The sequence below is a fragment of the Methanococcoides sp. AM1 genome (assembly GCF_900774055.1).
Taxonomy (GTDB): domain Archaea; phylum Halobacteriota; class Methanosarcinia; order Methanosarcinales; family Methanosarcinaceae; genus Methanococcoides.
On record NZ_CAAGSW010000001.1, the window covers coordinates 344842 to 460184 of the forward strand.

Here is a 115343-nt window from a genome sequence, read left to right on the forward strand (position 1 = left end):
TCATGTAATCCTGCAAAACCTCATTCTGCTCACAATTGATAACAACAGTACCTTTCGGGATCGAACGGGCAAAGGCTCGTGCAATTTCACTCTTATCGCTGCCAAGTGTGGAAAGGTGGTCCTGCCTTACATTGGTGACCACCACAATATGTGGTTTTACAAATACCTCATTGACCATCCTTGTGGTATATTCAGTAATGGCCTGGTTTTCAAAGATAGCAACGTCCTTCCTTTCATCCGGGGAATAGGACTCGATCATAGGCACGAACTCCTGATACCCATGGATGTTCTCATAAAGCGTTACATTGGGACCCATTCTTTCGATAGGTATCGAAAATCCATTGATGATAAGATGAGGACGGTTTCCTGTAACTTTTGCCAGGGTATTGTAACCGCGCCTTGTAAATATCTCAGAGAGACGGTGAACAGTGGAAGACTTACCGCGAATTCCCACCACATCAATGCGCATATCGGTCATTTCCAGAAGGTCACGGTGCTTGACACCTCTTTTTAAGAAGCAGTTAAAGCAACCAAAAGGACCATGATCCCCAACCTTGAGAGTCAGCAGGTCATCACTTTCATCCATTACGAAAACCTTGAGCGCACCGATCATATCCAAAAGTAGTTCTTTACGCATCTCTTTAGCTTCTTCATGAACCTCGAAGTGCTTTGCACTGCATGCAATGGTATTGCCACTACAGAATGTCAGGTGCCAGTCCTTAGCATCAGCATTGGTAATTTCCATTGAAGGGACCTCGTCAAGGCTGATATCCTGATATGCATCTATTCCCGCAAGTTTTGCAGCCATTGCACGGACACGGTCTACTTCCCTCCAGGCTTCGGATGAGCTTGAGAACATCTTTCCGCTGTAAGCAAGGATCTCCTCCTTATTCCGCAATCTCCACGTCCATCCACCGGACTTATTGTATATCTCATAAGTTGCCCGTTTCATTCATCTTCCTCCGAGAACAGTGAAGCATTCCATACATGCTCATCCAGCGGTTTGGGAACCCAGTTGTATTTTACAAACGCTATTGAGATAGCCGCTCCCAGAGCAACCACAAGTAACTGGGCAGCACCAAATTCATGGAACAGAACCTGTGGTTGTCCTTCTCCAAGAGCCCTTGCAAGAACTATAAGCGGTGCCAGCAAAGATAGCTGCAAAGGCACGAACAATTTTCTCTCTGCAGGAGGAGTTACATGAAGGTTATATGCATTCAAGCCCGCGATCAAACCAAGGAAGAATATCGACAGGCCACGCGATATCGGGAAAATGAGTGCTAATGGAATTGTTAACAGCAGAGAAATACAGGTCCCAAGCCCGATAAGGTTCCTTCCATAGAGCAATGTTGCTTTTTGTATCAGACTGATACCAATAAAAGAAGCAAAAAGATTGACAAAATAAAGTACAAAGAACCACTGGTTCTCAAGTGAGAATATCGCAAGTATAGCCATTGAGACAACACCCACACGTATCCCGGCAGTCTTCCTGACAAACTCCGAAAGTACCAGGGAGAACATGAAAAGGATAAATGCAGAAAATCGATCGATGATCGCAGGTGCAGGGTAAGTATCAACAGCTGCATTCTTTAAGACTGCCAGATCAGATGTCGGGCTAAAAAGAATTGCCGGGGTAAGACCACCTATTGCTTCGCTGACAGCGGGGTCCACAAGTAACCAGGCTGCTGCCAGAAGTCCAATGAATATGCATACAGATGCTGATATATCATGTAACCTGTACTCCGGCTTGATCCTGGAATAATTGTAAGCTGCAAGTCCCGGAAGGATGCTGCCAAAGAACACGACATCGGTAAGGTCATAGCCTACCCCTTTCATAAAAAAGAGAGCTATAACAGGCAATACAGAACCAAGCAACAGTGTTGCAACAAGCTCATCCCTTCCATAGATCATGGTCTTCTTCTGCAGGTAACGAAGCCCCAGATAAGCAATTATGGCACCTGCGAGAAACAACGGAAGCATAAGGAAATTCTTGCACGTATAGACCGCAAGGACCGGTACGACTATGACTCCTCCAAGACGGTAACCGAACAACTGGGTCAGGAGTATGACCGAAATAATCCCAATTAATGCAAGTAACACCGCGAGAAGCATAATCAATAGATGATTTGGGATTATATAATAAGTCTGGTATGTGAAATTGCATAAAGAAATTCAGTCAAATATCTGCTCTTTTGTGGATTGGTTTTTTAATGAAAACACAAGTCCTGAGCTTTCATCCACCACCCTCTCAGCTCTGACAAAACTCCCTTTGATACCAACATTCTCCCCTTCATACCATGTCCCAAACACCCGGACATTGCCATCTTTTGAAACCGGGCAGATCCCCGAATAGACAACAATAACAGAACCTTTATCGCTGCGGACAGTGAAAACACTTTCATATCTGCCGAATATTTTCCCCAATACGATACCTATCGGAATTCCAACAAAGGAATTTGCCTTCTCATATATCCTTGAATCACCAAGTACCAGACCCTCAAATTCCTCCTGGGCAGAAGTTATTTTTGATGCTTTTATACCTCCAATATCCTTTACCGGGATCAAAAATATAACTAAAACAAGTAAAGCTATCAAAACCCCTGAGAACAATTGTCCTATGTAATAGCTATAAGCCAGTATTGCCACTATCAATGCGATCCCAATGATGATCTTATTATCTGAAATACTACCCATTTAATCACCTGAACTCATTATTTGTACACGCCCTCGCCGGTAACTACCTGACCTTTTACAGTTACCCAGCCATCCTGTTCTCCAGTAAGTTCTGCAAAAATACGGTCATTGTAACCATTGTAGCTCCAGCCATACACCCACCACTGGTTCAGGCCTTCCATTCTCACTGAGATCCGTACATTGTTGTCAGAACTTGTTTCATAATCCGCATAGATACGGCTCTCATATTCGTAGAACTGAGTTTCTTCTCCCCGGGATACAGGATGTGCAGGATCGTACACCGTCATCTCCAGACCATACTTTGGGCCTAACATCGATTCGTTCCCAAAAGGACATATAGTATTTATTTCCGGCTCCACCTCTAGGTTCATCCCAAAGCCAAATAGATCCAGAACCGGAGTTTCATCCGAGTATTTATCAGAGGTCATCCACTCATCTTCAACACTAGGATCATTTACAGGAGCATCTTCAGGAACCGCAACAGGATACGAATGATAGGTCGGGACGATCTCATCTGCACTAATACCAAGCATAGGACCGTACTCCGTATCGACAAGACTAAAATTCCACCCTTTCGGCATATTATGAAGGTTCTCAGAAATTAGACTTTCAGCAACTACTGACCTGTTTTCAAAGACAGGAACCGGCAGGTAAAATGTAACATTTTCCAGTGTAGAAGTGGTCGAAATAATTACATTATACTCATAGTCGCTTCTGTAACTGTCCTCATAGGACTTTTCACCGCTGTAAATTCCTATAGCAGCAATTACAACCAGCACTAAAACAAAAAATAAAATAACTCCTGCTGCCAATTTCCCAAACCAGTTCATAAGCAATCACCAAAAATATGCCATCCCGTTCAATAATCAAATGCTAACGAAGGGTTTGTGAGGATAAGTAGTTCTACTTCCCCCACAGGTAACAGATATCCATATACCTCATCCAGCTTTGGGTTTGAAGGGTCAACACCGTATGTCTCATTATATCGTTGCCTTGCATCCGCTTCGATCGCAAGCATTTCCTCTTGAGTTATGACCATATCATAGTCCTCCCCTTCCACCATACCTTCAGGAGGCACTCCTGTTTCAGTTACGATTAACCTCACATCACTCTTCAGCACAGTACCCTCCAGATAATGAGGAAGTTGCCCCTTTGCAAATTTTATATCGTTCTCAGAAATGTTGTATTTATGATAAAGCTCCTGCAATTCATCATCATTATAACTTATATCCGCTGACGTATTGCCATCTTCACCGTGATCTAAACCCACAGCCAGAATAACAATCGAGCACAATGAGATAAACAGAAGAAGTGCTGCCAATACTTTTCTCATATAATATACACCCTTAAAAATCCATAAATCTGCATCGGGCAGCCGACCAAAAAGACCGGTTGCCCTAATGTCAACATCAGTTCATCGATCCTGCGATTTCCAACAACTCATCCTTATCCAGGGAACCAGTTATCGTCAGATCGATGCCATCCACATCCCATCGAAGCATTTTATTTCCATAAACTTCGACAAAGTCCCCGGGAGAGCCATTGACATCAACACTCTCGGAACCAGAGAACTCCGTTGGTCCGGGAAAACCGGATTCATAGAAAATTTCAGTTATATGAAGATTTGAGTCGTCATTTTTGTACATCAGGGTTACTCTTTGCAGAACCTGACTCCCGGAAGTGAACTCACTGTTATCGAACAATGATGCATGGTCGAACTCGTAACCCTCTGGCACATAGGACGGGAGGAGGATCTCAAAATCTGCTTTTTCCTGTGCTTCCTCTAATGTAATATCCTCAGGAAGTGCAAACTCATTCATGTCAATGGTAGTAACTTCTGCACCTTCAGGGATATCGAACTCGAATACTTCATCTGAAATACCGGTATTCACCTGCAAATTGCGGACCTCTGCTGAAATAATTACATTTCCATCAGGATCATATATATCATACTTCAACGGCATCCAGGTCTCTTCGTCAACCCAGACCTTGATATTGCCGGTAAATATAGAACCGGATGATTCTTCCTCTTTTGGCCCCAGGGTCATTATGAAAGTATTTCTACCGTCGATCTTTTCCATTCCGGAAAAAGAAACATCACTTTCATTAAGGAAATTCGCAATAAGACCAGCATAATTTAGTTCCTGACCCAGATCAACATCCGGCATTTCCATGACTACGACCGAGTTCTGCCGGGGATCATATGTCCACATGGTCTCACCATTGGAAACAACAATTGTACCTGCCTGTTCTGCAGGCTGTTTAGTGAATGACCTCATCTTCTCTTTTTTCTGAACCATATCCTGCTCCATAACGGATTCCTGGCCCATGAGTGACATTGTCATATACAACGTGAATGAAGAGTCCTCAATAAGGTCATTTTTCTGTTGCATTTGTTCTGCGATCTCTTCTGCTGAGACCTGATCATCCACACACCCTGCTGATAAAAATGCAGAGAATACCATAAGGAAAATAAACAAGATCTTGGTTCTTTTCATATTGATCATCACTTCAATTCACGACATATTTTATGCCGGAAGGTTTATGTTTGAATTTTACAATGTAAGTAAACATAATAAAAGTTTTGCTTCTGAGTGAAAATTAATTGGAGAAAGTATTTTAATTTAAGAATAAGAATATCCGGAAGAAGTTGATCATGCAACGAAAAGTAGGAAAAACATTAGGGATCACAAGCGGCCTGTTAGTGATCATCACAGGTGTATATATGTTTGCAGTTACAGTCGGCGGTCTAAGAATAGGTGGAAGCGGCATAATATATGGGGTGCCTTCTGTATTTGGAATTTACGACCCCGAAATTATCATGTCAGGATTCTGCCTTTTGATAATGATCTTTGGAGCGATGGGGATTGCAGGAGGAATATATGCTGAAAAGGATCATCGGCTTGCAGGCATATTAATGATCATACCAGGCATCTTCGGATTTGCATTACTAAGTGTGATGTGGACACCGATTGGGGCCATGCTTATTCTGGGAGGGGGACTGACCCTAAGGTCGGGCAAATGAAGACTTCCGGGATAAAATCAATATTTTCCCGTCAATTTGGCGATAGCCCTGTGTACACCATGAATGCTCAGATCACTGCCTAAGTACATCATTGGACACCTGCCCGTAAAACAGGTGTGTTCAGCACATAATTCCCGTACGGCAGGCGTATCGGTTCTCCAGTGGATCCAGGTATTGACAACACCCTTTTCAAAGAGTTCCTTCATTGCATCTGCGGGTTCCATTGTTGTCAGCCCTATCACTGCATTCTCAACACCATCCGGGACTTCTCCTACGGACTTGATAGCATCCAGCCCCGGCCTGTCGGAAAGATCTACATAATGGACAGTTTTACCACGCTTTTTCATCTCATTGGCCGCCCACTTGATCGCAGGTTTTGTTTTGTCATCTACCACGACATACTCATCTGCATTCCAGAACTCTGAATAATCCATTCCCATATGTAGCACTCCCCGCATAATAAAAAATAATTGATTTATAATAAAATGTAATTAATTGCTTAAATCAATCTTATACCTCGTCCTTTAAAATACCTTCTATTTGCTTTTTTGTCAGGTTCACACCCCTTAAATTGCCTAATATTACACAGATCTATCCGAAAAATGCAAAATATCTTGTCCTGAATAATAATCTCCAGTGGAAATGAGGGGGTTTATGCGGACGTACATCCGCTTTCTCATTAATGGACAATGCTTTCCTAACCCGGTATGTTTATTAATAACATATAGAATCCTTACAGATAACAATGGAAACCAAAATATAGCACATACAAACAACTACGTACCTGTTAAAACAAAAAAGAGGAGATAAATTGGATCAGATAAAAGAGTTCTTCAAAAGAGACAAATTTGCAGAATACATCAACGCCGAGCTTCTGGAAGTCTCAGAAGGATACGCAAAAGCAAAAATGGACATTCAGGAACACCACCTCAATGGGGTAGGCATTGTACAGGGAGGAGCAACATTCACCCTTGCAGACTTCACTTTTGCAGCTGCTGCCAATTCCCACGGAACAGTTGCAGTTGCCATAAATGCAACAATTTCCTTTGTAACAGCTGCAACCTCAGGAACCCTTATAGCCGAAGCACAGGAGACCTCAAGGAACCCGAAGATAGCAACCTATACAATCGAAGTTACCGATGACAACAGAAATACCATTGCCATCTTCCAGGGAATGGTATACAGGAAAAAACAGACATTAGAATCATTTATTGGTCAGGCGTAAGGATTCGACCTCGTCTTTTTCCAGATGTTCGAGCCCAAGCAGGAATTCCTTCAGCACCCGGTGATCGTCCACTATTTTGTCAGCATTGATAATGCTTTCTTTACTGACATAAGTAGGCACACCCACACAGAACATACCGGCCCTGTTCGCAGCCTCCACGCCCATTGGTGCATTCTCCACCACAAGGCAATCACTCCGGTCAATATTCAACATCTCAGCAACTTTAAGGAAAGGGTCGGGTGCAGGTTTTCCATTTTCTACATCCTCGCCACTGAGAACAATGTCGAAAATACCATCGAACAATCTGCCAATAACATCATGCACGATATTCCTGTCAGCACCTGAGACCACTGAAAGGATGAAACGCTCCCTCAATATCGGAAGGCACTCATCGATTTCCCTGAAAGACTTCAACACAAGTATCCTTGCAAACTCTGCCCTGTATCTTTTTATCAGGCCATCGACATCAAAATCAAGAGGATCGATCCCTTCCTTCTCAAGCAGGAAACTGACGATCTCTACGGTCTTCGACCCTTCTTTGTCGTAGATGTCCTGTTTATCCATATTGATGCCCAATTCATCAAAGATATGCTGCATAGCCTCGGTATGGTAGGACATAGAGTCCACCAGCACACCATCCATATCGAATATCAGAACTTTTAGCACAACTTACACCTGGAATAGATAAAACTCTAAAAATAATCAGGATCCATGTTTAAATTAACATAATTTACTGATGTGAACAATAATAAAAAGCATACACTGTAAATGCAGATATATCTGAAACATATACAGACACGATCTGCCCTACAATTATTTTAACCTGATCTCGTTCTCATGCTTGTGAAGAGCCATCTCGATATTGGACTTTAGGTCCTGTTCCTTGAACGGCTTTGAGATGTAACCATAAGGTTCGGCGAGTTTCGCCCTTTCGAGGGTCTTATCATCAGTATATGCTGTAAGGAAGATCACCGGGATATCAAATTTTTCCCTAATCTTTTCAGCTGCCTCAATGCCGTCCATTTCACCTCTGAGCATGACATCCATTAACACAAGATCAGGATAGAATAAATCCGCTTTTACAATAGCATCCTCACCTGAAGAAGCCGTGCCGACTACGGAATACCCCATCATTTCAAGCTTGTTCTTTATGCTTAAAGCAACGATATTCTCATCCTCGACGACTAAAATATTTGCCTGTTTCATCTTGTGACCTTCATATCCTTCCTTTTTCATCAAACATTATAGTAAAAGCTGTCCCAGCAGTGCAATCCATAGTAATGGACCCTCCGATCTGATCGACCAGCGTGTTCAACAGCTGTAAACCCAATGAAGTACATTTCTTATAATCAATACCTTCAGGGAATCCTATACCATTATCAGTCACGATTAGTATAAATTTATTTTCATTCCCATGATGTAGATCAATGTATATCTTACCAGACCTTTCCTTAAAAGCATGCTTCAAAGAATTGGTTATCAACTCGTTTATGATGATACCAAGAGGGATCGCCGTATCCATACTCAAAAAGATATCCTCTACATTAAGCTCCAGTTCAATATCCTTATCAACAGAATACGAGCTAATAAGTTCAGCTGAGAGCTTCTGTATATAATCAGCAAAATTGATACGTTCCATATCCTTTGACTGGTATAGCTCCTCGTGTATCAGTGACATCGACATAACACGGGTCTGGCTATCCATAAAAGCCTGGACTACAGCTGCATCATCAAACTCCATACAACAAAGGTCGAGCAAACTGCAGATTATCTGGAGGTTGTTCTTTATACGATGATGGATCTCCTTTTTACGCATCATCTCGACCTCCATCAAAGCCTTTTCTGCATCCTTGCGCTCAGTAATATCATGTATAGTGATGATGATGCGTTCCTTTCCGCCAATTATCGCGGATCTTGCCATGACATCGGTCCAGAATAGATCACCGCTTTTTTTCCGGGCCTGCCATTCAGCATTCGCAAAACCATATTCAGATGCATGATCGATCAACCATGTGGTCTGTTCCAATGAATAAAGCGCCTTACCCTGTTTTATATCCTCAGCGGTCCTGCCCATCACTTCTTCCCTTGAATAACCAGACATCTCACACCCCCTGTCATTGATGTCGAGCATCCTGTAGTTCTCCCTTTCATGGATAGTGATCCCATCAAGAGAACCATTAAAAACAACACGATATTTTTCCTCAGAGCTTTTAAGCGCTGCCTCTGTATTTCTGAACTCGGTCACATCTTCACCGGAGCATAACAGACCTTTGATCCCGCCTTCATCATCCCCCAGAACCACAGTATGCCATGCAATGATCCATTCATCCCCCGTTCCGGTTACAATACTGCTCTCTGAATATTCCATAACGTTCGTATCGCCATCCATTAGTTTCGGGAAGGCTTTTCGGCCCTGTTCACTGAACTCTTCTGAAAAACCCAGATCATACCATTTTCTCCCAATAATATCGAACTCCGGGCGACCGAACATTTTGCAACCTTTCTGGTTGATACTTATCACATTTTGATCACGATCGACTGCAAAAATGATTACACCAACTATATCAAGATAATTCTGGAGCTTGTCCTTTTCCTTTTTGAGCAGGTATTCAGCATGTTCCCGATCGGATATATCCCTGCATATACAAAAATAGGCATCTTTTCCATCCCATTTACCGGGACTTACTTTCACTTCAACAGGAATGGAGAAACCGTTTTTTGTGAGCATGGGGATCGAAAAGGAAGCATGGGGATCGAAAAGGACCACCTTAATGGCTTTCATGACCTCACTACGATCTTTTTCAGAATGTAACTCTGGTGGACTTAATCTGCGAAACTCTTCTAGAGTATAACCCAATCTATCAAGGGTCTTTTTGTTGGCATCGAGGATGTTACCCGCCAGATCTACCACAAAAAAAAGATCTTCAATGCTTTCAAACAGAGTCTGCAGGTCTTTTTGCCTTTTTTCCAGTTTCATTTCGGACCGGATCCTTGCAATGAACCCGCCGATTTGTACAGCAATGGCTTCCAGGGAATCCTGGATTTCAGAAGGTAATGCATAATGGCTATGTGAAGCAACGTTTAGACTGCCTATCACTTTACCACCGTACGATATAGGAATAATGCCACACCCACGAAAACCATTTGTAAAAGAATCGTCAGGGACGTTATCCATAAAATCAGAACACATCCCATAAAAGACCAAACCTCTTTCGAGGATCTCATGTTGATGTGAATCAGCACCATAATGGGAATTTCTGCGGATGAACTCCTCTGAAAGGTTCTTCTGCATTACAAGATATATCTCACCGGTATCCTCATCGACGAAATATATGCCACCGCAATCAATGATCCCAATATTAAGGGTGGTTTCCAGCAACCTTTCAAGACTGGTGAGAAGATTACTGCTGGAACACAAGGCAATGCCTATATCTCGCTGGATACGCAACAACTCATCAGACACGGGAACATTTATGTAAGTCTCTTTCTCCGGCATGATCCCAAACCCTTTCATACTAATCCCCACAGTAAAAACACAGGTACTGAATATTAAGTTACCGAAGTGCATATAAATGGATCTATTTTCCCAGAGGGAAATTAATTATTAATAGAAAACCATTATAATTCTCCGTGATACTATGCCAGAAAACGTTGAAGCAAATCCTATAACTTCATGGAATCCGGAAAGCAAGCATCCGAATATCTCTGAGACCGCATACATACATCCCCAGGCAACAGTCATCGGGGCAGTTTCCATCGGTGAAAGAGTTATGGTCGCACCCTATGCCTCCATAAGGGGAGACGAGGGGTTGGACATCAGGATCGATGACCAGAGCAATGTGCAGGATGCAGTTGTCCTTCACGGCCGCCAGACCATTGACCAAAATGGCAATCCGATAAAAGAGAACCAGGTAGAAGTTGAGGGGAAGAATTATTCGATCTACATAGGGAAGCGTGTCTCTCTTGCCCACCAGGCACAGGTACACGGACCAGCTGTTGTTTTCGACGATGTGTTCGTAGGAATGCAGACATTTGTCTATAAGGCAACGATTGGAAAGAACTCAGTACTTGAACCAAAAGCCTGCGTGATCGGTGCGAATGTCCCGGAAAACAGATACGTACCTGCAGGAGTTACCATCACATCCCAGAAAGATGCAGACAACCTGCCTGAAATATACGAAGGATATACATTTGAGCACACCAACCAAGAGGTTATTGAAGTAAACGTAGAGCTGGCAGATGGATATAACCAGATGAAATAAATAAATAAATAAATAAATAAAGGTCAGGGCCCGCTCACGTACGGGTAACCTTTTGCTTTCCACTGGCTTATGCCACCAAGCATGTTATACACATCAGTATAACCAGCATCAACAAGAATATTGCTTGCTGCAGCACTTCTTACACCTGTGCGACAGTAGACAAGTATCGTTTCATCCTGGGGAACTTCGTCCAGCCTTGAGCCGAGTTCGTTAACATCGATGTTCACAGCACCTTCAATGTGCTCAGTTTCGAATTCATTGACAGTACGAACATCCAGCAGGAAAACATCCCCGGAATCGATCATCTCTTTTGCTTCCTGTACCGATACATCCGTGTATCCTGCAGTGGCATTATCCCCATCCACCTGATCTGACATACCAGGGTCAGCACAACCTAAAATGACAACGGAAACTACCAGAATTGCTAAAACCAATACAATTTTCTCAGAGATCATATTCATTCATCCTTCCCTCTGCAAAAATAATCACCTTCAAGAGCGAACTGACCATAAACATAACATTCTTTACAGAGACAAACCACCTTTTCAGGAACAGGTGACTTATTACCCCTTGCACAAAACATATACCCTTCTCCCGGGGATGATGGACAATGTTTACAGTTACAGGCTTTGGAATGATGATATGAGGGGCATATCCCAAAGTATTTCCCGCCGATCTTTTCTCCTTCAATATCAGACATCATTGATTCCCATAAAAGATATGGGAATAACTTACCTTTATGTTTATCTGATGATCTTTTGTGCGATCAAACCGAGGTGATCCTCGTGGAAAGGTGCAATATCCTGTTTTTTAAGAACATGGAATTTGGCATCAAATTCCTTTTCCAGCTTCTTGACCTCTTCCTTGAACACCTTTCCGGGATTTGCCACAGTATCAATGCTCCTTGCCTTGATAGACAGGAGAAGATGGCCATCTCCTTTAAGGAATTGTCCGCAATTCGCTGCTGCGATCTGTGCCTGGTTAGGCTGTGCCACATCCTGGAAGACCACATCGACCTGTTCAACGATATGTGCATATGAAGCGGGATGGTTAGCATCTGCAAGAATCGGGATTATGTTCGGTCTTGTATCACATAACTGTATCAGTTCCCTCATGGTTCGCGGAGAAAATTCCACAGCATAGACCAGTCCATCGGTGACAATATCGGAAACGTGGCTTACAGTTGTTCCGGATGCTGCGCCCAGATACAGGACATGGGAATCATTTTTGATAGGAATGCTCATCTTCTTGAGAACCATGGCAGCAAGCTTGCTCCTGCGGGCATCCCATATACGATACTCATCCCCTTCAGCCTCTACGAGTCTTTCCCCATAGACAGCTGAACCGGGTACTGCGTTCTTTGTACCGATGAACCTTTTACCACTTTTCTGTACTTCGAAAATGCCATCTGAAAGTTCTTTTACAGCCATTTAACGCCTGCCCCCTGGATTTTTATTCCCCTTGATCCGACCTTTTCCGGAAGGTTTCTCCCTTGCAGGAGGTTTGGGGTTGGAACTTTTTATTGAATTTACCTTCTTCTCAAGACCGACCTTTATAGCAGGGCTCAGTTCTCCTGAATATACATCTGTGCGGCAGGCCAGACTGATCTTTGCAGCCAGTGCACGTGCGATCTTACCCCTCTGCCACCACGGAGAGTTCTTGATGAGTGGATGATTGAATATCAGGCCGTGCTTTGGAGAGGGTGCACGTGACCGTAGGTGCTTGAAGAGTGCCCTGCTGGCACCCATGACCTGCACCGTGCTGGAAGGTAATTGTGAAAGCCTCCCAAGGCCACCTGTCATACTGATCAGGCGTGCACCAATGAGAGGACCTGCTATATTGGTAAGGTTGGGAGCTATCTCTTCCATGTTCCTGAGAATGCTTTCCTCAATATTGTGCCGGTTATCATAAAGATCACATATGTTCGAAGCAAACTGCTTCACAAGTTCCTCATCAGCAGAAGGAAGTTCAGCACCCATGGAGGATGAAGCCTTATCGAACATCGGGTCATCAGCAGGTATGTTGGAACGTGCACCATGCTCTTTCACGAATCTTGCAAGCTGCTCTGAATTTAATCCCAGTTCCGGGAAATGCAGGCCATACCACTCGGACAGGCGCTCAGAAAGTGCATTTGCTGCATCATCGATATCATCCAGTGCTTCAACTGCCTGAATGATACGCATATCCGGCGTGTTGGTTCGGGAAATACGCAATTTCCCTGCACGAATGCTCACATCACGAAGCAGGGAATCGTATTCCCGGTCATCTGCCACAAAATCGAAGGAAATCGCCGGAGCGCGGATATCAAAACCTGCTGCAGGGGGCTGTGAACCTGCTACATTTCGTTGAAGCAGGCCTTCTGCAAGCTCCTCGACGTCCTTATTGAAAAGTTCACAATCGACAACAACATTTTCCTCAAGGGTTAGGATCCCATACCATGTAATGATCTTCAAATCAATCCTTCCATATTTTTGCACCGGAGTTGTTCGCACGTGTCAGGACAACGTTACCGCCAACGGTCTCATCCAGGAAAAGCTGTGCTTCCTTTCTTATCTGTTCAGCTATACGCCTGTGGTCCACAACACCAAAAACCACAGGCCCAAAAGAGCTCATACCTGCACCTGCTGCACCAAGGTCCTGCATGAACTCGATAAGGTCCCGCACAGCCGGTGACTGCAAAGCAACCTCCCGCTTCTTGAAACCAACTGTCTGCAAATGGTTCAGAGCCATCCCGAAGTTCTCAATATCGCCCTCTATGATCGAAGGCATCATCTGCATCAGCACAACATGACTGACTTCCTGCACTTCCTGAAGAGGGATAGGACACTCTTTTTTGAATATATCCACTTCCTGTGCATCGTGTGCACCCTTTGAATCCGGAAGTGCCAGTATGATGTCCCAGTCAGGAAGATCGTTCCTGAAAATCACCGGCGCAGGGTCCGCCCTGCTGGCAGATGAAGGAGAAAAGGAACCTTTCTCACTGAACTTATGACCACAATCAACAAGGAAACCGCCATTCTCAAAGGAAGCAACCCCTATACCGGAGGTTCCACCTCTGCCAACCCTGATAGCAAGCTCTTTGACGCTCATCCCGAGCCCGTAAAGTTCGTTCACTGCTGCTGCAGCGCTCAGGGCGATCTGGGTACCTGATCCCAGGCCAACATGGGGGGGCATGTCCTCTTCAACATGAACCTTTATTCCCTCACCTTCGGGAAGTAAAGCTTCTACAGCCCCATAGACCCGGTCTGAAAGACTCGAACCACCTGTTATTTCGATCCCATCGTGCTTTTCAGCACTCAGTGTGATGTTAGGCGAATCAAGGGTGATCCCTACGCCGCCATCTACCCTCCCGATCTCTGCATTCATGTCTATAAGAGACAGATGCAATCTGGATGGGGATCTTATTTTTATCATGCTCGTTTATCAGCGTTCATAATATTAAACACTAGCACCCGAACGGGAAGAGCGTTTGTTTTTCACAAACCACCACCCTGTCCTCAACACTTCCCTGCTGAATATGAACATCAGCAGAGGGGGAATAAAAGAAGCTATCCTGAACCGAATATCGCCTGTCATTCTCACATCAAGCTGCTCATCGAAGAACTGTGGAGTGACAGAATAATGGAACTTCCTGCAGCAACTGTGAACGATAGAGGCCAGAGTGTGAAGATATCCGCAAAGCATCCCCGTATCTGCAGGGTCAGGTAGCCCATAGGCCAGATCACAGGACAATTCACGGATATGTATACTGGAAAAAATACCCTTCAGCAGACGAAAGATATTATTTTGGATTCCGTAGACCATTCGACCCTTTAAGCGAATATCATCGAATGACTCACGTAAACCGGATCCATCCTCGCTACTACTTTCGCTACTACTCTCGCTACTACTCTCGCTACTACTCTCGCTACTACTCTCGCTACTACTCTCGCTACTACTCTCGCTACTACTCTCGCTACTACTCTCGCCATAAGCCTCTTTTCTACCCTTATCATCTTCCCTACTACCATCTTCACCCACCTTATCCAATGGCTTGCTTGTTGGGACTGATGCTTTTTCAGAACCTTTCTTTCGTGGGAAACGCATCGACAAAAAACTCCACTTCACATCTGCTCTGCTATCAACGCCATTCAGGTTTCCCTTTACATTGAAAACAACGTCTATCGGGGCGAACAACACAAGCCCCACTAAAAAAATAATGCAAAGGCTAAGCGAGTAGATGAGAAGTGACATATTCAACTGCTTACGGCATTAATCAAAAGAGAGATCACAGGATCACTCTTTATCAACATCTTCCGGAACATCACTTTCACCGCCATGTTCCTTCCCTTCACTTTTTTTCATCTTCCCTTTTGCGGATTTGATCTTCTCAAAAACTTCCGGAACAGCTTCGATCAGCTTCCCGATATCACTCTTGCCGGAAAGGGTCAGCAGACGCACACCTTCTTCTTCGATCACGATGAAAGCAACCGGCTCGATCTTAGCACCACCGCCGCCACCGCCACCGAATCCGGATTCATTGCCGTCTTTTTTGCCTTCTCCGCCACCACTTCCAAAACCGAAAGAAACCTTCGTGACAGGAATTATGGTCTTATTCCCGGCAACTACTGCATCTCCGATTACTGTCTTTGCGCTGACCAGATGTTCAAGCTCACTGCTCACTTCTTTCATGAAATCTTCAAGACCCATATAGAGAACCTCCCCATTATCCTGAAGCCGAACCACAGGCACGACCACAGTTCATGGATTTTAATCTATTAAAGAAATTATGGGAGACTACAGTATAAATGTATTCCCATGGGAACTCCTGACAAAAAGCAAAAGTAGCTTTACTGCCCCTCGTTATCCATAAAGAAGTTCATCAGTGAATACTTCACCTTCTCAGGGTCCACGTCCACGAACTCGCTCCTTTCTGCAGGCGGGAACACATCGAATACCGCGAATTTCCCAAATTTCTGCTTTGAATCGGTCAGGAACCTGCCATCGAGAAGTATGCGTGCACCGTAATCCTCAGGGGAACGGACAACCCTGCCCATGGCCTGCCGGATCTTGCGAATGGTCGGTACCTGTATGGCATATTCCCAGCCAGCACCGTAACCAAAAACATGATCATACGCCGATTCCACTGCATTCATCCTGTCATTGAGTGCCGGATAGCCCACTCCTACGATAATAACAGTGCGACCCCTGCCATCGCGGTAGTCTATACCTTCGCTTAAAGTTCCCCAAAGGTAAGACATCAGCACAGCCTTTCCACCGGACTCACCTATAGAAAAGAAATCAGTCCTAACTTCCTGGGAAGAAATGCCGACCTCATCAAGGAAGATAGGCACATCTATACCTGGTTCCAGTTTTGAATAGAACCTCTTTGCCTCAAAGGAGCTCTGGAAAAAGATGATAACGTTGCCCTTTGAATGCTCAATTGAATCCAGAAGGACCTGTTCCAGCAACTCAACTGTATGTGGATCGTCACGATTCTTGGCAAAGAGAGGAGGGATGGATACTGCAATTGAAAGGCGCTTTTCTTCAGGGAAGGATGTGCCATAGGAGATCTCACAGGTTTCCCGTGTGATCCCAAGTGTTTTCTTCACCATCTCGAACGGATGAAGTGTAGCTGACATCAGTACCCCTGAGAACAGGGAATTGAAGAGCGGTTCTGTAACGTTTTTGGGAATACATGTGAACAGTTCCACACGACCGTATATCTCATCGTTCATATCCCTGCGGACGTTCAGTATCGGGTAGTAGTTAGGATTGTGGGACAGCTCCAGATAAGCTGAAAGGAAGTCTGCAACATACCGAATGTGAGAGCGCTTCATAACACCAGTCAAACCTTTCTTGTACTGGTCACGGTAGGTCTCATCAAGTTTCGCCCCGATCTCGCTTGCCTCTGAAAGAAGTATCTGTATCTCATCCTTGTCACCGAAATCTTCCTTTGCATTGCGAAGGAACCTTGCGCGTACGATGTCATTGCGGTCATAAGGATCACTGATACGCATGTCATACCAGTTCTTCCTGACACGCTCACGTTCACCGAACTTGAACCTGGAATTATAGGTCTCAGTAATAACATCCTGGAAAACTTTGAACAGGTTATGGATATTGTCATCTGCCAGAAGGTCGATGTTGGCTTCAAGTTCTGCCCTTGCTTTTTCAATAGAATGCTCGGTCAGGGAGATAGATGAATGGGAACGCGCTGCAGATTCGATATTATGCGCTTCATCAAAGATAGCGATGACATCCTGGGGCTCCTTTTCCAGCCAGCCCAATACAGTTGAGAAAATATCCGCATTCAGCACATGGTGATAATTGCAGATCAGGAGGTCCGCGTGCTTAAGCTCACGCTTTAGTAATTCATATCCGCACATGCCGTTCTGGAGAGCATGGTCATTGACCTCTTCGGGAGTGCGCACTTCTTTAAAGAGCCAGTCACGGAACTTTTCACTGTCAGATCTTAGCACTTCATAGAGATCGTTACAGGATCGATCACGCATGCCTTTGGCCTTCTCTTCCAGAGCATCAAGCTCTTTTGCAAGTTCATCGCGAAGTGCTACAAAGGCCTGATCATGGGATTTCTTATAGCTTTCTCTTGCCGACCTGAGCTCCTGTCGCTTAAGATGCATTTCCCGCTCGGTTTCCATAAGCTCGAAGGTGTTCTCCCTTTTGACAGAACACTCCTCATAATCTGCCTCATGTGGACACATTGTGGTCTTTCCTTTCACAATAGCAACCTTGACATCGCGTATCTTCTTGATGTCACGAGCTTCATTGATGAACTGGACCATCTGCTGATGTACATTCGTAGCTATAATGACAGTCTTATCAAGCTGTTTACCCACGTGCAGTGATGGTGACAGAGCACTCAGCGTCTTGCCAGTCCCGCATGCGCCCTCAAATAGTACGAACTGCTTCTGGAAAAGGGCAGAGTGGATCCTATCCATTGCCTCCTGCTGGTTATTATAACATGAACTTTTTGGGAAATATTTCATATACGCGGGATTGTCACTCATCGCACACCCTATGTATTCACCCTACTTTAATGGTAGTGATGGATCTTCACTCCAGAGGTCTTACCGATACAATATCCTCTGCAATAACGCGATCTGTAGTACTATCAAACACCTTAACCGTGATCGGACTTCCTTGCCTGAACCCATAGTTGTTGGAAGTATCAGAGTAACCTCCGACACTAACCCGGACCGTTGAAGCATCCGTGCCATTGATACTGTCATCACCATTAAGCACCAGGAACTCACCGGCAGACCACACACCATCGTCGATACAAGGATTGTTGCTCTTGTACGTTGCACATGTGCCGGAAGGGGTCAGATCGAAGTATTTGGCAATTACTTCCCCGTAAACCTTGAAGCCGCCATGTCCCACTTTACCGACATAGCTGCTACCATCGCCACTGAGAACCACAAAAGTGGAATCAAGGTCCAGCGGGTCTCCGCCTTTGTGTTCAAGAATTACAAAATTCTCTTTATACTGCACTGCATTCGGCACGCCACCAACAGCATCTTTGACCTCTATCATCGCCATAGGTGTGGAAGAGGAAATGCTACCAAAGACACCATTACCCATTACTGCTGCTGCTACTACACCTCCTAGAAGCACGGTCAGCAGGACCAGCAGAAGCGCTCCGATTATTGGTGCCACCGCACCATCGTTTTTTAGGATCGCTACCATAATTTCAACCAAACGGGTAGACAGCAGAGGAATATTAAACAATTTTGTCAGACAGTTGCTATATATAATATAAGAACTTGAATTGAGCTCTTTTTTTGAAAATATGCGAACATAATTATTGAAAATTTTGGAATTAAATGGCTATGTATAGCCGGAAATTGACAGTACCGATTTTAATACTTTCCTAAAAGTGAAAAGTATGTTTGGATAATCGATACCTTTTTATCCAACTTATTTAATGGGTATATTGCAAAATTTGCAATTAATACAAGTTAAACCAACTTGAATAGGAGAGAATAATAATGGTAGCAGTAATTAACAGAGATGAATGTGTAGGATGCGGAACATGTGTAGATGACTGCCCATCCGAAGCAATTTCAATGGACGGCGACAACATCGCTGTAGTAGATGCTGACGAATGTCTTGACTGTGGTGCATGCGTGGACTCCTGTCCAACAGATGCAATCACAATGGAATAAGCCTGCTTATTCCATTTATATTTCTATTTTTCATATCGCTTCTTTGTATTGTTTTTTCCATACTGATCATTTCAAAATGTATATTTCATATTGAGTATGACCAGATGAGTTACGTTTCAAATCTGATCGTACATTTAAAATAAATAACACCGTTGGGCGAGTGCTAACTTTTTATACCCACACCCCAAAATAAAACCAGAGGATGTTATTCATTGTGGCGATAGATTTAAAGCATTGACAACATTAGGAGTAAAGATCATCATGTTAGTTGTATTATCAGTAGGTGGATCCATACTCGCAAAGGACCTGGATCCTGAGCATTTTGTTGCTTATGCTTCCGCACTCAGGGAACTGGGACGTGAACACAAATTAGTGATCGTTACCGGTGGCGGTGTTGCAGCAAGGAATTACATAGACGTTGCAAGAAGCGTCGGAGCAAACGAAGTAGTATGTGATTTTATTGGAATTGACATAACAAGACTGAACGCCCAGCTCCTGATCGCAGCACTTGGAAAAGATGCGTATCCTGAACCACCTACCAGCTACAAGGAAGCTGAATCTGCCCTTGCATCAGGGAAGATCGTGGTAATGGGAGGAGTAATTCCGGGACAGACCACAGATGCAGTTTCCGCAGTTCTTGCTGAATATCTCAATGCAGACATGATGGTGATCGCAACATCTGTCGATGGCGTATATTCAAGTGATCCAAGAGAAGATCCGGACGCCAAAAAATATGATGTAATGACAGCAAAGGAACTTGTCAGCGTTGTAATTTCAACAGAAATGAAAGCCGGATCCAAATCACCTGTTGACCCTCTTGCTTCCAAGATCATCGAACGCTGCAACATCGACACCATCGTAATGGATGGAACTGATCCGGAAGATGTACTTCAGGTCATACTCCAGGAATGCTCAAAAGTCGGCGAGATAACCGGAGTGCGCCTTGGCACACGTATAATCGGCTGACCTATAAAGGCTAAGTGCTGATCTGATGATCAATAACTTTTATTGATCTTAAAATGAACTTGTGATGGTGAAAGAATAAAATCCATTACAGGGAAGCATCTTTTTTTGGAATATTTTTATATAATAGCATGGTACATCTATATTAATACATATATGTTTGAGGTTAAATTTACAGTCTAATTATAGCAGTCCGTGAAAATATGGCTGGATTCAGTAATAAATTGAAGAATCTTACAAAGGGAATTCTTCGAAAAAAAGGGAGCAACGGACAGGAAGGTTCACCTTTCGATTCACAAGCGTCTCCATTTGATTCGCCACAATCCCCTTTTGCAGCAGGCCCCCCTGATTTTGGTGATGCCACTAATTCTCCCGGAGGGACTACTTCGGGATCACCTGCAGGTCCGTCTTTTGGAGCTGCATCCTCATTTCCGTCCCCACCAGGTGCTGGCGGACCGGGTGGAGAAAGCCCCAAGGAAACTGAATCTGTTGACAATAAACAGGTCAGCGAGAATGCCGAAAAGATCAAAGCGCTTGAGACCAAGCTCTCAAAAGTAGACACGGCGATCTCTACAGTACAGAGAGAAAGCCAGAGTGTGAAAACAACAGTCGAAAAGATAGACCAGAGCGTACTGGAACTACTTTCTCTTTACGAGCTGGTTTCGAATCAGGTAAATCCTTTTGTTGGAGATGAGCTTGGAGGTCGTGCCACTATTGAACGGTTTGACAAAGCTGAAAAAAGGATAGCTGAAGTTGCAGATTTTGTAATGATGCTCCAGAACGAAGTAGAAGGACTTAGCCAGAGCATGCAGATGCCAGGACTTCCTGCTGAAGCAGAATCAAAAATCGAGGATATAACTACAAAAATGGACGTTTTTGCAGATTCTCTCGTCACACTTCAGGAAAGCGTTACGGAGATCTCCTACCAGGTCAGGGATGCATATGAACGACAAAAGCAACTTGACATGGACATCGTGGATATTGCACAAACAACAAGCACCTTTGCAGGCAGGATAGGTGAACTTGAGAAGATCGACCTTTCCGAACTACAGGAAAAAGTGGAACAGGCAATTCTAAAAAGATCGCAGGCGACCAATGGTGAGCTTTCAAACCAGACCGATGAATACGGGGAACCGATCCGTGAAGGAAAGCAAGCAGGCGAGAAAGCACCTATAGTGCGTCTGGAATCCATTAAGAAGAACCCTATGAGTGTCGTGGTCCTGCTGAACTGGATCGAATTCCTGATGGAACGCGTCGGCAGAAACAACCTCATGGATGCTCTTGATTATTATGTTGATATTGGCTGGATAAGTGAAGAGGTCAGATCAGAGATCATGGCCTATGCCAGAGGAATAGACTACTATGTGGAAAAACCCACATGGAGGCTTTTACCGGAAGACCACACAAAATCACTCCTATTCATCGAAAGGCTTTGCGGACGCAAGATCGACAGGAACATGCTCAGCATGGTCGACAGGGAAATGGCAAAAGTGAAGCATGGCCTGGAGGAACTTTATGGGATTTGAGACCACTGTTGTCATTTCCATATTCTTTGTCTCAGTCCTTGTCCTCGGCACAAACTCCTACGCTGTGATGAGCAGTTCAAATGATGTCATCAGCGATGCTGAAGACATAAGGTATGAAATGCAATATAACAAGCTCAACAGTGGAGTACATCTTGGTTCAATGACCTTCGACAATGAAAGTTCCATATTGATGGTCGAGGCAACCAACAGCGGGAATATTGTCCTTGATTCCGATGAGATAAGTATACTTGTGGATGGATATCTCCTGAATTATGACTACTATCCGGAAACTGCAAAATGGTATCCGGGAGAAACAAAGATCTATGCAGTGGAAGATCTTTCCGGATCTGCCAGTAAAAGAGTGAAAATTGTCACCGATAGTGGCGTATCCGGGTATATAGGTGGTGTTCCGGGAAGTGGAAATGGTACCATTCCAGACATCGATTGGGATATTGACCCACCTGAAGGCAACACCGAGGAGATCATTACAATCGATTCAATGAAAAGTGACAAACCAAACTCAATATTGATAATCGAGGCCACTAATCACGGAGATGAAGTACTCTATGCAGATGAACTAAGCACACTGGTAGACGGAAAAGTCAAGCTCTATAGTTACTCACCAGACACGAGAACCTGGTATTCGGGAGAAACGAAGACCTTTGCGATCGAGGGTGTTTCAGGATCTCGCTATATGAAAGTTGAGATCATTACCGATAGCGGCATATCCGCATCTTTCAGCGGAGTTCCGGAAAAATAACGAAGGGTAAATAAATAATAAATAATTGAACTGAGATTATAATTACTGGATCATAAAAAGGTGTACAGATGGCATTCCTAAAAAGATCAGATAACTCCAGCTTTATCAAAGACAGGAAGGCTGAGACTGCAATTACACACATGATATTTTTCATAGCTGCCATCCTTATAGCTATGACAGTCATCGTAGTCATGACTTCCAATGTCCAGTCACTTACAGGTGCTACTGCATCAAGTAGCAAGGTTCTGTCAGAACAGATAAAGACAGATATAACCATCATCAGTGATCCGGAGATCATACCATACAACAGCACCTCAAAAGAGTATACATTCTATGCTAAGAACACTGGCAGGACTGATCTGGATACCGAATACCTTGATGTATTCATAGACGGCCTGTATGTTGATCAGGAAAACCTTGAAATGGACTTTTTTGACCAGGATGTACTCTGGCGACCCGGAGATACCCTAGAGATCAATATGAAAGTCACAACTGAGATGACAGAAGGCGATCACAGGATATTGATAGCTGCGGAAAACGGAAAATCCGACTCAATGGATTTCAGAATATAAAGAGGAAATATGTCATCAATTCGTTCTTTTGAAATTTCCAGAGATGAGTTCAATGGAAAACTTGGAGGAGGATTCCCAAAGGGCTCCCTCATCGTGATCGAAGGAGGTAGCGGAGGAGGTAAAAGCACCATATGCCAGCGAATCACCTATGGCATGATCGAGGAAGATACAAGTGTTACCTTTATCTCCACACAACTCACAACAAAGGGATATATCAACCAGATGTACTCACTTGACTATCCGATCGCACCACATCTGCTGAAAGGGAGACTGCTCTATATTCCGGTAATACCACTTATGCAATCTGCAAAGTCAAGGATCGATTTCATTGAAAGGTTAATGGGTGCAGAAGAATTATTCGAGAAGGATGTCATAGTAATAGACACAATATCTGCCCTCATAAAATACAGCGCAAACGCTGAAAAAAGCCTGGACCTGATATCGTTCTTCAAGAAACTGAACGGAATGGGAAAAGTAATAATCCTCACCATCGAACCCAGTGAGCTGGGTGAGGAACTGGCATCTATGTTCCGCTCGTCCTGTGATATTTATATGACACTTCGTTCAAAAGCAATGGGTGCTGAAGTAAAACGTACAGTTGTAGTGAATAAGTTCACCGGAGCAAAAGGTCCTGTGGGACAGATGATCGGCTTCAGGATCGAACCAAAAGTAGGACTTGTCGTCGAAATTGCATCCGTTTCATAAAAAGATAAGCTGAGGTATATTAAGTGGAAGCTGAGTATCAAAAAGCATTACAAAGAAACCCCCATCTGGGAGTATATATACAGGACTTTGTAAAAAGGACAGGCAATAACCCTGAATTCGTGACCAGCCTCTCAAAAGATATACAGGACGATGAATACATCAACCTGATACTCCCTGTGGGAGACCCTGTTTTCATTCACCTTTATGGGACCGCTGAAATGGGGGAGATCGGATACTATACAATAGAACCTCCTCTTAATGATCTCGAAAAAGCGAAGTATGATGCTATAATGGACCTGATCCTTGAAAGGTCTGCAAATGAGCCTGTACCAAAGAACGAAGATAAATTGAAGGAACTCATTTCAAAGCTTTTGAACGAAGCAGTTGAGATTGGTGCCGGCGGTCAGATCGCCACTAATGAAAAGGTAAATATAATCGAAAAACTGATCCCGAAACAAAAGACAATTCCGGTCACCCAGCACGAGTTCAACAATCTTCAGTATCATATTGAGAGAAATATCATTGGATCCGGACCTATAGAACCAATAATAAGGGACCCCCACCTTGAGGATATACACAGTATCGGCGTAGCCGGGGTCTTTATCGTTCACAAGATACTGGGCATGATGCGAACAGATCTTTCATTTGGAAATGAAGAAGGTCTTGACCACTGGCTCAGAAGTATGAGTGAAAGGATCGGCAGACCTGTAAGTGATGCCAGGCCTATCGCCGACGGTGCACTTCCTGACGGGTCCCGTATCAATATTATTTACAGTCTTGATGTCAGTAAACGTGGAAGCAGTTTCACTATGCGTAAGTTCAGTGAGGTTCCGGTAAGTATTATCGAACTTATCATGTGGGGAGCTATCAGTTGTGAGATGGCCGCATACATGTGGATGTGCCTTGAGAACGGTATGAGTGTCTTCTTCAGTGGAGAAACTGCAAGTGGTAAGACCACCATGCTAAACGCATGCCTTGCTTTTGTTAACCCGAAGTCCAAGATGTTCACCGCAGAAGATACCGCAGAGGTGCAGCCACCCCAGCCAGTCTGGCAACAGTTGATCACCCGTGAAGACGGACCACCTGACTCAAGGGTCGACACTTTCGCACTCCTGAAAGCAGCTCTCAGATCCAGGCCGAACTACATCATAGTTGGTGAGATACGTGGTGCAGAAGGAGCTGTAGCGTTTCAGGGAATGCAGACAGGTCACCCTGTAATGGCAACTTTCCACGCATCTGCTGTCACAAAGATGATACAGCGTCTTACCGGTGACCCGATCAACGTCCCGGTCACTTTCATTGACAACCTCAATGTCGCAATGATATTGCAGGCAGTATATCGAAAAGGGAAGTTCCTCAGGCGTTGCCTTGCTATTGAAGAGATTGAAGGATACTATGAAGATGCAGGCGGAGTCGTTACAAGAGCCGTCTTCCAGTGGGACCCGGATACTGACACTCATAATTTCAGAGGTCTTAATAATAGCTTCATCCTTGAGAACAAGATCGCGACAAAGCTGGGATATGAGGACAAGAGGCAGATATACAGCGACCTGATGTTGCGGGCAAGGATACTGGAAGAAATGAAAGAAAGAGGAATCAAGGACTACTACGATGTTCTTGAGATCATTATCAACTTCTACAAGTATGGTGTTGAAGGACTTCCTTTCGCAATATGAGGAGAGATAAATGGACTTTCAAAAGGCATTCATCGCACTTGAAATGGAACCAAAGGCTTATGCAAAAAAGATAGCTTTGCCAGTGGTGTCTTTTGGATTTATTTTCTCGATCCTCATCTATGTGTTGTTGCCGGACCTATTCACCGGAAGCACACAGATAATACCTGCACTAATTCCAGTGATATGTATCTTTTTTGCATTTTACTACCCATTCACAGCGCTTGGAAGCAAAGCTGCACAGATTGATAACAACATGCACTATTACATCACACAGATGGGTGCGATATCTACAGCAGAGACCCCAAGACTAGATATCATAAAGATAGTTTCCAAGAATGAGAGTTACAAGTTCCTTGCAAAAGAAAGTGAAAAGATATACAACCTTGTCACAGTATGGAACATGAGCCTTTCCGATGCATGCAGATTCGCATCAAAGAGGACACCATCTGTACTTTATGAGGACTTCCTGGACAGGTTTGCACATGGCCTCCAGTCCGGAGAGGATATCAAGTCATTCCTTGCAGCAGAACAGAATGTCGTTATGAACGAGTACGAATCAATGTACAACGGTGCACTCTATGCAATAGAGGTTATCAAGGAACTGTTCGTCTCCCTTATTATGGCATTGATATTCCTTGCATCTTTTGCAGTGATCATGCCCATACTGACCGGGATGGATGCGGTCGTGCTAATGTCCATAGTTGTTGTTGTTTTCGTGGCAACTGATATAGTGATGATCAGTTTTACAAAATCAAAGGTCCCGAAGGACCCTATCTGGCAACAGACAAAGATAACGACAAAGGCCAAGACCAAATTATACCAATCCATACCTATCGCACTTGTAGGTTGTGTCATCGTCGCTATAGCAGTCATACTATACGGAAAACTTGAGCTGCCCATTGCCGTTGCAGCAGTAATGACACCACTGGTCTACATTGGCCATACTGCAAAGAAGATCGAAAAGGATATCAAGCGTAAGGATGAGAACTACCCCTCATTTATACGATCTCTTGGAAGTTCTGCAGGCGCAAGAGGAGGACTTATCGATGAGGCACTTAAATCATTGCGTATACATGACTTTGGCCCGCTTACCAAAGATGTCAATGACCTTTTCAAGAGAATAAATACCCGTGTGGACAAAACTAAATCATGGAACTTCTTTTCAGCCAACACAGGAAGCAATCTCATACAGCGCTTTAGCGCCATGTTCGTTGAAGCAACCAATCTGGGAGGACAACCGGAAGTTATCGGTGACATGATCGCTACGAACTTCCACCGCATCGTTAACCTGAGAAAGAAGAGATACCAGTCCGCATCCAGTCTTGTGGGAGTTCTATACGGACTTACAGCAGGTATCGGTTTTACCCTTTACATTTCACTCGGGGTTGTTGGTTTGATGCAGGACATGTTCACGACCATTTCGATGCCGGAAGGTATGGGTATGGGAATGATCCTGAGCACAGAAATAGGTAATCTGGAACTTCTGTCGGCCATGGTATTGTTCATCATGATATCACATTCGCTTATGTCAGCCCTGCTTATACGATTTGTTGATGGTGGACATATCCTCAGTTCAACGACCGATTTTGTGATCATGTCATGGATATCAGCCTTCAGTGCAGTGTTCACGACATCCGGTGTGGCATCCCTACTTGGAACTACGTGACTGAAGAAAAGGAAATATCCTAATATTTTCAAATTGGCATAGCTGAGGCTAGACTCAATGACCATCAGGCTTTCAAAATCATTGGATCAGGACTTTAATAAAAATAGATCGATCGATAATAACAAAATGAACCGGATAGCATCAGCTATCCAGCATATTCTTAACATACCCTGCAATTGCCCTGCCAACCTCAATGGTACTGGCATTCCCACCAAGGTCGGGAGTCATTATCTCTTCGAGTATACTCTTACCTACGGCATCTTCAACGATCTCTGCTTCTCTCTGGTAGCCCATCCATTCCAGCATCATCTTCATACTCAGGATAGCTGCTATCGGGTTTGCAATGCCTTTACCTGCAATATCAGGACCACTTCCATGTACCGGCTCAAAGAAAGCATACTTATCACCAATATTTGCACTGGGAGCAAGCCCCAGACTGCCTACAAGTGCTGCTGACATGTCACTCAGTATATCACCAAATAGATTGGTTGTGACCACAACATCATACCTTTCAGGATAGCTCATAAGGCTGTAGGCCATGGCATCCACCAGCATATCCCTATACTCCACACCTTCTGATCTTGCGGCCTCACGGCAGACATTCAGGAATAAAGTATCTGACTTTAGCACATTGGATTTATGAACGATCGTGAGATCATTTCGACGCTCTTTAGCCAGCCTGCAGGCACTCTTTGCAATTCTCTCTGAACCTTTTCGGGACACAACCCTTTTCGTATATGCCACATCATCATGTATCTCCTCTATGGATGAATACATGCCTTCGGTATTTTCCCTCACGATCACAAAATCGAAATCACTTTTCCCGGTCACACCTGTAACACCGGGAAGAGGTTTGATCGGACGAATATTCGCATACATGTCAAGCTCTTTGCGTATTGTCAGAAGAACACTCTTGTAATTGGGATCGGCTGGTGTGGTGATCGCTCCAAAAAGAACACAATCGCAGCTTTTCAACACATCAAGGTCATTATCATCGATGGCTACCCCGCATTTCTCCCACTTGCCATATCCCAGCTCAAGCGGAACCTTTTCGAGGGGAAGACCAAATGCATCAAGAACCTCTACAGCTGCAGGAATGACCTCCTTGCCGATGCCATCACCTTCAACTACTGCAACTCTCATTTTTTCAGCCATGCTTCACTTCCTTTTCTCCGCAAGGTCCAGTGCCAGGTCCCTGACAGCTTCTGCCACAAAGAACTCAGATGCACCCCAGTGGACTACAACACCTTCTATACCGTTAATGGTAACCCGTCCTGACTTCTCGGAGCGGCAGCATCTGGTGATGAAAGGCTTTGTCGGTTTGAAGATATCGGACTTGAATGGACAGATGTTCACCAGCGAATACTCAACATCCGGGAATCGAGTCTCAAAAAGCTTTTTCGATATCTCACATCCTACGAGCAAAGTGCCATCCTCTGTTATTGTATCGCAATCAAGGAACTTGCCTTTAAGCCCGGAACAGGAACATGGGAAAACCGTATTAGGTCCCTCGAACTGTGAAAGGTCGATAACATTTTCAGTAAAACGCACTCCGAAGTCCCCGAATATACCACTTACCTCAAGTCTTCTTATCACTTGGGAAAGCCACGATGGTTCCGGAGGCACTACATCAACGATCTCGATCTCTACGATCTCAGACAATGATGGCTCATGCACGAACGTCACGTGATTGTCAACACCTGTGAAAATGACAGTATTGACACCATCCTTACAGAGACCTGCTGCTGTTTCGATAAGAAGAGCACGGTCCTTTATGTTCAGTTTTTGGTCATACTTTATGACCTGCTCCTTCGATGCAATGAGGTCAAGCTTTTCCACCTCACGCAAAAGGTCATCGCCCTGCTTTTTCACATAATAAACAGAATGTTCGACATCATCCTCCCCCACACGATCCTCAACGATCATGTATTCGGAAAGGAAATAAATGATGTTCTCCTCTGCATCATCCGGGTGTATCTCGGTTACTCCGACACACTTGTATTCATCTGGAAATATCATAGCTCACTTTATTTGTTCTGTTCTTGTAAAGCCTTGCGATGCTCAACAAGGCCGCCGTCTGTGAGGATCTCAAGCAGGAAATCCGGAAGTTTGTTGCCCTTGAAATGTTTCCCGTTGACGCTGACATTTCCTTCAAGCAGGTCAACTTCAACAATATCACCTTTCTTACATTCAATATCAGCTTCCATTAAAGGAAGTCCGACATTGATAGAATTACGGAAAAAGATGCGACCGAACGACTTTGCGACGACACATGAAACCCCTGCATACTTAAGGGCAAGAGCTGCCTGCTCCCTTGAGGAACCACAGCCGAAATTGTTCCCGCCAACCACAACGTCTCCCCTCTCAATCTTTTTAGAAAAATCAGGGTCAATGCCTTCCATTGCATGATCAGCAAATACCTGCATATCAGTGGTCCTGAGATATTTTCCCGGAATGATAACATCCGTGTCGATATCATCGCCAAAAATCCATGCCTTTCCTTTGATCTTACTTTCCAATGTTGTCACCTGTGATGTAGGTTTTACATGATAATATTTGTAAGTAGCGGAAAATAAAAGAATTGTGTGACCGAAATAACGGAACGATCACAGGTCCTGAATTGTCTTAAGGTAATCCCTTACCTGAGGACCGAAATCATCACTGCAAAGTGCAAAATCAATAATTGCCTGGACATATCCGAGCTTGTCGCCGGTATCATATCGTTTACCTGCAAACTTGTAGGCATATACTTTCTGCATATCGTTGAGCATACGAATACCGTCGGTAAGCTGGATCTCACCGCCAACACCCTTCCCGGCATCCCTGATGCAATCGAATATCTCAGGAGTGAACACATACCTTCCTATGGCACCGATGTTCGATGGAGCTTCTTCAATAGAAGGCTTTTCCACAATGTCCTCAAGGATGCATAGTGACTCTTCCACGGGCCTGCCCTTTATGATACCATAACTGCTGACCTTCTCCCGCGGGACCTCTTCAACTGCAATGGTAGAACATCTGTATTTTTGGAACACATCGATTAGCTGGCGGATACAGGGTGTATGGTTAACAATGATATCATCACCAAGGAGGACTGCGAAAGGATCTCCACTGACATGTTTCCTGGCAGTCATGATGGCATCCCCGAGCCCTCTTGGTTCCTTCTGCCTTATGTAGTGAATATCCACCATGGAAGAGATATCCTCCACCATTTTCAGAAGCGCATCCTTGTGTTGCTCTTTAAGGTGCATCTCCAGTTCAGGGGAATCATCAAAATAGTCCTCGATAGAACGCTTGCTCCTTCCTGTGACAAAGATAATATCATCGATACCCGCTGCAATGGCCTCCTCCACAACATAATGGATTACCGGCTTGTCGATTATCGGAAGCATTTCTTTTGGCATGGACTTGGTCACCGGCAGGAACCGGGTCCCAAGCCCTGCAGCGGGAATTACAGCTTTTTTAATATCCATCTAAACATCCCTTATAAAGATATAACATTGATATTTATCAATCCTTCAATAAACATTAGTTCTCAAACAATAAGAGATCAGCCCCACCAAACCATCAGAAAATGAATTGAGGAAGAGGATGCACAAAACCTGTGCATTATACCTCTATCATATTCCCATCCAGTACATCCCTTTCACTGACATTTACTTCTTCCACAACGTCAACATAGGTTACCTTGTAAGGTCCAACCGGCATAGTATCGAATTGTGTCTCCCCTTCAATTGGCCCTTGAGTGGAATATGGCACCGTAAATGAATATGTTCCATCCGAAACGGTTGACTGGGAATATACGAAGGTCCTTCCAATGTTGGTCAGTATGGTTACCGAAATGGTCACATCCTCGCCTTCAGGTGCTTCACCAACGACCTGTGCGCCCTCAGCATACTCGAATATCTTGACATATCCGGTGTTTTCCAGAGCGAGATTGCCTTCAAAGAGCGCATTGTAAACATTCTTGTAACCAGTCTCTGCAGAATTGCCAACAGGAGATTCGTGTACCATACGATACTGTTTCAATCCCCTTGCATCAAAGATATGTAGACGTGATTCCATGGAATTGAAATACCTTGGACCAGGCACTGTCTGCATTCCCATATCTGTTTGTACAGAAATGTAATAGTCAGCCGTATCAAGGGTCCATGCACTCATTGCATAGAACTTACCTGTTGCCATCTCCACATCAGAGACGATGTATCTTGCACCGGCCTTCTCCGGGTCAGGGTGTACTGCCTCAAGAACTGCCGTAGCTTCTTCTTCGGATTGGGCTGTGAAGAATGTTGATGCACCGGGCTTGTTCTCTTCCTCAATGCTGTTTCTGCGACCTCCGACTCCCTGCTGGAACGGATTGGCATTTGGAATACGGTGTCCGATCACTTCTATCCAGTGGCCATAGTCCCACCAGGACATCACACCGTACGCAGTGTCAGGGTACTGGTAACTTTCACCTTCTGCAGGAATATCATAGCTCTCGTAATAGTCCAATCCCGGATCAGGAGTGTTGGAATTCAGCCACATGGTAGATTCGATCCAGTAGCCGTTAGGACCACCTGTGTACTGGGACTGTTGCATTGACATGTTGTAACTTGGATACATGAAGACCAGTATGATCACCAGAACTGAGAGCAAATGCCATATCTTGATGTTTTTAATATCAAACTTGTCCTTTAATTTGAGATCCTCAAGAAGGTCTTTCCAGCCCGCAAGCTCCAGGATCTTGATACCAACGAAGGCAGACAGAATTGCAGCGTTCACTGAATAATAGTATGCGAAACGGTTCTGCTGGAGCATTGCCCAGATGATCATGAAGGTCCAGACCAGCAAGAAGGTTCTTTCAGGAGTATTGTTCTTCTTGTATGCCTCGTAACCGAGGTAGATTATTGCAATGAGGGAGATATATCCGAGGGTTGTGAAGTTGCTCCAGAAGGGAGCGAGGGAGAACTGACCGCCTACGGAGAGTAATGGGGATGCTTCGGCTATGGTGAGGCCGCCTCCGGTTCGTGTGAAGTAACTTGCTAAACTTGATATTAATCCGTAAGTTGATGGAGAGAATATTTTTGCAAGCCCGATCCCTACGATGGATAATAATGCTATTGAAAGTGGATAGTAGTATTTTTTAAGATTTCGTTTATTTAACTCAATGGAGATGAGGGTGAAGAGAGGGAATGCTATGATTCCTGCGAAGAGACCTTTTATCAAGAGGCCTTTGGAGGAAAGGTTAGGCACCATGAGTACCATTAGTAAGGCAATACCAAATAGTATCACGCCTCCGACTGCCAGATGATCGGTCGAGCGGTTGTGCATGTGATCTATTACATGCTGCACTGTGATGTAGATACCAAGTATAAAACTGAAGAATATTGCCCCATACCATGCGAGTGAATAAGCACCAAGTGAAACTCCTGCAAGTATAAAGTACGGGAGGGTAGATCTTAATGAATCAAAGTTCCTGTTACTGATGCTTTCAAAGGTAATCGGATGTTCACGGCCAACCTTCAATGCCATTATCATGAACATAGCTACAATAGTGGTGAGCAGGGTCTCAGCGATGTGGTGATCATTGAACCCCAGTATAGACCTTGAGAGAAACTGCCCCGGTGCAATTGCTATTAATAAAGCTGCAAGCAAACCGACCCTGCGATCAAACAACCACTTAGCTACGAAGTATGTTGGGATTACTACTATTGCACCCAGAAATGCAGGGTAATATGCACAAACTTTGTAGATCAGATCTTGACTTGGGTTTCCAGATCCGAGAATCCAGATGATTGCAGAGAGGACCAGATCGAACAAGGGTGCAAAGATTTGAACTGTACCACTAGGATATTGTGTGTAAGCATCAAACCATAGAATATTCGGGAAATTATGCACAATGGATTCTACGTTCCGCAAGTGATACCAGGGATCGTTGCCACCAAAGCGTACAAATCCATTTGATAGAAATACGCTTGCTTTGGGTATAGTTCTGATATATAATGCTATCAGGAATGAGATAAGCACCCCTGCAATATAAGGTAAGGATTTAATAATTTGGGTTTTTTTGTTTTCACCAGTCATATGCTTCACTCGCATTAAGTGCATATTGATTATTTCCAACACTGAAGAGATAGATAACAAAATGTACAGGATCTAGATTTCGATTTTACCTCGCAATCTAGCAAACCCTACACGTTAACTCAGGTAATGAACTTTTATGATACAGACTTACCTGAATAATGAAGATATCCACACGATGTTAAAGGAAACTTTCTTTTAAATTTGCAATGTATTAATTCATCATTCGATATATAACTATTAGTGAATGACTATACATTTATTACAAATATATTGTTACAAATTAGAGATTATAGCTCCAAACATACACAATTAATTTTAAAATCCGATGATCATTAAATTAATCATTCTTGGGTTCTAGAATAGCATTCTTTTTGTGAGAGAGACCTGTCACAAAACGTTTACCAAAATTAACTAAATACCGGGTATTCTTATCTCCAAGTATATGATTTAAAGATGGATAACAGATCGCCCATGCATACGATATGAGCCAGGGAATCGTGACCACTTTTAGATGGTTATTTCGTCTTGCCCTAGCAGTTTCCTTAACTAACTCTGTGCAGTTGGCAGTGACTCCTCCGGTTTGCATCCCTGCTACGATAAATCCATTTACAAAAAGAGCATCCCCCCCTTCCTTAAAAGCCCTAACAAGTAATTCATAGTCCCCTACGATCCTATAAGATTCATCAAACTTCCCATATATTTCAAAGAGACTGCGATGGTGAAACATCCCCTGATGCGTAAAAGTACATACCCCATCTACAATAATGCCATTGCGTGTATAATCCCACGCATTACCATCAACGCAACATAGTTCATCAGCTTCTGTTACTCTTGCAACCTGCCCATAGACCAACTGAATATTTTCAGATTCCGCCTTTATCAAATGTGGTGCCATTTCTTCAAATACACTGCTTTTCCAAAGATAATCGTCAGATCCCAAAAAGTATATCCATTCTCCACTGGCATGATCCAGTGCCTTATTCCAGGCATTGTAAATACCAGTATCCGGTTCTGATTTCCAGTAAGCTATTTTATCTTTGTTGGTCATCAAAATATCGATGCTGCCATCTGTAGAGCCCCCATCCACAATAATAAGCTCTTTATTGGGATAAGTCTGATCAGATACACTATCGATACAACGCTGTAAGGTCTTGTCACCATTATAAACGGCCACAATAACGGAAATCAAGGGTTGTGATGTCATTTACTTCGCCATTGAATATAGCATTCATTGGTATATTGTTTTATTTCTCACTTTTATACCACTCATACGTTTGCATAATTCCATTTCTGAGCGGTATCTTAGCTTCCCATCCAAGCCTATTCAGCCTGCTAACATCCAACAACTTCTGAGGAGTACCGTCAGGTTTCGATTTATCATAAACGATCTCACCCTCATATCCAACAATATCTCCTATGAGTTCAGCAAGCTCCCGAATGGTGATATCTTTTCCAACACCTATATTAACAAACTCACCTATGTCGGACTCATCGTAGTTTTCCATAAGGTGAACACAGGCATCTGCCATATCATCCACGTGCAGGAACTCGCGCCTTGGTGAACCTGTACCCCAGATTACAATCTCCGGTTCATCATCGATCTTTGCCTCATGGAACTTGCGGATAAGTGCAGGCATCACGTGGGATGATTCAAGGTCAAAATTGTCATTCTGTCCATAAAGGTTTGTGGGCATTACCGACATGAAGTTTGTTCCATATTGCTGATTATAGTGCTTGCACAACCTTATGCCTGCTATCTTTGCTATTGCATATGCTTCATTTGTAACTTCCAGTTCCCCGGTAAGCAGGTATTCTTCCTTCATAGGCTGAGGTGCAAACTTGGGATAGATGCAGGATGAACCAAGGAAAAGAAGCTTTTTGACCCCATAGGTGTATGCAGCATGGATCACGTTTGCCTCGATCATGAGGTTCTCATAGATGAATTCGGCCGGATATGTGCTGTTTGCAAAGATACCACCTACTTTAGCTGCTGCCAGAAAGACATATTCAGGTTTTTCGGTTTCGAAAAAATTGTTGACAGCCTGCTGGTTTATGAGGTCGAGATCGTTGTGAGTGCGGGTTATGAGGTTTGTGTAACCTTTGGATTCCAGTTTTCTTATTATGCCCGAACCCACCATGCCACGGTGGCCAGCGATATAGATTTTAGAGTTGAGGTTCATATTAATTCACTTTCTATTGGATTGGATAGCATATCCAGTTATTTCAACAATTCTGGTAATTCGCGTAAATCTGATATGATTGCTATATTATATTCTTTGAATGGATTGTTATGCTCAGCTGAAACCCTTCCAATAAAAGGAATATCTGCTTCAAGTGCACCATTTAAATCTGTAATTGCATCACCAATAAAGACGACCTGATCTTTTGTATAACCCCTATCTTCTAATATACATTTTATTAAATTTCCTTTGGTTTCAGGTGACCCATAAGTTCCTTTGAAGTATTTATTAATACATTTTCTATCAACTATATCTATTAATTCATCTTCCGGAGTACCTGATACAATATACAAATCAATTTTTTGATAGTAATCTTCAAGGAAATCTTTTGCTCCAAAGACCCATGGTGCATCTATCACATTTTGAATTACAAGATTTGAAAATTTATTCCCTAAATCAGTTCTGATTTCATCGTTTATAGCCTTTTCAAGAAAGTTTTCGTAAATGTAATCAAATTTCTTAAACCTTGAAACCCCGCCATTTGCTAAATGGTATTCTACAACTTGATCTACAATTTCTGTCCCTTCATCTTCAAAGAGTTTAGCAAATGCTTTCGTTTTGATATCAACAGATTCTACAAGCACTCCATCAAAATCAAACAATATCGCCTTTAACATTTTTTTACACCTGCAACTATTGTACAAGGAGCACCATCTGCACCTTTTACCCTAATTGGTAATGCACAACAAGATACTATTTCCACATCATCTTCCAATATACTTAAGTCCATATCTTCAATCAACAAGATCGGATTGCCGTAATCGTCTGGATCTAAGAAGGAACGATGCGCTTTGCGACCTTCATCTCTGTTTTGCCAGGAGGATATGGATATGGAATCTATTCCAATTGCACGAAGATTTGGATAATTCTTTCTTAAAAAGATCCCTAGTTCAGAAGATAAACCCGGATTTTCACTCCAGTACTTTGTTTTGTTTCTGTTTTTGCAGAATCCTGTATAGATAAGGAGTAAATCTGTTTCTTTTGGTATTTTTTCAAAACTTTCATCTACTTCTACACACATAGTTCCATTTATTGTTGGTTCTTTTATTACCGAAATTTTTGAAAAGTTCCAAAATGTGGGTGGAAACTCATCAATTGATTTGCCATTTGAATAAAAATGATTTGGGGTATCGATATGGGTTCCTATATGATTTGCCAATTGCCAACGAGAGGTATTGCAACTGTCTCCTTTTGTTACGTTTTTTATAAATTCTCTTTTAAACCCCTCACTATTTCCATATGAGGGTGTAGAAGTATCTAAAGGATAAGACAACCAAACAAAATCGATATTGTCATTCATTTTTTGTTCCTTCTTCGATTAAATACCCCAATTCTTCGTGCACATTTTCGTGAATTGAAGCATAGATCTCAGACATAATGTTCAACAATCCCTGACCCATGTCTACGTAATAATTGCTTGTAAGCTTTTTACCTATCCTTGGATTAAATGAATAAGGAGTCACCTGATAATGAGTTTCAGATTTTGAATTTTCATAAATAATTTCAACATCTCCACCTGACATTTCGTTGACCATATTTAACAGATCTTTATACTTCAACGTCTGGTTTCCAGTCAATATAACATGTTGATTTTCATAATCAGGATCAAGAATCTCTACGCTGGATCTTGCCGCATCTTCCACGTGGATATACTCCCGTATCTCTTCGCCTGTCCCGTGATATTCTATTTTTTTGGTTGTGAGAGCTTCTTTTATTAAACGATATATGCTATTGCGTTCGTCTGCACGATTGCCATACAAGGAGCCATAACGCAAAATTGTGTAGGGCAGATCAAACAGCTTGTTATAATCATCGATGAATGATTCCGCGGATTGTTTGCTGCTCCGATAAAAAGAACCTGTCTGACTGTATACATAAACTGAACTGGAGAAAATAAATCGTTCAACGCCTGCATTTTTTGCAGCTTCGAGAACCATCACATTCCCCAAAATATTATATTTAATTGTGTCAATAGGCCTTTTAACACATTCATCGATGTCGGCAATACCTGCCAAATTATATACTATGTCACAACCTGCCACCGCATTTTCAACTGATTCTTTGTCCAGTATATCACCAACGATCATCTCCTGCCCATCTTTGAGATGCGGAGAAGTTGTGATGTCAAATATGGTTACATGATATCCACTATCCGTTAAAGCATCTGCAATATGGCTTCCCAAAAACCCTGACCCGCCAAAAACAATTACTTTTTTGCTCAAAACAACACCTCGTTTTTCAATTTTTCATTACTGTTATATCGAATAATTTCATCTGTAGCTTCAAGTTCCATCCTTTGCCTGGACTCTTTTGTGCTTGCTCCCATGTGACATGTGAGCACCACTGTTTCACATTGATTTAATGGACCATCATATGGCTCATTTTCGAAAACATCAACCGCTGCTCCTGCAATCATTCCTTGTTGCAATGCATCAACCAAAGCAGATTCATCCACTATTGGCCCCCTAGCAGTGTTGATTAGTATTGCAGTAGGTTTCATCTTTTCAATTGCCTTATCATCAACTAAATGATATGTGCTTTTAGTGAGTGGTACATTTAAAGAAATTACATCAGAGTTTTCCAGTAAAGTCCTTTTGTCGACCCATTCAATTCCCATCATGTGACCAAAGGCCATATCCGGTTCTATGTCATTGGCCATTATTTTAACATTGAAAGGCTGCAGCAGGTGTGCCAGTGTTTTTCCGATACGCCCCATGCCGATAATTCCCACAGTCTTGCCATATAACAGTCCGCCCATATGGCGATGCCATTTCCCTTCCCTTAAATGACGATCTGTAGCAGTTATCATTCGCAGACAATCAAACATAAGTCCTATACAGAGTTCTGCCACAGCCAATGTTGGTGCATCAGGTGTAAATGCTATTTTCACATCATGCATCTTTGCAAGATCAAAATCAATTCCATCCAACCCAATTCCCACACGTGAAATCAATTTGAGATTCGGTGCATTTTCAAATACAGAAGAATCGATTATCTCAGTACCAGCTATGAGTGCATCGCAATCTTTTATCTGTGTTGCTAACTCTGATGTCGTTATTTTACGACCATATGGATTGAGTCCATAGCTTATTCCTTGTGCTTCCAAAAGATCTAGAGGCTTACTGGAAATTTCACCAAATGGATGAGTTGAGATAAACACTTTCTTTATAGATGACGCTTTATCCATCATATCACATCTCTTTTATTTTCTCAATCGAATTCCTGCACCCTTCTCCTAAAAACAAGATATCCAAACTATGTGCTATAAAGCGATAGCCTTCGTCTACCTTTTCTTTAAAATCATCAACTGTTGGTGGTATCACATGATAACCGGAAAGTGCATCGAGCCTATTAGATATCTCTTTTACTTTTTCGAGTGCCTCCACTACATCAGGATGATCAAACTGCCCTGGCACTCCAAGTGAACCTGAAAGATCATAAGGACCTATGATAAAACCATCAACGCCATCTACAGAGAGGATCTCTTCTAAGTTTTCAACAGCTTTTATATGTTCCACTTGCACAATAACAATACTTTCTTCATCATTCCATTCTTTGTATTCTTCGAATGATTCTCCATACCCCTGTGCACGGGCCAGACCAACACCACGTATGCCTTTTGGCGGATACTTGACAGATGATACAGCTTGTTCTGCATCTTCACGGCAGTTTACCATAGGCACTATAACACCGTGAGCTCCCGCATCCATTACTCTTTTTATGAGATTTGGATCATTTTTACCTACCCTGACAAGAGGCACACACCCTGCAAGTTCAATTATCTGGATCAATTGTTGGGCTTGGTGCAATGTGATCGCACTGTGTTCCATATCCACGGTAAGCCAATCATATCCTGCTCTGACCATAATTTCAGCTATTGAGGGGTGCCCCAATGTGATCCAAGAACCAATTGTTAATTCCTTATTTTTTAATTTTTCCTTCAGCGTCATTGTCACTCCTCACCAGTTTCGATTTGTCTCTTATTTAATGCTGGAACATATGAAGGTGTTAAAGAATAGTATTGTATCCCCATAGACTCACCATATGAAATCAGTTTCTCAAGATATTTGCAATGGGTTTCATAATAATCTTTATAATCCCTATCTCTGAAAAAAGAAGGATGGGTTTCAAAAGCCGTTTTCATAAGGTCATCATATTGCACAGAAGAACTGTGTTTCCAGAAATATTTTTCATTTGGTTCTCTTCCATCTGCACCAATAATGAACACTTTTTTGGCTACTGCAGAAGCAATTGGCACCATTAAAAAAGTTAAAATGTTCGAGGATTTTTTTACATAAAATTTATCAATTGAGGGTATATTCAAAGATCTAACAGAAGGCATGCCTATTAATTTACTTTTAAGTTCAGGATAATGAGCAAGTAATAGAGGCATGGCCATATCAGGAACCATCACAAAGCATCCATATTCCCTGACCACATCCAGAACATGATCCCTGAATTGTGCTGAATATTCACAAGGGCTAAAATGGAACACAGGATCCGCAAAAACCAGTAGATCAGGTCCATTTACAGACTCCAAAAAAGTATCATTTTTCACAGTACTATTGCAGATTACCTTGAAACAATCGTCCCCATAATCAAATTCCTTGTATCGATCAAAAGAAGGACCTGTTGCGAAACAACAGGCTTTATGTTTATACTTATTCTCTTCGAGTAGGTAAGAGAGATTTTGTTTTGAAATTGATCTGAATTGTTCAATTTCTTTTTTATCAAATGTCTTATAGTATCCATCTTTCCATATGTTAGCTTCTTCAAAAGAGAAACAATATGGATCGATTATCATTGTTTTATGTAATCTCAAAAATATAGCAGGGTCGCGAAAAGCTTCAGTTCTCGTAACGAGTATTAAATCGGAATTAAATTTATCTCTTGCTTCATTTTCGTCAATAAAGACAACATTGCTTAGACTATTCAGATAACACCGTTGGTTAGGCGTAGCGGATAGTGATTTAGGATCGATATCTTTCAAATTTTCAGATACCGTCACAAATATCGAAAGATTCTCCTTAGAAGGGAATCCCCAAGCCAACCGATTGATATAGTCTGCTAATTTATTCTTATCATCAATTGCCGGATAAACTAAAATGGAATTTACAGACCCGCCTATGAATTTATCTGCGATTATTCTAGTACCAGCATAAAGCAAGTAAATCCGGAATTTTCTTTTAATAGCTGGAAGATCTCTTTTTCCATACGCCACTTCACTCATAATTTATTCCTTAATTGTTTATAAAGTGTCTCAGCCAGTATAAAATCTTCCGGTTCATCTATATCAATGGATTCAAGCTTGTTCATTTCAAACATCTGTGGTTTCAAGCCAATTCGCCGATTCCCAGTATTTTTGAAAGATTCTCTGGAAAAAATATAGACGTTCGAATTTTCCTCAAACAAAGGAGGTAAATCCTGTGTTCGGAGAAGTTCCTGAGGATTATGATTAACTGGTTCACCATTTTGCCAGTAAAGACGTGTTTGTAAACGATTTACAGAAAACAAAGAGTCGAATTTGCTCAAATTTCTAAAATATGTCTCTATGGCACAATCAATGGTATCTGTTGTCAGCAGTGGATTAGTACTGTGAGTCTGAAGAAAATGTTCTCCTTCAAATTTTGATATGTCATGGCCTATGATATCGTTCATAGCCACGAGATCACCCATTAATTCTTCAGGACGTTCAATTATTCTCACATTGTCAAAATGGGATATTGCATCCTCTGAGATCTGTTTGCTGTCAGTGTTGATGCACACTTCTTTTATGTATTTGGATTGAGTCAAGGATTCCATTATTCGATGGAAGAGAGGTTTGCCGCAGAAGTCTCTCATATTCTTGTTAGGGACTCTTTCTGAATGTTTTTTCATTGGGAGGAGAGCTATAATATTTTTGTTCATTATATGCCTCAATTAATTGTTTTGGAAATTTCGATCAATTTACTTGCAACATTTGACCAACTTTGTTCTTGCTTCATATTAGATAGGCCAATTTTGAAAGATTCAATCTCCTTTTTGTCCAGTTCAAAAAACCTCTCAATTGAATCTACAAAACTGTTGATATTTTCAGCTTCAAAAGTAAGTCCTAAATTAAATTTATTAATAAATTCACCAATCTGCCCATGTTCTGGTCCTATGACAGGTAGACCAAACTCCGCAGCATTTGCCAGAACGCCACTCGCACCTATAAAACTTTTGTTATAAGGTAGTACTAATACATCTGCTGCAGAAAAATAATTCTGGTAATCTCCGTATGAAGAATTATCTTCTAGTGATATTCGTGTGTAGGAATTATCCCATCCAATAGAACTGATCAACGAATCAACACTGTAATCTAGAATATGAGACATTGATCCTGCGAGTAGGAAGAAATATTTTTGCTCATCTATTTTTTTCAAAGATTCAATTATTAGATCAATACCTTTGTCCTTTCGCATGGTTCCAATAAACAAAATAATTTTCTTATTCGTATCTATATTTAAGTTTTTTAATGCTACCTTTTTGTCAATCATTTCACAATTTGTTGCCAGACCATAGGGTGTATAGAATAATTTGTCAGGTTTCAGCTGTACCTTATCTTCATAAAATTCATACAGTGCTTTGCTATGAAATAGAATATTTATCTTATTTAGCATTATATAGTAATATATTCTGTACAAGAAGTTGATTCTTTTTGGTAGTTTTGTATTTCCATTTGTGTATACATGGACGTCTACTAATGTATTCTTAGGAATTATACCAAAAAGTGATGATATGAAAAGTCCAATATTGCGGGGGAAATCATGAATGAATATTAAATCGTAGTTTTGACAGTCATTATTTAGTTTGATTGTAATAAAAATAAGAACCGTTTCCAGACTATCTTTTATTCTTAATGTGACATGCCGCGATACTTTTAAGAGATTTTTCGAAATTATACCTATAGAGCTGATGTTGTTCAATATATTGTTAAATCTCCCCATTGTATTTACAAAAAAAGGGAACATAATATAATCAGAAATAAGTTTGTTCTTTAAATCATATTCGCTAATCCAATTGTGTCCAGTAAAACCATTATGCATACCTTCATTTATTACACCTTTAATAGTGAGTTCTTTTACAACATTATTTGAAAAAGATGAATGGTGTCCAGGTAAATGTAGTTGAGGCATTAAGTGGAATATTTTTGTATTTTTCCCATTCATAGTTTAACACTCGCAATATCTTACTGGGTATTGAATTGCATTAATTAATTTCAAGAGATAAATTAGATGATAAAAGTATTATCTGGTTTAAGTATTTAATCAAGAAAATGAATCTTGTATATTAGTATTGTTATCCCAAAAGTGTTACTTTTGTCTTTTTCCCAGTGCTGGAATGAAGGATAGCGTCAAAGAAATATATTTTTTGCCTAATGATTCTCCATATTCTACTAATTTCTCCAAAAATAAACAATGTTCTTCATAATAATCTTTGTAATCCCTGTCTCTAAAAAATGAGGGATGGGTTTCAAATGCTGTCTGCATTAAATCACTATATTGTGCTGAAGAACTGTGTTTCCAAAAGTATTTTTCATCGGGATTTCTTCCATCGGCTCCAATTATAAAAATTTCATTTGCAATTGCTGAAGCTACTGGAAGCATAAAAAGTGTCAATATATTAGAAGATCCTTTTAGTACATAGTTTTCAGGAGTTGGGAAATTGAACTTACTTCCAACTGGCATCCCAATTAAATAATCCGTGAGTTCAGGGTAATGGGCAAGCAACAACGGAACAGTAACATGCGGTACCATCACGAAACATTTATATTTTTCAACTACTGCTAATACATCGTCCCTAAAACAAGCTGAATACTCACAGGGACTAAAGTGAAAGACAGGATCGGCAAATACCAATAAATCTGGTTTTTTAATGTGCTTTAAAAACTTTTCGTTTTTCACCGTACTGTTACAAATGACCTTGAAGCTCTTTTCTTCAAAATCAAAGTCTCCATATCGGTCAAATGAAGGACCTGTAGCAAAACAGTATGCTTTTGTATTATGTTTATTTTTTTGTAATAAATTTATATAATTTCTCTTAGAAAGAGATTCAAATTCTAGTAGCTCACTCTGAGTGAATGCCTTATAAAATCCAGATTTCCAAACATTTGATTCTTCTAATGAAAAATATTGCTTGTCAGCTACGATTGTTTTATTGAGGTTCAGGAGGATTGATAGATCCAATAAAGAAGAAGATTTAGTTATTAAGATTAAATCAGCTTCTGACATTTTGGTTTCATCTGGGCTAACAAGATCAATATATATGGAATCTTTCAAATAATTTCTTTGAGTAGAAGGAGGTTTTAATTTACTAATATCAATATCTTTGAGTTCTTTTGTAACACTTACCTTTAGATCTAAACCATCTTTATTTGGAAATCCCCATGCCAGACGATTGAGGAAATCAGCCAATTCGTCTCTACTTTGAATTGATGGATATGTCATTATTTTATTAACTTGCCGATTATTATTTTTGGTTAGGATTTGAAAGACTTTGCGGAAACCAATGTAAAAAAAATTGACTATTGATCTACGTTTAATGGCCGCAGTATTCCTTTTCCCATATGCAATTTCACTCATAATATACCCTTAATTGTTTGTAAAGTGTCTCAGCCAGTATAAAATATTCCGGTTCATCAGTATCGATAGCTTCAAGTTTATTTATCTCAAAAATTTGTGGTAAATCTTGAGTAAATAGTCATTTTGTGGATCATAGTTATTTGTGTTACATTTTACCACTATGATCTTGTTTCTACTATGTGTCTGAAGAAGATGTTTTCCTTTAATTGTAAATCATGGGTAATAATTTTGTTTATGGAGACAAGGTATCCAATAATTGTAGGTGAGCTATTAATAATCTAAACATTTGCAAAAATTCCCCCACGATATGTTTTGAGAACTTCGCCATAAGTATCTATAGAAGCTTTCTCGACATATTTTGGATTAATAAAGTTTACCTTGTATAATGATAAAGAGGTTTGTTAGCAAAACTTTTCATCTTTTTCTTAGGCACACTTTCAGATTAGTTCTTTTCATTTTTTCTTTTAAAAAGTATGTCTGCACCGTATTTTACTTCGTTAATAATTTGGGATATTTCAAAATAGACATCCAACACTTGCAGAGTTTTTAAGATGTTTTTGTCTAGAAAACTCATTTCGAAAATAGCATATTCAGTTTTAGCTAGACTCTCCTTTGCACCTTCCAGCATATAATACTCATGACCTTGAATATCTACTTTCAGTAAATCGATATGGTTTATATTATTCTCACGGCAAAACCTGTCAATAGTGATTGATTTTACATTTTCTTTGATTATTGAATCATTTGTTGTAAAGGGCAATACGTTCTCCTTGATTAACGAATTTGTTTGTTGACTGCAAGGATTGATATAAAATTCTAACTCCTTATTATCAGAATCGGAAACTACTTTTTGAATTATTTCCCATTTTTCAAATGCAAATAAGTTATGTTTAATTACTTGATTAAGATGCTCTGAAGGCTCAAATATATATAGTTTTGCTTGAGGGTGCCTTTTTTTTACAAAGTATGCAAAGATACCACAATTTCCACCAACGTCTACAATAATATTGAGATCTTTACGCAACACATCTGCCATTTTTTCCATTTTTTGTGTTGAATGCATGATGTGATAATAACTAGAATTATCATTATTTATATATAATTTGTGATATTTATACTTATACTTAATAATCGGTTTTTTCATAATCTTTTGATACATGACATAAGAAGAATAAAAAAAACCCATGAATTTAATAAGTTTGTAATATGTGCTTAAGGTTCCTAAAATATTTCTTACAGCTATCATTTTGCACCAGCATTTTTTAAAATCAAATATCATATATATAAGTGTTTATGCTCTATAGGGAGTCTATATTCATATTTTATTTTTTAAACTATAAAGTTGTTTAAGAATTATTGCTTTTTTCATTTATATATTCCAAAAATAACAGTTGGATTGTTTATAATAAGTTTTATTGATATTTTTAATAATTTAAAAACTACTTAAATCGGTCCTATATTCTTGCAAGTGTTCAAAGAGAACTTATAATCAATATCATTTACTAGTTCTCATTTTGGAAAGTATTATTTTAATAAACTATTAAATTCAGTTGAAGTTATCACTATCAGAAATATAGCTTGAGTTTGATAAAGTTAATTGCAAATGTTGATTCAGATTTGTATCATAGAAGAACGCTGTTAAAACTCCATTTGTCCTTATAAAATTATATGATATATTATAATTGTAAGATTTTTTCTGGCATAAAGTTATGAAATCAAATAAGATTATCATTGCGTAACATTAGAATATTATATTAGTATAGCTTTTCTAGAAATTTGGATTCCATCTCAAACTTTAATTATTTCTTTTAATAAATTAAATTCCTTATTTTCAAACCCTTTTAGGAAAAATAAGATTACAAAATAAATTGCAGCGCCAATTCCAACTGAAAATATGATATCAAGTAATCCTTTTGGATTTAATTCCAGAATAATTAAAGACATAAACAATGAAGCTAAGATGGTTTTTATTATGAACCTCCTATTTATGTCGAATCTTAAATGCTTAGATGAATAATAGGAGACAAAAATAAGACTAAATGTAAATGCAAACACCGTTGTAATAGCTGCCCCCATCATCCCCATATAAGGTATAAGTATAAAGTTTAGCATAATATTTAATATTGCAGAAATTATCCAAATTTTACCTAAAATCATTGTTTTCTTTTCCAAAATAATTATTTGTTGAACAATCGTATAAATTCCAAAAAGCAATGTCCCTAGTGCAATGAAAGGTGTGATCAAGTAACTCTCAGAAGCAATTTCGGAGGTCGATAATGCTACTAGTATGGGCCTTGATAATAAAGAGATTCCAAATACACATGGAATTGCAATTGTTAGAAAATATTTCATAGAATAACTTAATATTATTTTTACTTCTTCTAGGTTGCCTTCATCATAAGACTTCGATAAAACTGCAGGAAGTATAAAATTAAGTGGAACAAAAAACATACTTATTAGAGCCCCAAGTGAATATCCGGGAGAGTAATATCCAACATATGCAGTTCCTAATAAGATTCCAATTATGTAACGATCGCTAGAATTTACTATCCACTTCGATAGTGTATCAGGTATAGTTGGTACTCCAAAATTAAGATATTCTTTTAAATTGGAAAATCTTGGAATTTTTATGCCTATTTCTGATATTAGGAAAATGTAAGTAATTATCAATATTATAATTGAAGCTAACAATAGTCCTATTGTGGCTCCAATTATGCCTTTGCCCAATAACACATAAAATGAAACTAAGGAAATACTGAGGCAAGTTTTTGAAAATGATAGAATGGAATACTTTTTTATCTGCTGCGTTGCTCTATAGTAGCTAATAATAAAATAATTTAAAGATTCGATAAAAATAATTAAAGATAGTATTTTTACAATAATAATTTTACTATCAAACAAAATTGATGCGATTGTTTCTGAGAAATTATATATAAGTATAGTTGTAACTGAAGTAGTAATTAGTATTATTACAAACAAAGAATAAAAGAAGTCTTGAACGTTTCTCTTTTTTTCAATTGATGGCAAAAATCGGACCATAGTATATGGTAGTCCAAGAAGTACTACTGTAGGAACTATTCCGATTGTAACATTTATTTGAGCCCACATCCCATATTCTTCAATTGGAATATTTTTGGTTAAAATTGGAAGTAAAATGATTCCACTTAAGCTTACAATAAGATTTGTTATACCAATTAATCCTATTCTCTGCACAAAGAGTTTGTAATTATTCATTTTTATATCTCTAATGAAGTATATTGGACAAGTATCGGTTTTTACTGATTTGAGTCCACACACTTTATTAAACGTTTGAGAGTTGATTAATTTCGTTTTTAAGTAATTTACAACCATCAAAATTCAAATTTTGTCCTCATGCATTTCAAAGTCATAATATTAGTAATTCAGAACGAGGTTAATTCAATTTATTTGATGTTTCGAGATTTTATCCATATCATCTTTAACCATCATTTTCACCAATTCACTGAGACCGATCTTGGACACCCATCCCAATTTATTTTTAGCTTTGGTTGGATCTCCAATTAGTATGTCTACTTCAGTTGGCCTGTAATACCGCGGATCGATCTCAATCAGCACATTGCTGGTTTCTCTATCCACTCCAACTTCATTCACACCTTCCCCTTGCCATTCGATCTCGACATCCACTTCCCTAAATGCAAGTTCCACAAATTCCCTTACAGAATGCGTCTCACCTGTAGCGATCACATAATCATCAGGTTCATCCTGCTGGAGCATTAGCCACATGGCTTCCACATAATCCCCTGCAAATCCCCAGTCCCTCTTTGCATCAAGATTTCCAAGGTAAAGTTTGTCCTGAAGACCTTTTTTGATATTCGCAACTGCCATTGTGATCTTCCTTGTAACGAATGTCTCACCACGTATCGGGGATTCATGATTGAAAAGAATACCATTGCATGCAAACATGTCATAGGCTTCACGGTAGTTCACCGTTATCCAGTAGGCGTATAGCTTGGCTGCTGCATAAGGACTCCTTGGGTAGAACGGAGTTGTTTCCTTTTGGGGGATCTCTTGGACCTTTCCGTAAAGTTCGCTGGTCGAGGCTTGGTAGAATTTGGTTTTATTTTCAAGACCAAGTATGCGTATAGCTTCCAGAAGCCTCAGACTTCCGATGGCATCGGAGTTTGCCGTGTACTCCGGGGTTTCAAATGAGACCTGCACGTGGCTCTGCGCTGCAAGGTTGTAGATCTCGTCTGGCTGGGTTTCCTGAATGATCCTGATAAGGTTCGTGGAATCGGTCAGATCACCGTAGTGCATGAAGAAGTTCACGTTTCTCTCGTGTGGGTCCTTGTAGAGGTGATCGATACGTGCAGTATTGAATGAGGAGGATCTCCTTTTGATGCCGTGTACAATATATCCCTTGTCAAGCAGGAACTCTGCAAGATATGCTCCATCCTGGCCTGTGATTCCGGTGATCAAAGCTGTTTTTGTCATATGTATTACCCTGGAATTTATGAATCTGATAAATGATATTATTGCGTGATTAAATAGTTTCTGCACATTAAAATAATTGTAAGATTTGGATGGCGAATTAAGAAAGGGTTGTGCAGACTTCAGTCCTTTCTTTTAATTTCTCCCATACTCATCATCAAACCGAACAATATCATCCTCTCCAACATACTCCCCAAGCTGCACCTCAATGATCTCAAGAGGCAATTTTCCCGGATTTGACAACCTGTGCCTGATACCACCCTTGATGAACGTACTCTCTCCTTGCCTAAGGAAATACCTCTCACCATCATTCTCAACGCAGGCCATTCCTTCAACAACAACCCAGTGTTCACTCCTGTGATGATGCATTTGAAGACTCAGTTTCTTGTGTGGAAATACAATTATGTTCTTGATCTTATGCCGTTCTGAATTTTCCAAGATCGTATATGAACCCCAGGGCCTGTATACGGTCTGGTGGAGCTGAACTCTTTCATCTTTCTCATCCTTGAGAGCAGATACAACCTCTTTCACCTTCTGGCTGCTTTCCCTCGGACAGACAAGCAGTGCATCCGGAGTGTCCACAACGACCATGTCTTTGACATCGATCATTGAAACGATCTTTTTAGGTTTTGAATAAACGAGATTAGCAGTTGAATTGACCAGCATAGCATCGCAATTGTAGATGACATTACCATTTTCGTCTTTGTCGAACTCATTGTAGATCGCATCGAAGTTTCCAAGATCATTCCAGCGGTGATCGATCTTTACAGTAGCCACACGACCTGACTGCTCCATGATCCCATAGTCAATTGATATAGATGGCACCTTGCCATAGATCTCCTGTATATCCTCGGAGTTTTCAAATACATCAGATACATCCGGAGCATGAGCTTTCAGTTCACTAAAGAAAACTTCCGTATCAAAGAGGAACATCCCGCTGTTCCAGAGACACCCTTCTTTGATGTACTTTTCAGCAGATTCGAGATCGGGTTTTTCCTTGAACTCCGATACCTTATATCCGACCCCAAGAGAATCACCTGGTTTGATGTAGCCATACCCTGTTTGTGGTGATGTTGGGGAAATACCAAAGGTTACCAAGTACTCGGATGCAAGATCTTCTGCACTCGCAATGGTTTCCATTGCATTAGTATCGAGAACATGGTCTGATGAAAAGATACCAACAACAGACCTTCCGAACTTCTTAGTGATCTCCAGCATCCCATAGCATATTGCAGGAAGGGTGTTCTTGCCCTCAGGTTCGAGGAGGAGATTTTCAACAGGGAGTTCATGACCCAGTTCTTCGATCTGTCCGATAACGAAGAACTTCTGTGATTCATTTGTTACTACGAATATCTCGGAGATATCGGATACTTCAAGGCACCTGAGGACGGTGTCCTGGAAAAGTGAAGTATCGTTCAATTTCAAGAACTGTTTTGGATATTTTTCGCGGCTTAAGGGCCAGAGACGTGTTCCCGAACCGCCTGCTAGGATGATGGATCTTATGTTCTCAGCTCCGTGATCAAACAAGTTTGATGGAATAGATTTGATTAACATCACATAATCTAAATTTAGTGTTAATTAATGGAATAACACATATTAAGTTCTTTTGTGCTAATGCGTAGTTGAAAACAAAAGGATTCAGGGCAAAATAAGAAAAAACCATTTTAGACAACTCAATTAACAGGAATTCAGAAAATAGAACATTGAGAGTAAATTCCATCACAAAGATTGTTACAACGGAAGTATACCCAACAACTGCAGAATCCCGAAGTTCCCCCAGATGACCATCAGATTGTTAACAACAAGGAACACACCAACAAAAGTGATAACTCCCCTGACCATTGGCCACATTTCAGACACCTTTGAATCGTAAGACATGAGGTCCTTGTAGAACCAGTATACTATAAAGACAAACGCAAGCTTCAGGACAAAGAATGCCCACACACCGAACTCTGCGATGATCAGGGCCAGGAACCCATTCTCTTCAACCCCAATGCTCAGTGCCTGAGCTGTTGTGATGAAATCACCGAGTACGTAGAATAACAGAATGTACCTGATATCATAAAGGAAGCTATTGAACTCCCTGAGGGAATACCAGTTCTGTGTGGAAAACTCCTGCTGCATAAATAACAATATTTGTGTACATTGTTATGTATGAAATGTCCACATAAATTCATTTCATGTACACACACTCGTTCGCATCGTCTGCTGGCAGCGATACACAGGAACATCACTCAAAAAAGAATTGCCATGTAAGCTTATGTAGTAGAATAACAAATCCAATTACATGGAACAAAAAAAGAATACACATGACATTACCTCATCACTTGCTGACAACAACTGTGATGCATTCCTGATGATAGGCAATTCGAATAATGCAGACATATATTATTCGACACATTTTCTTGCAGGAGATCCTTTCACATACATACAGATGAAGCAGGGAGAGGAGAGCCTCATTGTCTCTACTATGGAGCTGAACAGAGCAAAGATGGAATCCAGGGTGTCCAATGTACACACCATGCAGGAATATGGATATCCTGAAAAACTGAAAGAAAGGAAAGACGGTGAGCTTGCGTACTGTGACTGCCTTGCTGCAATTTTCCAGCAGAAAAAAGTCAGGCACATAATGGTGCCACATGATTTTCCGCTTTTTACTGCCCAGGCGTTGAAAGAATTGGGATTCTCAGTGATCCCTGCGAAAAGCCCTTTTAAAGAAATGAGAAAAGAGAAGGCATCGGAAGAGATCGAAAAAATCAAAGCGTCCCAGTATGCCTGTGAGAAAGCAATGGAAGCTGCCATCGGACTGGTCGATGATGCCAGAGTGGATAATGGGGTTCTTTACTCCGGAGAAGAAGCACTTACATCGGAAACCATCCGTGCGACAATAGAGCACACCCTTCTTGACTACGGATGTGAAGCTGAAAGCACCATTGTAGCTTGTGGATTGAAGTCATCAAACCCCCACTGGGAAGGAGAGGGAAAGATCACCGTCAACCAGCCGATCGTCATCGACATATTCCCGCGCAGTAAGAAAAGCAGGTACTTTGCAGACATGACAAGGACCGTCCTTAAAGGAGAGGCTTCGAAGGAACTGGTGGACATGTATGAAGCAGTGCATGCTGCACAGGAGGCAGCTTTTGCCGTATTGAAACCCGGAGCGCTCTATAGCGAAGTACATAACGCAGTTTGCGATGAGTTCGAAAAACGAGGTTATGAAACCATCAGGAACAACTCGGAAGTTGGGTTTATCCACTCAACCGGGCATGGCGTGGGGCTGGACATCCATGAACAACCTTCTGTGGCAACGCAGGACGGAGAGGTCGAGATCGGCCATGTGGTCACTATTGAACCAGGACTTTACTACCCGGAACTTGGCGGAATACGCCTTGAGGACATGGTCGTGATCACAGAGGACGGATTTGAGAATTTAACAAAAATGGAAAAGGAATTTGTAGTTTAAGTCTACTAAGACCAATCATATATCAAAAGCTGGTGCAGACATATGGAAAATAAACTTCATGAGATCGAGGAGATAATCGGAAAGTACAGGAAGGCCGGAGAGATCCTCTCTACAGTAAGAAGCGAGGCAAAGGATAAGATCAAGGTCGGAGCAAGCCTTCTGGAAGTTGCAGACCATGTAGAGCAGAGGACCATCGAGCTTGGAGGCTTTCCTGCCTTCCCTTGTAACATTTCAAGAAATGACGAAGCTGCGCATGCAACACCACTTGCAGGAGATGGAACGATCTTTGCGGAGGATGTCGTAAAACTTGACCTTGGAGTTCATATTGATGGCTATATTGCAGATTCTGCCCTTACAGTAGATCTTACAAATGAGAATGCCGATCTTGTAAAGGCATCCGAGGCCGCATTATATGCAGCCATCGACACAGTAAGAAGTGGTGTGAACACAGCAGAACTCGGAGCAGTCATTGAAGATACGATCCATGAACATGGATTCAAGCCGATCGTCAACCTTACCGGCCATGGAGTCGGGCAATACCTCGCACATGTGCCACCAAGCATCCCGAACAGGCATATCGACCACGGTGCAGTACTTGAGACCGGAGACATCATTGCCATTGAGCCTTTTGCCACGGACGGGGCAGGCATAATCTCTGACGGGGCACTGACGGAGATATTCTCGCTGGTAGGGAGCAAGCCAATACGCTTACCTGCAGCAAGGAAAGTACTGAAAGAGATCGAACCATACCGGACACTTCCTTTCGCAAGAAGATGGCTTACCTCAGACAAACTGGACTATTCACTTATGCAGCTCGAGAGGGCAGGGATCATCACATCATACCCTGTGCTCAAGGAAATTGAGGGGGGTCTGGTCTCCCAGACAGAACATACTGTTATTGTCACCGATGACGGCTGTGAGATAACCACTAAATGAAAGGCCGGTAAAATGAGATCCGCACTGATAATGCTACTGGCAATTATATGCATCATGTCAGTTGTACCAACCTCATCTGCATTTACATGGACCAATACTATTGTCCTGGAAGAGAACGGGATGTCATGGAATTACACTGAAGGCTACACCGGCAAGGTAGCCACAGCATACAGGGCATTTATCGATTCCGAAGTTGGGAACAAAGACAACCATATCAGTGCCTGGGAACTCATGAAAGTGGACCGCCTCACGAGGAACAGGCTCAAGACATCGCTTACGGAAGAACTTGATGTCACATTTGATAGCAACTCAGATGACGTACATACCACAGATGTGGATGCAGATATCTCACTGGACGTCCTGGGAAGCACTTCCAAGACAGAAGACATCAATAACATGTATTTTGTCACCTACAGTTTTGACAGGAACTTCTTTGACATGGGCGATAGCATGACCTTTGACGGGGAACCGAAAACAGAGGTCACCATCACCATGCCGGCAGGTGCAAAAATGCTTTCATACGATGGCGTCAAGATCAAGACAATTGATACAAAGAACAACAGGACAGTTGTCAATGGTTTCTTTGAAGAGGAAGGGAAGATCACTATCGATTATACCAGGAAAGAAGCTGAGATCGATGTTGAAACTGAAGACGATGAAATACCAGAGTGAGAAAGTCCTGAAAACATTAATATAAAGTGAAAGATTCCTTTTGTTCATGATAATAGAACAGATACCACTTGAAAATGGCACTGCTATTGGACTGAAGCTCGAGATGCAGAACGCCCCCCTTCTTGTCATAAGAGCTGACAAGGGGTTTGTTATGTGCGGATACCTCGACACTGAGATGGCAAATAAGCTAGGCGATGTTGCAGCGAAGGTCAGAGGCGTGAACAATTTTGAGGATGTTTTGCACGCCGAAGTGCTGGATGTCACAAACCACGCAAAGGCTATTGGCATCAAAGCCGGCATGAAAGGACATGAAGCACTTGAACTGATGTTCTGAGAACATCTCGTTTTTACCATGTTATACGCATTTGAACTTTCAGGCGAACATGAAGACCTGCCGCGAGCAGAAGTTCTTGCCTGCCTTGACCTTGTTGAGCTTGAATATGAAGAGAACGACTACTTTGACCAGTGTCTTGTTGTGGACGTTGAAGGTGATCCACAGGAAGTGGAACATAAGCTCAATTACGTCGCTGAACGAGTTGCAATGGCACATCACATACTGAAGGTCATTGAGGTCTGTCCTGCAGATGTGGACACTATTCTTGAGGTCGCTGAAAGGATTGACGTATCCGACCACATCAATGAGAAACAGAAATATGTAGTGCGTGCAAAGCGCATCAAGCACAATTCCACTATTGTCTGTGCAGATATGGAAAGGAGTGTTGGAGGCGCCATCTACAGGAAAGGCTTTAATGCGAACCTGAAAGAGCCTGATGTTGAGTTCAGGCTGATCCTCTCTGAAAAATGTGTTTTTGGCTCCGTTATTGCATCCGTGGACCGCAGTGCCTATGAAGCACGTGCCCCTCACAAAAAACCATTCTTCTACCCAGGCGTGCTCCGACCCCGTGTGGCACGTGCACTTGTGAACATGGCCATGGTCAAAGAAAAGGACATTGTGTTCGACCCCTTCTGTGGTACCGCAGGTATACTTGTGGAAGCAGGTCTTGTCGGTGCAAAAGTGATCGGACTGGAAGTTCGCTACAAGATCGCTGTCGGCGCACATATGAACCTGCAGCATTTCAATACCGACCACACCATGATGCTGGGAGATGCCTGCAGAGTACCTCTTGTAGACGCTTCGGTTGATGCAGTCATCGCAGATCCTCCCTACGGCCGCTCGGCAAGGATAGAAGCAGAATCACTCCACCACCTCTACGAGGCCTCTTTTGCTGAGATGTACCGGGTCCTGAAACCAGGTGGTACAACCATAATCGTCTCAGAGATAGATATTGCTGAGTTCGTAAGGGATGCAGGCTTCGTCACTAAAGCGCAGTATTTACAAAGGGTGCACAAGAGCCTGACACGGAAAATAACCGTACTTCAAAAACCCGAATGATCAAAGCATAATTATTATGCAAACGATCATTTTCATACAAATGACCAATTGTCTTACAGACCATCACTTCTGCACAGAATCCTGTATCAGGTACCAGTAAGCTGAAAGCTCACGATCATAGTAGCTTCGGTCCCCGAACCTGTAGTCGATCATCTGCCAGAAGCGTGGGCTGTGCCTTAATTCTATAAGATGTGCCATTTCGTGGAAAACCACATACTCGACAAGGTCTTCAGGCAGGTGCATCAAATGCCTGTTGAAGTTCAGCCGGCCAGCGGAACTGCAACTTCCCCATTTTGTCCTCATTTTCCGGAAGGTCACTTTCTCGGGGCTAACACCAAGCTCATTGGCCATCTTAGTGGTGAAAGAAAGAACAAGTTCCCTGAACTCAGCATCGCGCCTGTCTACGAGCTTTTTGGAAGCGGCATTTTCAATTGTTGCCAGTGAATCTGTGTAACGCCTGTAAACCCACAGCTTATGCCGCAGGATAAGTTGCTCATGGTCCGGAAAGCTTTTTGGAACAACGACGTTCAGCCTTCCGACCCGGAATTCCAGTCGTGCACGTTTCACCTTGCGATGGCTAAGACTGTAAGGGATAGCAATCCCATTGATACCGATATGATGATCTGAACTCATAGCTCATCTGAAGGTGGAATTATTGGAAGAAGATGCTCCAGTACATCGGCCATGACCCTGTAGCGTACAAGATGATCGTGGACACGCTCATGCGCCCTGCGTATGGCATAACCGTCCTCTATCCATTCAATAGGTATCGGATAGTGCACATCCATGAAAACGAGGCCGTACGCATGTGCAGGTTCCAGACCTTCCTCGTAGGAATCCGGATCAAGCATCTGTTCCAGCCATTCTTCATCACGAACTCCGCTTCCCACCATCATTAAGGCAGTTACTATCTTGCGGACCATGTTCCACAGGAAACTGTTCGCCTCAACATCGATGCGTGTCAGGTTACCACTTACCCTCACATCTATACGTTCAACTGTCCTGACAGTGGTCCTGCCTGGAGCGGTCGTGCAGAAATTAGCAAAATCATGACTTCCGATCAGAAGCTTTGAAGCAGAACGGATCTTTGAGATGTCATATTGCTCACCGCACATGATGTAACGGTAGCTTCGACTTACAGCATGCCTGCGAGGGTCGAAATTATCGGGCACCAGTGAATGTGCCCATGCCCAGATGGTTCCCGGGAGCTTTGAGTTGATCACACGGGGTATCGCCAGATTGGGCACATCAGTGTCAAAGGCAATTACCTGCCCCATGGCATGGACTCCGGCGTCTGTGCGTCCGGAACTGATAAAATTAGCTGACTTTGGATCTTTTATGATCTCCAGCTCTTTCAATGTTTTGAAAAGCTCACCCTCTATGGTTGGAGCCTGAGGCTGGACCTGAGATCCACTGTAGTTTGATCCGACATATGCAATTTTAAGCGCAACTCTCATTGAATCACTGATGCCACATATAGACCTCTATCTATAATATAATTACCATAATTCCACACATATTCGAGTACATAGAATAACATTGTGAATATATTTATTATCTTTTTATGAAAAGAGAACATGCCTTATATTCATGCCACAAGTTTAAATACCAGATAATACAATCTAATCTAAATTTTTGAGGCGAAACTATGATATCAAAACAACAGATCTCCGAGATAATAAGCAAGTACGATCTAGATGATCTTGCTATTGCAACCGTCTGCTCACACTCAAGCCTCCAGATCTTTGATGGAGCCCGTAAAGAGGGATTGAAGACAATCGGGATATGTGTAGGCCAGCCTCCGCGTTTTTATGATGCTTTCCCAAAAGCAAAACCTGACGAATATATCGTTGTTGAAAGCTATGCCGACATTCCAAAGATAGCACAGGAACTTGTCGAGAAGAACGCGATCATAATACCTCACGGTTCTTTTGTAGAATACATGGGTGGTAAGAACTTCGCAGACCTTCCGGTCCCAACCTTTGGTAACCGTGAGGTCCTTGAATGGGAATCTGACAGGGAAAAGGAGAGGGAATGGCTTGAAGGCGCAGGCATCCACATGCCAACAAATGTCCCAGACCCAAAGGATATTGATGGACCTGTAATGGTAAAGTACTACGGTGCAAAGGGCGGAAGAGGTTTCTTCATCGCCAAGACCTACGAGGAGTTCATGGAGAATATTGATCCCAATGAGAAGTTCACCATACAGGAATTCATACTGGGAACAAGATACTATCTGCACTACTTCTATTCACCACTGGAGAACGAGGGTTACAAGTTAAGTGAAGGAACCCTGGAGATGTTGAGCATGGACAGAAGGGTCGAGTCAAATGCAGATGAGATCTTCAGGCTTGGCTCACCAAGAGAACTTGAAGAAGCCGGCATACACCCCACATACGTGGTTACCGGAAATGTCCCCCTGGTTGCCAGGGAATCCCTGTTGCCATTGATATTCTCTCTTGGAGAAAGAGTGGTCGAAGAATCCATTAAACTCTTTGGCGGCATGATAGGTCCATTCTGTCTTGAGACAGTGTTCACAGACCATCTCGAAATAAAGGTATTCGAGATCTCCGCGCGCATCGTTGCCGGAACAAACTTCTACATATCGGGTTCACCCTATGCAGACCTAGTAGAATCCGGACTCTCCACCGGCAAAAGGATAGCACAGGAGATCAAACTTGCTAAATCCAGGGGTCAGCTGGATAAAATATTATCCTGAACACACCTGATCATCCACAGAAATGCATCGGAATATATGAGATGCATCTGTGGTAACATAAACCATTAAGAGAAGTAGACCACCTCGAAGTGGTCATAATGGGTGCCGGAGGTTGTCCCGGGCTCAACACTTTTTTAGATATCACCGATAAAGATGCATGCAATGGAACTTAGATTGGACCATGCACGTGTATTAGATATCAGGACATCCCATAAAAAACTAGGAAATCGTTTTCTGATCTTTGAATTGAGAACCAGCATTTACATTTGACAAAGCATCTAAGGAAGATGTACTCCTCCGTATTGCTACCAGTTGTTTACATATTAGGAACCCGCTCAGGATTCCTGCTCCACCATATAGGAAACCTCATTGATCAGTTCAGAGGTTTCGTTCATAAGCTCAATGGTCTTTTCAATAGCTTCGAAATCAATTTCCTGAGAATTGGTTTCTACGAACTCACCAAATTCATACGAACGCTGGAGGAAATCCGCATATTCAGTTGCAACATCCTCTACCGAAGGAGACAATGAAAATCCTTCAAGCTCCTCAAGATATCTTTCGGAATCGTCCTTGAGCTTTATCCCGCCTTCCGTCAGCATGAGACCATCCTTTTCAGAAGCTGCGAGCTTGATAGATTCATAGTCATCAAGGATGACCTCAGCTGAATCCGCGGTCCATCGCAGGAAATCAATATTTTCCATGGTCTGTGAGATCGAGCCTTCGATCTCATTTACACCGTTCTCAATATCTTCACAGCCTGCAACTGACAATGAGAGGAAGACCATTAGTAATACGAGCAGATTTCGATAAAAGCTTAGTTTCATGATCCAGTTCCTGTCAGTTCAATAAATATACACTATAGATGAGCAAATGTCAACAATATATTCAGGCAGTTATCGATATATAAGTATTGACCAGGAACTGCACAACAAGCATACCCAGAAGAGCTGCAAATGGGACCGTCAGGTTATCTGACCTACCAGACCTTGCTTCCACATACATCCCTGCAATAGCTCCTGCAAAAGACAGGAAGCCTGCAAATGGGAAGCCACACATGGTTGCCCCCAGGATACCTGCAGCAGTCCCCTCAATTGTCTTTGAAGAAGCACCATAGCACATCTTGCCGTGAATGCCTATGATCGTAGCAAGGCCATCTCCCACTGCAAGCACAATGATGGAAGCATAGCATAGACCCTCATCCAGCCTGTAGGACAACAACAGAAGCACCAGTATTGATACCAAATAAAGTAAAGGCGCTGAAGCAAATTCTTTGTACTCGTTCTTTTTCCAGAGGACCTTGAAAAGTGAATATGACCTTATTTTTGGTTTTATCAGCTCCATCCCCAGAAAGAGAAAAGTGAGGAACATCACAAGTCCTACTGCGGCACCCTTGCCGGAGTAGACCGCGATCACCGGGAAAAGAGCACCGGAGATGTGTACCACTTTCCTTAATGGCAGGTAGGAAAGGGAGCGCGGAACCGTACATGCAAAATTTATCAGCACCATTTGTTCACCGGTGAAAAATCATATATGCATAGTTATTGATTAGAACTAAATGATAAACCTAAAGGATGATGTTCAAGCCGGCGTGGTCAAAAAGCGCTATATACTCGGCAGAAGGGACGAGAACGAAGAGGGAGTTCTTCATATTGGCAGATACCTGGCCCTTGACAGGTCTTCAGGATCACATGTTGCCATCGACGCACTAAAACCACATGCTATCCTGATATGCGGGAAAAGAGGATATGGTAAATCCTATACCATGGGGACACTCATAGAGGAGATCGCACTTTTGCCAGGGGAAATAAAACAGAATGTGGCATCCCTTGTTATCGACACAATGGGAATATTCTGGACACTTGGAAGAGGCAATGATCCTCAGGCAGACCTACTTCAGGAATGGAACATGGAGCCTGCAGGATTCACTGCAGAGGTCTTTGTTCCTGCAGGTCATGTGGAAGAATATAAGGAAAGGCATATCAAAGTGAAGCCTTTCTCGATACCTGTGGGCCATTTACATGGATATGACTGGTGTGAACTATTCAACATCACAGAAACGTCCCCACTGGGAGTGCTTCTGGTCAGAATAATCGAGAACATGCGGGAAAATGAGAGGATCTTTTCCTTCGAAGATATCATTGCCGGGATCAACACGGACGACAGGTCTGACGATGTTACAAAAATGGCAGCTGAGAACTATTTAAGGACCGCTGCATCATGGGGAGTTTTTGAAAAGGATGCCTGTGGAATTTCCGAACTGGTCAAAAGCGGATGTACATCAGTACTTGATGTGAGCGCTATCGAAAGTAAGACCGTACGCTCTGCAGTAGTGGGCATAATTGCAAGAGATATCTATACCAGACGTTTGCAGGAAAGGCGTTCTTATGAAAGAATGATCATGGGAGATGAGGAGATCGAGCAGAAGATGCCCATGGTATGGATGTTCATCGATGAAGCACACCTGTTCGTGCCTTCAAAAGGAGAGACTCTGGCATCCGACGTCCTTATCAACGAGTGGGTGCGACAGGGAAGGCAACCGGGACTGTCAATAATCTTTGCAACCCAGCGACCTGCGGCACTCCATCCGGACATTATATCCCAGTCAGATATTGTGATATGTCACAGGCTTACTGCAAGGGATGATATTGAGGCACTGGAATCCATACGCCCCACATACATGAAGGAGAACATTGGGGATGCGATCCGGAAAATGGGACTGGAGAGAGGAATAGCATTCGTTGTTGATGACACCTCAGAGAGCACACACCTTGTAAAGATCAGGCCAAGATACAGCTGGCATGGCGGGAACGAGCCAAGTGCATTGAATGAAAGGAGATGAGAATAATGGATATTAAAAGAAGTGCTGACATGGTGATCAACACCTGCATGGGTGCAAAGAAAGGAGAAACTGTGCTTATCGTTACTGACACATGCACTGACGAGATGATCACAAAGGCACTGTATGCTTCTGCGGTCGAAGCGGGATGTGAGGGCCTGATGCTGACAATGGAACCAAGGGAACAACACGGTGCGGAACCGCCTATGCTTGTTGAAGAGGCTATGAAGAACTCCGATGTCCTGCTTGCTCCTGCATCAAAGTCACTTACGCATACCCAGGCACGCAAACATGCATCCGAGAACGGGACAAGAACCGCCACAATGCCGGGAATTACCATCGGTATGATGAAGGAAGGCGGATTGAACGCCGATTATGAGAAGATCAACAGCTTAGCAGATGAACTGCTTGAAACTCTCAAGGGATCAAAGGAAGTACGTATCACCACAGAACTGGGAACTGACCTTGTCATTGATGTTGATGGAGGAGAATGGATGGCGGATACAGGCATATGCCACGAGAAAGGTACGACCACAAACCTTCCGGCAGGAGAGATGTACATCGCCCCGAAGAATGTGAACGGCAAAGCTGTGATCGACGGGTCCATGGGAGGTATCGGATTGCTTGAAGAACCACTGATCATCGAGATCAAGGACAGGAAGGCAGTGAACTTTGAAGGCGAAGGTGCTGAAAAGCTTGAACGAATGGTGAACGATGTCGGAACTGACGGGCGCAACATCGCAGAGCTGGGGATCGGCATCAATCCGGCTGCAATGCTTATCGGAGTTATCCTTGAGGATGAGAAGGTAGGCGGCACGATCCATATCGCACTGGGAGACAATTCCACTTTTGGCGGAGATGTTACCGTTGACCTTCATCTGGATGGCATTATCACGAACCCAAAGGTGCTTGTTGACGGCATTGACCTGAAGGTCGAACGTTTTGCCTGAGAGATGCTAATATTGTGCTAAAGTTATATGTTGACACGGAAATATTATTCCGGTAGAAAGTACTTAAATAACTGAAAGATATAATCAGAGCATACATTTCACACTTACTTGAAAATATCACCGGTGATTATAATGAAAGGAAGAGTATGGAAATTCGGAGATGACGTTGATACTGACGCAGTCATCCCTGGAAGATACCTCATAATGAACACTCCTGAGGAACTGGCGCCGTATACGTTTATCGGAGTACGCCCGGATTTTGCTGAGAACGTTAAGGAAAACGACATTGTTGTTGCAGGCAACAACTTCGGATGTGGCTCATCAAGAGAACATGCACCAATCGCCCTTAAAGGATCAAAGGTCGGATGCGTTATCGCAAAATCATTTGCAAGGATCTTCTTCAGGAACGCAATTAACATTGGTGTTGCACTCCTTGAGTGCCCTGACACCGACAAGATCGAAGATGGAGATGAGATCTCCGTAGACTTTGAATCCGGTACCATCGAGAACCTTACAAAGGGCGAGAAGTACCAGGCTACACCTTTACCTGATTTTGTCCGCGGTATCGTAGATGCCGGTGGATTAAAGGAATACACAAGGAAGATCATTGATTGATCTTACCTTTCCTTTTTGTTCTTACGTTGATACCTCTCAACGTTCACACTACCTGAATAAAATATGAAAATCTACATGGAATAACCAATTGGAGGAAATTTATGGCACAATATAAAGTACCAGTCCTGCCTGGTGACGGAATCGGCCCTGAGATCATAGCTGAGGGTAAGAAGGTCATCGATGCAGCTGGAGAAAAATTCGGATTCGATGTTGACTGGATAGAATACCCACACGGTGCAGACCACTATCTTGAGACAGGTGAACTGATATCCGAGGATTCACTCAAAGAGCTTTCAAATTACGAGGCGATCTACCTCGGTTCTATCGGAGATGACAGGATCGAACCTGGAGTACTTGAGAAAGGTATCCTTCTTGCCGCAAGGTTCTATTTTGACCAGTACATCAACCTGCGTCCTATCAAGCTTCTTGAAGGCGTATGGTGCCCTCTCAAGGACAAGACTCCTAAAGACATCGATTTCGTTGTTGTCAGGGAGAACACCGAAGACTTTTACATCGGTATTGGCGGACGTGCAAAAACCGGGATGAGCAAGGACCTTCTTGAGGTCAACAGGACACTCTACAACGCAAAGTTCGGACTTGACATCGAGACCGACAGTGAAGAGATCGCATACCAGATCGGCATGATCTCAAAGGAAGGTACACAGAGGGTCATGAACTACTCCTTCGACCTTGCTGAGACCAGGAACAAACACGTTTCATCAGTTGACAAGGCAAACGTCCTTTCAGACATCTACGGATTCTGGAGAGAGGAGTTCAACACAATTGCAGCAAACCACCCTGATGTTAAAACCGACTTCAACTTCGTTGACGCTATCACCATGTGGTTCGTCAAGAACCCTGAGTGGTTCGACGTTGTAGTTACCCCTAACATGTTCGGTGACATCATCACTGACCTTGGCGCAATGGTACAGGGCGGTCTCGGACTCGCACCTGGTGGAAACATCAACCCGAACGGTACAAGCATGTTCGAGCCTATCCACGGTTCAGCACCAAAGTACAAGGGACAGAACAAGGTCAACCCTATCGCAACCATCTGGGCAGGCGCAATGCTCATCGAACAGCTCGGTGAGAAGGAAGCTGCAGACTCCATCGTCTCCGCTATCGAGAAGAACATCCTCGAAGCAAAGGTCCAGACCTACGACATGGGCGGCAGCAACACCACATCCGATGTTGGTGACGACATCGCAAGGATCCTGCTCGAGATGTAATTCAGGAACTAACTTTTTCTTTTTTGCCTTCACGTCTGCAAAGGCGTGGAGGAACTTTGGTTTTTAGAATTAATTTTAGTTGTTATTCGTCTTGCGACTTAACTTCGGAATTATTTTGCATCTTTTTTCTAGTAGCAAAGAGATATGCTTCATGTATTGTGAAAATTGATGATACAATATCATATATTATCAAAATTCCTAAAAAAATTAAAAATATACTTGTTGAAGAGATCAATATTTGTTTTGATAAATAAGGGACCAAATATGAAAATTTTGAATTCGACAAAATATGATATTTCACTGTAATTTTTGACATGTAAAGAAGAATCAAGTTGATTACAAATAGAACAAGTAGAATCAAAGTATCTTCTTTTAATTCAGAGACAACTGAATCTAAGTTATTAAAAACTGAAGAATAATCATCATGATTACTATTTTCATTACACAAATTTATAAGTAAACTATACAATCCACTAATAGTACCAATTAGAATAACTTTGTAAAGTGATTGATTCATTCAACATTGAAATTGATTCAATATCTTCTAAACAAATAATATTTAAAAAATAGATGAAAATCCACATAAATACTAATTTTGCAACCAGCTTACTATTAGTAATGTAGAAAGCCATTCAAAACACCTTTATTTATCAAAAATATCTGAAACCGAAGAAATGATAGTTTTTGCAGCCGTCTCAATATTCTTGAATGTACATTTAATTGACAGTGCTTTGTCAGAACTTTTAGTATCCCCCATATCAGTTTTAAGACTCCAATTGCCGCCCCCCTCTTCTGCATATTCAATATAACTTTCTGTGACAGCAGTTTTTTCAATTATTAGGTCACCTTCTTCATTTTCAAGCCTAACTGTTGCAGAAGTATTGTTAAAAAGAGAATGAACTCCCTTTAGTGATTCACGAGCTTTTTTGTTTGCATCTAAAAGATTCGGAGAATTGAGATTCAGTTCTAAAGAGTATATGCTATGAGCACTTTCTATTATGTCCCAAAAAGCATGTCTTTCATCAATTGTTTCAAATTTACAGACAAAACCCTCATCTTTTATTTTTTGAGTTACCATGTTAGAAAGAATACTTAGAAAATCATCGATTTCTCTAAAGACTTTTGATTTTTTTTCAATACAAAAAATATGATTATCGGTATCACAAACAAAGTAAGAATAAGGATACTCGACGGTAGGCCTTTTTTTTAAATGGCCGCCTTCTTTTTTGGGAATTTTAACTTCACCTTTTTTGCAAAAATTACCAAAATAAAGTTGGTCCTGATTTTCTAAGTCTAGCAAAATATATTCAGTGCCACGATTCGTTATATAGTTAGATTCATTTTGGAGAAAAGCATCAATAAATAACTTCTTTTTGCCATCTGGAGTATCATCATATTTGCTTTTAAAAAGCCTCTTTTGTTTTGATTTTATGATGTAGTACCTTAGTGGAATAAACGTTTTATCTGCCATGGAAATCCTCCAAAATACGAACTATTGTAATTTATTAAATGTACTAGAGAAATAAATAATCTGTTATATGAATTTGTCCATATGGATGCTTTAATAAATTTTTAAAACACAAGGATTGATTTATGGCAGCACATAAACCTGAAACCATTGGAAGACTCATAGGCATCCTGATCTGAAAATCCCATACCAGAAAAGGAAACTATATATGAGCAGGAACAAGATATATTATAATGGGCATAATTCGTGCGCCATTGATACAAGTTGACAAAAGGGGCTATTGCGGGGAGAGATCATGAAGATTAAGAGAATTGTAGTAAAGAACCTTTTTGGGACGTTCGACCATGATATCCCGCTGAACATCGATGAGCACATCACAATTCTTCATGGACCCAATGGCATAGGTAAGACCGTGCTGCTCCAGATGCTCAACTCCCTTTTCCGTTCTAACTACTTCGAACTCTATCGCATTCCTTTCAGCAAACTGACAGTTGAATTCAGCGACAGGAGCAAGCTTGTTGTGAAGAAAAAACTACACCTGGAGGAGAATATCCCTCATGTCCCGGAGGATAAAACCTATCGGGAACTGGGATTTGAATTATTGAGACCAGGTAAGAAAAAACAGCTCTACACTGTCAAACCGATCGACATAGAGGAAATGTTCTCATCTTTTAAAGTAGAGCACATGATACCTGAACTTGAAAGGATCGATGACAACACGTGGGTCCATTTCACGACACAGGAAAAACTAACATCCGAAGAAGTGATGAACCTCTTCAGCGACCGTTTGCCACAGAAAAGGAAAGACGAACCTGCCTGGCTTAAGAATGCACTGGATTCGATCAATATATGTTTCATTAAGACACAGCGCCTTTTGAGCATCTCGTACTCACAACCGGTAGAAACAGAGAGGAAAACCTCTGTAACCCCTTCAGTGATCAGTTATTCCGAAGAACTGGCAAACCTGATGCAGCATAAACTTGCAGAGTATGCAACCCTTTCACAATCCCTTGACCGGGCCTTCCCTGGCCGGATGCTAAAGAACGGGGAGCATCCTGAAATATCCATAGAGAAACTAAAAAAGGAATTAAAGGATCTGGATCAAAAACGCAAATGCCTTATTGACGCAGGATTCATTGATACTGAAGAAGGAATTGACGTTGATGAGCTAAAAGAGATCAATGAAAAGAACAAGAATTTCCTGCAGCTATACATCGAGGATGTCAAACAAAAGCTCAGCGTCTTTGATGAGCTTACCCAGAGAATAGACCTCCTTATTAAAATAATCAATTGCAGGTTCCTTTACAAGAAATTATCTGTAAACAAAAAAGACGGATTCATATTCACGACATCAGAGGATATGCGCCTTTCTCCCACCAAACTATCATCCGGAGAACAACAGGAACTTGTATTGTTCTATGAACTGTTGTTCCATGTTGATCCCGAATCCCTGATACTCATTGATGAACCTGAGATCTCACTGCATGTTCTCTGGCAGCAGCAATTCCTCAGGGACCTGCAAGCTATCACACAACTGGCAGGCTTCGATATTCTCATTGCTACACATTCGCCGCAGATCATACATGACCGCTGGGACCTCACCGTCGAACTTAGAGGACGTGACGATGAAGAAATACCTGACAGCCGATGATATAGCCAACAGCGCCAGAATGATGCGCACCCAGTATCGTGGGAGCATCATGATAATCGAAGGCAGCACTGACATGAGGCTTTACAAGCGTTTTGTAGATGACAAGAAATGCAGACTTATTCCTGCCAATGGTAAAGAGAACGCTATCAAGGTTGTCAAAATACTCGAAAGCTCTGATTTTAAAGGCATATTGACAATAGTTGATGCTGACTTCTGGCGCCTTGATGGCATCAATTTCAAAGACAGAAATATACTTGTCACCGATACACATGATCTTGAAACAATGCTCATAGCATCAGAAGCACTCGACAGGCTTCTGGGGGAGTTCGCAGCACCTTTCAAGCTGCAGAAAATGAGAACACCTGTGCGCGAATTACTTCTTGAGGCAGCAATGCCCATAGGACTTTTCAGATGGCTTTCCTCGTCTTCAAAGGACAAACTCTCACTCAGGTTCAAGGACATACATTTCGATAATTTCATGCAAAAGTTTCCATTATCGGTCAATATCAAACACCTGATAAGGGAAGTCAAGGATAATTCGAATGAACATTCCCTGAATGAAAAGACCATAAAGAGAAAAATGATCACTCTCCTTAAAGAAGAGCATGATCCCTGGCAGACATGCTCAGGTCATGACATCGTAGAAATACTGGCATTTGGCCTGCGCGAGGTTTTCGGAAATTCCGATTCCCGATATGCGACTGAAGGAATCATTGACAGAAGCTTAAGGCTTGCCTATGACATCACAATGTTCAGGGAAACCGAGCTTTATCATTCGATACAGGAATGGGAAGACCGGAATCCGTCTTTTGTAGTGCTCCAATAAAAATATTGAGATCAAATTTTCGACATGTCGCTGTAATCAAGCACCATCGAGACAGGAGATGTTGCAACAGGAATACCTGCTTCCTCAACTGCAGCTACCAGATTTACACCCACGGCCACCAGTATGCCGGCCATTCCTTCTTCTACAGGAGCACCCACCATATCATCTGAAGAGTCACCAATGCTCAATACCCCGCCTATACCTGAATCTTCCAGGTATTTTAGTACTTCTTTTGTCTTTTCAACTGCCGAGGAGGGTATATTTCGCATATTGGCAAGGATATTGCCATTGCCTGTGTCCAGTACTTCCAGAACAGATGTTTCATGGCGCATCATGAATATTTTGACAGGATCGATCGAGGTTCCCGAATAAGATATCATATCAAGGAACTGTGTCGGATCATTGTGCTCCATCTTTATGATGCCACCATAAGCAGGTTTGATAGGAATGCCACTTTTGAGAAGAAGACCATCGAATGTGATACTGCAAACGGTTGCTATGTTAACACATCCTGGCGGTACATATACCCGCGGATCCGAGTCCTCTTCGAATATCTTTATGTTAGGACTTATGCATATATCACCTGATGATGCGTATTTCATAACATCTATGGCATTATCAAAATCATCCTTGTCCACAGTGGAAAGGTTCACAATGACATTGCCTTTCTTTGCGAAAGGATCGTAGTCAGTCTTGTAAATAAGTTCCTCGATCCGCGTAATAACAAAATCAAGCCGATCCCCGATCAGGGCATCGTCCAGTTCCTTCCTTCCCGAAGCAGTTATGGTGCGTCCGTTGTAGCCGTGTTTTTCGGTAAATCCCCTTTCATCAAGGATCCTGAGATGATAACGAACAGCACGTTCACCCAGATTGTAACCGCGATTCTGCAACTCATCTGCAATATTCCTCGCACCTATGGGCTTATCGCTTTCGCTGATAACACGCATTATTTCAATGAGCTTACGTTCTATCTGGGGATCGGTCATCTGTCAGCACCTGATATGATCAAAAAATTAATGGTTTAATTTGGATAATACTGCCTATTCAAAATAAGCAACGTATGTACACCGGATATTAATTTATAATTTGCTATTGCCGGTTATATCTTTCCTGTTTTTAGTATATAAAGCATAAGCCATATTCCCATGAATGCAGCTATAACAAATCCCGCAACTCCAAAAAGAGGAACATCGCCAATATGAGGCTGCATCCCGGTCTGAATGATAAGAGAAGAGCCTAAGATGATAGAAGAGATAATTAAACTGAATGCTAAACGGTTGCTCGATGCATTTATCTCAGCAACTATACGGTCCATTCCATGATGTTCGAACTTTAAGTTCAGGTAGCCTTTCTCTGCCACTCCCAGTATATGCGAGATCTGCAACGGAGCCTTATGAAGCATCCGTGCCGTATACCACATGTCAGTGTAAAAAGTATCTGCAATATTGCGAGGCTTGAGGCGGTTATGCATGATGCCCCTGGCATATGGCTCAGCAACTACGGTCACATTGAAATCCGGCACCATCTGAAGAGCAAAGCCGCTTACCGTCATTACACCCTTAAAGAGCAATGCAATGTTTGGCGGGATCCGTATCTTGAACTTCCTGAGCATACTCATCATTTCTGCTATCATTAGAGGAGTGTTGAGCTGATCTAATGACCTGCCATAATATTTGTTCAAAACGTGTTCATAATCGATCTTAAAAGCATGCACATCAATTTCCGCGGGGACCATACCAAAGTCTTTCAATACTTCAAGATATTGGTTTACATCGCCTCTGGTGATAGCGATCAGTGCATCTATCAACAGGTTCCGTATCTCCTTGGAAATATGCCCGACCATACCAAAGTCAAGGAGAGCGATCCGTCCGTCCGTGAGGATAAGTACATTCCCGGAATGCATGTCAGCATGGAAGAAGCCGTCCTCGAATATCTGCTTCATGAATGCCTCGGTCCCATATTCTGCAATTTGGTTCCTGTCCAGACCAAGAGCATCGATCTCTTTGAAATTATCACTTTTGATCCCATCGATATAGTCAAGGGTCAGCACTTTCAGACCGCTGTACTCCCAATAAACACCTGGAATAACTATGTTCGGATCGTCCTTGAAATTGCACTTGAACCGTTCTATATTGCGAGCTTCCTGAGTGTAATCCATCTCAGCATATATGGACCTTTGAAGCTCCTCCACTACGGCTACAGGACTGTAGAGCTTTGCTTCCTCCAGATGCTCTTCCGCAAAACCAGCTATACTAAAGAGAATATCGAGATCAGAATCAATAACCTTTCTTATGCCAGGCCTCTGTACCTTCACAACAACGTCCTTTCCGCCGTGAAGCTTTGCGCGGTGTACCTGCCCGATGGATGCCGCAGCAATAGGTTCTTTGTCAAATGAAAGGAATAAGTTCTCGACCTTATCGCCCAACTCTTCTTCAATTACCCTTTCAACTTCTGAGCACTCAAATGGCGGTACATCGTTCTGGAGTTTGGCAAACTCTTCTGCATACTCTTTTGGGATAAGGTCCTGACGCATGCTCATGAGCTGGCCGAACTTAACGTAGGTGGGGCCAAGCTCTTCAAGTACCATACGTGCCCTTGCAGGACCTGTTCTGGGCTGGTTCCCTTTACCTAAGCGATCCTTGAACCTGGATCTTAGGGAACCAAGGGACCTGATACCCATCTGGTCCACAAAATACCCGAAACCATACTTGATGAGTGTATCAATGATTATCCCATAGCGTTTCACCATGGAATACCTGCGTGTTATACTGGAAACCATGAGACATTCTGACTGCCATTAAATGCTATATGGCAACCTATGTAACTAATAAAAAGTCGCTAAGGTGTGTACAAAAATAAATGGAAGGAACGATCAAGAGATCATTCTTCTTTGTTCTTTTCCTTTAGTAGCTCTTCCAGATCTTCGATCTTCTTGTGGAGTGCTTCCATTTCTTCCTTGGTAGCAAGATCGGATTTGCCAAAGACTTCCTGGACCTTTGAAGAGATCTTATCTTCCAGATCTTCCTGTTGCTGCTTTCGCTTTTCGATCATATCTTCTACGAACTTCTTGCCTTCCTCCTTGTTGAATTCACCATTCTCAACAAGTTCTTTCACATACTCATCGATCTTCTCTTCGGTAATAGCGTACATACCCAGACCAAAAAGTCCTAACTTCTTCATAGTGTCTATCATCAAAATTAAACCTCCCTTAATAGAAGTTAACTTTTTTAGGATATATACTTTATGAAAAATTGTTTCAAAAAAGAATAGCGGACCGGGGCTCATGAACCTTGGCCAATAGCAGTTCACTGGCCTGCGATCTCTTCGAGGGTATGCTCAAGGTATCTTGCATCACTCATCTCGATGAATTTCCGGCAGACATCCCTTGCATCGCCATCCATGATAATGGAGCCATTCTCGAAAAGAACAGCTCGGTGTGCCACTTCCTTAACGAAATCCATGTGATGGCTAACGAGTACTATAGTTGTGCCAAAGGTTGCATTGATCCTCTTCAGTGAATTTGTCACATCCCTCAGTGTCACGGGGTCAAGGTCACCAAATGGTTCATCCAGCATGAGGATCTCAGGGGATGTTGACAGTGCAAGCGCTATGTATGCCCTGACATGTTCGCCACCGCTAATCTGGTCGGGTTTCTTGTCAAGAATATCCAATGGAAGGTCCAGTGCCTCAAAAATGGGTATTGCATACTTATCCACATCAGTGCTCAATACAGATGGGAACAGCTGTGGATAGACCTCCATCGAAAGACGCATCTTGTTAAGCGCCTGTGCCCTCTCTTCCTCACCCATATCCGGAAGCTTGTAAATGATATCCAGCATCTCGTCGGAAATGTCCATTTCCTCTGCTTTCTTTCTCGCATGTTCAAGTGCGCCGTGCATCTTCATGCTTAACCTGAACCCAATCTGCTGACGTATGGTCGAGTGGGGGGACAGGGAGAACTCCTGATGCATTATACTGATCTTTCTCCACAGTTCCAGACGCTGTCTGGTAAAACTGGACATATCAACCCACTCACCTTCATGATGGAAGGTCACATAGCCCTCTTTCGGAATTGTCAGGCCTTCCATTATCTTCAAAAATGTGGTCTTGCCTGCTCCTGATGAACCGATGAAACTTATGATCTCCCCTTTGTTGATCTCAAGGGATTGGTTCTTGATGTTAAGGACCTCACCCACACGCATCAGGACCAGCCTCTTTGAGATATTGGTTGCCCTTATACAAGGGACCTTTTCCTTTATTTCTGTCAGGTCCACCCTTGGATTCAGGTCTTTGAGGAAGTTCTTTAGAACTACCCCGGGTTCACCATCTTCAACTACCTTAGCATCCTCGATATAGATGACACGGTCTGCAAGGTATGTATGGACTTCCGGAAGATGGGATACTACAATGATAGGTATGTTCAACCGGTCCTTAAGCTTGAGGATGACATCCATGATCTCCTGCTTGGTATCGGGACCGGTCATGGTAACAGGCTCGTCAAGAAGTAAAAGACGGGGTTGGGCTGCAAGCTGGCGGGCAACGATCAAACGCTGCTTTTCACCACCGCTCAGCAGGTTTGATGAATGAAGTGCTTTTTTTTCAAGACCCACAAGACGCATATATGCCATGGATCTCTCGTAAAGTTCGTCATAATGAGGAGCATCCGGCTCAGGAAGAGCATCATAACCAACATAATGACTATTCAGCCTTCGTATAATATTCTCGATCGCCGGACCGTTCCACAGACCGAAATTACGCTGAAGATGGATAGCTGTGCCCCTGCCAAGAAGCTTTGAACCATCAATACCGGAGTCACTGGTGATCAGCGATCCATCCAGCTCGATACTACCGCCATTAAAAGGCTCAACACCCCTTAATATCTTGAGAAGAGTAGTTTTTCCACTGCCGCTTTTGCCAGTGATACCGAGGATCTCGCCATCGGCCACTTCAAAACTGACACCATCCAGAACACGCAAATTGCCTGAACCTGTCTCATAATCTTTTACAATATCGGAAACCCTGAGCATAATTAAACCCCCAACAGTATCCACGTATTATTTCTTGATAGCTGATACAAGTTCTTCGATCTTATTCCTGACATCATCAGTCTCTTCGACTATCGTACCTGTCACGATCATATCAGCACCGGCGTCTGCACAGATCTTTGCAGTCTTGCCATCACGGATACCACCGCCGACAATTAACTTATTGTCTCCGAGAACGTGTTTTACCGCACCGATGGTGGCAGGAGTTACCGGCTGGTCTGCGCCTGAACCGGCTTCAAGATAAGTGTAATGCATTCCCATGTATTTTCCCGCAAGGGAATATGCTACTGCAAGCTCCGGTTTGTTGCGGGGGATAAGTTTTGCATCGCCTACCCAGCCAACAGTACCTCCAGGCTCAGTTATAATATAAGCCATGGAAATAGGTTCGATCCCGTACTTGTAAACAAGTGGAGCACCCATTGCCTGATTCGTTGTGACATAATTGATGTCACGTGAATTTAATAGGCTCATAAAAAGAACGGCGTCGGCATAAATGCTTAAGCCGCCAGCATTTCCCGGGAAAAGAATAGTAGGAACATCGGTTTGTTCCTTTATCTTTAATAAGGTCTGATCTAATGCCAGACCACCGGCTCCAGTGGAACCACCGATCATGATAGCATCTGTGCCCCCATCTACTGCAGCTTTTGCAATATCTGCAGCAACTTCGGGGGTCTGGGATGCCGGATCGATAAGGGTTAAGTGAACTGTACCTTCGCGTTCTGCGATCCCATTGAGGTACTCTTCCACTTTCATATATAGATCAGCTATTCCTAGCTTCCTTGGATTTTACACGCAGGTTACTGTAACCGCATTTTCTGCACCTTGTTGCTCTGATAGCATTTCGTGCACTGCATTTCATACAGATCTTTTTATTAAGGATCCTTTCCTCTGCTTCTGGAAATCTTGCCATGTTCTCACCTGATTGATTAATAGTATAATAATATGTTATTTGAAACTGATAGTCATTAGTAATACAGGCTGGCTACATGCATTTCAAAACATATAACTGTTTTGGGATAAAGACAAACACGTTTACAAAAAAGTGAGAAGCGGACAAAGCAAAAATAAAGCCAGAGCTAATCGGAAATAAATTGTAAAAAAGTAATTTGAAGGCAGTGATCAGGGATCAATTTGTCGACTTTACTGGACGACATCTCATTGGGCGACCCTTCCCCCGATATCCTCCCCATCTCAGGTCGACCTAAAGGATTTACAAAGGCCATACAAACCTTGAAAGGTCATGGGCTTTTATACCCAATGGCGCTCTACCTTCTGACTCACTGCCACACCGTACCATTTATGATACGGTAATAGAGAATATGTTTTAAAACTACTAGAGGATTTTGATATACAATCTGGTAACAAAAAGAAAAATAAGAAAGCTAATAAAAAACGAAAGGACAAGGTCGATGACCTTAGTCCTTAAGAGCAGCAATAAGCAACTCACGGGCCTGACGTGCATCTGCCCGGCCTTTTGTTTTCTTCATTACCTGACCTACAAGGAAATTGAGGGATTTCTCAGTCCCACCAAGATAATCCTGAACAGCTTCCTCATTCTCCGCAATGGTCTCGGAGACTGCCTGTGTCACAATATCCCCTTCGACCTTCAGGAGACCTTTCTCCTTTACGATATCCATAGGACTTCCACCGACATCAAGGATCGTCCTGATAACATCGACAGCACTCTGTTCAGTGATCCTTTCTTCCACCACAAGGCCGATGATCTCAATTATGTCCTCGGTAGCAAAGGATGTGATAGGCAAGTCCCTGTAATTCAGCTCACCCCTTAGCACATCGGAAACCCAGGTCCCTGCTGCACGAGGATCGACCTTTGAGGCAACTATCTCAAAGAAGTCCGCCACGCGAATGTCCGAGGTCAGTGCCTTTGCATGCATCTCCGTGATGCCGTACTGTGAGATGAAACGCTCACGTTTCGTATCAGGCAGTTCCGGCAATGTTTCCTGAATAGCCGGGCCCCAGTCGGACACCCTCATCGGTACAAGATCAGGCTCAGGGAAGTAGCGATAGTCATGTTCCTCTTCTTTTGTACGCATGGAGATGGTAACGCCCCTTGCCTCATCGAAGTGACGTGTCTCCAATACCACCTTGCCGCCCCTTCTTAAAAGGTTCTTCTGACGCATGATCTCAAAGAGAATAGCACGTTCTGCACCTTTGTGGGAGGAGATGTTCTTGACCTCTACCCTCTGGCCTCCCATGATGGACACATTGGAGTCCACCCTCATGGAACCTTCAAGGCTGCCGTCGAACACATCAAGATATTCGAGGATATTTCTCAACTTGTCAAGGTACCTGCGGGCCTCTTTCGGGCTTCTCATATCAGGCTCGGAAACGATCTCGATAAGAGACATTCCGGAACGGTTGTAATCAATAAGTGTCCCCTTGGACTTCTCAATGGTTCCCATGTGCATCAGACGACCAGGGTCCTCTTCCATGTGCGCACGTGTGATCCTTACCACATGCTCCCCATCTTCGCCTTCAATGACGACCTTCCCACCACCAACGATAGGGAAATCATACTGGGTGGTCTGGAAACCTTTTGGAAGATCAGGATAGTAATAGTTCTTCCTGTGGAACTGTGTCTGCTCCACAATTTCACAATTGAGAGCCAGGCCAATCTTCATAGCAGCTTCCACTGACTTCTTGTTGATAACAGGCAGTGCACCCGGAAGACCCAGGCAGACCGGACAGACGTGAGAGTTAGGTTCTGCATCGTGGTATTTTGTAGAACAGCCGCAGAACATCTTGGTGTTGAGCTTGTTCAGCTGGACGTGAACCTCCAGGCCGATCATGACACCATCGGGATTATCGTATACCATTTAGACCACCTCTGCAGGACGTGCTTTATTATGATCGGTATTTTGCTCGAATGCATATGCTGAACGAATGATGGTCGCTTCATCGAACTGTTTTCCTATGATCTGTAATCCCACAGGCATGCCATCGGAAAGTCCGCATGGAATTGATATGCATGGAACCCCTGCAAGATTCATTGGAACAGTGTTCACATCGGTCAGATACAGGGACAATGGGTCCTCGATCTTCTCACCGATCTTAAATGCAGGCATTGGCATTGTCGGGCCCATCAGGACATCCACATTGGATAATGCATTTTCAAAGTCCTGCTTGACGAGAGTGCGCACTTTCAGTGCCTTAAGATAGTACTTGTCCTGGTATCCGGCAGAGAGAGCATATGTTCCGAGCAGGATCCTGCGCTGAACTTCTTTTCCGAAATATTCTGCGCGCGTCCTTGATGCCATTACATGCCAGTTCTCACCATCGTTCCTTGGACCGTAGCGCGTACCATCGAACCTCGCAAGGTTGGATGATGCCTCGCTCATGGCTATAGTATAGTAAGCTGCAAGAGCGTATTTCGTGTTAGGCATGGAAACCTTCTCCCATGTTGCACCCATTTCCTCGTACTTACTGATAGCATCCCAGACAGCCTTCTCAACCCCACTGTCCACACCTTCACCGAAGTACTCATCAGGAACGCCGATCTTCAGATCTTTGACATCATCAACAAGTGCATCGCGATAGCTGATCTCCCTGTTAATGGAAGTACTGTCACGCGGATCGTATCCGCCTATGACATCCATTACAGTAGCAATGTCCCCGACACATGTTGCCATCGGACCTATCTGCTCAAGGGAGTTAGCATAGGAAATAAGACCGTAACGTGAGACAGCCCCGTATGTTGGCTTAAGTCCCACAACACCGCAGAATGCGGCCGGACAGCGAACTGAACCACCTGTGTCAGAACCAAGTGAGATCGGAGCCTCGCCTGCTGCCACAACAGCAGCACTGCCACCGGATGAACCTCCCGGCACTCTCTCAAGGTCCCATGGGTTCATTGTGACACCATAACAGCTTGATTCTGTGGATGTGCCCATTGCAAACTCATCCATGTTGGTCTTACCAAGTATGACAGCACCTTCTGCTTTCAAGCGCTCGATGACATGTGCGTCATAAGGTGGCACATAGCCTTCCAGTATCTTTGAGCTGCAGGTTGTTGCAAGCCCTTTTGTAGAGATGTTATCCTTGATAGCAATAGGTACACCGGCAAGCAGCCCGTTGCCCTCACCCTTATCGGCATCCTTTGCCATCTCAAGTGCACCGTCATAGGTACACGTGTAACCATTTATCCTGCTCTTTCCGATCGTTTCAAGATATGCAGCTGTAACCTCTTCTGCAGAACTTTCGGAAATCTTCTTCTTCACATCTGATATGCTCAACCATTCAGCCATCTTTTCACCTCAAATGATCCTCGGTGCCTTAATGTAACCATCTTTCTCGGCTGCAGTGTTCGCAAGCACATCCTTCTGGTCAAGTGATGGAGTGACAACATCTTCCCTGAAAACGTTCATGATGTCTGCCACATGATAAGTAGGCTCGACACCCTCAGTGTCCACCTCATCCAGCTGACCGAAATAATCCAATACAGAACTTAACTTCACAGCGTAGTCCTCGGCATCCGCAGCATCGATCTCGATGCGGGCAAGCCATCCTACGTGTTCTACCTCGTCTTTAGTGATCATTATAGGTTCCTCAGATAATTGGGATAATAACATAGTGTATTCTAATATGACTGATAGAAATCAAGTACTTAATATTAATATGTTGGGTTGTGTGACTGAACAATAATAGTAACTTGTAAAGGGACAAGTTAGCCACATATCCTCAGCTGTCAAAAAAATGTCGAAAAAAGCAGGTTGAAAAAGGAATTAGCTCCACAAAGGTCTGTCTTTGATATTTAAGGAGATGACAATATCCTTTGTGGAAAATGAGAGAATAAATAACTGGCTTTAAAGCAGCTTTTCTCCTGCATTAGGACCAGGTGAGCAGTCATAAACATCTGTAATCTTCATGACAAGAAGACTTTTTGCCGGGGCCTGTGCCATTTTGGAATGAACGATCTCCTGCATCTTCTCAAACTCAGGACCACTTGTCTTTAACTCGACATCCCCTTTTATCTGGAAAGAGCCTTTTGTCTTTGGTCCCCAGATATAAATTGAGACCTTTGGATTCTCCATTACATTTGAAAGTGATTTTTTCATGAAGTTATCTGCGATCCATATAGTGCTGTCATCGACCAGGGAGACAAATCCGATCGGAACAACGTTTGGAACTCCCTCTTTAGAAGCAGTAGCAACAGGAAATACCTGTATTGTGCTGATTGCTTCTTTCATATCTTCTGTAAGTGTTACCATGTTAATCACCACAGGTACTTAATACATGCATGTTAATATAGCAAACTGTCATAAAACTATACTAACGGTTATCCCGGTACATATTTCTAACCAGACACAGAACCAAATCGACATGGAGATCATGATATTATGAGCGAACTAAAATTGATATCAGAAGAGATTTCACTGCTTCATGAGGAAATTGCAGGCCTTCGACTGGAGCTGAACCGATTCAGGGCCGACGTTTCAGGCAACCAGACCAATTCATTGTTCAATGAGTTCAGGAGCCAATGTGCTGTTGAGATGATCAGCGGTTCTTTAGAGAATGCCTATGAGCTTATAGGGAACGAAGCTAAAGAATGCCCTATGCAGACTAAATGTATACCGCATTTAGTTAATTTTTTTGAGGGTCTGGTAGACCATACCAGAAATGGACAGGTATCTGAAGACAATATCAAGCAAATGCGCATCGATTTTGATAAAATAAAAGAGCTTGCACCATTCGATCACTGCTCCAACTGTATTCAGAAGGCTGAAAGATACTTCGACCAGCAGGTAGGAATGTTGCAGACAATAGGAGTATACCGGAATGAAAGCAACATACAGTTACAGGTCCGGGACATTCATGAAGAGCAGCTCGCCAGCCTGATAGGAGATCCATTGAGCAGCGCGGTACGTGTTCGTATCTTAAAGGCATTGTACGATGAAGGGAGGTCGTTCACCGAACTTTCAAAGCTCACAGAACTTCGTGGAGGAAATCTTCTATTCCACCTGGAAAAACTGCAGAGCAAAGGAATGATCGGGCAGCGCGGCGAAAGAGGAGAGTACCGGATCAGTGTGCAGGGCTATGAGGCACTTAATTCCATGACTGAGCTTGTGGGAAAATTAGGTGTGAACTATAGCAAAATATGATGTAATTTTCCATATACTAACTAGAGAATTTTAGAGGCAGGGCAGATACAACAGGAAGAGGATGAAAAAGAACAGAATTAAATGATCATGTACTATTTTCAGCAAATATCCTATTAATGATCAGATGAAAACCTACTTTTTTAAAAGATATCCAGAACATTTACATCCTGCAAAATCGACCCCAAGAAACATAATTTAGACATGTATAAGTTAAATATAGATATAAATATGGGCATAAATATACATTATGAATATAATTATTTCTTTTTTATTGCGGGTCATATATAAATACCATTATAACCAATTTATAATTGGGAATAAAAGAAGGTGGTATAAATGAGACGAAGTTCAAACTTCAGGTTGGAACTCTCAAGCTCAGCATGGGGAACGATCTCAATGGATTTCGTGGAAATTGATGAAGATCCCGAAAAGCCTCCCTAACAGATTCGTTCTTCTGAAATGGTCAGCCTGATAACCAGGTTTGCCTAAAGCTTTACTCTTTTTTCGAGTTCGTCCTCAGATTTTCACTCCATACTATTTTAAATTGCCAAAGCTGGCACTATTCAACATTTAATATCTAACAAAAGCAAAAGGATCTAGCAAAAAACAACAGATATATCCATTCAGGGGAGTTCCTGAATGGATGGTTTCACAGGATGAATTTTAAAAAATAATGGAGGTTCAGGAATCATCCTGTTTGTTCATATCCAGTGTTAACAGTTTACTGCTATCGATCCTGCCATCAGCACTAATACTGATGGAAAATGCAATTGCAGAGGAATCCTCCGCATTTGGCTGTACATAGAGTAAAGTTGTATCTTCCATTTTTATACCTCATTTATTCCAAAGTTTATCTTTTAAGCTTCCCATCCTGAAATATCAGTTCGGTCGGTTATACCCATGTCCGGAATATATCCGATAAAGACGCCTTCGTTTGATAGTTCCATCATCATTCACTATCGAAGAGAAAACAACAGCAGAGTCATTCCCCTTCTGTGGTTTGAATAAAACCACGTTGCTCAAAAGATATTGATACTTATACGCATCTACCAGATTTTCAGGTGTATCTGCCATATTCTTAGTCCCCAAATATTACACATTATATTTTTTAAGTCAGACCGATGCATGCCAGCAAATGGAAATCGTTAGTTGAGAAAACCCAACCGAATCCCACCTGCAACCCCCATACATTGACCTTGCTACTATGTTGTCATTATGAGTATAAATAGTATTGTTTTTGGATAAAATATGTAATCTTTAAAGATGAAATAGTCATTTAGACATTGAAAGCTTTAACATTCACAAAGAGATCAATGCAATCGCTGCCAAAGCAAGCACGATTCCTATCCACTGCATTGAAGACAGATGCTCTTTCAGAAGTATCCATGCGAGCAACACAGTGCTTCCGGGATACAGAGATGCGATAATGGTTGCAATATCAAGCCTCCCTGCCTGCGAAGCCAGTGCAAAGAAAAGGTTCCCACCAGTGTCGAACAATCCTGCAAGTATTATTATTGGAAGAACATCCTTTGAAGGCACAGTTGCTGACCTTCTCAGCAAAGCAAAGCCCAGGATCACCGCGATTGCAGAGACCTTTGCGACCGTAAGGGGCCAGAATACTGCTGATTCACTAAAAAGATCCACCGATATGAAAAAAATGCCGAATCCAACTCCCGCCAGTAACGGATAAACAAGATCCTGTTTTTTGATCTTACTTTTTTCACCAGTACTGCTGATCAACCACATGGCGGCAATAGCCATCACAAAACCTGCTATCTGATGCCCTGCAGGCAAGCCTTCATTGAAAGCCCCGTAGACCACAGGCAGAGCAACGGTAACCACAGCAGAAATCGGTGCCACAACGCCCATCTTGCCTATGGAAAGCGCATGATAGAGTGCAAGAAGACCCAAACTTCCTGCAACGCCTGCAACAAATCCCCAGAACATACCATTAATTGGAGGGAATTCTTCTGAGAAATACAATGCAAGAAACGGCAAAAGAACAAGACCTACTGCCTGTGTTATTATAACGACTGAAAAGACACTGGCACGCTTTGTCGCAAAACCACCACCAAAATCCGCAGCACCCCAGGTCGCAGCTGCTGCAAGACTGAAAAGGACGACAAGGACCTCAGGAGATATCATATGGTTTGCTCCGAAACAAAAAATAGGATCATTTTCGGGTAAATTTGTTCATTTCTATAAATAGGTTCTCACAAGGATGAAAACATCGCTTCATGAAAACTCGTTTTGGTACCAGGTATCCAACAAGAAACCGGGGCTATATATACAAGTATCTTTAATGTACTTAATATCCTAAAGATACCATATTTACAATAACTACACCAAAAAGGAGAGAACAAAAAAATGTATTGCTATCAATGTGAAGAAACAGTAGGTGGACAGGCATGTACCACAGCAGGAGCATGTGGAAAGAAACCTGAAGTTGCAGACCTCCAGGACCAACTGACCTACATCCTCAAAGGTATTGCATACTACAATGCAAAGGCACGTGAGAACGGCATCACCGATGAGAAAGTAGACAAATTCATCATGAACGGGCTTTTCTCAACTGTCACTAACACGAACTTCAGCGCAAAGGACTTCCAGAGATACATCAGAGAAGGACTCGAGATCAGAGATGCTGTCAAGCGCAATCTTGTTACAAGGAACATCGACCTCGGAGAAGCTAAGGGCCTTTCATTTGGTGACAAGGTCAAAGCCACACTCGGCATGTCCGATCCGGAGACCAGATTCGAGATCCCAGGTGCTGCCATCGTCACACCTGAAGCTCTAAAGACCACGAACACAGGCATCCTTGCAACCCAGAACGAAGATATCAGGTCACTACGGGAACTACTCACCTACGGACTTAGAGGTCTTGCAGCCTATGCACACCATGCAAACGTCCTTGGATACAGCGATGACAAGATATTTGCATTCACGGAAAAGGCACTTGCTGCAACCCTTGACGATACCCTTTCAGTTGACCAACTTGTCGGACTTGTCCTCGAATGTGGAGAATATGGTGTAAAGGTCATGGCATTGCTGGACGAGGCAAACACAACCACCTACGGCAATCCTGAACCTACCGAGGTCTACCTTGGGGTCAAAGACAATCCGGGTATTCTGATCAGTGGACATGATCTTAAGGACATGGAACAGCTGCTCAAGCAGACCCAGGGAACAGGCGTTGATGTCTACACCCATGGCGAGATGCTGCCTGCAAACTACTACCCGGCATTCAAAAAATATGATAACTTCGTCGGAAACTATGGCGGTTCATGGTGGGCACAGAAGAGCGAGTTTGAAAAGTTCAACGGCCCCATACTGATGACGACGAACTGTATCATTCCCCCAAAGGAAAGCTACATTGACAGGATCTATACCACAAGCATTGTCGGTTTTGATGGCGTAAAGCACATCGATGCAGACGAGAACGGTGCAAAGGATTTCTCTGCCCTGATCGAGCAGGCAAAGAAATGCAAGTCTCCGGTACAACTGGAAGATGGCACTCTCATTGGAGGATTTGCCCACAGTGCAGCCCTCTCCGTCGCAGACAAGATCGTAGAAGCTGTAAAGGGCGGAAAGATCACACGCTTCGTGGTCATGGCCGGTTGTGACGGAAGGCACAAGGAAAGGGACTACTACACCAAATTTGCAGAAGCTCTTCCTGAAAGCGCGGTCATCCTGACAGCAGGTTGTGCAAAATACCGCTACAACAAGCTTGACCTTGGGGACATCGATGGAATTCCAAGAGTACTCGACGCAGGACAGTGTAATGACTCATACTCCCTTGTTGTCATCGCACAGAAGCTTGCCGAAGCTTTCGGACTTGAGGACATCAATGAACTGCCAGTCTCATACAACATCGCATGGTATGAACAAAAAGCAGTCCTTGTATTGCTTGCACTGCTGTACCTTGGTGTCAAGAACATAACACTTGGTCCAACACTGCCGGCATTCGTCTCTCCGAATGTCCTCAACGTCCTTGTTGAGAACTTCAACATCGCACCAAATACAACCGTCGACGAAGATCTGGAAAGGCTGCTCTAAGCCTTTCCACCTTTATTTTCATCCACCCTTCCTTCATTATTCCTTTTTTTATTTCGCACACTTCATTAAAAGTTTCACTAATTTTTTTATACTAACATCAACCACCTTATTATGTGAGAAATATGCTGGATTTTAACAATTACAACAAAACATGGATCACAATACTTCTCATTACAGCTGTGCTGTCTACATTACTGGGATCTGCAATGGTGATAATAGATCAGAACTACTATAATGGCTTACAATATCTGGCAACAGCACTAGCGTTCTTTGCAACAGCATACTTTATAAAGATAGGAAAAATCGAATTTAATCGTGTTTCACCCAACCGGCGCACTCAATTCATGGCAGGTTTTGTAATTACCGTTATTGCCCTGGGACTCAAAGGGCTTTTCTGGGCGGTAGGAATTGCCGTATTCATAATAAGTATATATAACATCTACAAAAAGTGAAATGCTTCAATTGGCGATAACTTTCGAAAAACTGATATAGCGCGATGGCATAGCCAGCGAAGCATATAAAACAAAAGAACATGGCGATCAACGATGAAACCAGAAACAAAAGCCGAGCTTATAGCCGTGGGCAGCCTTGATATAGAGCCATCCCTGCTGGGGAAGATCACAGTTCCGACCGCAGGACCGGGGGCAGGTAAGACAGCATTTTTCTTCCGCTCCGGTGACCAGAGGGTCAGGCTTGCCCTTAACCAGGACTCACCTCTCAAAGCAGTTGAAGAAGGGGATGAGATCGTCATAATGAGAGATGGCAGGGAGATCGTAAGAGGACAGATCGAGGAAGAGCTTATCCATTGTCCTGAGCAGGCCTACATAAACATGACAGAGAAATGTATCTTCGACTGCAAGTTCTGTCCTGTTCCAAAGCTCAACGGCAAGGTCAAGACCATTGAAGAGGTTCTGGAGCTCATAGAAGAAGCAAATGCCACCGGCAAGATGAAGGCCATATCCATCACATCCGGTGTGGATGAATCAGTGGAGAAGGAATTTGAAAGGGCCATGGAGGTCATCAATGCTGTGAAGAAGTATGGCGTCCCCATCGGTGTTGCAGTTTACCCGACCGCTGATTCCAACAGGCGCATGAAAGATGCAGGCGTTGACGAGATCAAGTACAACGTTGAAACAATGGACAGGGAGCTCTACGAGAAGGTCTGTGCCGGGCAGGATATGGAAGAGATATTGAAGGCTCTCAAGGAAGCCGTAGATATTTTCGGCAGGAACAAGGTGTGTTCCAATTTCATCATCGGCCTTGGTGAAACGGACGAAGCTGTTGAAAAAGGTATCCGGGAACTGGCATCCCTGGGAGTGGTACCTATTCTCCGACCTGCAAGCAAGCATCCGTTGCGTGAAGGAGAGGTTTTCATTGAAAGACCTTCAAAAGAAAGGATCCTTAAGCTTACAAGATTGCTTCGCAGGATCCTGGACGAGAACGGACTCCGTGCAGATGTGTTCAGGACCATGTGCCTTCCATGTACCGGATGTGACATGAATCCCCACACTGACCTTTGTGAAGATGAAGACTGAAATGACAAAATTTGTGAAAAACAAATGTCTGAAACAGGAACATATGCCGTATTCGAAGCCTCTATCGAGGTGACAAATGAGGACTTCGAATTTGCAACTCCTCCAATGTCAAAAGAGTTCATTATTCGCACTTTTGAGAAATACGCCCTGAGGCATATTGTTCTTTTTGGGGAAGATATGTTCTATGTCTCACAGCAGGATATGGAGCCTTTCCATCCGCTTTATGTTAAAAGCTCATATCCGGAAGATATTGAGCTTATATTCGATTTCATGACCATCGAAAGGATACATAAGATCGAATATATCGGTGGCGTCCTGAAACGAAGTCATATAGAAGAACATCCGGATATTTGACCATGGATAACAATAAAATAGGAGCTAATAGAATAAAGGGTGGCGAAGAAATATGATTGAAAAACTTTACAGATCCCCAATTGCCTACATTGTGCTGGGAGGCATGTTGATCAGTGCTTTCCTTTTCTACAGCATGTTGAAGTTTGCGGATGAAGGAAATGCGGTCATGGTCATCCTGATAGGAATTTCCATTGGTATCGTCGCAATTTTCATCACAAAGGCCGTAGCCTACCAGAAACATGGCGGCCTAATACCAAAATAATACTTTACATATCTTGGATCAGGCTGAACGCACAGCCTCATCTATCTCATTTTTCCATCCCTTTGCATCGGCTACTTCAAATACATGTTTTTTCACAGCCTCACGAACCTCTGAAATAATGAGCTTACGCCTGCTGAACATACCTGAGCCCTCGACTTCCGACCCAACAATATCCTTCAACTTAATTTCCAGAGCATCTCCCCCCGGGAGTGTAATGGTAGCAAACCTGCGGTTTGTCAGGATGACGAAATTATTTTTTGCCTGCTCCAGCCGGAGAAGTGACTCACCCCTCATGTAATCGGTCTTTAACTGCTCAAGCACGTTTAACACCTTCACTATGTCCTTTGGCTGGATCCGGATCACTTCGAACTTCTTTTTACCCACTACGAGAAGGATCTCCTTTCTTACATGTGAAAACCCAACAATGTCCCTGACCTCTATTCGACGTGATATCTCCGGCTTTTTTGAGAACATTCCACCTGAATTCTGTTCAAAATAAATGTTCTTGTTCGTAATGACCAGTGTAAGTCGCACGTTCCCAATGATCGCAGGCTCCCTTGTATGAACAGATTCACCGGTCTTAAGGACAGCACCGCCTGATGTGGTAGTGTTCTTTTCAATTCCATCTGAAATGCTCTTAGCTGCATCACTGCAATAATGATTGAGCATCGAAACCAGTAACTGACCCTCAATAAGTTTTACATTGTGTTCTGTGGCTTCCCTGTATGCATCTTCAGTAAAAGTAGAAGTCGTAACTATTATGACACCATCGACTTTTTCCCTGTAGCGCAGGCTGCTATATTCTCTGACCTCTTTTACACCTACCGGATTCAGGTAACGTTTCACCTGGACAAGCCAGCGATGTGAAAGACCAAAATGCTCAAGCTGTATCTCTACATCCACCCCGCCATCCTTTGATCGTGAAGTTACATTTGCCTTGTATCCCATTTTCCTGAAAAGAAAAGCTACAAGGTTCTCAAGATCGTAAGGGTCTGTTTCAAGAAGCTGATCCAGGGACCAGTTCGTAATACCACTCATTTATCGACCGTATATGTAAGACCACATTCCGGGCAGGAATATGTAATAGTTGTGACTTCATTGACCTTCTTTTCAGTACTTGCCATCCATGTACCACAGGTTACGCATTTCTGGTCAAAGAGTGACCGGTCCATCTGTTTTTTCTCACCCTTGTCTTTCATGAAAACACCATATCTGATATTTGAATAAAGATTGTAAAAAGGCTATTCAGAACACAACTCTGGGTTGTGTGTGTTTTGCGAATAACCATACAAAACTTTAAATCATTTCACAACATTAATCTGCAAACGCATAAAAGTACATGGTAGATTATAATACCATATCAAATATTAATGTTATTATAAAATTTAGAACTGTTCTCACAGGCAGATCAGGTGAGCACAATGGATGATTTAGAAAAGATCAGACAACAACGATTGGAACATATCAAAAATAACCTTGAAACAAGGTCATTCCCGGACAGCCCCATACATGCCACGGATGTGAACTTTGATGAACTTATAGCAAAATATCCAATTGTCGTTATCGATTGCTGGGCAGAATGGTGCGGGCCGTGCCGAAAACTGGTACCCGTCATTGATGCCCTCGCAAGAGAGATGCAAGGCAAGATCGTTTTCGGGAAACTGAACACTGATGAGAACCAGACGACCGCAAGAAAGTTCAATATCACAGCCATCCCCACACTTCTGGCATTCAAAGATGGAAAACCGGCCGGACAGATAGTGGGTGCACTCCAGAAAGAACAGCTTGTTGAAAGATTGAACAAATTTATCTGATAATTACCGGAAGATGATATAATGTCTCATAAACCAAGATTCGCAGCAAATCCAGGAGTCAGGCTGCTTGACCTTAAATCAAGTTCAAAGCCTTTCTTCATCGTAGCTTCCGTGGAGGTGGGGAACACCACCACCAAATGTATTCTGACAGCCACCAATATGGATGAAGGAAAGACATACCACGTTACCAAAACAGTCAAAATGACAAGGGATGTCAGACCACCAAAAGCCAATGAGACCGTTTTCGGAAAGACACTGAACGGAGTGGAACTCACCCGTGAATCTGTCTCAGAACTTGTCAGTGAAACATTACTGGAAGCTGTGAAAAGTGCTCACCTTGATATCGAAACAGACATCAGCTTCGTTGTGCGCTCAACAGGAGTTGTTGCCGGATTCGATGCACCCGAGGAAGTAGGAGAGTTCATCAAAGCCCTTGCAGATGGCTGCTTGATCGCAGGCGTACCACCAAAGCACATGACACCCCCTATGAGTGTGGATAACCTCCCGGAAAAGTTCCAGAAACACAGTAAGCTGGACAAAGTGTTCTTCGACGGAGCTGTTGCCAGTGTGCTACCACCTACCGGTGCCACCGGTGTTGAGATCGTTGCCAATGAGATGGAGGGGGAACTCGCTACCGCAGGTATCAAGGAAGGTGCCAAATGGGTGGATGTGGACTTCCGCAACCCATGTATGTCCATGGACTTTGGAACGACCCTTGATGGCAGGATAATCAGTCCTGACAAACCCTATGCAAAGACCATCGGTAACTTCTGCGGATATGCAGGAGCAATACCCGACGCGATGATAAAAGGCACGGAAACGGTAGATAGCAGGCTTGGCACTGCCCTGGACGTCTTTAATGATATCCATACAGACAAGCTTACAATGCTGCTTAAGGGCAAGAACATCAAGGAATACGCAAAGAAGGTACTCGATTACATCATCATAGAAAAAGTACCGGAAAGCCGGAATAGATATGGCAGTGTACCGGTAAACCCTAAAGCTGCAAAAGATATCGGAGTTGTGCTTATAGGATGCGATGTTGGTGACAACGGTTCCGACATGGACAAACTGTCATTGTTAGGCAGTGAGATCTACAGCAAATACGGCCTTAAAGTGCTTTTTGCAGTGATAGATGAGGTCATGGCACAGGTCATCTACCGGCTGGTCAAGGTCGCAAAGGAAGAAGGACTCGTGTATCCTGAGACGAGCATTGGAATTACCGGACGTGCCGGCATCAGTGGCGAGAAGGCAAAACTTACATTGAAGTATCTGGACGAACTCAGGCTTCACGATAAGATCGAAGAGAACGTTGTCTTCGTAGATGACGGTCTTGCAAGAGGAGCTGCGGTCATGGCCAGATGCATGAACTCACTGGGAACAACTTTCAACCCGCTTGGCGGCCACCGTGGCGGAAAATGCATCCTTGGACAGCGCATCAAACTTCAGAACAAATGATATGAAGGGCAGGGGAACGATCCTGCCAGTCTTTATTTCTATTTTTTTAGTTTTATTTTTGGCTTTACTTTCAGGTATCTGTTTCAACCTCTGCTTTTTCATCCTTCAATCTTTAGCTGAAGCCAGTTTCCGTTTTATGGCAGCATCTATCGCTTGCTTGTGCATCTCCGAAGATTCATGTATACCCCCCATGTTCCCCCTGACCGCCCGGCAGGGATACTGAGAAACGATAAGACCTGCCTTTGGACCGGCTTCTTCTATAGGAGTGCCTACCAGAGCCTCTGCCATATGCCAGGTACTGCCACACGGGGCCCCTCGTATCACATTCACTTTTGCGATCTTTCCATCCTTTACTTCAACATCGAGTATCGGATTTCCAAAGAAGCAGGTGAAATCATCGGTAGCAGGGTCAGAGGCTACATTGCAGCAGATCTCATCGACCTCTATGAAAATGCCATACTCTTTTGATATAGCTTCCAGTTCCTTAACAGGTGCCTTTGAAGCACCCCCTGGGACTATCAGGGCACGCACACCGGCCTTGCCTGCCATGCGGGCTATCTGGGGCGTAATATCAGGATGAAGGGAATAAGTGATTATGATGTCAGCATCGAATACCTTCGTATCAAAGTCCAGCCCGGCAAAGAACTCCTCGGGCTCATCTATGAAATCCGGAAGATAAGCGGGAAGCTCTGCCACAATCACTTCCATATCTGTCTTCGAGCGCACGGTATCGACAAGCCTTGACCCATATTTTCCGCGCAGTATAACTCCTATTTTTGTCATTTTCACTACCTGTTGTGATATTATTGAAATAGCGGTATATTAATATTGTTTACTGTTCAACCTTAGTATTACTGCTAAAATATTAAGGTGATATAAATGGAAGATATCGACCAGTCAATGGTATATTTCAGATGTAATGTGTGTGATTTCGTATTTCAGGCAGATCCGAACTTCTTCCCTATAAAATGTCCCCAGTGCGGTAGTGAAGATACTTCCAGGACATAAGGTTATAAGAACAGAAGATCGATGGACATACAATTAAAGGAAATAAGGTCGAAGGATATAAAGTTAATAGAACCGAAGGACATTTGACAATCATGAAAGGAAAGCTCATAACACTGGAAGGTATCGACGGATCCGGTAAATCCACCATTACCCGTTTTTTGAACTCACATCCTTCCTTTTCCAATGCCGTGTTCACAAGGGAACCTACCACAAGCTGGATAGGTGACGCTGTCTACAAAGCTATTGAATCCAATACAGATCACCTTGCAGAGCTGATGCTTTTCACCGCAGACCATGCAAACCATATTGCAACTCTGATACGTCCGGCACTTGAAGAAGGAAAGATAGTAATTTCAGACAGGTATTCGGACAGCAGATATGCATATCAGGGCGTTACACTCAAAGACAAGTTCGATGCGCCTATGGAATGGGTGCAGCAGATCCATAAGGACTGGACAGTAGTCCCTGACCTTACGATCCTTTTTGACATTGACCCGGAAATTGCAGTCCAGCGTTGTGGTAAAAGAGGGGAACAGACAAAGTTCGAGAAGATCGAGCTCTTAAATGGAGTAAGAAAAAATTACCGTCGACTTGCAGAGAAAGAACCGGAAAGGTTCGTCATAATAGATACCGACCGGAACCTTAAAGAAATAGAGAACGATGTGTTGCAGGCAATCACATCGATCATGGAAAGTTAAAGACCGTTCGCATCTGCGAACTTTATGAGGGTCTCACCAAGCTCACGTGCGTATTTCGGATTTATGTTAAAGCGGCTCCTTTTCTGACCGCTTCTTTCCTTTGCGACCTCAACATATTCACTGTCATACTTTTCACTTTTTGCAAGGGTCATGGTAAGATACCAGCCGCCTGCCATCTTGATCTCCATGTACTCTTCGCCTTCAGAAACATTCGTATTAACTTCTGCTGTGTTATCTTCTGCCATATTATCACCAGATATGTAATTTTCAGTTTTTATCTGTTTATTGTAAGTTTAGTTATAAATTTGTAATTTTATTGTAACATTGTAACAGGGATAGAGCCATTGTGTAAAGCTGTAGCCACCAATGCGCCTTTGATACCTATATCCTCAAGCTGTTCGATGTCTTCTAAGCCCCTTACGCCTCCACCGAGAAGAACGTCGTGTTCACAAACATCTGCTATCAGACTTAAAAATTGTGCATCAAACCCCGCCGACGTTCCCACCATATCCATGTCAAGAAATATGACATCATTGATATCAAGGCCGTTGACCATCTCAACTATCTCAAGTGGATCTTTAGGCATAGAAGGGTCTGAAGAGAGGATCACACCATCCTTTTTATCGATACTGACATTTACCCTGGAAGGGTATTGTGAAGCTACCTTCGATATCGTGTCAAGTGAAGCTGTCTCGGTCCCCAGTACGGGATGGTCTGCAAGGTCTATTACAGACATAATGTCCTCAAAAGAGGAAATTCCCGCATCCAGCATGACATTTGTCTGGTCTGAAACAGCCCTGATAACATCGAAGTTGATATCCGGTGCACCCTGACCCTGAAGACGGTTAAGGTCTGCAATATACACTTCTGCCGGCCTGAGACTGCGAACGATCTCCACAGGGTCCGATGTTGTGCATAGCATACTGGACTCATGTACCGGCCGGTACCTGCGACGGTCCCCGCCCTGTGCATGAACAGCATTATGATTATATACATCAAATACAAAGACGATTCGAAACATATTTAATCGATACTTTAGTTCATCCTATAAAAAAGAGGCCAATATATGAAATTACTCGTAAGTCCCATTAACACTGAAGAAGCGATATCCGCACTCAATGGCGGAGCAGATGTAATTGATATCAAAAACCCAAAAGAAGGCTCATTAGGTGCAAATTTCCCATGGGTCATCAGAGATGTGAAAGAGGCAGTTGAGGGTAAAAAACCTATCAGTGCCGCACTCGGTGACTTTAATTTCAAGCCCGGCACCGCAGCACTCGCCGCATACGGGGCTGCATCTGCAGGTGCGGACTATGTGAAGATCGGTCTCTACGACGTAAAGACCGAAGATCAGGCACTTGAAATGATGACCGGTATTGCCGAATCTTTAAAGGGAATGAACGTTAAGGTCGTTGCCTGTGGATATTCCGATTATGAGCGTATCGACTCCATCGATCCGAAACTGCTCCCTGCTATTGGAGAGAAAGCAGGTGTGGACCTTGTTATGGTCGACACTGGTGTCAAGGACGGTCGCTCCACCTTCGAGTTCATGAGCGAAGAGGACCTTGTTGATTTCGTTAACGATGCACATGCACGCGGACTTGAGACTGCGATCGCAGGAACCATCAAATTCGATGACATACCAGCATTAAAACGCATCCAGCCTACCATCATTGGTGTGCGCGGCATAGTCTGTGGCGGAGACCGCAGCACCACCATCAAACAGGAACTTGTTGAGAAATTAAAGAGTGAGATCTGATAGGTCTCACACTATTTTTCTTTTGCAGAAGCTCTTCTGCATCATCTTTTATTTATACTATTACTGTAGATTTTACTCTGTAGTGAATTTTGCAGATATTGCCTCTGGCACTGCCTTTCCTTCGATACTTCCCTACAGGTGACCGATATGTCCGAAGACCTTATTGTTCGTGTTGCAGAAGCAAACCATCGTGATGCAGGCAGAGGCATCGCCCGGCTTGCCAATGCCCTTATGCAAAGAATTGGTGCAGTAAGCGGGGACATCATCGAGATCAAGAGCAAAAAAAGGACCTATGCGAGGGTTCTCCCAGCAAACATTGATGATGACGGGAAAAATATCATCCGCATCGACGGCAATCTGAGAAGCAATGCAAAGGTTGGAATCGATGATCAGGTAACTATCAGGAGAGTTATTGAAAAGGAAGCTGAAAGAATAACTCTTGCACCCACCCGGGCCTTCCCGCAGGAAAGACTTTCACGCTCAATACACCGTAATCTGGAAGGACGACCACTGGAAAGAGGACAGCGTATCAGGATAGAGACAGTTAACAATCCTCTTACCTTTATTGTCAAGTCTACAGTACCACCGGGCCCCGTTGTTGTGGCGCGTACCACTCACATCGTAATGGACAAGCCAACTGCTGAAACAGATATCAGCGAGGGAGTTTCCTACGAGGATATCGGCGGCCTGAAACGGGAACTGGGACTGATGCGCGAGATGATAGAACTTCCTCTGCGCCATCCGGAACTTTTTGACAAGCTAGGTGTTGATCCTCCAAAAGGGGTACTGCTCTACGGCCCTCCCGGCACAGGCAAGACCATGATAGCAAAAGCTGTTGCCAGTGAGAGTGAAGCGAACTTCATTCCGATCAGCGGACCTGAGATCATATCCAAATACTATGGGGAGAGTGAGCAGAAGCTCCGCGAGATATTCGAAAGCGCAGAAAAAGAAGGTCCATCCATAATCTTTATCGACGAGATAGATTCCATCGCACCAAAACGTGACGACGTTGTCGGAGAAGTAGAACGAAGAGTTGTCGCCCAACTGCTCTCACTTATGGACGGATTGAAGAGCAGAGGAAAAGTTATAGTTATAGCGGCTACAAACCGCCCGAACTCCATTGACCAGGCATTGCGCCGCGGCGGGCGGTTCGACCGTGAGATCGAGATAGGGATCCCGGACAGGGGCGGTCGACTGCAAGTACTCTACGTCCATACCCGTGGAATGCCCATCGAAAAAAGCATGCGTCTTGATATGATCGCTGATATGACCCACGGTTTCGTAGGAGCTGACCTGTCATCCCTATGTAAAGAAGCAGCAATGCATGCCCTTCGCAGGATGCTACCCCTGATAAGTATAGAAGAGGAGATCCCACCTGAGATAATGGAACAGCTAGAGGTTACTGAATCTGACTTTATCGAAGCGCATCGGAACATCGAACCATCTGCACTGCGGGAAGTGTTCGTAGAGGTCCCGCATGTCATGTGGGATGACATCGGTGGATTGGAACAGGCAAAACAGGAACTGATCGAGGCTGTGGAATGGCCTCTGAAATACCCGGACATATTCGAAAGCCTGAACACCAGCCCGCCAAGAGGAATACTGCTTTTTGGACCACCGGGAACCGGAAAGACACTTCTTGCAAAGGCTGTTGCAAACGAAAGTGAGGCTAATTTCATAAGTATCAAGGGACCAGAACTTCTCAGCAAGTACGTGGGAGAATCCGAGAAAGCGGTCCGGGAAACATTCAGAAAAGCAAAACAGGCAGCTCCAACAGTTATTTTCTTTGATGAGCTTGACTCCATGGTCCCAAAGCGAGGAATGGGTCTTGAGTCACAGGCAACTGAACGTGTTGTTAGCCAGATACTTACTGAGATCGATGGTATAGAGGAGATGAAGGACATTGTGGTCGTTGCTGCCACCAACCGTCCGGACATTATCGATCCTGCACTTTTAAGACCCGGTCGTTTTGACAGGCTCATCTATGTAAAAGCACCTGAAAGGGAAGAACGTATCAAGATATTCAACATCCATCTTGCCGGCAAGCCCCTCTCAGATGACATTAGCCCTTCCGAGCTTGCTGATATGTCACAAGGTTATGTTGGTGCCGATATCGAAGCAGTTTGCAGGGAAGCTGCAATGATGGCATTGAGAGAGAACATCAAACCGAAAATGACAAAGGAAGAAATTTATGAAGCAGCCAGAAGGATAGTGCTTCAGACATCACATTTCAGGAAAGCAATATCGCGCGTCAGGCCCTCTACATCAAATCGTGAGATGGAGATGTATGTCGAAACTGCCTGCATGTTCTCAAGATCAGAAGATGAAGAAAATAGAGACTGAGGGAAAAGAGAATAAGAGTCTAAATACAGATATTGTATCACTTTAGGGGGAGTAACAACGTTAAGACAAAGATTTGTAATAGATACTACCGCTCTGACCGATCTTCAGACTCGGGAAATGATGGGGATCGATGATCTTTGTGAGGGGATGCGGACAATACTGGAACTGATCGCTGAATCAAGGCTCCATCTGCAGATCAGCTGTTATGTTCCGTTCCCGTCTGTATACAAGGAACTTCATGAGTTTGCAAAGAACAACGATTGTGATGATGAGGTTATTGCAAAGATAGATACATGGCTCGTTAAAAAGGCACCGGACAGGCATGATGTGAAGATACCATCCCATATTTTCCACGAGTATGTTGCATATATGCGCGAGCGCATCAACAAAGGTATGAACGTAGCAGAAGAAGCAATCAGGGAAGCATCCATACAATGCCTTTCTGTCAATCCCGAAACTGATGCCGGCTATGACATGGATAATGTGATCGATCGCGAGCTTATTGGTGGCATTGTAGGCAAGTTCAGGAACAAGTATCGTTCAGCACTTCGCTATGGCATCCTTGACAGCGCACCGGACATTGATGTGCTTCTGCTTGCAAAAGAATTGGATGCCGCAGTTGTTGCAAGTGATTATGGTATCCAGAAATGGGCAGAACAACTTGGGGTCAGGTTCGTACCTGCAACAACATTTCCCATGATGCTACAGGAATATCTTAAGCACACGCCTTCGAACGAGAAATTCAAAAAGTGAGTTTTAAGCACCGACGATAAACGAGACCAATGCGAAAAGCATTGCGAACTTGAATAGTTTTGAAGAGCGTGCAGCATTATTTTTTCCAAGGATCTGATAGACCGCCAGGAGGAAGAATATGTCTGCAATTGCCACAACGAAAAGATATCTTTCGTTCAGTATTGATTGAAGATAGGGTACAGGACTTGCCAGCATGGCAATAAAACCAAAAGCTGCTGCCACATAGGATGCTTTTTTTGACCCCATGACGATCGGTAATGTTCTTGCACCTTCTTTTTTGTCACCCTCCACATCCTCTATGTCCTTTACGATCTCACGGGCAATTGTGGCAAGGCTTGCCAGCAGGAAAAGAACGACCACTGCCTTAAGGCCTTCCATACCGAAAACTGCACCACCGAAAAGGAATGTGGAACCTGTAAGGTAACCTACCGAAGCATTGCCGAAGAAGGGAGTTCTTTTCAGGCTCTTTGCATAGAGTATCAGAACCAGTGAATTGAGCATGGCAATGATGCCACAAAGCACATTGACAAGAAATGCCATTGCGATCCCTGCACCAAAAAGTATGAGAGAGAAATAAAGGGCACTCTTTAATGGAACCCTGCCAGAGGGGATCGGTCTTGAAGGTTTGTTCACGGTATCGATGTCGATATCGAAATAGTCATTAAGCCCGTTTCCGGCACCTGTCACGAAAAAGACGATGAAAAATACAAGAGATGCATCATAAAATGAAATTGAGGCAGCTGAACCTGCTGATGAAAGAATGTTGTAAGCTATAAGGACACCAACCATTGTAGCAAAAGCTGCCATTGCACAATTGCCAGCACGCATAAGTTCGAGATAAGATCGCATCTTTATGTCCCCATTAAATAAAGTTACCTGCTGCGCCTGACCTCTAGCATACGATCAAGAGACTGTTTTGCATGCAAGCGAATATCTTCCGGCACGGTCACAATGTGTTCCATGTTCTCCAGTGAATACAGTACTGCTTCCAGATTTATCATCTTCATGTCAGAGCAGAAGGCAAATTTAGAAACAGGATAGAATCTTTTTCCGGGGTTCTCAAGCTCTAACTGGTGCATTATTCCCTGCTCTGTGGAAATAATAAAATCATTGCATGAAGAATCCTTTGCATACTTCAGCATACCTGTGGTACTGAACACATGGTCTGCATCCTCAAGCACCTGAAAGCGGCATTCTGGATGTGCCATTATTTCTGCATCCGGATGGTCGTGTATTGCCATCAGAGCATCCTCTTCAAGTATCTGGTTGTGCACAGGGCAGTAACCATCCCACGGAATTATCTTCTTGTCAGTGTGCTTTGCGACATAAGCTGCAAGGTTCTTGTCAGGAACAAAGATGATCTCATCCGCATCCAATGAATTCACAACTTCCACTGCATTGGCCGATGTACAGCAAATATCACTTTCAGCCTTGACATCAGCCCTTGTATTAACATAACAGACCACCATTGCATCTGGGTACTCTTTTTTCATCTCACGAAGAGAAGGTACATCCACCATTGCCGCCATGGGACAATTCGCATCTGCATCCGGCATAAGCACTGTCTTTTCAGGAGAGAGGATCGCAGCGCTTTCAGCCATGAAACTTACACCGCAAAACACGATCACATCGGCATCCTGATCAACTGCTTCCTGACTCAATCCAAGGGAATCGCCTACAAAATCTGCAATATCCTGAACTTCATCACGTGCATAGCAATGAGCCAGGATCACGGCATTGCGCTCTTTTTTTAACGATCTGATCTTATTGATGATGGTTTGCCTGTCCTGCATATGATCACTTGATTTTTCAATTTTGTAGCTGGTTACTACATGTTAATGAATGTTGATGGACCGAGCTACAATAACTAAGGATTAAACATTTTTGCCCCAACGGACCTATCATGTACCTACCTGAAGTGGAGATGCGATCTTCTTTAATGTGGATATCGCTGACAAGGCAGCCAGATAACTTGTTTTGGGGTTTGTCGGGGCCGGGACGTTCTCCACACGGCTTGTGAACATTCCGAACTCTCCTTCTACGGTAATTTCATGGATGTTCCTTGAAAGTGCAGGATTTGCAACGATCTTGACCTTTGTTCTATCAAAACCGATACCTGCAATGCTCAGGGATGCTGCAACATTAACATTGGCAGGAAAAGCTTTGACAGCTTCGGACGCCATGCCATCAAATATTACGGTCTTTCCTGTGATAGCATCAAGGTCTATGTTGTTCTGGATAACATAGGGTGCTCCTGCAAGGCTTCTGGGATGCTTCTCCGTGGTCAGTGTCACCGAATGGATCGTTTTTGCAGATGCAGATTTTAAGCCATCGAGACCTGCAATTGCTCCTGAGGGGAGGTATACCTTGCAGTCATACTCCTTTGCAAGGTCAGTGGTCATTTTAAGGAGATTCTGGTCAGCAAAAGCTCCCACACTTATAGACATGACATCACACTTTGCATGCAGGGCAGTAGGAACTACTTCGTAGACTGCCTGCTGGGACGCACATTCTACCACAAGATCAACGTGCTTTACCATCTCTACGATCTCAAGAACTTTCGGATCCATGTTCCTGAGCTGTTCTTTCAAATCAATTGTTGCCTGTTCGTGTCTGTCATACACTGCATACAGTTCGACATCTATGTGGCCGGAATCGATAGCTTTGCAAAGTTCGGTACCGATAGCTCCACATCCGAACACTCCGATCTTTAGCATTCTGGACTCCTTATGAATATTTTATTAATTCGATAATGGTTAGTTGAATATCGGTCGACCTATAAGTTCGACCATGGTATTCCAAAATACTCTAAAAGCATATAAACCTCTTGAGGCATTAATATATGTGGTAATATGATACTGAACTGTGAGATAGAACGATTCATCAGTGAAGATCTTGGGGCTAATGATATTTCCTGCACCCTTGTTCCTGAAACAAAGATCAATGCGATCATTTTTGCAAAAGAGGATTGTGTTGTCGCAGGGATCGAAGTTGCACAAAGGATAATGGAATACTTTGGTATCCAGACAAATACGGAACTTGTGGAAGGGGATGAGATCAAAGCAGGGGATACGATCTTTGAAGTAACTGGAAATTCCGTAGCAATATTACGCGCCGAACGCCTTGTCCTGAACTTCCTGGGACATCTTACCGGAATTGCAACATTGACCCACAAATATGTACAGACGGTCAGGCAGTATTCAGATACAAAGGTGGCCGGGACCAGAAAAACAACTCCGGGGATAAGAAAGTTCGAAAAGCTTGCTATCATTGCAGGTGGAGGAGACCCTCACAGGTTCGATCTTTCAGATGCCATTATGATCAAGGACAACCACATAAATGCCATGGGTCTTGAGAACGCAATTGTCTCTGCTAAAAAACTGGCTGGATTTACACAGAAGATCGATGTGGAAGTCGAGACAGCAGAAGATGCGGTCACAGCAGCACGACTGGGTGTTGATATTATCATGTTCGACAATATGTTACCCGAACAGGTGATCCATACGCTGGAAGAATTGAAACGGGAAGGAGTCAGGGATGATGTTATCATTGAGGTTTCAGGAGGTATAAACCTGGATAACATTTCAGAATATGCCAAGACAGGCGTTGATGTGATATCTATTGGTTCACTTGTGCATAAAGCAGAGTGGACAGATGTCAGTCTTGAATTTATAGAAACTGATACGTGATGCCATTATCACAAACTATTTATTGGATTCTTATATTGTATTGATGCTGGTAGAGTATATACTATAAAATACTATTAAATTACAATTTACTTCTGCGTCGAGGGAATTATGTTTCGGTCTAAAAATTTGTTTGTGACGATAGTGGCAATAACATTGATAGCTTTGATGTTCACATCGAGTGCATCTGCCAAAGATATCCTGTTCAATGGAACCATAGAAGAAGGAGATGGATACCAGATCAATAATATTGTGATTGATGTGGCCGAGGTCTTTGTAGATGCCGGGACCTGCGTCTTTAAAGTGTATGATCAGGAGGAGTTGATACATGATAAGATGCTTAATGAAGGCAATTCATACTCTTTTGATGTGGAAGAAGGGACTATTGAATTCACATTAGACTCCGTGATCGGGGGACTGGTACCACATGCAAAAGTATCTATTACCATAGATGATGACAATTCCGTTTATCTGGAACAGGTCGTTGATGGTGGCCATGATAAAGCAAAGTATTCAGGCACACCTGAACTGAAGATCACAAAGGAAGTAAGTTCCTATAGTGTAGAAAAGGGTGATGTTGTCACGATCAAAGTTGTGGTAAGGAACGACGGAGATGGAAGAGCTACTGAAGTTCGTTTCACTGATCCGAAGCCTGCCGGCTTCATCTTGCAGGAGATAACTCTTGAAGAGACCGGAACAATGTCAATCGACAAATATGAGGAGAGAACAATTTTCCTCTATAAGCTGCAGGCAAATGAAGCAGGAACATTTGAACTTAAGCCCACTGTTGCAACCTACTCTAATGAAGCAGAACTGGACTTCCCGCAAGCTACCTCGAACAGACCTGTTGTAACGGTCACAGGTGAAGACAAAATGGCAGAACTTGAGTTCACCACTACAATGGATGCCAGAAGCGTACAAAGAGGCGATGATGTAGAGGTCACGATCAATATCAAAAATACAGGAGAGGCTGCTGCAAATGGTGTCATATTGAACATCCGGGTTCCGGAAGGACTTGATTTTGAAGGTAGTAGTGATAACATCGAAATGATCAACAATGTACCAAAGGTATATATTGAGAACTTCGGCCTGAACCAGGAAAAAGAGATCAAATATAATATCAAGCCAACTGAAGTGGGAACTTATACTATTACGACAGAATACTCATACCAATATGAAAGTGGCAGCTCCACAGGATCAGAGGTTGTAAGCGGAGAGTTTACGACAAGCCCACTCGATGTGGCCAGAGGAGACACTGATGTGCTTTTCGAACAGCCCTGGTATACATATGCAGTCCCATTAGTATTCATTCTCGCCATAGGAGGATGGATCGTCTACCGATCAAGGCAATACAAATACTGATCACCAGCTAACTTCATAATGAATGTTTCAAGAGAATTTAAATCTGGAGGAATTATTTGCTCAATATACTGGTCATAGGAAATGGTCAATGTGGTAACCGTATCCTTGATGCGATAAACAAAGAGGCTTTTGGTGGTAAAAGCAAATTTGCAAAGTTCTACTCACAGCAGAAATACAAGAGCAATGTTGAGACAATAGCGATCAACACTGCAATGAACGACCTGAAAGAGATGAGGTTCACCAAAGCAAAGGACAGAGTACATATTCCTCACCTTCACGGAGTCGGTGCAAACCGCAATGTAGGTAAACATGTCTTTGAAGATAACAAAGCAAACATCATGCGCCAGATCGAGGAAAGGGGAAACTTCGATATCGGGTTTGTGGTTACGTCCGCATCAGGTGGAACAGGTTCATCGTTTACACCTCCACTTATCGAGGAATTAAAGAAGAACTATGATTTCCCGATCTATGCAGTAGTTGTCCTTCCATTCAGGGAGGAGGGTACACTCTACCTGCAGAATGCTGCATTCTGCCTGAAGGATATACGCGACAGCGGAGTTGACGGTATAATACTTGCTGACAACCAGTTCCTCAAACAGATTGGAGGAGATGTACAATCAGCATACAACACCATCAATGATATGATCGCAAAACGCATCCTATTCCTTATCGATGCGTTGGATAGCGAAATGATGATGGTGACCGATCTTGGTGACTTCAAGACAGTTATGAGTGGTGGTGCAGGGCTTGCAACCATCGGTTTCTATGAAGCTGATAAGGGAACACCAATCAAGTCAGCAATACAAAAGTCACTTTCTCCTTCCGGTCTTCTGTTCTCAACTGATGTTTACAAGGAAGGCAGCAGGGCAATGGTGATCATAAAAGGTGACAAGTCATACCTGAGCATTGATGAGATATCCACCGAAGTTGAAAAACTTTCATCATCTGTCGGTCATGTTTTCAAAGGTATCATTGTTAGGAAGGGAGAAACACCCCAGGTACTTACTGTACTAACACTTGAAGTCGCAGAAGAACTTGAAAATCTTTATTCTGTTGCCGTAGATGCGATCCATCAGGAACGCGAAAAGAAAACAAGGGTTGCAGAGGAAAAAGGAGTCGATCGGGCATTCTCCCAGATCGATGGGCTTGAACCTGATTATTAAGCATTCTATAATATCCCTTTAAGGGATATTTTATAATATTTTTTAAATATTTTTCCCTAACTGTGTTCAGCGTTTTATAGTCAGTTTATTACAAAAAATGAGTGTCATCAAAAGGTATTGCTTACTCATGAGAAAACACCATTCACTATAAATAATCCAGAAAAGAAAAGGAATGTGCAAAGACCTAAAACAAAGCAGGTATAGCATGACAAGTGAACCCAACATAATTGAGATACGAGACCTTACCAAGATATATACCGATGGTCTTGGGGTCAAAGCACTTGACGGACTGAACATGACCGTAAAGCGCGGAGAGTTCCTTTCAATAATCGGTCCTTCAGGATCAGGAAAGAGCACTTTACTTCATATGATAGGCATACTGGATACACCTTCCAGCGGGACCATACTGATAGATGGGGAAAATGTAACTATGATGTCTGACAAGGAACGTTCCAGTGCACGCAACAAGATGCTGGGTTTTATTTTTCAGTACCATCATTTGATGCCTGATTTTTCTGCACTTGAAAATGTGATGATGCCCCTGCTGATAGCAGGAAAAAGCAAGCATGAAGCTGAAAAGATAGCAAGCGATCTTCTAAAGGAAGTCGGTCTCGAAGAAAGGATGGATCACCGGCCTAACCAGCTTTCAGGGGGCCAGAACCAGAGAGTTGCTGTAGCCCGTGCACTGGCAAACGATCCAAAAATAGTAATAGGTGATGAACCTACGGGAAATCTGGACAGCCATTCCAGTGATAAGATATATGAGCTTCTAAGAAAGCTTAACAGAGAACATGATCAAACTTTCATCCTTGTGACCCACGACGAGAACATGGCCGCAAAGACTGACCGTATCGTACGGATAGTAGATGGGAAAATAGTCAATGAATGATCTAAATGGTGGAAATATGGAATATAGTAAAGGGAATATAGGACGGGTCTTTACCGTAAGGATAGACACTGGAGAAGACCTGCTAAAAGAACTCGAAGGACTTGCTAAAAAAGAAAGTATTACATCCGCAGCTTTTATCCTGCTGGGTGCTGTGGCTAAAGGAAATCTGGTTATTGGTCCAAAAGAGAATGCAATACCACCTGAGCCTATGTGGGCTAATTACTCCGAACCGCATGAAGTTATAGGGATCGGAAATATCTTTTCAGAGGAAGGAAGACCAAAGATACACCTTCACACTGCTGCTGGTCGTGGCGATAATGTGAATGTTGGATGCATGCGCGGAGAAAGTGAGGCTTTTATGGTGCTGGAGGTATTTATACTGGAAATATCCGGCATGGAGGCTAACCGTGCTTTTGATACTGCAAAAGGATTTGCTCCAATTGCGTTCGGAGCGAAGAAATAAGAAAGGATCAAATCTTTAAGATTTACCATCAGGGGCCTTTTTCAGAAGGTCCTGAATTACCCTCAGCTTTTCCTTGTTCATTTTCAGTATCTTGTCCTCATAGACCTTGATTATATCTGCAAAGTCCACTTTCAGGGAATAATATTTTGCAGGCCTTCCCCTGCACTTTGTCCTTTTATCATCTCTTTCTTCTATCCATCCACGTTCATTAAGTGAGCGCATGGCAACGCTTACCTCCGGTTGCCTCAGCCCGGTGGCCCTCTCGATGTCCTGTGAGCTCAATTCTTCTACATTGAAAAGACAGGCTATCGAAAGCGCTTCGATCCTCGGAACGTCAATGCTTTGCAAAAGTGATGATACTTCATATCCTTCATCATCCATTGAAATAATATTTTCACTCCCCATTACAATAATAATACTATTACAATATAAATTTATGCTGTTGGAATGTTGAGTATATAAGAATCATGTGATATTAAAGCCTGAAACAAAAATGCGGTAACGATATATACTGTAATGTACGATTGGTCAATAGAACGTTCTAATGGTGGAAACATGAGCTATATTGGCGAAGAAGCAAAGTATACAATTAAAAAAGTACATGCCAGGGAAATCCTGGATTCCAGAGGAAATCCTACTGTTGAAGTCGATATCTACACTGCCCAGGGATTTGGAAGGGCAAGTGTGCCTTCAGGGGCATCGACCGGAAGTAATGAAGCACTCGAACTAAGGGATAAAGATGCTGACCGTTACAACGGGAAAGGCGTACTTGATGCAGTTGAAAATGTGAACGCAACCTTTGCAAAGGAACTGCTTGGAATGGACGTTCGCAACCAGCGTGAGATCGATGAGCTGATGATCGCACTGGATGGAACCGATAACAAGATGACCTTTGGTGCCAATGCTATCTTGGGTGTTTCCATGGCCGTTGCAAAAGCAGCTGCTGATTCACTTAACATGTCACTTTACCGCTACCTTGGCGGAACCAACGCATTTGCAATGCCTGTACCAACCATGAACGTACTCAACGGCGGCAAGCATGCTGGTAACGAGCTCTCAATTCAGGAGTTCATGATTCAGCCAAAGGGAGCCGACACTTATTCCAATGCTTTGAGAATGGGAACCGAGACATACCATGCACTTGGAAAGGTACTTGAAGATAAATATGGTGCATCTGCAACCAACGTCGGTTATGAAGGAGGATATGCTCCACCGATCTCAATGACATCCGATGCACTGGATGCTCTCGTGAGTGCTATTGATGAAGCAGGATATACCGAATCAGAGATCACCATCGGCCTTGATGCTGCTGCATCAGAGTTCTTTGAAGATGGGAAATATTCCATTGATGGGAATATGCTCACACCTGCGGAACTTGTGGATTATTACCTTGAGCTTCTCGACACCTATCCGATCCTTTCCATTGAGGACCCATTCCATGAAGAGTCATTCGAAGACTTTGCAACGCTTACCACTGAGGCATGGGATACCATCATCGTAGGCGATGATTTGTTCGTGACAAATGTGGAACGCCTTGCAAAGGGTGTTGAAATGGACGCTGCAAATGCACTCCTGCTCAAGATCAACCAGATAGGTACGATCTCCGAGTCATTTGATGCCGCAAACCTTGCGCTTCGCAATGGATACAGTGTTGTGGTAAGCCACCGCTCCGCTGAGACCGAAGATCCAATGATCGCAGACATTTCTGTTGCAATAGGTGCAGACCTTATCAAGACAGGAGCACCTGCAAGAAGTGAACGCACTGCAAAATACAACCAGTTACTCAGAATAGAAGAAGATCTCGGAGACTCTGCACGCTATGTGCAGCTCTGAGATTTTTTATTTTAATTTAAGTTTTAATTCTTCTGAATTTATTTTAAATTCATTTTGAACTTGATTTTCCAGATTTAAAAATCAAAGAGAGAACTCTGTGTTTTCTGATCCGCCTGCTGAGCAGATGCTTCGGTTCCTCTGCAGGTCCTTCTTACAGTTTCGACCTTTTCTTCAGGAGATTTATCGAAATCAAAGAGACCTTTTTGTTTTGAATCGTGGTTCAGGGTAGCCACATCAACCCCAAAGACGCCAAGGATACGCTCTACAGGTGGCAACATCTGCTTCTGTATGTAATAGTCCACATCCAGCGTAATATTGTGCTCACGGACATATTCGGGATCCTCAGCCCGATCTACGAAAAGACCTTTCCCTGCAGTAATAACAAATGGTATCCTCTCACCAATTGCCGGGCGAACACCTGTGCGCCTCTGTATATTCTCCACCACAGTAAGATGAGGCTGTTTGTTCTTGTAACTTGAAGGAGACTTGGAGAAACTCTTTGTAAGCACAAGATCCTCAACAATATCAGCATCCTTCTGCACATCCAGATTGCGCACCCTGTCAACAAGTTCCCTTACATGGCGAACAGAGCCATCAATGTCACCTTCCTTTAGTACAAGTTCCAGTACCCTGTTAAGCATCTTCGATGTTAGCTCACACCAGTCGCGGCGCACCGTTTCCAGTCCCTTTACCTTTATCTTATCTTTCCAGCCATCGTTCGTTGGCTCAAAGATCCACTGGGCATATCTTTTCTTGGCTATCAGAAGAACACGCTTTGCAGCTGCCTCAAATTCGAGTTCCATAGGATCAGGCAACGATGCTGTGACAATGCTTGCGACCTTCCTTCCCACTAATGCGGAGTCTTCAAGTGAGAACTCACTTTCTGCGAACTCCTCGTCACAATCGTTCTTGCAATGAACAAAAACACTGTCGGTATCACCGTAAGCCACAGAGAGCTTCACTAATTTGTCATCCTCTCTGGGATCAGTGATCTCATCTGTGAGATGAGCTACATTATCCCGGAGAATTATAGTGCCTATCTTGTTGCAAACGATATCCTCGGTCCTTGCTATGTTCCCCCTGCCTATACTTGTTACAGAATTAGCCATCTGGAGACTATAGAGCCTCGCACGGGCATAACCGGAATAACCATAAAAACTGTTAAGCAGGATCTTCAAAGCAAGCTGTGTTGCATCAAGAACACGATACTCACCTTCATCGCTTGCCTTTTTCATCAATTGCTTTGTTTTGGTCCTCTGGTCAAGCAAATGTTCAAGAACTGAGGGTACAACTCCTTTGAATATGTCGGGCTTAACGAATTCTCCCTTTGAAGGAGAACGGATAATATCTTCTTCAGGATATGAGCCCGGTTTCACAACAGTTGTATAACAAAGGTTGTGAGCCATCATAATGGTAGGATAAAGGGATTTGTAGTCCAGAACAATAACATTTTCATGCAAACCTTTCTCAGGCTCAAGTACTGCACCACCTTTAAGGTTCTCGTTTTGCTTGCGCCTGAAAGCTGAAGTTTCATCATCCGGTTTTGTGGACATTACCCTGCCCTGTTTACCGAACTCCGTCATCAGGATATGCTCCACCATATTGGTCTGCCCGCCACTGACCGTATCCTGAAGCAGGATACCACTGACCCTTGATAAAGCAATATATTTGTCAAGAAGCTTGAGCTTAAGCAAAAGCTCAAGGGCAAGCTCGGAGTCACGCCTGGAATAATCTATGAACTTCCTGATCTTCTCACCGGAATCATTCCAGTGCTCTTCCATATCAGCCGGAGCAACGTCCAGTTTTTCCCTGTCTAGCAGTTCCTTTGAAACGTTACGCAGGGTGTATCTTTTCAGGCTGAACTGTTGCCTGATAAGAGGAAGTGCATCCACGACCACCCTTCCGGGTATCGACACCATTGTGCGACTTATGATCTTGCGGTAACTTAACTGTCTTGAATCCCTTCCTACAATCGGTTTGATGCCGGCACCTGATTCGTTCAGGGTATTCACCCTATCCACGATATAGGGAACATCAAAATCATTTATGTTGTAACCAGTGATCACGTCAGGATCGTATTCCGTGATGATCTCAAAGAACCGGTTAAGAAGATCGGATTCTTCCGTGAATATCTCCACGTCATCGTCAACGCCTTCTACCTCTTTCTTGACCAGTATAATGGTACTGTGGCCCTTATAAGCTGGCTCAAAGGCAAAACTTACCATAATAATAGGAGAAACATCAGGTGTAGGCATACCACCGTCATGAGGCAGGCATTCAATGTCAAAGGCCATATACTTCAGTGGTGCGTTGGCGATCCTGTCAACTTCGGTCAGCTCTGAAGATCTTATGACATTGTCGCAGAGCAGATCACCTTTAGATATATTGCCATCTTTTTCTGCACTGACCCAGCCCATGCCTTTGAAACCTTTGTCTATAAGGAACCTGTTCCTGAACAGGATGTCCGTTTCATAGATCTCCCTGACACCCAGCATTCCTGCTACTTCATCCCTTATTTCAGGAACATTACGCGGGTCAAATGTGGTCACCTTTAACATGGGTTGTTTTGTTTCCTGGTAGCCTATGGGCTCGAACCTCTCGACCACTTCAATGTCCTTTACAACATCGAACCTGTCTTTTATTGTCTGACCCAGCTTCTGGAGATCACCTGATGCACTGAGATAAAAATAAGGCTCAAATCCCGGAACAAGACAGCAGACGCTCTTTCCATCGTCAGACCTGCCAAAAAGGCGTACTACAGGTCGATCTTCTTCACGGAAATAGTCAGCATCCAGGATCTGGAAATTCATGGAACTACTTAATGTGAAGGCATAATATATGCTTTGTTGTCAAAACAAAACAGAAAACAGATCAAATCGCAAAAAACAAGTAAAACATAATCAATGAAAGGCAAAGTGCCCGGAGCGTGACTCGAACACGCGACCTCCAGATTTCTCAGGAGATTTGGACGCTCGGTTAAAAGTCCCTATGAGTCTGGCGCCCCAACCAACTAGGCTATCCGGGCATTGCAGCACCTAAATGGACATAGTGATATTAAAGCGTATCGATTGACATCAACATCCTTTTGAATTTTTAAAAAAGGACCGGATCAGAATCCGGTCGCTTCAGCAAGATCAAATACTGTCGTGCTGTCATCGGTGTTACCCTTGACAAGGAACACGAAATTCTCATTGGTCCATACGTAGTGATAACGTGGGACCTGTTCACCATTTAGTGTAATGTGCTTTGTGATAAGCGTTGCATCATGATCATTGAATGATTCTTCTACGAACCTCTCAACTATAGAATCTGGGAAACCAGCCTTGTAAGTAGTTGCAAACTGTTCTGCAGCCTCATCACTTTCCAACTCAACAGCTGTAATGAAATAGTCCACAGAATCAAGCTGGTATATGCCTTCAGACGCCTGAACGATACCAGATACATCCGCATAGTCTGTTTTTATATCTTCTACCTCAAGAGAACGAGCACCAAGGTATTCGAAACCTTCAGGAACATTTTCCAGCACTACACCATCAACACTGAGATCAGTGTTTGTTATAGGGTCCTCCGGCTCAGCCGGTTCTGTACATCCTGACATTGCAACAAGTAGCAATGCAATGAGAGAAATCATCAATACCTTCATATTCATCTTAAAGACCTCATTGTTCTAAGTTAGAATGAGATACAATAAGAATATAAGGTATTTTAATTTATCGAAAACCCTGACAAAAAAAAGAAATGTTAGAAGGGTTTGCACCCTTCTTAAATTTTAGTTATTTAGTTCCTTCTGACGAAGTATGCTACTGCAAGGAGACCTGCAATTGCGAAGACTGCTTCAAAACCAGGTACTGGCTCATCAACAGGCTCATCAACAGGCTCTGTTACATTGTCTGTTACATTGTCTGTTGGCTCAGTGACATTGTCTGTTGGCTCAGTGACATTGTCTGTTGGCTCTACAGGCTCTACAGGCTCTACAGGCTCTACAGGCTCTTCATCGTCACCGTCAACTGTTGCTTCGGTGTAGAGATACCACCTGTCGGTGTCCTCGTCTGCCCTGATACCAAGAGTTTCAGTGAGTGAGAGGGTGTCGTCATCTGGCATATCGAGCTCATTGTCCTCATTGGTCATTGTAATAAGACCATTCAGACCTGTAACAGTAAGTTCTCCGAACTCATCGTCATCTTCAAGGACGAGTGGATCATCAGAGATCTGGAAGACACCGTCGATAACACAGAGGCTGTCAACCTGTCCCTGGAATACCTGGTCAACGTGGACCATGATCACATCAACGTCTTCGTTGTCATTAAGGTCCATCTGGAAGTACCAGGTCTTCTCATATGCATTGTCGACGCTTGTGCTGAGGATCTTGTCTTCTACGAAGTCGCCGTCCTTGGTAAGGTCGAGCCATACCTTGTTACCGTCAACATCGATCTGCTTTGGTGTGACTGAATAGCCGTCACCGAGCTCAAGGGATTCACCGGTTCTAAGAGTGTAACTGGTGTCATCGTCCATGAGGATCTGGGAAAGTGTTGCTACATCGCCTGCAACTACGAAGTATTCCTCAGCAAGGAATCCGATCTTGTCATAGGTGAAAAGTGTAGCTGTGCTTTCATTTACAGTAAATTCAAATTCTGGTTCCTGATCAGCTACTGGTGCTGAATTGTAGACAACACCAACATCCTCAGGAATGTCAGTACCATCGATGTTAAGGGTCAGGTTCTCAGAAGATTCGCCGGTGTCAAGATCTAACCAGAAGCCAGCAAAGCTGTCAGCATCCCAGGTAAATGGATCAGCTGATGTGACTTCACCACGGATCTCGTAAGTTCCAGGTTCTGTGAACTCAGTAAAGAGATACCACCTGTCGGTGTCCTCGTCTGCCCTGATACCAATGGTTTCAGTGAGTGAGAGGGTGTCGTCATCTGGCATATCGAGCTCATTGTCCTCATTGGTCATTGTAATAAGACCATTCAGACCTGTAACAGTAAGTTCTCCGAACTCATCGTCATCTTCAAGGACGAGTGGATCATCAGAGATCTGGAAGAGACCGTCGATAACACAGAGGCTGTCAACCTGTCCCTGGAATACCTGGTCAACGTGGACCATGATTACATCAACGTCTTCGTTGTCATTGAGGTCCATCTGGAAGTACCAGGTCTTCTCATATGCATTGTTGACGTCTGTGCTGAGGATCTTGTCTTCTACGAAGTCGCCGTCCTTGGTAAGGTCGAGCCATACCTTGTTACCGTCAACATCGATCTGCTTTGGTGTGACTGAATAGCCGTCACCGAGTTCAAGAGATTCACCGGTTCTAAGAGTGTAACTGGTGTCATCGTCCATGAGGATCTTGGAAAGTGTTGCTACATCGCCTGCAACTACGAAGTATTCCTCAGCAAGGAATCCGATCTTGTCATAGGTGAAAAGTGTAGCTGTGCTTTCATTTACAGTAAATTCAAATTCTGGTTCCTGATCAGCTACTGGTGCTGCATTGTAGACAACACCAACATCCTCAGGAATGTCAGTACCAGAGATGTTAAGGGTCAGGTTCTCAGAAGATTCGCCGGTGTCAAGATCTAACCAGAAGCCAGCAAAGTTGCTTGCATTCCATGTGAATGGGTCAGCTGATGTGACTTCACCGCGAATCTCAACGGAATCTGCAGCACTTGCTACTGATACAAAGCTCAGTACCATGAGAGCAGCCATTGCGATTGCTAAAAATTTGTTCATTATTTTCCTCCATTATTTTAAATATATCAAGAGTGAGAATCAAGATAAACGTATTAACGTGTATCAGTCCTCCAAACAATGCACGAAGTTTCGTCCATTGCCGAAGGAGATATAATCACCCTCTTAATCCCGTCATATTGGATTACAACTGTCTAATAAGTTAATTGCCTATTAAATCTTTTGTGGTCCTATTTAACACATTTATCGCAATGCAAAGGTAAATATCGATGCAAATGACGGTAAATGTCGAAGATTATTCAGGGGATTTAATATAAAACGCTCAAAAATCACCTATTATAATTCGTAGATTGTCGATATTGTGAACATCAGCTTTTTTGTTGTTATGACCAATGCTGTAATATGCAGCTATCCTCAATAAATTTATATGTACAGCGTGTTAATTATTATGATAATAACAGTATAACCTGTTGTGTCATATAATTACCAGTAATAGTTCAAATGTGTCATAGTTGACAGATAAGAGCTTCAACCCGTGTGCATACTAATATAATGAGGAGTGAAAATATACATGTTCGAAGGATCAGCCTCTGAAGAAATATCAATGGAAGATGAAATGAACAGGGTCAAGACCGGCATCCCCGGATTTGATGAACTTTGTGGGGGAGGAATTATCCGCGATCGTACATACCTTATATCAGGTACATCCGGTGCAGGAAAAACAAACTTTTCTGTCCAGTACATATATAATGGTATTACAAAATACGGCGAGAACGGTATTATCGTCGCAACAGAAGAGAGACCAGAACAGATAAGGGAGAATGTACTGAAATTCGGATGGGACCTTCAGGCACTGGAAGATGAAGGTAAACTTATCATCATCGATGCATGTTCCACCAAGATCGGTATTCCATCACAGGAAAAATATGTCGATGTCAGGCCTTTTGACACTCGCTCAATGATGGACCAGATAATTGCCAGTCAGGAAGAGATCAATGCAAAAAGAGCTCTTATCGACTCTACGACTTCCATCAGTTTCTACCTGCACGATCCTGCAAAGATCCGTGTGGAACTCCTCAAGCTCAGTACGACCCTGGAAGTTATCGGACTGACCTCAATGATGACATGTGAGATCATAAATGAAAAGGAGCCTGCAAGGTTCGGTGTGGAGACCTTCGTAACAGACGGTACCTTCGTACTTCATTACGATATGCGTGAAACGGTCCGCACCCGCACTATTGAAGTATTCAAAATGCGTGGTTCAGACCACAGCAAGAAGCTACACCCATATGATATTACTTCAGAAGGCTTTGTGATACACCCACACGAAGAAGTGTATGCACCATCTTCATTCTGATAAACTATTGTCACTGTAATGGTATAAAGGAAAAATTCGGGCATCTTTGCAAATATTCTAAAGATGCCTGAAAATACCTGCGAAAATATCAGAGATCGGGATAGGTTTCTTCGTTTCCGCATTCTATACATTTGTAGATTACAAGTGCGCGACCAAAATTGTCGTGTCTTTTGACAGTAGGATATCTCCAGCGATTCATCCTTCCTTCACACAATGGACATCTGTAGTTCATTTTACTTCACCGATTGATAAATCTAAATTCTTTTTTTAAGCGTGCATTATATTGACCAGAGCCATATATTAGATTTACTCTAATTCATATTCTGCTACTTGCCAGTATTTTCTTTATCGCTTCAGCAATAAAGAGTGTTGCAAACGCTGCGGAGATCGGAACGATCCATTCAGCCGGACCCAGAGCTACAAGCTCGAATATATTCCCAAGATATGGAACATACATCACCGTCAGTGTCAGCAGGAATGTGCTGGCAACACCTGCAAGCATTAATTTGTTAGTGAAAAGACCAACGCTAAAAGCAGATCTTGTCAGCGACCTGAACACGAATGGAATGAAAAGTATCATACTGACGATTGTCGCAAAGGTCATAGTTCTCGCCCTTTCGATGTTACCCACAGGGTCAGAGAACAGGAATACAAGGAAGCATACCATACCCATAACCAAAGCAATACTTACCACCAGTAACAGATTTCTTTTCTTGAGTATTCTCTCCCCTGGCTTGCGAGGTTTTTCATACATCACTTCATCCCTTATCGGATCAAGACCAAGTGCAATTGCAGGCATGATCTCGTCGAACATATTGATGAACAATATCTGCAGCGCCAGAAGTGGGATCAGGTCAAATCCCAGAAGCGTTATTCCCAGCAATATGAGAATTACCTCGGTAAAGTTCCTTGATACCAGATAGGTTGTGAACTTCTCGATGTTCTCATAAATACCACGACCACGTTTTACAGCTTCCACTATTGTCTCGAAATTATCATCCTGCAAGACCATCAGACTGGACTCTTTTGCAACATCAGTACCTTTAATTCCCATAGAGATGCCGATGTCAGCTTTCTTCAATGCCGGTGCATCGTTGACGCCATCACCTGTCATTGCAACAACATGACCCCGGTTTTGCAGTGCCTGCACGATCCTGAGCTTTTGTTCAGGCATGACCCTTGCATAGACACTGACACCTTCAACAACAGAATCAAATTCCTCATCATCAAGGGACAGGAGCTCACTTCCTGTTATAGCGCCATCATCTATAATGTGCCTGAGCTTACCGTCCATCTGATCCACAGTACCATCATAATCAGCAGACAACCCGATCTTCTTCCCGATAGCCTTTGCAGTTTCCTCATTGTCCCCGGTTATCATCACGACCCTGATACCTGCCTGATTGCAAAGGGCTATCGCATCCTTCGCCTCTTTCCGTTCAGGATCAATCATGGCCACAAGCCCAAGGAATGTCAACTTGTTCTCGGAGTCCTCTACAGGCAAACCCTCAGGAAGGTTCCTGTATGATATTCCAAGCACACGGTATGCAGAACGTGCAAGCTCGGTGTTCTGATCTAATATCCTGGCCAGATCATCATCGTTCAGGTCATGGATACCATCATCCCCTTCAATGGATACACATTTTTCAAGAACAAATTCCGGTGCACCTTTACAGAAAGCTATCCTACCTTCATCGGTCTTGTGAATGGTAGTCATGAGCTTCCTTTCAGATGTGAACATGATCTCATGCAGTTTTTCATACTCAGAATCCAGGTCATCTTTCCAGATATCGGCTTTCGACGCTGCAACGATCAATGAGACTTCAGTAGGGTCACCTACCACATCCCACCTGCCCTGTCGCTGGATCATGGAGGAATTGTTGCATAATGCTGCTGCTTTTAATAACATACCAAGAGTGTGGTTCTGCTCAACCTCCACGTCTTCATTATCTTTTAACAGGAAACCCTCCGGGTCGTATCCTACCCCGGTAAGATCGAAGAACTCCCCCCCGGCAAATATCTTCTGGACGGTCATCTCGTTCTTTGTCAACGTTCCGGTCTTATCGGTACATATCACCGTTGTGGAACCCAGGGTCTCGACACCAAGCATCTTCCTGACGATCGCATTGTGTTTTGCCATTCGGTGCATACCATATGCCAGTGTGATCGTCATGGTCAGAGGCAGACCTTCGGGAACCGCTGCTACTGCCAGTGCAAGAGCTATTATCAGCATCTCTTCAGTGGGTGCACCAGTAAAGTAACCAAGCATAAAAGTAAGACCTGATGCAACAAGGGCAATAATAGCAAGACTTTTGGCAAGGTCAGATATTTTTTCCTGGAGAGGTGTCCGGGCCTCGTTCTCCTGTATCATGCCTGCGATCATTCCAAGCCTGCTCTGCATACCCACAGCAGTGACGATCGCCCTGCATTTTCCATGGACTATCTGTGTTCCGGAAAAGATAAGATCGCCTGCTCCTTTTTCCACAGACATGCTCTCACCGGTAATAGCGGATTCATCGACTTTAATACCCTGTATCTCAAAAACAAAGCCATCAGCTGCGATCTTGTCACCGGTTTCCAGGACCATTACGTCCCCTACAACAACATTCCATGTAGGGATCTTGATCACAACCCCGCCTCTTACAACATGAGTTTCCGTCTGGACCATTTTCTTGAGAGCTTCCATGGCTTTTTCGGCCTTGAACTCCTGAACAAATCCCAGAACTACAACAAAAGCAATGATGATCACGATTACCCAGAAATTCACAACCTCATCTATTGTTAATGAGATGATGGCTGCTGCCAGAAGTACCCAGACAATGAAATTCGCGAACTGCCTCATTAAAACCTTAAGAGGAGTCACTTTTGTTTTTTCTTCCAGTTCATTAAAACCATATTCAAGCAGCCTGTTTGCTGCTTCTTCTTCTGAAAGGCCCTCTCTTGAAGTATTCAGGTCCGCAAGAACAGAATCAATATCAGCATTTTCATAATCCATCAGGACACCCACTCAGAATAAAATATGTTACAATAGTATTTCTTAATTTGCCACCAGAATTAGCAGAAAGACCCGGACTTGTTATTTCAAAATCTCTTTAGCTAAAGCTAAATAACTTAACATCCCATCTTTTTTTACCATTAATGAAGTTGATAGAACATCTAATTAAATTAAATTAAATGAGGAACGATTATGCAATGCCAATGTGATTCAGAGGTCAAAGAACGTATAAGTGAATACCTGAAAAATCATCCATACCTGAATCTTGCTACTGTAAGTCCTGAAGGGAAACCAATGGTTCACAGCATGGGCTTTGCCTCAGCGGGACCTGTTGTTTACTTTGGAACAGGCAAGGACACAAGAAAATACCAGAATATAGAAAAGAATCCTTCAGTTGCATTCACTGTTGATGAAGACAGTCTCGATGTGTTCAACATAACAGGTATACAGATGGAAGGGAACGCATCTTTTGTTACAGATGAAGCTGAGATGCAGACGTATTTCCAGTTAGTGATGGAAAAATACCCATTTGCAGCAGATATGCCAAAGAACCCGGATAACAGGATAATAAAAGTCGAACCAACAAAAGCTTTCTTCCTTGATTATAGTGTAGAGTTCGGATTCAGGTACGAAGTCGATTACTGACTTCGTCCCCTTTTTCACACCATTTTAATTCTACATTTAACATCTGCTATCTCTTTTTCCCTTTGGGGCTTTTAAGTTAGCAGCCTCTTTCTTTGCGTTCCGTAATATCCTGGATAACGCCCTGATAGTTGGTCACAACTCCTTCATCATTGCGCTGGACAAATGTCTTCTCTTCTACCCATCGCTCTTCTCCCGATTTTGTGCTTATCCGGTATTCCTTGACGAAGACCTTGCCACCTTCCCTGCAAATGTCCGAAAGTTCCATCTGTACCTCAGCCAGGTCCTCAGGATTTATTATGTTACCATAAAGGATATCCCCTGACAGGAAATCATCAACAGTATATCCGAACTGGGTTATGTTATCTGAAACAAACTCAACGGGCCACAGCTCTTTTTCATCCTCAAGGTCCGTTCTCCAGAGGAAAGCGACCACAGGGCTGTGATTGACAATAGTCTCAAGTGCTTTTTTCCTGTCCAGCAGTTCAGCCTGCTGTTCCAGTGCAACTTTGAGTGCGATCTCACTTTCTTTCTGCTTTGTGATATCCTGGACAATTCCCTGGAATTGAGTTGGATTTCCATGCCTGTCCCTCAGAATAAAGGTCTTCTCATCTACCCACAATAACTTCCCATCTTTTGTTATCACACGATATTCATGAGTATAGTTATCACTTCCATCCTCACACTTTTC

At 43.0% G+C, this 115343-nt stretch carries 117 protein-coding genes and 1 tRNA gene (2 of these 118 only partly in view); 44 read left to right on the plus strand and 74 right to left on the minus strand.

What is annotated here, in order from left to right:
- The 6 genes from E7X57_RS01740 to E7X57_RS01765 form a co-directional block, all read right to left on the minus strand.
- On the minus strand, nt 1-952 hold the 5' portion of the coding sequence (locus tag E7X57_RS01740; protein WP_135609903.1) for a Mur ligase family protein. The gene continues 644 nt to the left of window position 1, outside the view; the window shows 952 of its 1596 coding nt (coding positions 1-952); its start codon is at nt 950-952; its stop codon lies beyond the left edge, outside the window.
- The gene (locus E7X57_RS01745) at nt 949-2112 is read right to left on the minus strand and encodes a poly-gamma-glutamate biosynthesis protein PgsC/CapC (RefSeq protein WP_135609905.1); all 1164 of its coding nucleotides are present in this window, start codon (nt 2110-2112) and stop codon (nt 949-951) included. The genes E7X57_RS01740 and E7X57_RS01745 overlap by 4 nt, the downstream gene beginning before the upstream one ends.
- Before the next feature lie 60 nt (nt 2113-2172).
- Nucleotides 2173-2694 carry a hypothetical protein gene (locus E7X57_RS01750; protein ID WP_135609907.1) on the minus strand — a complete coding sequence of 174 codons (522 nt, stop codon included), beginning with the start codon at nt 2692-2694 and terminating at the stop codon, nt 2173-2175.
- A 17-nt stretch (nt 2695-2711) separates the two neighbouring features.
- Nucleotides 2712-3524 carry a hypothetical protein gene (locus tag E7X57_RS01755; protein ID WP_135609909.1) on the minus strand — a complete coding sequence of 271 codons (813 nt, stop codon included), beginning with the start codon at nt 3522-3524 and terminating at the stop codon, nt 2712-2714.
- Nucleotides 3525-3553: 29 nt separating this feature from the next.
- The gene (locus E7X57_RS01760; RefSeq protein WP_210409018.1) at nt 3554-4027 is read right to left on the minus strand and encodes a hypothetical protein; all 474 of its coding nucleotides are present in this window, start codon (nt 4025-4027) and stop codon (nt 3554-3556) included.
- 76 nt (nt 4028-4103) lie between these two features.
- Nucleotides 4104-5192, minus strand: a complete 1089-nt coding sequence (locus E7X57_RS01765) for an outer membrane lipoprotein-sorting protein (protein ID WP_167880852.1) — start codon at nt 5190-5192, stop codon at nt 4104-4106.
- Nucleotides 5193-5350: 158 nt separating this feature from the next.
- On the opposite strand from E7X57_RS01765, the gene E7X57_RS01770 reads away from it, so the two are divergent.
- Nucleotides 5351-5719: a hypothetical protein gene (locus tag E7X57_RS01770; RefSeq protein WP_135609913.1), complete on the plus strand. Its 369-nt coding sequence runs from the start codon at nt 5351-5353 to the stop codon at nt 5717-5719.
- Between the two features lie 17 nt (nt 5720-5736).
- Here the strand turns inward: E7X57_RS01770 and E7X57_RS01775 are convergent, their stop codons facing one another.
- Nucleotides 5737-6159 (minus strand): hypothetical protein, encoded by a 423-nt coding sequence (locus E7X57_RS01775; protein ID WP_244603562.1) that lies wholly within the window; start codon nt 6157-6159, stop codon nt 5737-5739.
- Nucleotides 6160-6530: 371 nt separating this feature from the next.
- Here E7X57_RS01775 and E7X57_RS01780 point away from each other — a divergent pair, with 371 nt between their 5' ends.
- Nucleotides 6531-6944 carry a PaaI family thioesterase gene (locus E7X57_RS01780; protein ID WP_135609915.1) on the plus strand — a complete coding sequence of 138 codons (414 nt, stop codon included), beginning with the start codon at nt 6531-6533 and terminating at the stop codon, nt 6942-6944.
- On the opposite strand, the gene E7X57_RS01785 is transcribed toward E7X57_RS01780, so the two are convergent.
- The 3 genes from E7X57_RS01785 to E7X57_RS01795 all read right to left on the minus strand — a co-directional run bounded on the left by E7X57_RS01785 (nt 6924) and on the right by E7X57_RS01795 (nt 10458).
- On the minus strand, nt 6924-7610 hold the full coding sequence (locus tag E7X57_RS01785) for an HAD family phosphatase (RefSeq protein ID WP_135609917.1): 687 nt from the start codon (nt 7608-7610) through the stop codon (nt 6924-6926). The two genes, E7X57_RS01780 and E7X57_RS01785, sit on opposite strands and share 21 nt — an antisense overlap.
- Nucleotides 7611-7757: 147 nt before the next feature.
- Nucleotides 7758-8150: a response regulator gene (locus E7X57_RS01790; protein ID WP_135609919.1), complete on the minus strand. Its 393-nt coding sequence runs from the start codon at nt 8148-8150 to the stop codon at nt 7758-7760.
- 10 nt (nt 8151-8160) lie between these two features.
- Nucleotides 8161-10458: a PAS domain S-box protein gene (locus tag E7X57_RS01795; RefSeq protein ID WP_167880853.1), complete on the minus strand. Its 2298-nt coding sequence runs from the start codon at nt 10456-10458 to the stop codon at nt 8161-8163.
- A 124-nt stretch (nt 10459-10582) separates the two neighbouring features.
- Here E7X57_RS01795 and E7X57_RS01800 point away from each other — a divergent pair, with 124 nt between their 5' ends.
- Nucleotides 10583-11206 carry a carbonic anhydrase gene (locus E7X57_RS01800; protein WP_135609923.1) on the plus strand — a complete coding sequence of 208 codons (624 nt, stop codon included), beginning with the start codon at nt 10583-10585 and terminating at the stop codon, nt 11204-11206.
- A 23-nt stretch (nt 11207-11229) separates the two neighbouring features.
- Here the strand turns inward: E7X57_RS01800 and E7X57_RS01805 are convergent, their stop codons facing one another.
- From E7X57_RS01805 to E7X57_RS01845, 9 genes are all read right to left on the minus strand, one after another.
- On the minus strand, nt 11230-11661 hold the full coding sequence (locus E7X57_RS01805) for a rhodanese-like domain-containing protein (RefSeq protein WP_135609925.1): 432 nt from the start codon (nt 11659-11661) through the stop codon (nt 11230-11232).
- A 2-nt stretch (nt 11662-11663) separates the two neighbouring features.
- Nucleotides 11664-11906, minus strand: a complete 243-nt coding sequence (locus E7X57_RS01810; protein WP_135609927.1) for a DUF2769 domain-containing protein — start codon at nt 11904-11906, stop codon at nt 11664-11666.
- A gap of 43 nt (nt 11907-11949) precedes the next feature.
- The gene (locus E7X57_RS01815) at nt 11950-12636 is read right to left on the minus strand and encodes a fibrillarin-like rRNA/tRNA 2'-O-methyltransferase (RefSeq protein WP_135609929.1); all 687 of its coding nucleotides are present in this window, start codon (nt 12634-12636) and stop codon (nt 11950-11952) included.
- Nucleotides 12637-13659 (minus strand): NOP5/NOP56 family protein, encoded by a 1023-nt coding sequence (locus tag E7X57_RS01820; RefSeq protein ID WP_135609931.1) that lies wholly within the window; start codon nt 13657-13659, stop codon nt 12637-12639. It abuts the gene before it with no gap.
- A gap of 1 nt (nt 13660) precedes the next feature.
- On the minus strand, nt 13661-14620 hold the full coding sequence (locus E7X57_RS01825; protein ID WP_135609934.1) for a beta-ribofuranosylaminobenzene 5'-phosphate synthase: 960 nt from the start codon (nt 14618-14620) through the stop codon (nt 13661-13663).
- 24 nt (nt 14621-14644) lie between these two features.
- Nucleotides 14645-15382, minus strand: a complete 738-nt coding sequence (locus tag E7X57_RS01830; RefSeq protein WP_135609936.1) for a DUF2953 domain-containing protein — start codon at nt 15380-15382, stop codon at nt 14645-14647.
- 99 nt (nt 15383-15481) lie between these two features.
- Nucleotides 15482-15895: a GerW family sporulation protein gene (locus tag E7X57_RS01835; RefSeq protein WP_135609938.1), complete on the minus strand. Its 414-nt coding sequence runs from the start codon at nt 15893-15895 to the stop codon at nt 15482-15484.
- Nucleotides 15896-16035: 140 nt separating this feature from the next.
- On the minus strand, nt 16036-18216 hold the full coding sequence (locus tag E7X57_RS01840; protein ID WP_135609940.1) for an ATP-dependent DNA helicase: 2181 nt from the start codon (nt 18214-18216) through the stop codon (nt 16036-16038).
- Nucleotides 18217-18262: 46 nt separating this feature from the next.
- Entirely contained in the window at nt 18263-18895 is a 633-nt protein-coding gene (locus tag E7X57_RS01845; protein ID WP_167880854.1) for a type IV pilin N-terminal domain-containing protein, read from the minus strand.
- Between the two features lie 302 nt (nt 18896-19197).
- Between E7X57_RS01845 and E7X57_RS01850 the strand changes: the two genes are divergently transcribed.
- The 8 genes from E7X57_RS01850 (at nt 19198) to flaJ (ending at nt 27242) form a co-directional block, all read left to right on the plus strand.
- Nucleotides 19198-19374, plus strand: coding sequence for a 4Fe-4S binding protein (locus E7X57_RS01850; RefSeq protein WP_135609945.1), 177 nt, complete (start codon nt 19198-19200; stop codon nt 19372-19374).
- A gap of 261 nt (nt 19375-19635) precedes the next feature.
- Entirely contained in the window at nt 19636-20340 is a 705-nt protein-coding gene (gene pyrH / locus E7X57_RS01855) for a UMP kinase (protein WP_135609947.1), read from the plus strand.
- 200 nt (nt 20341-20540) lie between these two features.
- Nucleotides 20541-21863: a FlaD/FlaE family flagellar protein gene (locus E7X57_RS01860; protein WP_135609949.1), complete on the plus strand. Its 1323-nt coding sequence runs from the start codon at nt 20541-20543 to the stop codon at nt 21861-21863.
- Entirely contained in the window at nt 21853-22623 is a 771-nt protein-coding gene (locus E7X57_RS01865) for a hypothetical protein (RefSeq protein WP_135609952.1), read from the plus strand. Before E7X57_RS01860 ends, E7X57_RS01865 begins: the two co-directional genes overlap by 11 nt.
- A gap of 68 nt (nt 22624-22691) precedes the next feature.
- Nucleotides 22692-23195 carry a flagellin gene (locus tag E7X57_RS01870; RefSeq protein ID WP_135609954.1) on the plus strand — a complete coding sequence of 168 codons (504 nt, stop codon included), beginning with the start codon at nt 22692-22694 and terminating at the stop codon, nt 23193-23195.
- A 9-nt stretch (nt 23196-23204) separates the two neighbouring features.
- Nucleotides 23205-23900 (plus strand): ATPase domain-containing protein, encoded by a 696-nt coding sequence (locus tag E7X57_RS01875; RefSeq protein ID WP_135609956.1) that lies wholly within the window; start codon nt 23205-23207, stop codon nt 23898-23900.
- A 23-nt stretch (nt 23901-23923) separates the two neighbouring features.
- Nucleotides 23924-25576 carry a type II/IV secretion system ATPase subunit gene (locus tag E7X57_RS01880; RefSeq protein ID WP_135609958.1) on the plus strand — a complete coding sequence of 551 codons (1653 nt, stop codon included), beginning with the start codon at nt 23924-23926 and terminating at the stop codon, nt 25574-25576.
- 10 nt (nt 25577-25586) lie between these two features.
- On the plus strand, nt 25587-27242 hold the full coding sequence (gene flaJ, locus E7X57_RS01885) for an archaellar assembly protein FlaJ (RefSeq protein WP_135609960.1): 1656 nt from the start codon (nt 25587-25589) through the stop codon (nt 27240-27242).
- A 141-nt stretch (nt 27243-27383) separates the two neighbouring features.
- On the opposite strand, the gene E7X57_RS01890 is transcribed toward flaJ, so the two are convergent.
- The 21 genes from E7X57_RS01890 to E7X57_RS01990 form a co-directional block, all read right to left on the minus strand.
- Nucleotides 27384-28385, minus strand: coding sequence for an isocitrate/isopropylmalate family dehydrogenase (locus E7X57_RS01890; RefSeq protein WP_135610291.1), 1002 nt, complete (start codon nt 28383-28385; stop codon nt 27384-27386).
- Nucleotides 28386-28400: 15 nt separating this feature from the next.
- Nucleotides 28401-29261 carry a hypothetical protein gene (locus tag E7X57_RS01895; RefSeq protein WP_135609963.1) on the minus strand — a complete coding sequence of 287 codons (861 nt, stop codon included), beginning with the start codon at nt 29259-29261 and terminating at the stop codon, nt 28401-28403.
- Between the two features lie 8 nt (nt 29262-29269).
- The gene (locus tag E7X57_RS01900; RefSeq protein ID WP_135609965.1) at nt 29270-29761 is read right to left on the minus strand and encodes a 3-isopropylmalate dehydratase; all 492 of its coding nucleotides are present in this window, start codon (nt 29759-29761) and stop codon (nt 29270-29272) included.
- An 87-nt stretch (nt 29762-29848) separates the two neighbouring features.
- Nucleotides 29849-30715, minus strand: coding sequence for a UTP--glucose-1-phosphate uridylyltransferase GalU (galU, locus tag E7X57_RS01905; protein WP_135609967.1), 867 nt, complete (start codon nt 30713-30715; stop codon nt 29849-29851).
- A 136-nt stretch (nt 30716-30851) separates the two neighbouring features.
- On the minus strand, nt 30852-33308 hold the full coding sequence (locus E7X57_RS01910; protein ID WP_135609969.1) for an oligosaccharyl transferase, archaeosortase A system-associated: 2457 nt from the start codon (nt 33306-33308) through the stop codon (nt 30852-30854).
- A gap of 337 nt (nt 33309-33645) precedes the next feature.
- Nucleotides 33646-34512: a glycosyltransferase family 2 protein gene (locus E7X57_RS01915; protein ID WP_135609971.1), complete on the minus strand. Its 867-nt coding sequence runs from the start codon at nt 34510-34512 to the stop codon at nt 33646-33648.
- 40 nt (nt 34513-34552) lie between these two features.
- On the minus strand, nt 34553-35488 hold the full coding sequence (locus E7X57_RS01920; RefSeq protein ID WP_135609973.1) for a GDP-L-fucose synthase: 936 nt from the start codon (nt 35486-35488) through the stop codon (nt 34553-34555).
- 38 nt (nt 35489-35526) lie between these two features.
- The gene (locus tag E7X57_RS01925) at nt 35527-36165 is read right to left on the minus strand and encodes an HAD family hydrolase (RefSeq protein ID WP_135609975.1); all 639 of its coding nucleotides are present in this window, start codon (nt 36163-36165) and stop codon (nt 35527-35529) included.
- The gene (locus E7X57_RS01930) at nt 36159-36848 is read right to left on the minus strand and encodes a cyclase family protein (protein ID WP_135609977.1); all 690 of its coding nucleotides are present in this window, start codon (nt 36846-36848) and stop codon (nt 36159-36161) included. Before E7X57_RS01930 ends, E7X57_RS01925 begins: the two co-directional genes overlap by 7 nt.
- The gene (locus E7X57_RS01935; protein WP_135609980.1) at nt 36841-37770 is read right to left on the minus strand and encodes an NAD(P)-dependent oxidoreductase; all 930 of its coding nucleotides are present in this window, start codon (nt 37768-37770) and stop codon (nt 36841-36843) included. The genes E7X57_RS01930 and E7X57_RS01935 overlap by 8 nt, the downstream gene beginning before the upstream one ends.
- Nucleotides 37767-38738, minus strand: a complete 972-nt coding sequence (locus E7X57_RS01940; protein ID WP_244603563.1) for a phosphoglycerate dehydrogenase — start codon at nt 38736-38738, stop codon at nt 37767-37769. The genes E7X57_RS01935 and E7X57_RS01940 overlap by 4 nt, the downstream gene beginning before the upstream one ends.
- Before the next feature lies 1 nt (nt 38739).
- Complete coding sequence (locus E7X57_RS01945; RefSeq protein ID WP_135609982.1) at nt 38740-39498, minus strand: HpcH/HpaI aldolase/citrate lyase family protein; 759 nt, start codon at nt 39496-39498, stop codon at nt 38740-38742.
- Between the two features lie 2 nt (nt 39499-39500).
- A complete protein-coding gene (locus E7X57_RS01950) occupies nt 39501-40778 on the minus strand; it encodes a hypothetical protein (protein ID WP_135609984.1) in 1278 nt (425 codons plus the stop codon).
- Nucleotides 40775-41455 (minus strand): cytidylyltransferase domain-containing protein, encoded by a 681-nt coding sequence (locus E7X57_RS01955; protein WP_135609986.1) that lies wholly within the window; start codon nt 41453-41455, stop codon nt 40775-40777. Before E7X57_RS01955 ends, E7X57_RS01950 begins: the two co-directional genes overlap by 4 nt.
- Before the next feature lie 8 nt (nt 41456-41463).
- On the minus strand, nt 41464-42738 hold the full coding sequence (locus E7X57_RS01960; RefSeq protein WP_135609988.1) for a glycosyltransferase family 4 protein: 1275 nt from the start codon (nt 42736-42738) through the stop codon (nt 41464-41466).
- Between the two features lie 144 nt (nt 42739-42882).
- The gene (locus tag E7X57_RS01965) at nt 42883-44151 is read right to left on the minus strand and encodes a hypothetical protein (protein ID WP_135609990.1); all 1269 of its coding nucleotides are present in this window, start codon (nt 44149-44151) and stop codon (nt 42883-42885) included.
- Between the two features lie 442 nt (nt 44152-44593).
- Nucleotides 44594-45196, minus strand: a complete 603-nt coding sequence (locus tag E7X57_RS01970) for an FkbM family methyltransferase (protein WP_167880855.1) — start codon at nt 45194-45196, stop codon at nt 44594-44596.
- Between the two features lie 743 nt (nt 45197-45939).
- On the minus strand, nt 45940-47364 hold the full coding sequence (locus E7X57_RS01975) for a lipopolysaccharide biosynthesis protein (protein WP_244603564.1): 1425 nt from the start codon (nt 47362-47364) through the stop codon (nt 45940-45942).
- Between the two features lie 204 nt (nt 47365-47568).
- Nucleotides 47569-48621: a GDP-mannose 4,6-dehydratase gene (gene gmd / locus E7X57_RS01980; protein ID WP_135609994.1), complete on the minus strand. Its 1053-nt coding sequence runs from the start codon at nt 48619-48621 to the stop codon at nt 47569-47571.
- Nucleotides 48622-48753: 132 nt separating this feature from the next.
- A complete protein-coding gene (locus E7X57_RS01985; protein WP_244603565.1) occupies nt 48754-50145 on the minus strand; it encodes a mannose-1-phosphate guanylyltransferase/mannose-6-phosphate isomerase in 1392 nt (463 codons plus the stop codon).
- 204 nt (nt 50146-50349) lie between these two features.
- Nucleotides 50350-50742 carry a hypothetical protein gene (locus E7X57_RS01990; protein ID WP_135609998.1) on the minus strand — a complete coding sequence of 131 codons (393 nt, stop codon included), beginning with the start codon at nt 50740-50742 and terminating at the stop codon, nt 50350-50352.
- Between the two features lie 163 nt (nt 50743-50905).
- Between E7X57_RS01990 and E7X57_RS01995 the strand changes: the two genes are divergently transcribed.
- The 5 genes from E7X57_RS01995 to E7X57_RS02015 are packed head-to-tail and all read left to right on the plus strand — an operon-like array spanning nt 50906 to nt 55082.
- Nucleotides 50906-52081: a Xaa-Pro peptidase family protein gene (locus E7X57_RS01995; protein WP_135610000.1), complete on the plus strand. Its 1176-nt coding sequence runs from the start codon at nt 50906-50908 to the stop codon at nt 52079-52081.
- A gap of 42 nt (nt 52082-52123) precedes the next feature.
- Nucleotides 52124-53017: a type II methionyl aminopeptidase gene (map, locus tag E7X57_RS02000; RefSeq protein WP_135610003.1), complete on the plus strand. Its 894-nt coding sequence runs from the start codon at nt 52124-52126 to the stop codon at nt 53015-53017.
- 54 nt (nt 53018-53071) lie between these two features.
- Nucleotides 53072-53689: a hypothetical protein gene (locus tag E7X57_RS02005; protein ID WP_135610005.1), complete on the plus strand. Its 618-nt coding sequence runs from the start codon at nt 53072-53074 to the stop codon at nt 53687-53689.
- Between the two features lie 46 nt (nt 53690-53735).
- Nucleotides 53736-54023 carry a YunC family protein gene (locus E7X57_RS02010; protein ID WP_135610007.1) on the plus strand — a complete coding sequence of 96 codons (288 nt, stop codon included), beginning with the start codon at nt 53736-53738 and terminating at the stop codon, nt 54021-54023.
- An 18-nt stretch (nt 54024-54041) separates the two neighbouring features.
- On the plus strand, nt 54042-55082 hold the full coding sequence (locus E7X57_RS02015) for a TRM11 family methyltransferase (RefSeq protein ID WP_135610009.1): 1041 nt from the start codon (nt 54042-54044) through the stop codon (nt 55080-55082).
- 63 nt (nt 55083-55145) lie between these two features.
- Here E7X57_RS02015 and E7X57_RS02020 read toward each other — a convergent pair whose 3' ends face one another.
- Together E7X57_RS02020 and truA are read right to left on the minus strand one after the other, a co-directional pair.
- Nucleotides 55146-55715, minus strand: a complete 570-nt coding sequence (locus E7X57_RS02020) for a M48 family metallopeptidase (RefSeq protein WP_135610011.1) — start codon at nt 55713-55715, stop codon at nt 55146-55148.
- Nucleotides 55712-56539 carry a tRNA pseudouridine(38-40) synthase TruA gene (gene truA / locus E7X57_RS02025; protein ID WP_135610013.1) on the minus strand — a complete coding sequence of 276 codons (828 nt, stop codon included), beginning with the start codon at nt 56537-56539 and terminating at the stop codon, nt 55712-55714. Before truA ends, E7X57_RS02020 begins: the two co-directional genes overlap by 4 nt.
- 191 nt (nt 56540-56730) lie before the next feature.
- Here truA and E7X57_RS02030 point away from each other — a divergent pair, with 191 nt between their 5' ends.
- Nucleotides 56731-57801 (plus strand): formate--phosphoribosylaminoimidazolecarboxamide ligase, encoded by a 1071-nt coding sequence (locus E7X57_RS02030; RefSeq protein ID WP_135610015.1) that lies wholly within the window; start codon nt 56731-56733, stop codon nt 57799-57801.
- Nucleotides 57802-58136: 335 nt separating this feature from the next.
- Here E7X57_RS02030 and E7X57_RS02035 read toward each other — a convergent pair whose 3' ends face one another.
- Both E7X57_RS02035 and E7X57_RS02040 read right to left on the minus strand, forming a co-directional pair.
- Entirely contained in the window at nt 58137-58625 is a 489-nt protein-coding gene (locus tag E7X57_RS02035; RefSeq protein WP_135610017.1) for a hypothetical protein, read from the minus strand.
- A gap of 61 nt (nt 58626-58686) precedes the next feature.
- The gene (locus E7X57_RS02040; RefSeq protein WP_135610018.1) at nt 58687-59307 is read right to left on the minus strand and encodes a hypothetical protein; all 621 of its coding nucleotides are present in this window, start codon (nt 59305-59307) and stop codon (nt 58687-58689) included.
- A gap of 49 nt (nt 59308-59356) precedes the next feature.
- Here E7X57_RS02040 and E7X57_RS02045 point away from each other — a divergent pair, with 49 nt between their 5' ends.
- The 4 genes from E7X57_RS02045 to E7X57_RS02060 all read left to right on the plus strand — a co-directional run bounded on the left by E7X57_RS02045 (nt 59357) and on the right by E7X57_RS02060 (nt 63431).
- Nucleotides 59357-60640 (plus strand): ATP-binding protein, encoded by a 1284-nt coding sequence (locus E7X57_RS02045; RefSeq protein ID WP_135610019.1) that lies wholly within the window; start codon nt 59357-59359, stop codon nt 60638-60640.
- 5 nt (nt 60641-60645) lie between these two features.
- Nucleotides 60646-61587 carry an aminopeptidase gene (locus E7X57_RS02050; protein ID WP_135610020.1) on the plus strand — a complete coding sequence of 314 codons (942 nt, stop codon included), beginning with the start codon at nt 60646-60648 and terminating at the stop codon, nt 61585-61587.
- Between the two features lie 132 nt (nt 61588-61719).
- Complete coding sequence (locus E7X57_RS02055; RefSeq protein ID WP_135610022.1) at nt 61720-62202, plus strand: 3-isopropylmalate dehydratase small subunit; 483 nt, start codon at nt 61720-61722, stop codon at nt 62200-62202.
- A 101-nt stretch (nt 62203-62303) separates the two neighbouring features.
- Nucleotides 62304-63431 carry an isocitrate/isopropylmalate dehydrogenase family protein gene (locus E7X57_RS02060; RefSeq protein ID WP_135610024.1) on the plus strand — a complete coding sequence of 376 codons (1128 nt, stop codon included), beginning with the start codon at nt 62304-62306 and terminating at the stop codon, nt 63429-63431.
- A 643-nt stretch (nt 63432-64074) separates the two neighbouring features.
- On the opposite strand, the gene E7X57_RS02065 is transcribed toward E7X57_RS02060, so the two are convergent.
- Nucleotides 64075-64902: a hypothetical protein gene (locus E7X57_RS02065; RefSeq protein WP_135610026.1), complete on the minus strand. Its 828-nt coding sequence runs from the start codon at nt 64900-64902 to the stop codon at nt 64075-64077.
- Nucleotides 64903-65194: 292 nt separating this feature from the next.
- Here E7X57_RS02065 and E7X57_RS02070 point away from each other — a divergent pair, with 292 nt between their 5' ends.
- The gene (locus E7X57_RS02070; RefSeq protein ID WP_135610028.1) at nt 65195-66550 is read left to right on the plus strand and encodes an AAA family ATPase; all 1356 of its coding nucleotides are present in this window, start codon (nt 65195-65197) and stop codon (nt 66548-66550) included.
- Entirely contained in the window at nt 66525-67376 is an 852-nt protein-coding gene (locus E7X57_RS02075) for a DUF4435 domain-containing protein (protein ID WP_167880857.1), read from the plus strand. The genes E7X57_RS02070 and E7X57_RS02075 overlap by 26 nt, the downstream gene beginning before the upstream one ends.
- 11 nt (nt 67377-67387) lie before the next feature.
- Here the strand turns inward: E7X57_RS02075 and E7X57_RS02080 are convergent, their stop codons facing one another.
- The 10 genes from E7X57_RS02080 to E7X57_RS02125 all read right to left on the minus strand — a co-directional run bounded on the left by E7X57_RS02080 (nt 67388) and on the right by E7X57_RS02125 (nt 77649).
- Nucleotides 67388-68362 carry a DUF128 domain-containing protein gene (locus E7X57_RS02080; RefSeq protein ID WP_135610032.1) on the minus strand — a complete coding sequence of 325 codons (975 nt, stop codon included), beginning with the start codon at nt 68360-68362 and terminating at the stop codon, nt 67388-67390.
- Between the two features lie 113 nt (nt 68363-68475).
- On the minus strand, nt 68476-70155 hold the full coding sequence (locus tag E7X57_RS02085; protein ID WP_135610034.1) for an AarF/ABC1/UbiB kinase family protein: 1680 nt from the start codon (nt 70153-70155) through the stop codon (nt 68476-68478).
- A gap of 101 nt (nt 70156-70256) precedes the next feature.
- Nucleotides 70257-70568 (minus strand): phasin family protein, encoded by a 312-nt coding sequence (locus E7X57_RS02090; RefSeq protein WP_135610036.1) that lies wholly within the window; start codon nt 70566-70568, stop codon nt 70257-70259.
- Between the two features lie 113 nt (nt 70569-70681).
- Nucleotides 70682-72403 carry an ATP-binding cassette domain-containing protein gene (locus tag E7X57_RS02095; protein WP_135610038.1) on the minus strand — a complete coding sequence of 574 codons (1722 nt, stop codon included), beginning with the start codon at nt 72401-72403 and terminating at the stop codon, nt 70682-70684.
- Between the two features lie 27 nt (nt 72404-72430).
- Nucleotides 72431-73174 carry a geranylgeranylglyceryl/heptaprenylglyceryl phosphate synthase gene (locus tag E7X57_RS02100; RefSeq protein WP_135610040.1) on the minus strand — a complete coding sequence of 248 codons (744 nt, stop codon included), beginning with the start codon at nt 73172-73174 and terminating at the stop codon, nt 72431-72433.
- Between the two features lie 7 nt (nt 73175-73181).
- Nucleotides 73182-73331, minus strand: a complete 150-nt coding sequence (locus E7X57_RS02105; protein ID WP_048195887.1) for a 50S ribosomal protein L40e — start codon at nt 73329-73331, stop codon at nt 73182-73184.
- Nucleotides 73332-73836: 505 nt separating this feature from the next.
- The gene (gatB, locus tag E7X57_RS02110) at nt 73837-75258 is read right to left on the minus strand and encodes an Asp-tRNA(Asn)/Glu-tRNA(Gln) amidotransferase subunit GatB (RefSeq protein ID WP_135610042.1); all 1422 of its coding nucleotides are present in this window, start codon (nt 75256-75258) and stop codon (nt 73837-73839) included.
- The gene (gene gatA / locus E7X57_RS02115) at nt 75259-76686 is read right to left on the minus strand and encodes an Asp-tRNA(Asn)/Glu-tRNA(Gln) amidotransferase subunit GatA (protein ID WP_135610044.1); all 1428 of its coding nucleotides are present in this window, start codon (nt 76684-76686) and stop codon (nt 75259-75261) included.
- Between the two features lie 9 nt (nt 76687-76695).
- Nucleotides 76696-76977 (minus strand): Asp-tRNA(Asn)/Glu-tRNA(Gln) amidotransferase subunit GatC, encoded by a 282-nt coding sequence (gatC, locus tag E7X57_RS02120; protein ID WP_135610046.1) that lies wholly within the window; start codon nt 76975-76977, stop codon nt 76696-76698.
- A 267-nt stretch (nt 76978-77244) separates the two neighbouring features.
- The gene (locus tag E7X57_RS02125) at nt 77245-77649 is read right to left on the minus strand and encodes a pyridoxamine 5'-phosphate oxidase family protein (protein WP_048195902.1); all 405 of its coding nucleotides are present in this window, start codon (nt 77647-77649) and stop codon (nt 77245-77247) included.
- Between the two features lie 129 nt (nt 77650-77778).
- Here E7X57_RS02125 and E7X57_RS02130 point away from each other — a divergent pair, with 129 nt between their 5' ends.
- On the plus strand, nt 77779-78540 hold the full coding sequence (locus E7X57_RS02130) for a winged helix-turn-helix domain-containing protein (protein WP_135610048.1): 762 nt from the start codon (nt 77779-77781) through the stop codon (nt 78538-78540).
- A gap of 681 nt (nt 78541-79221) precedes the next feature.
- Here E7X57_RS02130 and E7X57_RS12345 read toward each other — a convergent pair.
- The 3 genes from E7X57_RS12345 to E7X57_RS02140 form a co-directional block, all read right to left on the minus strand.
- Nucleotides 79222-79365, minus strand: coding sequence for a hypothetical protein (locus E7X57_RS12345; RefSeq protein ID WP_167880858.1), 144 nt, complete (start codon nt 79363-79365; stop codon nt 79222-79224).
- Nucleotides 79366-79419: 54 nt separating this feature from the next.
- A complete protein-coding gene (locus E7X57_RS02135) occupies nt 79420-79614 on the minus strand; it encodes a hypothetical protein (RefSeq protein ID WP_135610050.1) in 195 nt (64 codons plus the stop codon).
- 225 nt (nt 79615-79839) lie between these two features.
- The gene (locus E7X57_RS02140; RefSeq protein ID WP_135610052.1) at nt 79840-80685 is read right to left on the minus strand and encodes a DMT family transporter; all 846 of its coding nucleotides are present in this window, start codon (nt 80683-80685) and stop codon (nt 79840-79842) included.
- A 222-nt stretch (nt 80686-80907) separates the two neighbouring features.
- Here E7X57_RS02140 and hcp point away from each other — a divergent pair, with 222 nt between their 5' ends.
- The 5 genes from hcp (at nt 80908) to E7X57_RS02165 (ending at nt 84747) form a co-directional block, all read left to right on the plus strand.
- Nucleotides 80908-82596, plus strand: coding sequence for a hydroxylamine reductase (gene hcp, locus E7X57_RS02145; RefSeq protein ID WP_135610054.1), 1689 nt, complete (start codon nt 80908-80910; stop codon nt 82594-82596).
- Nucleotides 82597-82709: 113 nt separating this feature from the next.
- Nucleotides 82710-83048 (plus strand): hypothetical protein, encoded by a 339-nt coding sequence (locus E7X57_RS02150; RefSeq protein ID WP_135610056.1) that lies wholly within the window; start codon nt 82710-82712, stop codon nt 83046-83048.
- A 93-nt stretch (nt 83049-83141) separates the two neighbouring features.
- Entirely contained in the window at nt 83142-84131 is a 990-nt protein-coding gene (locus E7X57_RS02155; RefSeq protein WP_135610058.1) for a radical SAM protein, read from the plus strand.
- Nucleotides 84132-84155: 24 nt separating this feature from the next.
- Nucleotides 84156-84485 (plus strand): hypothetical protein, encoded by a 330-nt coding sequence (locus tag E7X57_RS02160; protein WP_135610061.1) that lies wholly within the window; start codon nt 84156-84158, stop codon nt 84483-84485.
- A gap of 52 nt (nt 84486-84537) precedes the next feature.
- A complete protein-coding gene (locus E7X57_RS02165; protein ID WP_135610063.1) occupies nt 84538-84747 on the plus strand; it encodes a hypothetical protein in 210 nt (69 codons plus the stop codon).
- Between the two features lie 18 nt (nt 84748-84765).
- Here E7X57_RS02165 and E7X57_RS02170 read toward each other — a convergent pair whose 3' ends face one another.
- Together E7X57_RS02170 and E7X57_RS12350 are read right to left on the minus strand one after the other, a co-directional pair.
- Nucleotides 84766-85785 (minus strand): restriction endonuclease, encoded by a 1020-nt coding sequence (locus E7X57_RS02170; RefSeq protein WP_135610065.1) that lies wholly within the window; start codon nt 85783-85785, stop codon nt 84766-84768.
- A complete protein-coding gene (locus tag E7X57_RS12350) occupies nt 85782-85946 on the minus strand; it encodes a hypothetical protein (RefSeq protein WP_167880859.1) in 165 nt (54 codons plus the stop codon). The genes E7X57_RS02170 and E7X57_RS12350 overlap by 4 nt, the downstream gene beginning before the upstream one ends.
- Nucleotides 85947-86168: 222 nt before the next feature.
- On the opposite strand from E7X57_RS12350, the gene trxA reads away from it, so the two are divergent.
- Together trxA and E7X57_RS02180 are read left to right on the plus strand one after the other, a co-directional pair.
- Nucleotides 86169-86561, plus strand: coding sequence for a thioredoxin (gene trxA / locus E7X57_RS02175; protein WP_135610067.1), 393 nt, complete (start codon nt 86169-86171; stop codon nt 86559-86561).
- Nucleotides 86562-86582: 21 nt separating this feature from the next.
- Nucleotides 86583-88019 (plus strand): methanogenesis marker 14 protein, encoded by a 1437-nt coding sequence (locus E7X57_RS02180; RefSeq protein ID WP_135610069.1) that lies wholly within the window; start codon nt 86583-86585, stop codon nt 88017-88019.
- 105 nt (nt 88020-88124) lie between these two features.
- Here E7X57_RS02180 and E7X57_RS02185 read toward each other — a convergent pair whose 3' ends face one another.
- The gene (locus tag E7X57_RS02185) at nt 88125-88802 is read right to left on the minus strand and encodes a DUF166 domain-containing protein (protein WP_135610071.1); all 678 of its coding nucleotides are present in this window, start codon (nt 88800-88802) and stop codon (nt 88125-88127) included.
- Nucleotides 88803-88898: 96 nt separating this feature from the next.
- Between E7X57_RS02185 and E7X57_RS12850 the strand changes: the two genes are divergently transcribed.
- Nucleotides 88899-89027 (plus strand): hypothetical protein, encoded by a 129-nt coding sequence (locus E7X57_RS12850; protein ID WP_256360060.1) that lies wholly within the window; start codon nt 88899-88901, stop codon nt 89025-89027.
- A 92-nt stretch (nt 89028-89119) separates the two neighbouring features.
- A complete protein-coding gene (tmk, locus tag E7X57_RS02190; protein ID WP_135610297.1) occupies nt 89120-89725 on the plus strand; it encodes a dTMP kinase in 606 nt (201 codons plus the stop codon).
- On the opposite strand, the gene E7X57_RS02195 is transcribed toward tmk, so the two are convergent.
- Together E7X57_RS02195 and E7X57_RS02200 are read right to left on the minus strand one after the other, a co-directional pair.
- Nucleotides 89722-89970, minus strand: a complete 249-nt coding sequence (locus E7X57_RS02195; protein ID WP_135610073.1) for a hypothetical protein — start codon at nt 89968-89970, stop codon at nt 89722-89724. The genes tmk and E7X57_RS02195 overlap by 4 nt on opposite strands.
- 68 nt (nt 89971-90038) lie before the next feature.
- On the minus strand, nt 90039-90746 hold the full coding sequence (locus E7X57_RS02200; protein WP_135610075.1) for a HisA/HisF-related TIM barrel protein: 708 nt from the start codon (nt 90744-90746) through the stop codon (nt 90039-90041).
- A 45-nt stretch (nt 90747-90791) separates the two neighbouring features.
- Here E7X57_RS02200 and E7X57_RS02205 point away from each other — a divergent pair, with 45 nt between their 5' ends.
- The 3 genes from E7X57_RS02205 to E7X57_RS02215 all read left to right on the plus strand — a co-directional run bounded on the left by E7X57_RS02205 (nt 90792) and on the right by E7X57_RS02215 (nt 94580).
- On the plus strand, nt 90792-91484 hold the full coding sequence (locus tag E7X57_RS02205) for a (5-formylfuran-3-yl)methyl phosphate synthase (protein WP_135610077.1): 693 nt from the start codon (nt 90792-90794) through the stop codon (nt 91482-91484).
- A gap of 147 nt (nt 91485-91631) precedes the next feature.
- On the plus strand, nt 91632-93827 hold the full coding sequence (locus tag E7X57_RS02210; protein ID WP_135610079.1) for a CDC48 family AAA ATPase: 2196 nt from the start codon (nt 91632-91634) through the stop codon (nt 93825-93827).
- 117 nt (nt 93828-93944) lie between these two features.
- Complete coding sequence (locus E7X57_RS02215) at nt 93945-94580, plus strand: RNA ligase partner protein (protein ID WP_244603566.1); 636 nt, start codon at nt 93945-93947, stop codon at nt 94578-94580.
- Nucleotides 94581-94583: 3 nt separating this feature from the next.
- On the opposite strand, the gene E7X57_RS02220 is transcribed toward E7X57_RS02215, so the two are convergent.
- The 3 genes from E7X57_RS02220 to E7X57_RS02230 all read right to left on the minus strand — a co-directional run bounded on the left by E7X57_RS02220 (nt 94584) and on the right by E7X57_RS02230 (nt 97297).
- On the minus strand, nt 94584-95429 hold the full coding sequence (locus tag E7X57_RS02220; RefSeq protein ID WP_135610084.1) for a geranylgeranylglycerol-phosphate geranylgeranyltransferase: 846 nt from the start codon (nt 95427-95429) through the stop codon (nt 94584-94586).
- A gap of 23 nt (nt 95430-95452) precedes the next feature.
- Nucleotides 95453-96373 (minus strand): quinolinate synthase NadA, encoded by a 921-nt coding sequence (nadA, locus tag E7X57_RS02225; protein ID WP_135610086.1) that lies wholly within the window; start codon nt 96371-96373, stop codon nt 95453-95455.
- A 108-nt stretch (nt 96374-96481) separates the two neighbouring features.
- Entirely contained in the window at nt 96482-97297 is an 816-nt protein-coding gene (locus E7X57_RS02230; RefSeq protein WP_135610088.1) for an aspartate dehydrogenase, read from the minus strand.
- A 135-nt stretch (nt 97298-97432) separates the two neighbouring features.
- Here E7X57_RS02230 and nadC point away from each other — a divergent pair, with 135 nt between their 5' ends.
- The 5 genes from nadC to E7X57_RS02255 all read left to right on the plus strand — a co-directional run bounded on the left by nadC (nt 97433) and on the right by E7X57_RS02255 (nt 102143).
- Nucleotides 97433-98269, plus strand: a complete 837-nt coding sequence (nadC, locus tag E7X57_RS02235; RefSeq protein ID WP_135610090.1) for a carboxylating nicotinate-nucleotide diphosphorylase — start codon at nt 97433-97435, stop codon at nt 98267-98269.
- 132 nt (nt 98270-98401) lie between these two features.
- Nucleotides 98402-99628, plus strand: coding sequence for a DUF11 domain-containing protein (locus E7X57_RS02240; protein ID WP_167880860.1), 1227 nt, complete (start codon nt 98402-98404; stop codon nt 99626-99628).
- 56 nt (nt 99629-99684) lie between these two features.
- Complete coding sequence (locus tag E7X57_RS02245; RefSeq protein ID WP_135610094.1) at nt 99685-100791, plus strand: cell division protein FtsZ; 1107 nt, start codon at nt 99685-99687, stop codon at nt 100789-100791.
- Nucleotides 100792-100996: 205 nt separating this feature from the next.
- A complete protein-coding gene (locus tag E7X57_RS02250; protein ID WP_135610096.1) occupies nt 100997-101680 on the plus strand; it encodes an ABC transporter ATP-binding protein in 684 nt (227 codons plus the stop codon).
- 16 nt (nt 101681-101696) lie between these two features.
- On the plus strand, nt 101697-102143 hold the full coding sequence (locus tag E7X57_RS02255; protein ID WP_135610098.1) for a PPC domain-containing DNA-binding protein: 447 nt from the start codon (nt 101697-101699) through the stop codon (nt 102141-102143).
- Between the two features lie 15 nt (nt 102144-102158).
- Here E7X57_RS02255 and E7X57_RS02260 read toward each other — a convergent pair whose 3' ends face one another.
- Nucleotides 102159-102548 (minus strand): transcriptional regulator, encoded by a 390-nt coding sequence (locus tag E7X57_RS02260; protein WP_135610100.1) that lies wholly within the window; start codon nt 102546-102548, stop codon nt 102159-102161.
- 150 nt (nt 102549-102698) lie between these two features.
- Between E7X57_RS02260 and eno the strand changes: the two genes are divergently transcribed.
- A complete protein-coding gene (eno, locus tag E7X57_RS02265) occupies nt 102699-103976 on the plus strand; it encodes a phosphopyruvate hydratase (protein WP_135610101.1) in 1278 nt (425 codons plus the stop codon).
- A 74-nt stretch (nt 103977-104050) separates the two neighbouring features.
- Here the strand turns inward: eno and E7X57_RS02270 are convergent, their stop codons facing one another.
- The 4 genes from E7X57_RS02270 to E7X57_RS02285 form a co-directional block, all read right to left on the minus strand.
- Complete coding sequence (locus E7X57_RS02270) at nt 104051-106786, minus strand: DNA-directed DNA polymerase (protein ID WP_135610103.1); 2736 nt, start codon at nt 106784-106786, stop codon at nt 104051-104053.
- Between the two features lie 106 nt (nt 106787-106892).
- Nucleotides 106893-107001: transfer RNA gene (locus tag E7X57_RS02275), tRNA-Met, on the minus strand.
- A gap of 84 nt (nt 107002-107085) precedes the next feature.
- Nucleotides 107086-107625, minus strand: coding sequence for a hypothetical protein (locus E7X57_RS02280; RefSeq protein WP_135610105.1), 540 nt, complete (start codon nt 107623-107625; stop codon nt 107086-107088).
- Between the two features lie 128 nt (nt 107626-107753).
- Nucleotides 107754-109700: an S-layer protein domain-containing protein gene (locus E7X57_RS02285; protein ID WP_135610107.1), complete on the minus strand. Its 1947-nt coding sequence runs from the start codon at nt 109698-109700 to the stop codon at nt 107754-107756.
- 529 nt (nt 109701-110229) lie between these two features.
- Here E7X57_RS02285 and E7X57_RS02290 point away from each other — a divergent pair.
- Entirely contained in the window at nt 110230-111015 is a 786-nt protein-coding gene (locus tag E7X57_RS02290) for an ATPase domain-containing protein (protein ID WP_135610109.1), read from the plus strand.
- An 88-nt stretch (nt 111016-111103) separates the two neighbouring features.
- Here E7X57_RS02290 and E7X57_RS12355 read toward each other — a convergent pair whose 3' ends face one another.
- Both E7X57_RS12355 and E7X57_RS02295 read right to left on the minus strand, forming a co-directional pair.
- Nucleotides 111104-111247, minus strand: coding sequence for a hypothetical protein (locus tag E7X57_RS12355; RefSeq protein WP_167880861.1), 144 nt, complete (start codon nt 111245-111247; stop codon nt 111104-111106).
- 84 nt (nt 111248-111331) lie between these two features.
- Entirely contained in the window at nt 111332-114010 is a 2679-nt protein-coding gene (locus tag E7X57_RS02295; RefSeq protein WP_135610111.1) for a cation-transporting P-type ATPase, read from the minus strand.
- 192 nt (nt 114011-114202) lie between these two features.
- On the opposite strand from E7X57_RS02295, the gene E7X57_RS02300 reads away from it, so the two are divergent.
- A complete protein-coding gene (locus E7X57_RS02300; protein WP_135610113.1) occupies nt 114203-114655 on the plus strand; it encodes a pyridoxamine 5'-phosphate oxidase family protein in 453 nt (150 codons plus the stop codon).
- Nucleotides 114656-114731: 76 nt separating this feature from the next.
- Here E7X57_RS02300 and E7X57_RS02305 read toward each other — a convergent pair whose 3' ends face one another.
- On the minus strand, nt 114732-115343 hold the final stretch of the coding sequence (locus tag E7X57_RS02305) for a PAS domain-containing protein (RefSeq protein ID WP_135610115.1). It continues 684 nt past the right edge of the window; 612 of the gene's 1296 nt are visible here — the last part of the coding sequence; its start codon lies beyond the right edge, outside the window; the stop codon is at nt 114732-114734.

Bases quoted from the DNA above. Each gene is read 5' to 3' on its own strand.
- E7X57_RS01745 (WP_135609905.1), bottom strand. From the start codon at position 2,112: ATGCTTCTCGCGGTGTTACTTGCATTAATTGGGATTATTTCGGTCATA.
- E7X57_RS01750 (WP_135609907.1), bottom strand. From the start codon at position 2,694: ATGGGTAGTATTTCAGATAATAAGATCATCATTGGGATCGCATTGATA.
- E7X57_RS01755 (WP_135609909.1), bottom strand. From the start codon at position 3,524: ATGAACTGGTTTGGGAAATTGGCAGCAGGAGTTATTTTATTTTTTGTT.
- E7X57_RS01760 (WP_210409018.1), bottom strand. From the start codon at position 4,027: ATGAGAAAAGTATTGGCAGCACTTCTTCTGTTTATCTCATTGTGCTCG.
- E7X57_RS01765 (WP_167880852.1), bottom strand. From the start codon at position 5,192: ATGAAAAGAACCAAGATCTTGTTTATTTTCCTTATGGTATTCTCTGCA.
- E7X57_RS01770 (WP_135609913.1), top strand. From the start codon at position 5,351: ATGCAACGAAAAGTAGGAAAAACATTAGGGATCACAAGCGGCCTGTTA.
- E7X57_RS01775 (WP_244603562.1), bottom strand. From the start codon at position 6,159: ATGGGAATGGATTATTCAGAGTTCTGGAATGCAGATGAGTATGTCGTG.
- E7X57_RS01790 (WP_135609919.1), bottom strand. From the start codon at position 8,150: ATGAAACAGGCAAATATTTTAGTCGTCGAGGATGAGAATATCGTTGCT.
- E7X57_RS01795 (WP_167880853.1), bottom strand. From the start codon at position 10,458: ATGAAAGGGTTTGGGATCATGCCGGAGAAAGAGACTTACATAAATGTT.
- E7X57_RS01800 (WP_135609923.1), top strand. From the start codon at position 10,583: ATGCCAGAAAACGTTGAAGCAAATCCTATAACTTCATGGAATCCGGAA.
- E7X57_RS01805 (WP_135609925.1), bottom strand. From the start codon at position 11,661: ATGATCTCTGAGAAAATTGTATTGGTTTTAGCAATTCTGGTAGTTTCC.
- E7X57_RS01810 (WP_135609927.1), bottom strand. From the start codon at position 11,906: ATGTCTGATATTGAAGGAGAAAAGATCGGCGGGAAATACTTTGGGATA.
- E7X57_RS01815 (WP_135609929.1), bottom strand. From the start codon at position 12,636: ATGGCTGTAAAAGAACTTTCAGATGGCATTTTCGAAGTACAGAAAAGT.
- E7X57_RS01825 (WP_135609934.1), bottom strand. From the start codon at position 14,620: ATGATAAAAATAAGATCCCCATCCAGATTGCATCTGTCTCTTATAGAC.
- E7X57_RS01835 (WP_135609938.1), bottom strand. From the start codon at position 15,895: ATGGGTCTTGAAGATTTCATGAAAGAAGTGAGCAGTGAGCTTGAACAT.
- E7X57_RS01840 (WP_135609940.1), bottom strand. From the start codon at position 18,216: ATGAGTGACAATCCCGCGTATATGAAATATTTCCCAAAAAGTTCATGT.
- E7X57_RS01845 (WP_167880854.1), bottom strand. From the start codon at position 18,895: ATGGTAGCGATCCTAAAAAACGATGGTGCGGTGGCACCAATAATCGGA.
- E7X57_RS01850 (WP_135609945.1), top strand. From the start codon at position 19,198: ATGGTAGCAGTAATTAACAGAGATGAATGTGTAGGATGCGGAACATGT.
- pyrH (WP_135609947.1), top strand. From the start codon at position 19,636: ATGTTAGTTGTATTATCAGTAGGTGGATCCATACTCGCAAAGGACCTG.
- E7X57_RS01860 (WP_135609949.1), top strand. From the start codon at position 20,541: ATGGCTGGATTCAGTAATAAATTGAAGAATCTTACAAAGGGAATTCTT.
- E7X57_RS01865 (WP_135609952.1), top strand. From the start codon at position 21,853: ATGGGATTTGAGACCACTGTTGTCATTTCCATATTCTTTGTCTCAGTC.
- E7X57_RS01870 (WP_135609954.1), top strand. From the start codon at position 22,692: ATGGCATTCCTAAAAAGATCAGATAACTCCAGCTTTATCAAAGACAGG.
- E7X57_RS01875 (WP_135609956.1), top strand. From the start codon at position 23,205: ATGTCATCAATTCGTTCTTTTGAAATTTCCAGAGATGAGTTCAATGGA.
- flaJ (WP_135609960.1), top strand. From the start codon at position 25,587: ATGGACTTTCAAAAGGCATTCATCGCACTTGAAATGGAACCAAAGGCT.
- E7X57_RS01890 (WP_135610291.1), bottom strand. From the start codon at position 28,385: ATGAGAGTTGCAGTAGTTGAAGGTGATGGCATCGGCAAGGAGGTCATT.
- E7X57_RS01895 (WP_135609963.1), bottom strand. From the start codon at position 29,261: ATGATATTTCCAGATGAATACAAGTGTGTCGGAGTAACCGAGATACAC.
- galU (WP_135609967.1), bottom strand. From the start codon at position 30,715: ATGGATATTAAAAAAGCTGTAATTCCCGCTGCAGGGCTTGGGACCCGG.
- E7X57_RS01910 (WP_135609969.1), bottom strand. From the start codon at position 33,308: ATGACTGGTGAAAACAAAAAAACCCAAATTATTAAATCCTTACCTTAT.
- E7X57_RS01915 (WP_135609971.1), bottom strand. From the start codon at position 34,512: ATGACATCACAACCCTTGATTTCCGTTATTGTGGCCGTTTATAATGGT.
- E7X57_RS01920 (WP_135609973.1), bottom strand. From the start codon at position 35,488: ATGAACCTCAACTCTAAAATCTATATCGCTGGCCACCGTGGCATGGTG.
- E7X57_RS01925 (WP_135609975.1), bottom strand. From the start codon at position 36,165: ATGTTAAAGGCGATATTGTTTGATTTTGATGGAGTGCTTGTAGAATCT.
- E7X57_RS01930 (WP_135609977.1), bottom strand. From the start codon at position 36,848: ATGAATGACAATATCGATTTTGTTTGGTTGTCTTATCCTTTAGATACT.
- E7X57_RS01940 (WP_244603563.1), bottom strand. From the start codon at position 38,738: ATGATGGATAAAGCGTCATCTATAAAGAAAGTGTTTATCTCAACTCAT.
- E7X57_RS01945 (WP_135609982.1), bottom strand. From the start codon at position 39,498: ATGACGCTGAAGGAAAAATTAAAAAATAAGGAATTAACAATTGGTTCT.
- E7X57_RS01950 (WP_135609984.1), bottom strand. From the start codon at position 40,778: ATGAGTGAAGTGGCGTATGGAAAAAGAGATCTTCCAGCTATTAAAAGA.
- E7X57_RS01955 (WP_135609986.1), bottom strand. From the start codon at position 41,455: ATGAACAAAAATATTATAGCTCTCCTCCCAATGAAAAAACATTCAGAA.
- E7X57_RS01960 (WP_135609988.1), bottom strand. From the start codon at position 42,738: ATGAATGGGAAAAATACAAAAATATTCCACTTAATGCCTCAACTACAT.
- E7X57_RS01965 (WP_135609990.1), bottom strand. From the start codon at position 44,151: ATGAGTGAAATTGCATATGGGAAAAGGAATACTGCGGCCATTAAACGT.
- E7X57_RS01970 (WP_167880855.1), bottom strand. From the start codon at position 45,196: ATGGAAAAAATGGCAGATGTGTTGCGTAAAGATCTCAATATTATTGTA.
- gmd (WP_135609994.1), bottom strand. From the start codon at position 48,621: ATGACAAAAACAGCTTTGATCACCGGAATCACAGGCCAGGATGGAGCA.
- E7X57_RS01990 (WP_135609998.1), bottom strand. From the start codon at position 50,742: ATGCAGCAGGAGTTTTCCACACAGAACTGGTATTCCCTCAGGGAGTTC.
- E7X57_RS01995 (WP_135610000.1), top strand. From the start codon at position 50,906: ATGGAACAAAAAAAGAATACACATGACATTACCTCATCACTTGCTGAC.
- map (WP_135610003.1), top strand. From the start codon at position 52,124: ATGGAAAATAAACTTCATGAGATCGAGGAGATAATCGGAAAGTACAGG.
- E7X57_RS02005 (WP_135610005.1), top strand. From the start codon at position 53,072: ATGTCAGTTGTACCAACCTCATCTGCATTTACATGGACCAATACTATT.
- E7X57_RS02010 (WP_135610007.1), top strand. From the start codon at position 53,736: ATGATAATAGAACAGATACCACTTGAAAATGGCACTGCTATTGGACTG.
- E7X57_RS02015 (WP_135610009.1), top strand. From the start codon at position 54,042: ATGTTATACGCATTTGAACTTTCAGGCGAACATGAAGACCTGCCGCGA.
- E7X57_RS02020 (WP_135610011.1), bottom strand. From the start codon at position 55,715: ATGAGTTCAGATCATCATATCGGTATCAATGGGATTGCTATCCCTTAC.
- truA (WP_135610013.1), bottom strand. From the start codon at position 56,539: ATGAGAGTTGCGCTTAAAATTGCATATGTCGGATCAAACTACAGTGGA.
- E7X57_RS02030 (WP_135610015.1), top strand. From the start codon at position 56,731: ATGATATCAAAACAACAGATCTCCGAGATAATAAGCAAGTACGATCTA.
- E7X57_RS02035 (WP_135610017.1), bottom strand. From the start codon at position 58,625: ATGAAACTAAGCTTTTATCGAAATCTGCTCGTATTACTAATGGTCTTC.
- E7X57_RS02040 (WP_135610018.1), bottom strand. From the start codon at position 59,307: ATGGTGCTGATAAATTTTGCATGTACGGTTCCGCGCTCCCTTTCCTAC.
- E7X57_RS02045 (WP_135610019.1), top strand. From the start codon at position 59,357: ATGATAAACCTAAAGGATGATGTTCAAGCCGGCGTGGTCAAAAAGCGC.
- E7X57_RS02050 (WP_135610020.1), top strand. From the start codon at position 60,646: ATGGATATTAAAAGAAGTGCTGACATGGTGATCAACACCTGCATGGGT.
- E7X57_RS02055 (WP_135610022.1), top strand. From the start codon at position 61,720: ATGAAAGGAAGAGTATGGAAATTCGGAGATGACGTTGATACTGACGCA.
- E7X57_RS02060 (WP_135610024.1), top strand. From the start codon at position 62,304: ATGGCACAATATAAAGTACCAGTCCTGCCTGGTGACGGAATCGGCCCT.
- E7X57_RS02065 (WP_135610026.1), bottom strand. From the start codon at position 64,902: ATGGCAGATAAAACGTTTATTCCACTAAGGTACTACATCATAAAATCA.
- E7X57_RS02070 (WP_135610028.1), top strand. From the start codon at position 65,195: ATGAAGATTAAGAGAATTGTAGTAAAGAACCTTTTTGGGACGTTCGAC.
- E7X57_RS02075 (WP_167880857.1), top strand. From the start codon at position 66,525: ATGAAGAAATACCTGACAGCCGATGATATAGCCAACAGCGCCAGAATG.
- E7X57_RS02080 (WP_135610032.1), bottom strand. From the start codon at position 68,362: ATGACCGATCCCCAGATAGAACGTAAGCTCATTGAAATAATGCGTGTT.
- E7X57_RS02085 (WP_135610034.1), bottom strand. From the start codon at position 70,155: ATGGTTTCCAGTATAACACGCAGGTATTCCATGGTGAAACGCTATGGG.
- E7X57_RS02090 (WP_135610036.1), bottom strand. From the start codon at position 70,568: ATGATAGACACTATGAAGAAGTTAGGACTTTTTGGTCTGGGTATGTAC.
- E7X57_RS02095 (WP_135610038.1), bottom strand. From the start codon at position 72,403: ATGCTCAGGGTTTCCGATATTGTAAAAGATTATGAGACAGGTTCAGGC.
- E7X57_RS02100 (WP_135610040.1), bottom strand. From the start codon at position 73,174: ATGAAAGTGGAAGAGTACCTCAATGGGATCGCAGAACGCGAAGGTACA.
- E7X57_RS02105 (WP_048195887.1), bottom strand. From the start codon at position 73,331: ATGGCAAGATTTCCAGAAGCAGAGGAAAGGATCCTTAATAAAAAGATC.
- gatB (WP_135610042.1), bottom strand. From the start codon at position 75,258: ATGGTATACGATAATCCCGATGGTGTCATGATCGGCCTGGAGGTTCAC.
- gatA (WP_135610044.1), bottom strand. From the start codon at position 76,686: ATGGCTGAATGGTTGAGCATATCAGATGTGAAGAAGAAGATTTCCGAA.
- gatC (WP_135610046.1), bottom strand. From the start codon at position 76,977: ATGATCACTAAAGACGAGGTAGAACACGTAGGATGGCTTGCCCGCATC.
- E7X57_RS02125 (WP_048195902.1), bottom strand. From the start codon at position 77,649: ATGGTAACACTTACAGAAGATATGAAAGAAGCAATCAGCACAATACAG.
- E7X57_RS02130 (WP_135610048.1), top strand. From the start codon at position 77,779: ATGAGCGAACTAAAATTGATATCAGAAGAGATTTCACTGCTTCATGAG.
- E7X57_RS12345 (WP_167880858.1), bottom strand. From the start codon at position 79,365: ATGGAAGATACAACTTTACTCTATGTACAGCCAAATGCGGAGGATTCC.
- E7X57_RS02135 (WP_135610050.1), bottom strand. From the start codon at position 79,614: ATGGCAGATACACCTGAAAATCTGGTAGATGCGTATAAGTATCAATAT.
- E7X57_RS02140 (WP_135610052.1), bottom strand. From the start codon at position 80,685: ATGATATCTCCTGAGGTCCTTGTCGTCCTTTTCAGTCTTGCAGCAGCT.
- hcp (WP_135610054.1), top strand. From the start codon at position 80,908: ATGTATTGCTATCAATGTGAAGAAACAGTAGGTGGACAGGCATGTACC.
- E7X57_RS02155 (WP_135610058.1), top strand. From the start codon at position 83,142: ATGAAACCAGAAACAAAAGCCGAGCTTATAGCCGTGGGCAGCCTTGAT.
- E7X57_RS02160 (WP_135610061.1), top strand. From the start codon at position 84,156: ATGTCTGAAACAGGAACATATGCCGTATTCGAAGCCTCTATCGAGGTG.
- E7X57_RS02165 (WP_135610063.1), top strand. From the start codon at position 84,538: ATGATTGAAAAACTTTACAGATCCCCAATTGCCTACATTGTGCTGGGA.
- E7X57_RS02170 (WP_135610065.1), bottom strand. From the start codon at position 85,785: ATGAGTGGTATTACGAACTGGTCCCTGGATCAGCTTCTTGAAACAGAC.
- E7X57_RS12350 (WP_167880859.1), bottom strand. From the start codon at position 85,946: ATGAAAGACAAGGGTGAGAAAAAACAGATGGACCGGTCACTCTTTGAC.
- trxA (WP_135610067.1), top strand. From the start codon at position 86,169: ATGGATGATTTAGAAAAGATCAGACAACAACGATTGGAACATATCAAA.
- E7X57_RS02180 (WP_135610069.1), top strand. From the start codon at position 86,583: ATGTCTCATAAACCAAGATTCGCAGCAAATCCAGGAGTCAGGCTGCTT.
- E7X57_RS02185 (WP_135610071.1), bottom strand. From the start codon at position 88,802: ATGACAAAAATAGGAGTTATACTGCGCGGAAAATATGGGTCAAGGCTT.
- E7X57_RS12850 (WP_256360060.1), top strand. From the start codon at position 88,899: ATGGAAGATATCGACCAGTCAATGGTATATTTCAGATGTAATGTGTGT.
- tmk (WP_135610297.1), top strand. From the start codon at position 89,120: ATGAAAGGAAAGCTCATAACACTGGAAGGTATCGACGGATCCGGTAAA.
- E7X57_RS02195 (WP_135610073.1), bottom strand. From the start codon at position 89,970: ATGGCAGAAGATAACACAGCAGAAGTTAATACGAATGTTTCTGAAGGC.
- E7X57_RS02200 (WP_135610075.1), bottom strand. From the start codon at position 90,746: ATGTTTCGAATCGTCTTTGTATTTGATGTATATAATCATAATGCTGTT.
- E7X57_RS02205 (WP_135610077.1), top strand. From the start codon at position 90,792: ATGAAATTACTCGTAAGTCCCATTAACACTGAAGAAGCGATATCCGCA.
- E7X57_RS02210 (WP_135610079.1), top strand. From the start codon at position 91,632: ATGTCCGAAGACCTTATTGTTCGTGTTGCAGAAGCAAACCATCGTGAT.
- E7X57_RS02215 (WP_244603566.1), top strand. From the start codon at position 93,945: ATGATGGGGATCGATGATCTTTGTGAGGGGATGCGGACAATACTGGAA.
- E7X57_RS02220 (WP_135610084.1), bottom strand. From the start codon at position 95,429: ATGCGATCTTATCTCGAACTTATGCGTGCTGGCAATTGTGCAATGGCA.
- nadA (WP_135610086.1), bottom strand. From the start codon at position 96,373: ATGCAGGACAGGCAAACCATCATCAATAAGATCAGATCGTTAAAAAAA.
- E7X57_RS02230 (WP_135610088.1), bottom strand. From the start codon at position 97,297: ATGCTAAAGATCGGAGTGTTCGGATGTGGAGCTATCGGTACCGAACTT.
- nadC (WP_135610090.1), top strand. From the start codon at position 97,433: ATGATACTGAACTGTGAGATAGAACGATTCATCAGTGAAGATCTTGGG.
- E7X57_RS02250 (WP_135610096.1), top strand. From the start codon at position 100,997: ATGACAAGTGAACCCAACATAATTGAGATACGAGACCTTACCAAGATA.
- E7X57_RS02255 (WP_135610098.1), top strand. From the start codon at position 101,697: ATGGAATATAGTAAAGGGAATATAGGACGGGTCTTTACCGTAAGGATA.
- E7X57_RS02260 (WP_135610100.1), bottom strand. From the start codon at position 102,548: ATGGGGAGTGAAAATATTATTTCAATGGATGATGAAGGATATGAAGTA.
- eno (WP_135610101.1), top strand. From the start codon at position 102,699: ATGAGCTATATTGGCGAAGAAGCAAAGTATACAATTAAAAAAGTACAT.
- E7X57_RS02270 (WP_135610103.1), bottom strand. From the start codon at position 106,786: ATGAATTTCCAGATCCTGGATGCTGACTATTTCCGTGAAGAAGATCGA.
- E7X57_RS02280 (WP_135610105.1), bottom strand. From the start codon at position 107,625: ATGAATATGAAGGTATTGATGATTTCTCTCATTGCATTGCTACTTGTT.
- E7X57_RS02285 (WP_135610107.1), bottom strand. From the start codon at position 109,700: ATGAACAAATTTTTAGCAATCGCAATGGCTGCTCTCATGGTACTGAGC.
- E7X57_RS02290 (WP_135610109.1), top strand. From the start codon at position 110,230: ATGTTCGAAGGATCAGCCTCTGAAGAAATATCAATGGAAGATGAAATG.
- E7X57_RS12355 (WP_167880861.1), bottom strand. From the start codon at position 111,247: ATGAACTACAGATGTCCATTGTGTGAAGGAAGGATGAATCGCTGGAGA.
- E7X57_RS02295 (WP_135610111.1), bottom strand. From the start codon at position 114,010: ATGGATTATGAAAATGCTGATATTGATTCTGTTCTTGCGGACCTGAAT.
- E7X57_RS02300 (WP_135610113.1), top strand. From the start codon at position 114,203: ATGCAATGCCAATGTGATTCAGAGGTCAAAGAACGTATAAGTGAATAC.